A 115,343-nucleotide genomic window follows, 5' to 3' on the forward strand; every position below is an offset into this window, starting at 1 on the left:
AGCTTCAGGAAGACGAGCCGCTTCCCTTTCAGCGCGGTGAGGACGAGTCCACCGCTGTACGGGCCCCAGCCCGTGGCGGGAAGGAAGGCGATACCCGGCGTCGCGATCGTCGAGTCACCCGACGACCACACCGGCCCGATCGCGCCCGGGACGCGACCGGTGTCGGTCATGGGCACGGACTCGTCGTAGATCAGCGGGGTGCGGTCCGGCTTGTAGCCGTAGTTGCCGCCGGCGACGATCAGGTTCAGCTCGTCGTCCCGGGTCGTCCCCTGCTCGACCGCGTAGACGCGGCCACTGCCCGGGGCCACCGCGACACCTTGGACGTTGCGGTGGCCGAGGCTGTATACCGGGCTGCGCGGGTCCGGATTGCCCGGTGCCGGGGTGCCATCGCGCGTGATGTGCAGAACCTTGCCGCCCAGCGACTTCCGGGCTTGGGCGAACGACGGGGTGCCGGTGTCACCGGTGCCGACCCAGATGCTGTCGGGGGTGACGGCGAGTCCACAGCCGGCACGACTTCCCGAGGAGTTCACCGGGATGTTGCCGAGGATCGTCCGCTCGCGCGCCATCTTCGTCCAGTCCGCGCTGACCCGCCATGACACCACCTTGGTGGTCTGACCGGTCTGCGGCGCCGGGATGGGCGCACCAGCCAGCGGCTCCGGCACGGTGAAAGCGCCCGGCACGGCGTATTCGGCCTGACACGAGTACACCCGTCGGTTCTCGGAGAAGCGGGGGTCGATGGCGAGTCCCATCAGCCCGGCCTCGTGGAACGCGAAGATGTTCGACAGATCGGCCGTGACGTTGACGCGCGTCCCACCAGGGCGCACCGCTACGAACCTCCCCGCGCGCTCCCCGGTGAGCACCGTGCCGTCCGGTGCGACGACGACGCCCCACGGGATGGTCAGCCCACCCGCGACGGTCGTCACCTTGAGCGGCGCCTGGGCGTGAGCCGCCGGGGCCCCGACGACCATCCCGGCGATCGTCGCCGCTGACACCATGACCGCCGCGAGCCCGCGCGCCGGCGATCGACTGGGCTTCCTGCGTTCACGACGTGTCGGGGTCACAGAAGTCACGGTAGCCACGACGCGGTGCCGGGTTGGGGCGAAACGGTGAGATCGAGATCTAACGGCCCGGCAGGTACTTCAACGCACGGACCGCGGTCGGCGTGATGGCCCGGTAGATGTTCTTGGGGACCAGCGGGGCGCGGTCGATGCCGATGAAGCGCTGCTCGGCGATCGTCTGTGCCTCGGTGTATTTGAGCAGGCCCTCTTCGCCGTGGCGTCGGCCCACACCGGAGATGCCCATGCCACCCATCGGCGCGGCGGTCGACGCCCAGGCGGCGGCGTACCCCTCGTTGATGTTGACGGTGCCGGCCCGCAGCCGTTCGGCGACGGCCTGGGCCTCGGCGCTGCTCCCCGCGAAAACGCTTGCGTTGAGCCCGTACTCGGTGTCGTTGGCGAGCTTGATGGCCTCGTCCGTGGAGTCGACCGGGTAGATCGAGACGACCGGCCCGAAGGTCTCGTTGCCGTAGCAGACCATGTCGTCGGTGACATCCGTCAGAACCGTCGGCTCGAAGAAGAACGGGCCGAGATCGGGACGCCGCTTGCCGCCGGCGAGGACCTTGGCACCCTTCGCGACCGCGTCCTGGACGTGCGCCTCGGCGGTGTCGATCTGCGCGGCCGACGCCAGCGAACCCATGTCGGCGGTGAAATCGTAGGTGCCCGAGAGCTTCATCATCGAGACATAAGCCGCGAAACGCTCGGCGAACTCGTCGGCGATCCGCTTGTCGACGTAGATCCGCTCGATCGAGATACACAGCTGACCGGAGTTGGAGAACGCGGCGCGCGCGGCGCCTTGCACGGCGTTGGCGATGTCGGCGTTCGCGGTGACGACCATCGGGTTCTTGCCGCCGAGCTCGGCCGAGAAGCCGATCAGCCGACGACCCGCCTGCTCGGCGAGGGTGGCGCCGGTGGCCGACGACCCGGTGAACATCACGTAGTCGGTCGAGGCCATGATCGCCTGGCCCACGACGCCGCCCGGTCCCGGGACCACGGCGTACAGCTCCCGCGGAAGACCCGCCTCGTAGAGCAGTTCCGCCAGCGCCAGAGCGCAGTACGGGGTCTGGCTGTCGGGTTTGATGACCACACCGTTGCCGGCGACGAGCGCCGCGACCGCGTCGGACACGGCCAGCGTCAGCGGGTAATTCCACGGACTGATGACACCGATGACGCCCTTGGGCAGATGCCGCACCCGGACGCTGGTGGCGCCGGGCAGCATGCCCTTGACCTTGCGGTCGGCGAGCAGCTTGGGTCCGGTGGTCGCGTAGTGGCGCGCGGTGATCGCGACGTCGATCACTTCTTCCTGCGCGTAGATCCGGGCCTTGCCGGTCTCGGCCTGCGCTATGTCCATCAACGACTCGGAGTTGCGGAAGACGAGGTCGGAGAACTTGTCGATGACCTGGGCGCGTTCGGCCGGGGTCCGGGCCGCCCACCCCTGCTGGGCCTGCCGGGCGCGGGCGACCGCGGTCTCGAGGTCCTCTGCCGTCGCGACCGGGATGGTGGCCATCTCGGAGCCGCTGAACGCTTCCAGCACCGGGCGCGTGGGACGACTCGCGGCGTCGTCGATCGCGACGAGGGCTCCGAGACGGGTGAAGTAATCGGCGGTGGGCTTCGGCATTTCGGGGCTCCTCAGCAGCGTTGCGATGGATGGTCGAAGACGGGGGGCGATCAGCTCTCGGGACTGACGAGCACGATGCCGTCGTCGTCGGAGTAGACGATGTCGCCAGGGTTGAAGGTCTCGCCACCGATCGTCAGCGGGACGTCACGGTCGCCGGCGCCGGTCTTGGTGGACTTGCGGGGGTTGGTGCCCAGCGCCTTGACGCCGATCGTCATCCCGCCGATGGTCTTGGCGTCGCGGATGGCGCCGTTGACGATGATCCCCACCCAGCCGTTGGACCGGCCGAGTTCGGCGATGATGTCGCCGACCAGCGCGGTGTGCACCGACGCGTCGCCGTCGATGACCAGTACGCCGCCGGGGTTGGACTCGCTCAGGATGGACTTCAGCAGGGCGTTGTCCTGGAAGCACTTGACCGTGGTGACGCGCCCGACGAACTCGCGATTGCCGCCGTACTGCGTGAACTGGGTGTCGCAACTACGGACGTCGGCCCCGATCTCGTCGACGAGATCAGCCGTCGGGGTGAAGGTCAGCTCGCTCATGCCGACCAGTTTAGGTGTTACCGCAAGTTCTGGGTTACTCGCGGGTAGGTTCGGGCGAGCGTTCACCGCCGAGGCCGTCGATGATCTCCGCGACCTCGTCCGGCCGCTCGGAGACCAGGAAGTGCTTGGCCCGCGTCAGGACGACGGTCTCGTCGGCGCCCAGGATGTCCGAGTAGCGCCGTTGCTTCCACTCCCAGAACGTCCGCCATCCGCGCAGCGTCGACGATGCGACCACGACGACGACCGGTACGCGGGGCATCGGAGCGGTTCGACGAAGACCGCGCAGGGTCTTGTTCATCGCACCGAAGGCCGCGTTCTCGACGAGCATGGCCAGCAGGAACGGTGGTTGCCCGAAGACGCGGGCTCCCCAACTTCGTTGTTGCTCACCGCGACCCTCGGGAGGCGCGGGCACGACCCGCTTCCACACCTGCAGACTCGGCCAGCGCTGGATTCCGACGCGGCTCGTCACCGCACGCGCCACCCCGACCAGTCGGTGCGCGTTCCCCACCCGGAACGACAACGGCACGAGGCGCCACGGCACGAGCACATAGGAGCCGTCGAGCACGACCACGCCGGCCGTCCGGCCGGGATACTGCCGGGCGAATGCCTCCACGTACAGCGACGCCAGCGAATGCCCCACCACCACAACGGGTTCGGTCACACCGCGGGCGTCGAGCACCGCCGCCATCCGGTCGACCTCGCCGAGCAGGGTCGGGAGGTGCTGCCGCTCAACCGGACTCGACAACCCGTAACCCGGCCGGTCGTAGCGGATCACCCGCCACGACGTCGAGAGCCGGGCCACCAGCGGGTCGAGGTCGAACCAGTTGCTGCCCAGCGCCGCCATCAGCAACAGCGGCGGACCCGACCCCTCGTCGAGCACATGCAACCGATGTTCACCGACGGTGACGAACGTGCCCGGCGCTGCGGGCACGTCACCGTCGGTGCGCGTCATCGGGTTCACCCGACCAGTGTGCCTGTGCTCACGCGTCCTGCGGTTTGGCCAGCGGGAACGCCAGCGATTCGCGGATCGACTGGCCGGTGATGAGCATGACCACGCGGTCGACGCCGACGCCCAGACCACCTGTCGGCGGCATCGCGTACTCGAGCGCCTGCAGGAAGTCCTCGTCGAGCTCCATCGCCTCCGGGTCGCCGTCGGCGGCCAGGACGGACTGCTCGGTGAGACGCTTGCGCTGCTCCACCGGGTCGGTCAGCTCGGTGTACGCAGTGCCGAGCTCCACTCCCCACGCCACCAGATCCCAGCGCTCGGCGACGCCGGGCCTGCTGCGGTGTGCGCGGGTCAGCGGCGACGTCGACGTCGGGAAGTCGGTGTAGAACGTCGGGAACGTCGTGCGGTCCTCGCCGAGGTGTTCGTAGAGTTCGAGCACGACCTGTCCGGCGTCCCAGTCCGGGCGGTAGTTGATCTCGAGGCGATCGCACACCGCCCGGAGCTGCTCGACCGACGTCTCCGGCGTGATCTCCTCGCCCGCCCCCTCGGACACCACCTCGTGGACGGTCTTCACCGGCCACTCGCCCGAGATGTCCACGCGCTCTTCGTTTCCGTCGGCGTCGGTGCGGATGATCACCGGTTCGCCGTAGGCCGCCGTCGCCGCGTGCTGGATCATCTCGCGGGTGAGGTCCAGCATCTTGAGGTAGTCGCTGTGCGCCTCATAGGCTTCCAGGCTCGTGAACTCAGGGTTGTGGCTGAAGTCGACGCCCTCGTTGCGGAAGTTGCGTCCGATCTCGAAGACCTTCTCCACGCCGCCGACACACAGGCGCTTGAGGTAGAGCTCCGGCGCGATCCGGAGATAGAGGTCGAGGTTGTAGGCGTTGATGTGCGTCTGGAACGGTGTCGCGTTGGCGCCGCCGTGGATCTGCTGCAGGATCGGCGTCTCGACCTCGAGGAAACCTCGCGCGGCGAGGAAGTCGCGCAACGACTTCACCACCAGACTGCGGATCGCGAGGTTCTTCCGGCTCTCCTCGTTGATCGCGAGATCGACGTAGCGCTGACGCACGCGGGCCTCGGGATCGGTGAGGCCCGCCCACTTGTCCGGCAGTGGTCGCAGGCACTTGCCGTTGATCCGCCAGGCGTCGATCAGGATCGACAGTTCGCCCTTGCGACTGGTGCCGACGACACCGCGCACCTGGATCAGGTCACCGAGGTCGACGTCGGTACCGAAGTCGGGAGTGCCCGGGATGACCCGCGACTCCTCGACGAGGATCTGCACCTCGCCCGACCAGTCGTGCATGTCGGCGAACACCACCTTGCCGAAGTCACGCAGACGCGTGACGCGGCCGGCGACGGTGACGACGGTGCCCTCGGGTTCCGTCCGCGCCTGCGCGATGGTGTGCGTCGGCTGGTCGGCGGGCGGATAGGGATCGAAACCACGCTCGACGAGCCGGTCCATCTTGTCGAGTCGGACCCGCACCTGCTCGGGACGGTGCACGACGGCACCCTCGGGAGTTGCTGCCTCGGCTTCCAGCTCGGCGATCAGCGCGGGCGCGTCGACGCCGGCCGGAATCGACGGCTGGCCTTCGGAATAGTGCTTGGCCCGCCCGAACCTGGGCAGGGTGATGAACCCTTCGGTGACGATCGCGGCGAGTCCTACGCGCGGCAGGATGCGGTTGTCCTCGAAGCACAGGTACCGCGACTGCCAGTCCGGTAGGTACTTGGCGTTCGACTTGTACAGCGACTCCATCTGGAAGAACCGCGAGCCGAACATCAGTACGGAGTAGCCGGCACGCATGACCGGCCCCGCACCGATCTGCGGGCCCTGCTCGAAGAACGCGCGGAAGGCCGCGAAGTTGAGCGAGACCTCGGTGATGCCGAACTGTTCGGAGTTGCGGCACAATTCGGCCACCATCGTCTCGACGACGCCGTTCGGTCCCTGCCGATCGCGTCGCATCAGGTCCAGGGAGGCGCCGCGGCGACCCCAGGGGACGAACGAGAGCATGCCGACGACCTGCTCGTCCGGGGTGCCCTCGCCGACCACGGCCTCGACCAGCAGGCAGTCGTCGTCGGCGCGATCGCCGATGCGCGACAACGCCATTGCGAAACCGCGCTCCTCGTCGGTGTCGCGCCAGTCGTCGGCGCGGGCGACGACCTTCTCCATCTCGGCATCGCCGATGTCGCCGTGGCGTCGGATCCGGACGGTCACACCGGCTCGCCGGGTGCGGGTGACGGCCTGGCGCACGGCCTTCATCACCGGCCCGCTCAGGCTGAACTCACGGGTGTGCAGGATGGCTTCGTCACCGATGTTCAGCGAGATGAAGCCGGCGGCGTCGTAGGCCGCGGCGCCGCGTGAACTCGACCCGATGGAAGCCGGATGCCACCCGTATTTCTCACAGAGGGTGAGGAACTCCGTGATGGCGTCGGGCCACGACTCCGGATCGCCGATCGGGTCACCGCCGGCCATTCCGACGCCGACCTCGACCCGGTAGGTGATCGCCGCCCGGCCGTCGGGCGAGAACACGACCGCCTTGTCCCGACGGGTGGAGAAGTAGGCCAGCGAATCGTCGTCGTTGAAGCGGGTGATGAGCGCACGGATGAGCGCTTCGTCCTCCGCGGTCATCAACCAGCGCAGTCGTTGCGACCGGAACAGTACGACCGCCGCGGCGATCAGCGCGAGCGCACCGAACAGACCCAGCAGGCCGTTCACGAAGATCGGGGCGTGGCGACCGTCGAAGGACGCCTCCTGGTCGATCGCGCCGAAGGCGACCACACGGTTGAACGCGTACGGAAGGCGATCGCCGCGCGTCAGCGTGTGAGGGAAGGCCCAGACCAGCGCCCAGCCGAGCAATGTCGCGATGCCGAGACCGACGACCAGCGTGGCGATCGCCGCGGGAATCGCACCCCGGCGCACCCTGGTGTGGAACTGCCGGTAGGTCGCCACGAGGAAGGCCAACGCGGCGAGGTCGATGACCAGGCCGATGTAGAGGTTCGTCCGATCCCACGACGTCACGTCGAGGTCGTCCTCGAGCGCCGGGATCAGATAGAGCACGTTGCCCACCATGAAGAGCACCAGATAGATCACGCTGATCCACCAGGCGATCCGCTTGCGTGCCGACAACGCGATCGCGATCAGCGCCAAGACGAAAGCCCACGCAAAACTCGTGTCGGGCAGCGTGATGACGTAGTCGTCGACGTAACGCCGAGGGTCGTGAATCAGACGACGAAAGGCCGGGAACAGGCTGGACAGCAACGCGATCGTCGCCAGGACACCGACGACGGTGCCCGCGATGTGCGGGGCGTTGCGGCCGAATCCGGTAGGGCGCCTGATCTTGTCGAGGAGGACGAGGGAGCGCCGGTCAGCCGCGGTGGGGGTCCGCCGGGGTGCCTCGGGATGTTCGTCGGGGCTGGACGGGTCGACCGGCGCAAGGGGGGTGTCGGTGGCCATGCGTCGACGGTAGTCGTCCGCACGGGTGCGACTCGGCACTCCACGCTGATTGGATCCTGCGGCGGCACGTATCTGCATCGAGAAGCCGGTGCGGTCGTGCCGGTGTGGCCGACTCCGCCGTCACGGGGCATGATCTCAGACTGTGTACGACGTGACGATCCGCGACGACTCCATCCGCCTCGGCCAGTTCTTGAAACTGGCCAACCTCATCGAATCCGGCGCCGAGGCCAAGGAGGTCATCGCCGACGGTCTGGTGACCGTCAACGGTGAGGTCGAGATCAGGCGTGGTCGTCAGCTCACGCTCGGCGACGTGGTCGAGGTGGGCGGGATGAGCGTGCGGGTCGCCCGCGACGAGGTTTGAGAATCCCCCGGACACCGAAACCCCGGTGTGTGATCCCCCCGGATCAGGAACGAAGGCCGAGACGCCTGAGTTCGGCCGGCGTGATGAGGCGTTCTGCTTCGGCGGGGAACGTCGATGAGTCGATTCGACGGCCACCGAGTCGCCCCCCGGTGAGCGAATTCAGCAATGAGCCCCGGCGGGGCGGGTGAAATGTGTCAGCCAACTTCATGACCAATCACTTCCTGGTGCATTCACATTCGTTACAACGGACTCTGACTTTGATCTACTGTAGCGACAGTACCCATCGCTGTCTCCGGGGTAATTCGTGGTTTGCACCACTCACCCCGAGCCCCGTCAACACGTGAGATTCCACGTCCCCGGTGTCCCGGAATCGTGACTGTCGCACCTGCCGACTTAATCGATCATGGCACGCCGAGCGTTACGGTCCGGGTAGCGACGCGGCATCTACCAGCACCAATGCTACGCAGCGAACGCGGCGGCGTATGCCATCCACTCGGACCACTTCATCCTGGGGTTCTATCGCTCGAACCCGCAGCGCATGCGCGGTTCAAGCTGAAGAACGACCGGCTCAGGCCAGGCCGGCGAGGAAACGGTTGGCCCAGGTGACCGCGCTGACACCGGGCTTGACCTGGAAGTCGCCGTAGGTGCCGTGCGATCCCGACTGCAAGAACTTGTTGAACGAGATGATCTGGTCGCGCGCACGCTTGTTGCCGAGTTCCTGGACGATCGCGCCGGGCCCACCGAGGGTGAGCAGCTCACGAACGATCACCGCCGCCTCGGCCTGGTACTGGAGGATCTGGCTCGGCGTCGGGTCGCTGGTCTCGGCCAGGTATCCGGCGATGCGGGTGATGTAGAAGTCCCGCGGGGTGTTGCAGTACATGTCCGACGGTTCGCAGAGGGTGAACGCCCGCGGGAGGACCCAGCCCATGCCGTCGAGGCGGGGTCCGCCGCTGCCCTCACCGCGCAGTGCCGGACCGACCACGTTGTCCTTACGGGAGCGTCGGGGATCGGAGATCAGCACGACGCCGGCGACCTGACCGGGCCGGATCATCGCGAGTCCGGTGCCGATCTCCGACGCGAGGTCGCCCGCGGCGTCGGCGCCCTGGCTGTATCCGACGAGCGCGATCCGGGTTCCCGGGCACCGCTGCAACATCTGGAGGGCGAGGCCGCGGGTGTTGGCGACGGCCTGGGCCTTCGACTTACCGTAGATCGCCTTCTCCCACGGGAACGCGGTCGCGTCGTAGCCGACGTACCGGACCTTGGTCTCCGGCCCCAGACCGGAGGTGACCGCACCCAGGACGCCCGGGCTGACGCCGTTGGACCAGGTACCCGGAACGGCGAGGACATAGATCTTTGGGCAACCGGCCGGCGCCGCGTCCGCACGCGGCGTGCTCAATCCGAACCCTCCCAAGACCGCACACAGCAGAGTGCACATGATGGCGAGGATTCGACGCATGGGCTGCCCCTTCGATGGATGGATCACGATAGGCCGAGTGTATGGCCGCACCCCCCGGATGTGTAGCCGAGAAAACGAAACTCCCGCCCACCTTTTCGGTGGGCGGGAGTTCTCGTTCGTGGTGGCCGGCAGGTCAGCGCTGGGCGACCTGGGTCGGCACGATCGGAGCCGGCAGATCCGACGCACCGGTGAGGTACTCGTCGGCGGCCGCGGCAGCCGAACGCCCCTCGGCGATCGCCCACACGATCAGCGACTGGCCTCGACCGGCGTCACCGGCGACGAACACGCCCGGCTGGCCGACAGCGGCGAAGTCGTTGTCGCGCTTGACGTTGCCGCGAGCGTCGTACTCGACGCCCATCTTGTCGAGGAGATCCTCGCGCTCCGGGCCGACGAAGCCCATCGCCAGCAGGACGAGGTCGGCCTCGAGCTCGAAGTCCGAGCCCTCGACCTTCTCGAAGCGACCGTCACGCATGACCACCTCGTGGGCCTTCAGCCCGGTGACCTTGCCGTTCTCCCCGATGAACTGCTCGGTGTTGACCGAGAAGACGCGCTCGCCGCCCTCTTCGTGGGCCGACGACACGCGGTACATCAGCGGGTAGGTCGGCCACGGGGTCGACTCGGCACGCTCGATCGGCGGCTTCGGCATGATCTCGAACTGGTGGACGATCTCGGCGCCCTGACGCAGCGAGGTGCCCAGGCAGTCGGCGCCGGTGTCGCCACCGCCGATGATGATGACCTTCTTGCCCTTGGCCGTGATCTGGCCCTCGACGGTGTCGCCGAGCTGAACCCGGTTGGCCTGGGGCAGGAACTCCATCGCCTGGTGGATGCCGTCGAGCTCGCGGCCCGGGATCGGCAGATCGCGACCGATGGTCGAACCGTTGGCGAGGATGACCGCGTCGAAGTCGGCACGCAGCTGCTCGACGGTGACGTCGACACCCACGTTGACGCCGGTGCGGAAGACGGTGCCCTCGGCCTCCATCTGCGCCAGACGGCGGTCGATGTGGCGCTTCTCCATCTTGAACTCGGGGATGCCATAGCGCAGCAGACCGCCGATGCGGTCGGCCCGCTCGAACAGCGTCACGTCGTGTCCGGCACGCGTGAGCTGCTGTGCGGCAGCGAGTCCGGCCGGACCCGAACCGACGACGGCCACCGACTTGCCGGTCTTCTCCGACGGCAGGACCGGGGTGACCCAGCCGTTGTCGAAGGCGTTGTCGATGATCTCGACCTCGACCTGCTTGATGGTCACCGGCGGCTGGTTGATGCCGAGCACGCACGACGCCTCACACGGTGCCGGGCACAGGCGACCGGTGAACTCCGGGAAGTTGTTGGTCGCGTGCAGACGCTCGATACCGTCGCGCCACTGGTCCTTGTAGACCAGGTCGTTCCACTCGGGGATCAGGTTCCCGAGCGGGCAGCCGTTGTGGCAGAACGGGATACCGCAGTCCATGCAGCGGCTGGCCTGCGTCTTCAGGTGATCCTTGTCGAAGTCGGTGTAGACCTCTTTCCAGTCGAGCAGTCGCAGCTCGACCGGACGACGGTCGGGGAGCTCCCGCTCGGGGTGCTTGAGGAATCCTCTGGGGTCAGCCACGTGCGGCCTCCATGATCGCTTCGTTCACGTCTCGCCCGGTCTTCTCCGCATCGGAGATGGCCAGCAGCACGCGCTTGTAGTCCCGCGGCATGACCTTGGCGAACTTGGTCTGGGCAGTGTCCCAATCGGCGAGCAGCGCTGCGGCGACCGGGGATTCGGTTTCGGCACGGTGCTCGTCGATGATGGCGGCGAGGAACTCGATGTCCTCGCCGGTCAGCGGCTCGAGGTCGACGAGCTCGGTGTTGAGGTTGTCGGCCAGCTCGGCGTCCGGGTCGTAGACGAACGCCATACCGCCCGACATGCCCGCCGCGAAGTTGCGGCCGGTCTCACCGAGCACGACCACGCGTCCACCGGTCATGTACTCACAACCGTGGTCGCCCACACCCTCGACGACCGCCGTCGCACCCGAGTTACGGACGCAGAAGCGTTCGCCGACGATGCCGCGCAGGAAGATCTTGCCCGCGGTGGCACCGAAGCCGATGACGTTGCCGGCGATGATGTTGTCCTCGGCGACGAAGTCGGCCGGCGCGTTGCGCGCCGGGCGGACCACCAGGCGACCGCCCGAGAGACCCTTGCCGACGAAGTCGTTGGCGTCGCCCTCGAGGCGCAGCGTGATGCCCTTGGGGACAAAGGCACCGAAGCTGTTGCCCGCCGAACCGGTGAAGTCGACGATGATCGTGCCGTCCGGCAGGCCCTGGGCGCCATAGGTCTTGGTGACCTCGTGACCCAGCATGGTGCCGACGGTGCGGTTGACGTTGGTGATCTTCGACGTGAACGACACGCGGGTGCCGTGGTCGATCGCGTCGCGGCTCTGTGCGATGAGCTGCTGGTCGAGTGCCTTCTCCAGCGAATGATCCTGGACGCCCGAGCAGTACAGGTCCTGGTTCATGAACGGTGATTCCGGCATGGTCAGGATCGACGTCAGGTCGAGCTTGCCCGCCTTCTCCGACTTCCAGTGCGCCAGGGCCTTGGTGGTGTCGAGAGCCTCGACGTGGCCCACGGCCTCCTGGAGCGTGCGGAAGCCGAGGCGTGCCAGCAGTTCCCGGACCTCTTCGGCGATGAACAGGAAGAAGTTCTCGACGAACTCCGGCTTGCCGGCGAAACGCTCACGCAGAAGCGGGCTCTGGGTGGCGATGCCGACCGGGCAGGTGTCGAGGTGGCAGACGCGCATCATGACGCAGCCCGAGACGACGAGCGGTGCGGTTGCGAAACCGAACTCCTCGCCACCGAGCAGCGCGGCGATCACGACGTCGCGACCGGTCTTCATCTGACCGTCGACCTGGACCACGATGCGGTCGCGAAGACCGTTGAGCAGCAGGGTCTGCTGGGTCTCGGCGAGGCCGATCTCCCACGGCGCACCCGCGTGCTTGAGCGACGTCAGCGGCGACGCACCGGTTCCACCGTCGTGACCCGAGATGAGCACGACGTCCGCATGCGCCTTCGACACACCGGCGGCGACGGTGCCGACGCCGACCTCGCTGACGAGCTTCACGTGGATGCGCGCCTTGGGGTTGGCGTTCTTCAGGTCGTGGATCAGCTGGGCGAGATCCTCGATCGAGTAGATGTCGTGGTGCGGCGGCGGCGAGATCAGGCCCACGCCCGGCGTCGAACCACGGACCTCGGCGACCCAGGGGTACACCTTGTGCGGCGGGAGCTGGCCGCCCTCACCGGGCTTGGCGCCCTGCGCCATCTTGATCTGGATGTCGGTGCAGTTCGACAGGTAGTGCGAGGTGACGCCGAAACGTCCCGACGCGACCTGCTTGATCGCACTGCGACGCCAGTCGCCGTTCTCGTCGTGGTGGAAACGACGCGGATCCTCGCCGCCCTCACCGGAGTTCGAGCGGCCGCCGAGACGGTTCATGGCGATGGCCAGGGTCTCGTGGGCCTCGGCGGAGATCGAGCCGAAGCTCATCGCGCCGGTCGAGAACCTCTTGACGATCTCGCTGGCCGGCTCGACCTTCTCGATCGGAATCGGGTCGCGGTCACCGAAGTTGAAGTCGAAGAGGCCGCGCAGCGTGCCCAGACGGGTCGACTGGTCGTCGACCATCTTCGTGTACTCCTTGAACACCCCGTACTGGCCGGTGCGCGTGGAGTGCTGCAGCTTGAACACCGTGTCCGGGTTGAACAGGTGGTACTCGCCCTCACGGCGCCACTGGTATTCACCGCCGACCTCGAGCTCGCGGTGCGCGCGCTCGGAGGGACGGTCGCTGAACGCCAGGGCGTGGCGGGCGGCGACGTCGGCGGCGATCTCGTCGAGACCGATGCCGTCGAGCTGGCTGATGAGTCCGGTGAAGAACTCGTCGACCGTCGCCTGCGACAGGCCGATGACCTGGAAGAGCTGTGCGCCGGTGTACGAGGCGATGGTCGAGATGCCCATCTTGCTCATCACCTTGAGCACGCCCTTGCTGGCGGCCTTGATGTAGTTCTTCCGTGCGGTGGCGAAGTCGATGTCGCCCAGCACACCACGCTCGACCATGTCCTCGATCGACTCGAAGGCCATGTACGGATTGACCGCACCGGCACCGAAGCCGACGAGTGCGGCGATGTGGTGGACCTCGCGGGCATCGCCGGACTCCACCACCAGGCCCACCCGGGTGCGCTTGCGCTCCCGGACCAGGTGATGGTGCACCGCCGCGGTCAGCAGCAGCGACGGGATCGGCGCGTTGGTCTCGTCCGACTCACGGTCGGAGAGCACCACGATGGTCACCCCGTCGTCGATCGCGGCACTCACCTCGGCGCGAATCCGGTCCAGCGCGGCGCGCAAACCGGCGCCACCCTCGGCGACCGGGTACAGCCCGTGGATCTGCTTGCTGCGCAGGTCCGGGTAGCGGCCGTCCTCCTCGATCCGGACCAGCTTCGCCAGCGTGTCGTTGTCGATGGTCGGTTCGGGGATCTCGATCTTGCGGCAGGTGTTCGGACCGGGATGCAGGAGATCACCCTCGGAACCGATCGTGTCGCCGAGACCGGTCACCACCTCTTCGCGGATGGCGTCCAGCGGCGGGTTGGTGACCTGCGCGAAGAGCTGCTGGAAGTAGTCGAAGAGCATGCGCGGACGCTTGGACAGCACCGCGATCGGGGTGTCGGTGCCCATCGAACCGAGCGCCTCGGCCCCCGTCCTGGCCATCGGCGCGACGAGGAGGTTCAGCTCCTCGCTGGTGTAGCCGAAGACCTGCTGGCGCAACGCAACCCGCTCGTGAGCCATGTGCTCATGCGGCAGTGCCCGCACGTCGTTGACGTCGACGAGGTGCTCGTCGAGCCACTCCTGGTACGGGTGCTCGGCGGCCAGTTCGTCCTTGATCTCCTCGTCGTCGACGATGCGGCCGGCGGCGGTGTCCACGAGGAACATGCGGCCCGGCTGCAGACGCATCTTCTGCACGACGTCGGCGTGGTCGATGTCGAGGACACCGACCTCGGAGGCCATCACGACGAGATCGTCCTTGGTCACCCAGATACGGCTGGGGCGCAGGCCGTTTCGGTCGAGCACCGCTCCGACGACGGTGCCGTCGGTGAAGCACACCGACGCCGGGCCGTCCCACGGCTCCATCATCGTGGCGTGATAGCGGTAGAACGCCCGGTGCGCCGGTTTCATCGACTCGTGACGTTCCCAGGCCTCCGGGATCATCATCAGGACGGCGTGCGGCAGGCTGCGGCCGCCGAGGTGCAGGAGTTCGAGCACTTCGTCGAAACGTGCGGTGTCCGATGCGCCGGGGGTGCAGACCGGGAAGATCTTCGACGCCGCGTCGGCACCGAAGGCCTCGGTGTCGATGAGCGCCTCGCGGGCACGCATCCAGTTCTCGTTGCCCGTCACGGTGTTGATCTCGCCGTTGTGGGCGACGCGGCGGAACGGATGCGCGAGCGGCCACGACGGGAAGGTGTTGGTGGAGAAGCGCGAGTGGACGAGGCCCAGCGAGCTCTCGACGCGCGAGTCCTGCAAGTCGACGTAGAACTCCCGCAGCTGCGGCGTCGTGAGCATGCCCTTGTAGACGAAGGTGCGTCCCGACAGGGACGGGAAGTAGACGGTCTCGCGGCCGGGGCCGTCGGCGCCCGCGCCCTTGTTGCCGAGCTCGTACTGGACGCGCTTGCGCACGACGTACGCGCGACGCTCGAGTTCCATGCCCTCGGCGCCGCCGATGAAGACCTGGCGGAAGGTGGGCATCGCGTCCCGGGCGAGCGCACCGAGCGAATTCTCGTTGGTGGGCACCTCGCGCCAGCCGAGCAGGGTCAGGCCCTCGGACTCGATGACCTTCTCGACGCCCGCGCAGGCGAGCCGAGCGTCTTCGGAGCCCTGCGGGAGGAATGCGATACCGGTCGCGTAGCTGCCCTCGGCGGGAAGCTCGAAGTCGACCGTCTCCCGCAGGAAGCGGTCGGGAACCTGGATCATGATCCCGGCACCGTCACCGGTGTTCGGTTCGGCACCCGCGGCACCGCGGTGCTCGAGGTTGACCAGGGCCATGATCGCCTTGTCGACGATGTCGCGACTGCGTCGTCCGTGCATGTCCACGACGAACGCCACGCCGCACGAATCGTGCTCGTTGCGTGGGTCGTAGAGACCGACCGGTCCCGGAGCCTGCTTCATATTCGCCTCACTTTGCGTGCGAAGGGTGCACGCACTAACCGTCGTCAATGTTTGGGGGCCACCCCACCTGTATCACCGGCTCCGTTGCCGGCCTTCTCGCCTCGGACGTCACTGTCCGTCGCCGTGCGGACCTCGCTGTCCCCAACAGCGTCGTCGTCTGCCGCCCTCAAGGGGCTGACCTGGGGCAGAGCCGACAATCACATGGCGGTGGCCCCGTCAGCGCCGTTGCTGACGGATTCTCCCGGGCCGCGTCGTCGGGGCCCGAACACCCTGCTCATCTCGGCTTTACGCGCAGCACTACAAAGGGCGCCCGCGGCTGCCGTATGAGCATTGTGTGTCATTTTTCCACGTGGGGTGCCCACTATCGAAATCCGGCTACCACAACGACCCCGCTCCTGCACGTCAGAGGAGAAATCGGGCGTGTACGGACATCACCGCGACGTCCCTGCGAAGTGAGCTGTCGGCCTTCTGTAGGTAACGACACGGATCCATCGCGGCGGCCACTCGATCGCGGCGGGGTCGCGGTCCGGTGTCACCGCAGACGATCGCCGCGCATCGGACATCCGGTACCGATACCGTCGGGTGATGAGCGTCACTTCCATCACGGGCGGTGCCCCGACCCCGCCCGCGGACGACGAGAACCCCTTCGGCCGGCTCGGCGTGGACCCGCACGGCTCGCGCCGGTCGCGTGCAGTCAACGCCTACCTCGCACGGGTGACCTGGCCGATGATGCTCGCCGCACGTCGCAGCCACCCCCGGGTGACGGCGCAGATGATCCAGCGGACCCGCCCCGGGTTGGACCGCACCATCGAACGGCTCAGCCCGCCGCCGTCGGGCACGATGGTCGGGCCGATCCGGGAGACGTTCCGCGGTGGCCAGATCCGCGGCGAATGGGTGACGGGCCGACGCGCCGCGGTTCCGCAGCCGGGCACCCGGGTCATCTACTACCTCCACGGCAGCGGATATGTGGTGTGCTCGCCGCGCACGCACCGCGGGCTCGTCGCGCGGTTGGGCAACCTGACGGAACTGTCGGCGTTCAGCCTCGACTACCGGCTCGGTCCGGAACATCCCTGGCCCTGTGCGGGAAACGACGCGATCCGCGGATACCGATGGCTTCTCGCGCAGGGGTATCGCGCCGAGGACATCGTGATCGCCGGCGACTCGGCCGGCGGGCACCTCGCCCTCGACGTCCTCGCCGTCAACCACGCGACCCGCACCCCGCAGCCCGGATCGATGGTGCTCTTCTCCCCGCTCTACGACCCGACTTTCGATCTGGCCGTGGACAATCAGCGCAGCGGCGTCCACGACCCGATCATCAACGCGATCACCGCGCGCAAGATCCTCCGTCTCTACACGCGGACCGCGGACCCCGACCATCCGCGCATGCGCATCCGTCTGACCCCGGAGATGACGCTGCCCAACACCCTCATCCAGTACGGGGCCCTCGAGGTCATGGGCGCCGATGCCCGGGCCACCCACGCCGAGATCGTCGGTGCCGGTGGAGTTTCGGTGATCCAGGCATGGCCAGACCAGGGGCACGTCTTCCAGCTGATGCCGAGGTTGTCCTCAGAAGCGCGCCTGGCCGTGGAGACCGCGGCCCGGTTCATCACCGTCACGGCACCCACGCGCAGCGACACCGCGAGCTGAGGCGCCACACCCGGCAAAGACACACGGCCGGTGACGACATTGGGAGATCGTCACCGGCCGTGCCGTGTCCATCCGAACGGGGACCCATGAGGACCGCCTCCACCACCGGGGATGGCGGGTACGGTGTGGAGGAATCCTCAACCCGTCGGCGTGATGGACACGCCCGGCGACGCCGTCTCGCTACGCGGGGGGCAGCGCGCGCGACGACGCCGTCCGGGGCGCCTGGATGGTCAGTCCGCGAACGCCATTCGCGCGCACGCCGTGTCGAGGTCGACGACGTCGGCGTACTTGGCGTCGAGATCGAACAGATTCGCGTCGTGCACCGCGGGGTTGCGGTCCCCGCAGGCGTCGGCGACGACCTTCGGGATGAATCCGTGCTGCATGGCATCGGTGGCACTCGCACGCACGCATCCCGAGGTCGAGACGCCGGCGACGAACACCGAGTCGACTCCGTTGGCGATCAGTGTTGCCGCGACCGACGTGCCGAAGAACGCCGACGCATACTGCTTGACCACGACGACCTCACCCGCTTGCGGGCGCAGCGGCGCGACGAACTCACCCAGGCCGTCCGGGTGGCCGGCCTCGAGGACACCCAGCGCGGGCACCTTCCGGACGAAGACACCACCGTCGGCGAGACCGGGGGTGTACTCCACCCGGGTGTGAACGATCAGGATGCCCGCGCGGCGCGCCGCCTCCAGGAGCGTGGCGCACCGGTCGACGACCTCCGGATCGGGAAGGCAGAACGGCGATCCCGGCCGGAAGTACGCCTCGATCATGTCGATCATCAGCAGCGCGGGCCGAGAGCCCCAGCCCAGCGCGCCGCCGAATCCCGCCTTCGCGTAGTCGGCGGCGATGCCGTCCGCGTCGGTGACCGTGTTCCCTGGATCGCTCACGCGACGACCTCCACCTTCTGTTCGCACGCCTCCAACAAGGCCTGCTCGCTGAGTTCGGCCCGCGGCAGTTCCGCCACGACCTCTCCATGGTGCAGGACGAGGACACGGTGGCAGATCGCGGCGAGTTGCTCGTGATCACCGGAGAACACCAGGACCGACGCGCCGTCGGCGGCGAGGTCGGCGACCCGGTCCAGCAGCTGCCGTGACGCGCCGGCGTCGACGCCCTGGGTGGGTTCGTCGAGCAGGAGCACGGTCGGGTCGAGGTGCAACCACTTGGACAACACGATCTTCTGCTGGTTGCCGCCGCTGAACTGGCGGATCGGCCAATGCGGTTGCGCCGGAACGGCACCGGATTCCTCGACGAGGTCGACCGCGGTCGACCGTTCCTTGCGCCAGTTGGTCGCGACACCGAACTTGGTGAACGAACCCAGGCTCGGCAGCGTGACGTTCTCGGCGGCGGATGCGTCGAGCCAGACTCCGTCGCGATGACGGTTGCCCGGGACCAACGCCAGGCCGGCGGCGATGGCGGCCCGGGGTCGGTTCGGTTCGACGGTGGTGCCGTCGACGGTGACCGTGCCCCCGGTGCGCGGCAGCTTGCCGGCCAGGACCAGCGGCAGTTCTTCGTGACCCATGCCGGCCAGGCCGGTGAACCCGACGATCTCGCCCTTCTCGACGGTGACCGAGAGATCCTTCACCACACCGCCACTCACGTTCTCCAGCACGAGCTGTGCAGGTGTGGCACCGGCGCGTTCCGGCGGATCCGGGTAGTAGTCCGTCAGCCGCCGTCCGAGGATGTCGGCGACCAGGTCCGAGCGGGTGAGTCCCGCGGTGGACCGGGTGAGAACCCGCTTGCCGTCACGCAGCACGGTGACTGAGTCGCAGTCGTCGAGCACCTCGCTGAGCCGGTGGCTGACGAAGATGACGCTCGAACCCAGTTCGGCGACACTGCGCATCATGGCGGTGACCTGTGCCGCCTCGCTGTGCGACAGCGACGCCGTCGGTTCGTCGAGAATGAACAGGTGACCTTCGTGCCCGTCACCGAGCGCGCGAACCGCTCGGACCAGACCGACGAGCGCACGCTGCGCAGGGCTGAGGTCGGCGACCAAGGTGTTGAGCGGCAGCTCGATGCCGAGACGTTCGGCGATCTCGCGGCAGGCCTTGGCCTCCTGGCGATCACGCACCCAGCCGAAGCCACGGGTGCCGTAACCGGTTGCGACGCCGATGTTCTCGAGCACCGTCATCTCCGGGGCGAGACCCAGGTCCTGATGGATGACGGCGATGCCGTGCTCGGCCGGGTTGCGCACCGGCAGGTCGAGCTCGCGACCGAACAGACGCACCCGACCGCTGTCCGGCCGGTAGTAACCGGCCAGGCACTTGATCATCGTCGACTTGCTACTGCCGTTCTGTCCGCACAGGGCGTGAACCTCGCCGCGCTTGACCTCCCAGTCGAGCGGGTGCAGCGCGTAGTTGCCGTCGAACTGCTTCGACAGACCCTCGATCTGCAGTGCGGGACCCGCGGTACCGCCCCCTCCCCGACCCGGGAGGGTGGCGGCCGCCGACTCCGGCGTCATCACGCGGCTCCGCGACGCTTGCCGACGAGCTTGGCGAGGGCGACGGCGATCATCAGTGCCAGACCGTTGAACAGCGGGCTGACCCACGATGCCGCGCCGGCCAGCTGGAGGCCGGTGATGCCGACGACCAGGAGGTAGACCGCGACGAGGGTGCCGATCGCGTTGAAGCGGCCGACGGTGATCGCGGTGGCACCGAGGAACGTCGCGGCGAACGGGGCCAGGAGGTACTGGCTGCCGATGCCGGGATCGATCGCGCCGAGGTTGCCGACCAGGATGATGCCGATCAGGGCACCGGCCACACCCGAGACCACGTAGGTGATCGTGCGGATACGTGCCACCGAGATACCCGCCAGCAGAGCGGCATCACGGTTGCCGCCGATGAACAGCATGTAGCGGCCCATCGGGGTGCGCTGGTACACGAACCACAGCACGGCCACGAGCAGCCAGCCGTACCAGGTGGTCATCGGCAGGCCCAGGAGCTTGGCCCGCGAGAGCTCCACGTAGAAGTCCGGGACGCCGGTGACGATCTTGGACCCCGTGATGGCGTATCCGATGCCCGAGAGGGCGGTGAACATGCCGAGTGTCGTGATGAACGAGTCCACCCCGACCTTCACGACCAGAAGGGCGTTGATCAGGCCGACGATGAGCCCGACCGCCAGAGCAGCCGGGATCACCGCGGCCGGCGAGTACCCGTTGGTCGACATGACCGCGACCACACACGCACTGGTGACCATGACGCCCGGGATGGCGAGGTCGAAGTCACCGGTCCGCAGCGCCAGGGTCGCGGCCAGCGCGAGGAGCAGGATGATCGCCTGCGAGTTGACCATCGCCGAGACGATGCCCGTCGACCGGAACTCGGGCAGGAAGACGGCGCGCAGCGCGAACGCGAGCACCAGGAGTCCTACCAGCGCATAGCGTTCCACGAACGATGTGCTCTGGCGGGCTCTTGTGGAGCCCGCCACCGATTCGGTCGGTGACTTCTGGATCGCCGGTGGGCGTGAGGGGGGCGCCGCAGCGGTGCCGAGGTCATTGCTCATGATGTCTCCGTGTGTGTGCCGCGGGCATGCTCAGCCCGCGCGCGGATCAGTTCTTGGACCAGGCCTCTTTGAACGAGTTCTGGAAATCCTTGTAATTGGGGTTCACCTCGGCGTTCGAGCCGCCGATGTTGGTCTCGTCCACCAGACGGGTGGGGATGACGATGCCCGAGGGCTGGGCGCCGGTGACCGCGCGCACCGCGTTGTCGACCATCACCCAGCCGAGCCACGCCTCCGGCGGGGCCGCCATGGTGACGTCCTGGCCCTTGCCCGAGCGGATCGAGTCGAGGCTGGTCGCGATGCCGTCGCGGCCGAGGATCTTGGCGTCGGGGTTGGTCATGGCGACGGTCGGCTCGACGAAGGTGACGCCCGAGTCCCAGTTGGTCATCACGTAGGTGGTGTCCGGGTTGCGCTTCATCGCCGTCTCGACCTTCTGGGGGAGGTCGGTCGCGGCGTTGGCCAGGTCGATCTCCTGGATGTCCAGCGAGCAGTCGTCCGGGCAGTTCTCGCGGTAGACCTTCTCGGCTCCATTGGCCATGTTCTGGTAGATCTCGATCGCGGTCGGCTGCGCGAAGAACGTCGACGCCGAGCAGTTGGAGTCGACCAGCGTCCATGCGGCGAGGGAGGCGCCGTCGGCGGTGTAGTCGGCGCTCACGTTCGCGAAGACGCCGTTGGCCAGCGGCGCCGATGCGTCACCCGACAGGGCGTTGATGACCGGGATGCCCGCGCGCGCAGCGTCGTTGAGCGAGCCGGACAGCATGGCCGGCTCGATGCCCAGCAGGACGATCGCGTCGGCCTTCTGTGCGATGGCCTGCGCCATGCCCTCGTTGAACTTGTTCGTCTGGCCCCGGCGAAGTTCTCGATGCGGAGGGTGGCGACGCTGTACGACTTCAGGTCGGGTGAGTCGTGCACCGCCTTGGTGAACGCGGCGCACTCCTCGGTCGAAGTTCTCGATGAGGATGTCGGCGGTCGCGATCAGGTCGCGGGCGATCTGCTGGCCTTCCGGGGTCCGCAGGTTGCAGGTCACCGACTTCTTGTTCCGGCCGACGACAGGCCACCAGAGTGACTGTCCCTGAGCGCTTTTGCGGCCCCACTGACGCATCGGGTCACCACGGCCCGGATCCTCCAGCTTGATGACCTCGGCGCCGAAATCGGCGAGCAGCTGGCCGCAGAACGGTCCGGCCAGGAGCTGGCCCATCTCGACGACGCGCAGATCGGACAGCGGTCCGACCTGGTCGTGCTCGGGGGCGGTCTGAATGGTCTCGTTGCTCATCTCGTACTTCCTGTTCGTTGGGAGTCCGATGCGCCGGGCCGGATGGATGTATGCGTCATCGCCACCACACGCAGGGGTTTGCGCGGGCGCTCGGGATGAAGAAGGGGTCACCGGGCCGTCGACGGCCCCTTTGTTCGCAAGCGGTATGTGGTCTGTCGGAGTGGGTTCCGGATGTTCTCCGGGTCGGTCTGGTTACGTCGGTGGGGCGTCAGGCGAGGATGGCGCCGATGCCGTCACGGGTGTTGTCTGTACCGATGGTCGGGTTGCTCATCGCGCCCAGCATCGCGGTGCGGGCGTTGTGCAGGTGGCAGCGCATGACCGCCTCCACCCAGTCGGAGTTGCCGGCCCGGACCGCCGCGACGATCTCGAAATGATGAGAAAGGCTGCGCGACAAGCTGTCCTCGGTGAAGTGCTGGTAGTTGCGGGTCGCCAAGGAGATGTGCCGGACCGACGTCAGCGTCGCCTCGAGCTGCAGACTCTCGGCCTTCTCGATCAACGTCGCATGGAACTTGCGGTTCAACCGGGCGATCTCGCTGAAGTCACGATCTCCACCGGGGCGGCCGTGCTCGTGCATACGAACGGCGAGTTCTTCGAGTTCGTCGATCTCGTCGTCGTTCAGCCGGCCCACCGCTTTGCCGGTGGCCACCGGCTCGAGAAGCAAACGGAGATCGAAGATCTCGTTCAGCCTGGCCTCCGACCAGGTCGCCACGCGGGCGCCCTTGTTCGGGGACATCTCGACCAGACCCTCGACGGCCAATCGCGACAGCGCTTCTCGCACCGGCGTACGACTGACCTCGAGGATCTCGGCCAGTTCGACCTCGGCGAGCCGATCACCCGGTTTCCATCGACCTTCGAGGATCTTCGCGCGGAGGAGATCCGTGGCGCGCTGTGATGCCTGAGACACTCTTACCTCCTAGATTGCATACATGTTAGCCCGGCGACAGTCGGCCTACAACCGAAAACTCGTTAATTACTGGAACTTCTTACGTAATGGACACATGACGTCCGTCCACTTGCATACATTCTGCGGCTGGGGGAACATCCGGACATGGCAAACAACACGGCGTCCGAGCAGCCGGACACAGTCATGCCCCACACCCGTCCTCCGTAACCTCCTCGTCGGTCACGCCCGAGTCGGTCACGATCGTCGAGGTATCGCCGCGCGACGGCCTGCAGAACGAGGCGACGCTCCTGCCGACCGAGACCAAACTCGAACTCATCGATCATCTGGTGGCAGCGGGTCTCCGTCGAATCGAGGCGACGAGCTTCGTCCATCCCAAGCGGGTCCCGCAGATGGCCGATGCCGAGGCGGTCTCCGCTGCCCTGCCGCGCGGCGAGGTCTCCTGGATCGGATTGGTCCTGAACGAGCGCGGACTCGATCGCGCCATCGCGGCCGGTCTCGACGAGGTCAACATCGTGGTCGTCGCGTCGGACACCTTCAGCCGGCGCAACCAGGGAACCAGCACCGACGAGGGCGTCGACCTGTGGAATCGTCTCGCCAAGCGGGCATCGGATGCGGGCCTGAAGACCACCGTGACCATCGCCGCCGCCTTCGGCTGCCCGTTCGAGGGCGAGGTCCCCGTCGAGCGGGTGGCCGACCTGCTCCGACGGTGCAGCGATGTACAGCCCGATGAGATCGCCCTGGCCGACACGATCGGCGTCGGAGTTCCGGCACAGGTCGTCGCACTGGCCGACGCAGCCCGCCGGGAAGCCCCCGGGATGCCGCTGCGCTGGCACTTCCACAACACACGGAACACCGGCTATGCCAACGCTCTCACTGCGCTGCAGCTCGGGGCGTCGGCCCTCGACGCGAGCCTCGGCGGTATCGGCGGATGCCCGTTCGCCCCGGCCGCGACGGGCAACATCGCCACCGAGGACCTCTGGTACCTCCTCGACCGCAGCGGATGCGACACCGGCGTCGACCCGTCCGTACTCATCGACGGCGCCCGCCGGCTCGGCGAGATGCTCGGGACGACGGTGCCGGGCCAGCTGTCCCGCGCGGGCCTGTTTCCCCCGGCCGAACTCCCGTCCGCCTGATCAGATCCCGGTTCGAGAAAGAGGAAAGACCATGGCACGAGGCCTCTACATCGCCTTCACCCATCCGCGTGACGAGTCCGTCGAGGACGAGTTCAACGAGTGGTACACCACCCATCACCTTCCGGAAATACTTGCAACGGAGGGCGTCACGAGCGCGGTGCGATAGAAGTCGGCCGATCCCGAGGCCACCCCCCGGTACATGGCTGCCTACACGCTCGACGGTGATCTCCCCGAGATCGTCGCCCGGATCCATGCCGACGCGGGCAACCGGACGCCGACCACCGCCTCGCGCACCGACCCGGGCTCGGAGTTCCGTCTGTTCGAGTTCATCGAGGAGCAGCACGCCGAGTAAGGCCCCGAAACCCGTGTAACCGGGTGAAACGCGTTGTATGCACCGTATTCTGGGGCGATGGAAACCCTCGTGACCGCGGTCGTCGTCGACGATCACCCGTTCTTCCGGGACGGGGTGTCGCGGGGTCTCACGCAAAGCGGTCGGGTGCGGGTGGTCGGCGAGGCCGCTGACGGCGCCGCCGGCCTCGAACTCATCCGGCGCGAGAACCCCGACGTCGCCGTCGTCGACCATCAGATGCCGGGGATGACCGGTGTCGAGCTGGCCCACGCGGTCACCCGCGACAAGCTGCCGACGCGTGTCCTCCTGCTGTCCGCGGTCACCGAGGGACCCATCGTCTTCCGGGCGCTGCAGGAGGGCGCCGCCGGTTACCTGTCGAAGGATGCCGACCGCGACGAGATCGTCGGCGCGGTGACCCGGGTCGCCAAGGGCGAGACCGTGGTACCCCCGGGGCTCGCGGCCGGCCTGGCCGGGGAGATTAGAGCCCAGACCCAGCGGGACGCACCGGCCCTGAGTGAACGCGAACGGCAGGTCCTCGCCGGTTTCGCACGCGGACAGTCGATTCCGCAGGTTGCCGCCGAGTTGTACATCGGGGCCGCGACCGTGAAGACCCACACCCAGCGTCTCTACGAGAAGCTCGGGGTCTCCGACCGTGCCGCCGCGGTGGCCGAGGCGATGCGTCGTGGCCTTCTCGAATAACCGGCGGGTGATGCGCAACTCCGACGTCGAGATCGCCGGTCTGACCGTCTATCTCGGCTTCGGCGAGTTCGCCGACGAGCCGCGTATCCACCGAATCCTCGTCGACCACGCGATCCGCGGAATCCGGATCCAGGTGCTCCTGCGACTCTTCCTGGCACTCTTCGTGCTCCTGACGGTCTGTCTGGATCCGCCCGACCATGCGGCTGTGTTCAGCGTCGTCACCGCCGTTCTCTATGCGGCATGGTGTGTCGCCGGAGCGGTCGTGGCCCGGAGTCACCAGTCCTGGATGGTCCGCTACTCGTGGATCGCGTTGCCGATCGACCTTCTGCTGCTGACGATCCTGGCCGTCGTCGCCGGTATGTCCAACGAGGTCAGCTGGACCACCGATGCGCTGATCGCCGGCTTCGCTCTGGTCCCGATGATCGCGGCCATCTCGCTGCAGCCGCGCCTCTGCGCGATGGTCGTGGCGTCGACCGTGGTGGTCTACGCGGTCGCCAACATCCTCGCCCGGGACTCGAACGGCGAACCCTGGTCGATCATCGTGTTGCGCATCCTCGTGGTCGCAGCTCTCGCGGTCGGGGCGGTCCTGTTGTCCCGGCTACAACGATCCCGGGTGACGACCATCGGATCACTCGCCGCCGAACGCGCCCGACTCCTCGACGCGACGATGGAGATCGAGGAGCGCGAACGCCGTGACCTCGCCGACAGCCTCCACGACGGCGCACTCCAATATGTGCTCGCCGCACGGCAAGAGCTTGCGACACTGCGGGGCTCGGCCGATCCCGTGACCCTGGACCGGGTCGACGGCGCCCTGCGCGACTCGGCACGGTTGCTCCGCTCGACCCTGAGCGAACTGCATCCCGCGGTCCTCGAACAGGCCGGGCTCGCCGTCGCACTGACCGACCTCGCGTCGTCGTACGGCAGCCGTGCGGGCGCACCGTCGATCTCGGTGGACACCGCCGCCTGGCCGACCGTGCTGCGCACCACCGCCGACTCGCTGCTGTTCGCCGCGGCACGCGAGCTGCTCACCAACGTGGTCAAACACGCGGACGCCGACACCGCGGAGGTCACGGCCGAGTTCGACGACGGGGTCGCGCGATTGGTCGTCGTCGACGACGGCGTCGGACTGCCCGACGAGATCGAGGTCGAGGAACTGATCCGGCGCCGCCAGGCCGCCGGCCACATCGGCCTGGCCTCGCGGCGAGTACGTATCGAGGGGGTCGGCGGCGCATTCTCCCTGCAGAACCGGCCCGGCGGCGGGACCGCCGTCGTGGTCGAGGTGCCCGCGCGCGAGGTCTGACCCCGCCACCGAAAAGCGCCCCCCGATAAGAGCCCTGTGCAGCGGCCTTGCTGTCACTATCGGGCTGTTGCGTAATTGGTGTGGGGGTCGGGTTCGGGTCGGGTTGGCCAGTGGCTGGCCGGGCGGTGTGTCAGGTGAGGGCGGGGTTTCCGATGGCTTTGAACAGGTTGTGGACGAGGGCGTGGAAGCTGAATTCCGCTGCTGCTCTATCGAGTCCGCGGCTGGTGAAGCGGCGGAATCCGAGGTTGTGTTTGGCGTGGCCGAACGGAGTTTCAGCGATGTGGGCGCGTTGACGGTAAAGCGCATGCCCTTCTGGTGTGGCCAACCGGTGGGCCATCGCTTCGATCGGCGAGGCGTCTGGTGGCGGTGACCCGTGGGTCGGAGTGTGTTGCGCGGCTTCTGAAACTGCTCGGCTTTTGCCGGTCGCGATGAGCCGGTCGGGTCCGGGGGTGGTGAGGTTGTGTTCGGATAGATATCCGGCATCGGCCAAGACCACCCCGATGCCGGTCGTCGCCGGCGGGTGGGGTCGATGGGTGTCGATGAGTGTTGCGGCAGTGACGGCTTTGTCGAGCATCGTGGTGAAGGTGGGGGCATCGGCGGGACTGTTGCCCACACCGGTGGCGATGATCAGCCCGTCGTCGCTGGTCACAGCCTGACAGTTGAACCCTTGGAGCCAACCACCGCCACGCAACGGCATCATCCGCGATTGCGGGTCGGTGATGTTGCGCCGTGGCGCCCGTGACGTCGTTGCCGCAGTCGTGGTGGCAGGCGGGGTGGGAGTTGAGTCAGGCGCGGATTTGGCGTGGCGCTGCTGTTGACGGTCCAGTGCCCGCTGGAGTGCTCGTTGGGCGCGCAGCACGTAGTAGTTCGTCTCGACCGGTCCGGGTTTACGGCCCCGCTGCCCGGGCCGATAGCGGTCGATCTTGTCCTGGTGAACGGCGATCGCTCGCGCCAACGACTCGGTCAACACCTCGACCTCGATCTCGACCGGCAACGATCCCTTACCCGTGGCGGGCCCGCCAGAGGCCCGTCGTTCCCGCGCCCGCTGTACCGTCTCCTCGCGGGCCTTCTGGGCCTTCTCACCAGCCTGTTCACGGTCGTTCTTGCGCTGGGCGGCCGCCGACTCGGCGTCGTTGAGTTGCTCATTGTGGACAGCCAGGTCAGCCAACGCTTCAGTGATCCGGGCGTGACGCGACCCTGGATCGTGGAGCTCCCGGGGAAGCTGATCGCCGCGGTCATCACCATGGGCATCATCCTCGGCGACATCGGCCGCTTCGTGTTCGGCCGCGGCACGAGCAGCCTCGGCGGCCAACGCTGCGCGCAATCCTTGCTCGGTCCGATTGGCGCTCAGTGACGCGTTGGAGGCGATCTTGACGCCGTCAAGGGCAACGACTCCCAACTGGCCCATCCCGACCCGCGAGCACAGCATCAACACTTGAACGAACAAGTTCTCGATCGCGGGTGCGCAGTCGGCGCGGAACCGGGAGATCGTCACGTGATCAGGGACGTCACCAGCGCAAATAATGCGGTAGGCGACGTCGCGGTGGCATAACCGTTCCAGCTGCCGTGAGGACCGTTGACCTTGTGCCCAACCCCAGATCAACAGGGTCAACAACATGTCTGGGTGATAGGCGGCGCGACCGGCGCCGCCGGTCTTGCGCACCGCCTGCACCGCCGAGGTATCCAACGAGGCGACCGTATCGATGACCAGCCACACCGGATCATCAGCCGCCAGCCATTCCCGCATACTCGGCGGCATCAGAAACTGTTGATCACGCTGCACCGGACGATAACCCTTGGCCACCAACACATCATCGCCGGAACCCGCCGCCAACCACCCACGACAGGCCGGACCGGACCCATCCAATTACGCAACAGCCCGCTATGTCGTCGGCCGGGCTGTGGAGGGTGCATTGCGGGGGCGGATCCCAGGGGCGGTTTTCAGCGCCGGTCTGGGCTTGTGTCCACCGATCGGTGGATGCGGCAATCCACCGGTGGATCACCCGGTCGGCGGAATCCGGGCGGGGTGTTTTCCGAGGAAAGTCATTGGTGTCACCGGGACAGCCCGGAACAACCACACAAAACCCTTACCAGAGACTCGGAGAACCCCATGAAGATCGCGTCCCGCATCGCAGCCGGAACCCTCGGACTCGCCGCAGCCGCCGGCATCGCACTCGGTGCCTCCGGAGCAGCCCACGCCGGCACCATGCCGATCACCCGCCCGGGAGAGCCGACGGTCGCGATGACGATCACCAACCACACCGACAAGCCCGAGTACCTGATCGGCAGCAACGCCGACGGCGGCCAGTGGGTGAACGCACCGAAGAAGGTCCTCTACCCCGGTGCCACCGAAACCATCACGGCCGTCGCACCGTTCAACAACCACCTCGACGTCAACGCGATGTACCGCATCGGCCTCTTCGGCCCCACCGCCAATTACCAGCTCACCAACCACAAGTTCAACGTGAACACCGACATGAGCGGTATCTGGGGCCCCCGGTCGCAGCAGTACTGGATGAACAGCAACATCGACACCGGCTTCCCGCAAGCCAATGTCGGATTCGACCAGTGGTGAGTGGAGGACGCCTGCTGATCACTGGAAACACCACAGGCCCCGTGACCGAGAGGTCGCGGGGCCTGCGGTGGTTTCGGACAAGCTCAACCGGCACGGAGAACAGGCTCGGCGGGAGAGCACTCAGTCGGGGGACGGTCCGGGGACGCGGATGATGCTGATCATTCCGTTGGGTTCGACGTAGGCGCGTTCGACCGACGCGAGTTCATCGACCCCGTGCAACCTCAACTGGGACATCACCTCGTCGTAGGTCATGAACTCGCGCAACATCACCTTTCGGTTCAATGTGCCGTCCTCGATGAGAGGCCGCGGCCTGGCCTTCACCCAGCCGGCGATACGCGGGAACCGATAGGCGAGCGCGTCGAGGCTGACGCTCCAGAACAGAACGGTCGCGACAAGTACCGTGCCGTCGGACACCGAGGAGATACGGCTGCCCTGCAGCCCGGCCGCGGCCGCCTCGGACATCAACACCACCAGCAACACATCGGTCAGACCCAGTCCACCTGATTCCCGCTGCCCCACCACGCGCATCAGGACGAACACCACGAAGAACGTCACGGTCCCGCGGACGATCGACTCCTCGACCGGCACCGAGAAACCGAAGATCGACGACCAGTTCACCGCAGCTCCCTTCTGCCGCCCCGGCCCTCGTGTACGGCGTGTCGCAGAAGTACCTACGTGATGTTGGTGCCAAACACCCGACGCAGCACGACGGACCCGCGACCGACCAGGTCGCGGGTCCGTGCAAAGCGTTGCGTCGAATCAGGCCGACATCACGGGAAGAGATTTTCCAGCGAGCCGAAGCCACCGGCGTCATCGGTGGCCTTGAAGTTCGTGGTGCAGCCGTTGAACGAGACATTGTCGATGTTCACGGTCCCGGTGCTGTCCGTTGGCTGGCTCGAGATGCCGTAGTGGTCGACGACCGCGTCGTCACCGGCAGCCTGGATGAGCTGAGCCAGGGTTGCGGTCTGAGCCCGCGGGATACCGGGGAGGTTTCGCGTCGCCCACCACTGGTCGGAATCGGTCGCGTCGGCCAACGTCTTGCCCTCGGGGGCGGCCCAGACCAGAGTCGCGAAGCCGTTACCCTGACCGGTCTCTGCTCCGGTCACGCGGATCTGCCAGTTCGCCTGGCCCGCCGACTTGTGGAATGTCAGCGGCTTCTTGGCCACGTCAGCGAGCGGCAACTGGCCTGCGGCGTGATAGGAGGCCTGTCGCGGCGTGGTCGCGGTGGTCACGAACTGCAGCGAACCGTCCTCGTCGTTGACGTTGTCTTCGGAGTACTTTCCGGCCTGCCCCTCCTCGTCGGAGAACTCATTTCCCCAGCCGGCGGTAGCGCCCGGGGTCGAGACCTTTGCGCAATTGTTCTCGTCCACCGGTGCGGCATTTGCCACGCCAGGTGCGATGAGTCCCGCTATTCCGAGAGCTGCGCCGACAGTGGTGCACGAATGAGGTTACGTTTCATGTGTTTCCCGACCTCCATTTATTTCAATTGATGGACATCGGCGAACGTGACAAACGAAAACAAGGGCTACCACCCCTTTTGAGGAACACATCACACAATTGAAATTGGTGAATTGCCGATCGAATAACATCGATTCGCGACAACTCGGACAGAGCACCCGAGCGTCACATTGTGCTTACGTAGGTATGAATTGCACCCTTAGGTGGGTATGAATCGTATTCTCTCTTGGGGATGAAATCGCGAAATCAGCTGTATCCCGCGGCCCGTAATGCGGCCATCAATTCCGAGCGCGAACCCGCATCCAAACGGCGTCGGATACGGGATACATGGTGTTCCACGGTTTTCGCCGAGATGAACAGTCGGGCCCCGATCTCCCGATAGGTGAAACCCTGCAACAGTTCACGTGCGACCTCGGCCTCGCGCTCGGTCAGCAGGCCGTCGACGGGGCGGGGGCGGCGACGATCGGCGTCGACCGACCGGGCCGTCTCCAGCAGGCCCGCCGACCTGCCCGGGTCGTCGGTGCGTAGCGCCGCGATCCCCGCCAAACGGCCTGCCTCCCAGGTCAGTCCACGCAACCGAAGGGCAGCCACCGCGGCGGCCACCTGCGCGTCGTCGACGCTGCCGACCGGCTCGAAGGTGAGCGCCATCCAGGTGCGGGCAGCCGCCACGAGGCCCGAGGCGGTCGCGTTGCTCCCGGCAACTCCCTGGAGCAGTCGTTGACGCTCGGTTGCGAGCTCGGCATCACGAGCGATGACCCCCGCCTGGACTCCGGCGAAATGCCACGGTGCCGCCCAGGTCACCGGATTGCCCACTGATTCGAGCAACCGATCGGCCGCGCTGATGTGCCGGTCGATCGACGCCGTGACGTCCAGTCGTGCAGCGGCCTGCCAGAACTCGGCGAGGGGTCGCAGGAGATAGAGGTCGATCTCGGTCGTGGCGAGCAGCGCCGGCGCCCCGGTCCACAACGCAGCGAGCGCCGAGGAGTCGCCGTTGCGACGAGCGAGGCCGAGGCGGACGGCGTGCGTCCGCAACCGGTGGACCGCGCCGGCGGGCTCGTCGTCCGGCAGCAGACGAGTGGCCATATCGAGGTCTCCGCTGGTCAGCGCGATCTCGGCATCGAGCAGAGCTCCTGCGGCGGAGTCACCCGCAGCTTTCCGAAGCGCGCGGGCCGCGTCGAGGTCACCGCTGTTCAGCGCCAGTGCGGTCGCGGCATGCAGGGTCCTCCCGATCGAGGGATCGCGCCCGCCCGGAACGGCCGACGTGAGCCCGCGGACCACGAGACCGACCGCGTCGTCACCGTCTTCGTGGTCGGCGCACACCGACACGAGCAGACCCCGGACCGCCCGTGACCGTATTGCTCGGGCACCCACCGGCGGGCGCCCCGCATCAGCGGCGGCGACCGCCGCGGCGGATGCCCTGTCCCCGACCGCCACCAACGCCGTGACGGCCGAAAGGGATTCGGCCGCAATGTTGTCGGGGCCGAGCCAACAGTAGAGATCAGCTGCATGAGAACCGAGACCACGTTGGGCCGCGACGAGGGCCGCGATCCCCACCCAGTGTTCGATCCCCTTCTCCGTGGGGCGAGCCGACTCGAGACGGAGGTCCGCGACCTCGCCCGCGCCGTCGACATCACCGGAGACCAAGGCGCGCTGGGCCATCAGGAGGCGGACGTCGTCACGCCCCGGTTCCAGACGATCGGCGGCACGGAGCAGGACCACCGCGCGTGCCGCCGTGGCATCAGCCGCACCGGCGAGCAGGGTGTCGACCAGACGCGGGTCCTCGATCCCCGCTTCCGCTGCGTGCAACGCGTCGTCGACGGTCAGTTCACTTGCCCGCAGACGCACCGCCACCGACGTACGGCGGAGCTGGTCGAGCCGTCGGTTTCCGACAACCGCGCGTAGCGGATCATTCGCCGCGGAAACGAATCCGTCGGCACCGCGCAGCAGGCCGGTCCCCCGCGCCCGGTCGAGTGCCTCGACCGCCGTCTCGTAGGGAACGTCGAGTGTCTCGGCCAGACTCTCGGGGTCCAGCGGCGCGCGTGACGACGCGAGGGCCAAAACGGACAGGGTCGTCGGATCGAGGCCCCGGAGCAGGCGATGGTGATGGTCGCGCGCCACGCGTTCGACCACCGCCGGCTCGTCGACGGTCTCTCCGAGTCCCGCGGCCGCGGCTTCTTCCCGGATCGCGAGCAGCGCAGCGGTGACGACGTTGCGCACGCCACCACAGCGTCGACGGATCTGCGACGCGGTTGCCGGTGTGAGTGTGAGACCGGCCCGAGCCGCGTGGATGAGCACGTCTGCCGTGCTCATCGTGCCGAGGTCGAGAACCGTGGCGGAGCGGCGGGCGAGATCCAGCACCGCGCGGAGGATCGGGTCGGTTTCACGTGGTTCCGCCGTGGCGATCAGTCCGATGGTTCCGGCATCGACCATCGTCGCCATCCGTGCGACGAGGTCACTCGGCCAGGTGTGGAGGTCGTCGGCCAGGACCACCGTCGGACCGGCCGAATCGCCCCCGGTCGGCATGCCGACGCTGACCGGGACGTCGACTTCGCGTAGCCCCTCGGACACGACGTTCAGCAGTCCGGTGCGTCCGCTTCCCGGGAAGCCGACGGCGATCGCGCAGAGCGGGAGCCTCGTGCGCGCACGGTCGAGGACGTCGTCGACCCACACCGACACGGAGTCCCGACGATCACCGACCGTCGGCGAGGGCGAGGCAGTCACCCGCCCGGCTTCAGCAGACGACACGGGTGACGCCACACAGGACCTGACCGGTGCCGTCGAGAATCTTGCCGGGCACCTGCAGGACACCGCCCGGCCGGCCGCCGCCCGAATCGCCTCCCGTGCTCGGCTGTCCGGGATTCGCCGGGGCGGGGTTCGTATCCGGGACGGGTGCGCTTCCGGGGTCCGCCGGCGCCGGCGCGGGCGCGGGCGCAGGTGATGCGGCCGGTGGAGCCGCCGGTGCCGGGGCCTGCCCGCCGGTCGCGGGTGCCTGGCCGCCGCGGGTCGATGTGGTCCCCGGTGCCGGGGTACCGGCCGCCGGGGCGGAGGCGGACGTGCCACGCGGGGCAGCGGTGCCCGTGCCGGGGGCCCGCGTACCCGTTCCGGTCGCGGCGTCGGCGGTGCGGCCTCCCGCGTCGGCTCCGGCGACGGTGGTGGCTGCCCGGCCGGGTGTGCCCGGTGTCGCGGCGACCGTCGTCGTCACCGCACCGGCGGGAGGCGGCGTCGCCTCCCCGGTGGATCCGACCAGACCCGTCCCCACCGACAGTCCGGTGGCCGAGACCAGCACCAGCGCCGCGGCGCCTGCCGTGATCAGGAATCCTCGCCGCCGCCGGGACAGGCGAGGCGCCGGAGTCGTCACCGGGGTACTGGGAGCGGGCTCGATTTCCCGCAGCGGACGCTCCCCCGGCGACGGTGCGGGCACCAGCCCCGGGATCTCGGCGGTCGGCTCGGTCGCGGCGGAGTCACGCGCGCCGAGCGCCGCCATGCCGAGCAGGGCTGCTCCGGCGGCGGAAGCCGATCCGGGTTGGGGGTCGAGGAGGACCGGGACGCGCAGGGTTGCCGACAGCATCTCGGTGACGAGCGGGATGGACGCGCCCCCTCCGCCGAGGATGATCGCCGTGACGGGGACCGGGTGTCCTCCCGGCTGGTCGGCCCCCGCACTCGCGATGGCTTCGCGGATCAAGGCCACCGATTCCGTGATCGGTCCCCGGACCAGGTCCTCGACGTCGTCGCGGACGAGTCGGGCGACGGTGGTCACCTCCCCCACCCGGACGTCGACGACCGCGTCGGTGTCGACCGACAGGGCTTCCTTGGCTCCGCGGCAGTCGGTGCGGAGCCGGGTCAGATCGTCGAGCACCGACGAGGCACGGCCGGGATCGGCGAGTTCGGCGTCGACACCGGTGACCCGCAACGTGTGTACCAGCAGGAGCCGGTCGAACTCGTTCCCGCTGACCGAGTCGAGGCGCAGCGGCCGACTCACCACACGGGGTTCATCGCCGGTGGCGAGCACGGTGACGGTGAGCGCGGACGCGCCGAGGTCGTAGCCGATCACGAGGCCCTGACCGAAGGCCCCCTCGCTGTGTTCGACGGCTGCCAGCGTCGCCCGGGACTCCGGTATCCAGCTGATCTCGCCCGTCGGCACGTCGTCCCGCGCGCGGAGGGCAGCGTGGGCCTCGTCGACCGCTTGCGACGTCCACGTGTCGGGATGCACGACGGTCAGGTGATCGACGGTGTCGGTGAGCTCGAGTCGGGTGAGCAGGGCGGCGACCGCCTCTGCGTGGATCTGCGCGGCGGGCCGGCTCTGTCCGCGGTCGTCGAGTACCGGCACCGGATCGCCGACACGGTCGAGGAAGTCGCCGTAACCCACCAGGCCGGCGGTCCCGACCGAGAGCGAGTTCTCCCACGAGTGTTCCGAGGCGACGACCGCGACACTGTTCGCGCTCCCGACCTTCACACCGATCGTGATGCCCATGTCGGTCAACTCCTGTTCCCACCCGCGGGGGTGGTCGATGGCGATCACCTGCCGCTCGCGCAGCGTGGATGTTCGTCTGATGGCGCGTGCCGCGACCGATGCCGGCGCTGCACTTCACTGAGTGTGTCGCGGGCCATGACCCGGCCGTTAGCGTTTCGGCCGCGATTAGGGGAAAACTCCCCTGCCCCCTACCGACATCGCCACCCCCGGGGTCTGCCCCCTATTCACCGGGTCCGCGACAGGACTAGGGATTTGCCCCGATGTCCCGGAGCGTGCCACTGCCTAGCGTCGAACTCGACACGGGATCGAACTGCGATCTCTCCGACGCAAGGAACGACGCCATGCCGACCAATGCGGTACTCGACTTCATCCTCGGTCTGCTCCGCGACGAGGACGCGTTCAACAGCTACTGCGGTGATCCCCAAGCGGCGATCGACCGCGCCGGGCTCACCGGGATCACGCCCGCCCACATCTCGGCCGCGGCTCCGCTCGTCGCCGACTCCGGCCTGGCTGCCGGTGGCGCCGCCGGTGGCGGCCTGGTTGGTGCCATCGGTGCCGGCGGGGGGTCGATCGGCGGTGCCGTCGGAGGTGGGGCGAACGCCGGGGGCGGGATCGGGTTCGGTCTCGGCGGGCTGGGCCTCGGAGACATCAACCTCGGCGGGGGCGGCATCGGCCTCGGAGGCGTGAACCTCGGTGGCGTGAACCTCGGCGGAATCGGCCTGGGCGACTTCGACTTCGGCGGGCTCCTCGGCGGTATCGGGCTCGGGGGCGTCGACCTGTCCGGCCTTTCCCTCGCCGACCTGGACCTCGGCGGTATCGCCTTCGGTGACCTGGACCTGGCCGGCCAGCTGGCCGTCGCCCTCGGTGCGGCCCTGTCCGCCGGGCTGGGCGCCGGAGGTGCCGTGGCCGCACAGTTCGGCGCCACCCTGGGCGCCGCCCTCGACACCGTGGTCGCCGGCGGCCTCGAACTCGGTGCGGGCGCCGGCCCGGTGATCGCCGGTGCGCTGGCCGGCGCGATCGACGCCGAAGGTGCGCTGATCGGTCAGCTCGGCGCATCGCTCGACGCCCTCCTCGCCGCGGGCGCCGGCCTGGGACTCGGAGGCGGACTCGCCGCCCAGTTGTCGTCGGCGCTCGGTGCGGGCGGCGAACTCGCGGGCGAGTTCGGCGCGACCCTCGGCGGACTGCTCGGCGCCACCCTCGGTGCCGGCGGGGCGCTCGGCGCCGATCTCGCCACCGCGCTCGCCGCCGGACTCGGTGCGGACGGCGCCATCTCCGCGGTCCTCTCCGGCGCGCTCGGCCTCGATGCCGACCTGTCGGCCGACCTGACCGCCGCCCTCACCTCGACGCTCGACGCCGCCGGTGACCTGTCCGCGACGCTGTCCGGACTACTCGACGCGCAGGCCGTCGCCGACCTGTCCGGTGAGCTCGGTGCGACCCTGACCGGCGCCCTCGGCTCGACCCTGGCGGCGGGCGGTTCGGCCGCCGCGTCGGTCGGCACCGCTCTGGGCGTTGCTCTGACCTCCACCGCTGCCGCGGCCGGCGGATTGGCGCTGACCGGTGCGGCGGGTGCGAACGCGGTTCTCGGCGGTGCGCTGACCGCCGCTCTCGGAGTGGGCGGGGGCGCCCAGGCGGGTCTCGCGGCGACCCTGGAATCGGTGCTGGCCGCCGGTGGTCTGGTCGACCTCGACGCGGTCCTCGCCGCGGGTGGCGACCTGGGAGCGACCGTCGCCGGCGCGCTCACCGCAGGCCTCGAAGCCGGTGGCGATGCCGCGGGCGCCCTGGGCGCCGCACTAGGCGGCACCCTGGCCGCCGCGCTGGACGGCGGCCTCGCGGCCGATCTGACCGCCGGACTCGGCGCAGGACTCGAGACCGGCCTGGGACTGGGCGCGGGACTCGGCAGCGTCTTCGAGGGCTCCGTCGGGGGCGCCCTCGAAGGCGGGCTGAACGTGGTCGGCGGTCTGGGCGGCGAGCTGGGTGGCGCACTCGGCGGGCTGCTGTCGGCGGGCGTCGGTCTGGACACCGCGCTGAGCACCGTGCTCAGCGGCGTCCTGGGAGCAGCTGCCGGTGCCGATCTCGGGGCCGCGCTGGGCGGGGCTCTGGGACTCGGCGGCGTACTCGGCACCGACCTGACCGGTCTCCTCGACGCAGGCCTCGCCACCGACCTGGCCGCCCAGTTGGGTGCCGCACTGGGTGGCGGAGGCGATCTCGCTGCAGAGCTCGGGGCCGCGCTCGGCGGTGTGCTCGGTGCGACCGCGGGTATCGACGGCATCCTCGACGCCGCTGCGGGTGCCGGTCTCGGTGTCGGCGAGCTACTGGCAGGTGACCTCGGTGGGGCGCTCGGTGTCGACGGCGCCCTGATCACCCAGCTCGGCGGGGCGCTGGACGCCGCGCTCGGGGCGGGCGCCGATCTGGGCCTGGTCACCGAGACGGCCGGCGACCTCACCGCCACGCTGGGAACGGTCCTGGGGGCCGGCGGTGACGTGGGAGCCGACCTCGGCGCATCACTCGGCGCCGTCCTCGGTACCGCGCTGACCGGCGACCTCGGTGGCGACCTCGTCGGACGGCTGGCCGGCGGAGCGGACCTGGGCGGTGCGCTGACCAGCACGCTGAGCAATGCGCTCGACGTCGACCTCGCGGCCACCAACGGCTTGGTCACCACGCTGGAATCGACACTGCAGGCCACGGGCGGTCTCAACGGGGCGCTGACCGGTGAACTCGGCGCGGTGCTCAACCCGAGTCTCGTGATCTCGCCCGAGGACGGCATCAGCGTGGGCGGCCCGATCCTGGCCGGCGGACTGACAGGCGGTGCCGTCGGTGACGTCACCGGCGGCCTCGAGACGGGACTCGGCGGCGGACTCGCCGGACTCGGGACGACGCTGGAGTCGGGGCTCGGTTCGACCCTCGGTGGCGATCTCGGACTCGGCGGCGATCTCGGACTCGGCGGTGGACTCGGACTCGGCGATGGCCTGGGCCTCGACAGTTCGCTCCCCGCGGATGTCACCGGCGACCTGGCGACCGCCGTCTCCGGCGGTGCTGCCACTGTCGGCGGCGACGCGACCGCTGCCGTCGACTCGACGCTGGGGGGCACCCTCGGCGCGACGACCGACGCAGTCGGGAACCTGGGCGGCGACCTTCCGGGCGACCTCTCGGGCAGCCTGACCGGCGGACTCACGGGCGGTGGCGAAGCCGGTGGCGGCGTCGACCTCGGCGGCGACGCGCACGCCGACGCCGGACTCGGTGGCGCCCTCGACTCGACGGTCGGTGGTGTCGTCGACACGACGAGCGGCCTCACCGGAGGGCTGACCAGCGGGCTGACAGGTGGTTTGACCGGAGGTCTCACCGGCGGGTTGGGAGCCGACTCGGATGCCGGTACCACCGCATCCGGAGACGTCGACGCCGGACCGGACGCCGGCTGACCCCGGACCCGACGGCTTCGCCCCGGCATCGCCCGACGCCAGTACCTCACTGGACGCGGACGGTGCCGGGGCCGACCTCGTCTCCGCGGTGCGCACCGGACACCTCCCCAATGCCGACCGCGTGCGCCGACTCAGAACTACCGTGAGGACACCATGACAAGTTTCCCCGCCGAGAACCCGCCCGCCAGACGGACGGGCGATGTCGCGCGCGCCCCTGCGACCGGCACCCAGGCAACACCGTCGACGATCGGCGATCTGCTGAGCACGATGTCGGAGGTGGCCCGCGAGGCCGGGCGAACCGACCTCGTCACCCGCCTCGACGGCGCGCGGACCCGCGTCTCCGACCCCCGCCTGCGAATTGTCGTGGTGGGACAGCTCAAACAGGGCAAGAGCCACTTCGTCAACGCTCTGCTGGACCTCGACGTGTGCTCGGTGGGAGACGACGAGACGACCGCGGTGCCGACCGTCATCTCGCACGCTCTGCAGCCCACGGCCCACCTCGTCGTCGACGGTCCGTCCGCCGACAATCGCATCCCGGTCCCGATGGACGCGATCGGTGCGGTCACCCCCGATTCGCCCCTCGCCGGTGGCCGTGAGGTGCTGCGACTGGAGATCGGTGCGCCCGGCCCGCTGCTGGCGGACGGGCTCGTCCTCGTCGACACCCCCGGCGTCGGCGGCCACGGGCACCCCTACGCCGCAGCCACTCTGGGCATGGTGGCGGCCGCCGACGCAGTGCTGGTGCTGTCGGATGCCAGCCAGGAGTTCACGGCGCCGGAGATGTCCTTCCTCCAGCAGGTGATCGGGCTGTGCCCGACCGTCGCCTGCCTGCTCACGAAGACCGACCTGTATCCGCACTGGCGGGCCGTCGCCGACGCCGATCGCTCGCATCTCCAGGCCGCCGGCATCGACATTCCGCTGCTTCCGGTGTCGTCGGTGCTGCGTTCGCACGCGCTGCGCCTCGGCGACGAACAACTGAACGCCGAAGCCGGATTCCTCGACCTGTACCGGTACCTCCGCGATCACGTGGTGGCGACCGCTCAGCAGGCGACCCGCGGAGCGGTCGCCACCGACCTCCGGGTGGTCAGTGAGCATCTCGCCCTCACCCTCGGCAGCGAGCTGGCGGCACTCCGCGATCCGGACACCGCGACCAAGGCCGTCCGGGCGCTGCACGAGGCCAAGGCCGACGCCGAGGCGATGCGCCGCCAATCCGCCCAGTGGCAACAGACTCTGGCCGACGGGGTCGCCGACCTCGCCGCCGACATCGACCACGACCTCCGCGATCGGCTCCGCGCGGTCACCCGCGAGGCCGAACGCGCCATCGACGAGGGCGATCCGGGCGTCGACTGGGAACAACTCGCCGAGTGGCTGACCGAGCAGACGGCGACGGTCATCGGCGACAACTTCGTCTGGGCTCACGAGCGGTCGGTCTGGCTGGCCGAACGGGTCGCCGACCATTTCGCGGCCGCCGGCCAGACTTCCCTCCCCGACTTCGATGCCGCCGATCTGACCGGTGTGCTCGACTCGGTGGCCGAACTCGCCGAACTCGACAGCGGCAGGATCGGTGTCACACAGAAACTGTTGATCGGCATGCGAGGTTCCTACGGCGGCGTGCTGATGTTCGGGCTCATCTCGACGATGGTCGGTATGGCCCTGATCAATCCGGTGTCGGTGGGTGCCGGACTCCTGTTGGGCACCAAGGCATACCGCGACGACAAACAGGCGAAGGTGCTCGAGCGCCGCGCCAAGGCGAAGGTGGCGGTGCGAGCGTTCACCGATGACGTCAGCTTCCAGGTGGGCAAGGAGTCCCGGGACCGGTTACGGGTGATCCAGCGCGTGTTGCGCGACCACTTCAGCTCGGTCGCCGAGCAGACCGCCCGCTCCATCTCCGAATCCCTCAGCGCCGCACAGTCCGCCGCGACCTCCACCGAGTCCGAGCGGACCCGTCGAGCCGCCGAACTCGAGTCCCGGCTGGCGGCGGTCGCCGCCCTGCGCAAGGCCGCCGATCATTTCGACCCAACTCCCCTCGACCCGGCTCACACCGATCCGGCGCAACCGAAGGTCGGTCGTCACGCGGCCGGACAGTCCCGCTGATGGCCGGGATCGATCGTGCGCGTGCACTTCTCGATGCCGCTCGTGGCTCCCTGGCCGAGGATCCGCGGGCGCAGGCCGAGCTCGACCTCTGCGAGCACCGCATGTACCAGCCGGTCCGGGTCGCGTTGGCGGGATCGCTGAAGGCCGGCAAATCCACGTTGCTCAATGCGCTTGTCGGACAGGACATCGCGCCGACCGATGCCACCGAGTGCACGCGGGTCGTGACCTGGTACCGCAGCGGACGGTCGCCGTCGGTGACCGCACACGTCGACGACGGTCGTGCCGTCGGAATCCCGGTGACCCGTATCGACGGACGACTGGGCTTCGACTTCGGGCGTCTCACCGCCGACCAGGTGGACCATCTCGACGTCGAATGGCCGGCCCGCGCTCTGCAATCCACCACGATCGTGGACACGCCGGGCACCGCGTCGCTGTCGACGGAGCTGTCCGACTCCACAATTCGTCTCCTCGCGCCCCGCGCCGACGAGCACCGGGGACAGTCCGGGGTCGACGCGGTCGTCTACCTGCTGCGATCTCTCACGGCCACGGACACGGCCATGCTACGGCGTATCGGCTCCGCGATCGGCGGTTCGTCGGGCCCGCTGGGGGTGATCGGCGTCGTGTCCCGAGCCGACGAGCTGGGCGCCGGCCGGATGGACGCGATGATCTCCGCGCAGCAGATCGCGGGCCGCTTCGCCGGTGAACTCGAGCGAACGGGCCTCTGCCAGGCGGTGGTCCCCGTCGCGGGGCTGCTCGCCTTGGCGGCCCGGACGCTGCGCGAGGTCGAGTTCCGTGCGCTGGCACAGCTGGCCTCGACGCCGGGACCGGAGCTCGAGGCGGCGCTGCTGACAGTCGATCGTTTCGCCCGGCCCGACATCCTGCCCGGCATCCCCGCCGGTCTCCGGCGTTCGCTGGCCGAGCGTTTCGGCGTCTTCGGAATCCGGCTGGCGGTCACGCTCATCCGGTTCGGTGCGACGTCGTCGGCCGACCTGGCCGCGGAACTCCTCGATCGCAGCGGTCTGCCGGAGTTGAGTGCCATCATCGACACCCAGTTCGCCCAGCGCGCAGACGAACTCAAATCCCATTCGGCACTGGTCACTCTCGATCACCTGCTGGCGGCGTCCGCGTCGACGCAGGCGGCGCAGCTGCGGGTGTCGGTCCGGCGCGAACTCGCCGACGTGCACGGATTCCGCGAACTTCGACTCCTCACCAGCATCCGCGGCGGCGGTCTCGACCTTCCTGCGGACCAGATCGCCGACCTCACCCGGTTGATCGGCGGCTCGGGGATCGATCCCTCGACACGTCTGGGTGTCCCCGCCGGGACGGATGAACCGACGATTCGTGCGTCGGCGATCGAGGCCGCTCGCACGTGGCGCTCCCTCGCCGGCCACCCGCTGATCACACCGGCCGTCGCGTCTGCCTGTCAGGTGGCCGTCCGGAGCGCCGAGGGCATCGTCGCGCGCCTCTACGAGGCAGGGTCGCACACCGGGACAAGCGGTTTCAGCGCAGGGATGTACTCACCGCGCGGGTGAACGCGGCCCCGGTGGCGACCAGCGCGATCACCGCCGCAGCCGTCGGCGCCCACAGCGCCGGGGTGGGCAACCCGGCGTCGCCGAGCCCTGCCGACGACGGTCCGACGGTGAGGTGGAAACCTACCGCGCCGGCGGTCGCGACCAGCGCCCCGACCGTCAGGAGCGTCCGCCCCGATCGTCGGCCGTTCCAGAGTCGGACGGCTCCCGTCACACCGAGCACCACGACGACCAGGGCGACACCCGCGCCGATGAGCAGCGAGACGTCGACCGCGCGCCCGGCGTCGGTGCCGCTGTCGGGATGTTCGCGGATCAGATCGGCGGCCAGGACCGCGCGGATGTCGTCGAGCGACGCCACGATCAGCAGCACGGTGACCACGGTCAGCGCCACGGTGACGATCCACCCGAGGACGACCCAGCGGGCGGCGCCGGCGCGTTCGGTAATCCGCTCCGGCCGCATGGGGGTGACAGCCACGCGGGGTCGAGGTGGTGGGGCATCGCCGGGCATCGACATGCTCTGATCGTATGCGCTCGACGACGTCTGTCCGGGAAACCGAGAATGCGTCGTGAGTATCGGTTTCCGATACTCACGACGCATTCTGTGGACTGGCCGGTCAGGGCCCGGCGGTCGCGCCCGTCAAGGGTGGCGACGCGGCGAGGAGTTGGTTCTCCTCCTCGGTGAAAGCTCGCGCCCGCGAGAGGAATCGAACGCCCTCGGGCGCTTCCAGACTGAACCCGGCACCGCGCCCCTTCACGACGTCGAGGATGAGCTGCGTGTGCTTCCACAGCTCGAACTGGTCACCGTTGATCCAGACCCGCACTGCCGGAATGGGTTCGGGGAGTTCGATCTCGCCGACCAGCACGTCGCGCTGGCCGACCCGGTACTCCCCCACCGGATAACACATCGGGGCCGAGCCGTCACAGCATCCACCGGACTGGTGGATCATGAGTCCGCCGTGCAACTCCGACAACTTGGTCAGGAGCTGCACGGCGGCGTCTGTGGCGACCACCCGATCAGGAGCAATCTGTTCGGTGGTCATTCTCAATCACCTTCTGTGGGTTGGTGAGTGGCTCAGAAGAAGCCCTTCGCGTTCTGAGCGTAACCGACCAGGAGGTTCTTGGTCTGCTGGTAGTGCTCGAGCATCATCAGGTGGTTCTCGCGACCGATGCCGGACTGCTTGTAGCCGCCGAAGGCAGCGTGTGCCGGGTAGTCGTGGTAGGTGTTGGTCCACACACGACCGGCCTGGATCTCGCGGCCCGCACGGTAGGCGGTCGCACCGTCGCGGCTCCACACGCCGGCACCGAGGCCGTACAGGGTGTCGTTGGCGATGTGCATGGCGTCGGAGAAGTCCTTGAAGGTGGTGACCGCGAGGACGGGGCCGAAGATCTCCTCCTGGAAGATGCGCATCTTGTTGTTGCCCTGGAAGACCGTCGGCTTGATGTAGAAGCCGCCGGACAGGTCGCCACCGAGATCCGCGACCTCGCCGCCGGTGAGCACCTGGGCGCCCTCGTCGCGACCGATGGCCAGGTACGACGAGATCTTCTCGAACTGGTCGTTCGATGCCTGTGCACCCATCATGGTGTCGGTGTCGAGCGGGTTGCCCTGCTTGATCTTCGAGACGCGGTCGACGGCCTTGGCGATGAACTCGTCGTAGATGTCCTGCTGGATCAGCGCGCGGCTCGGGCAGGTGCACACCTCGCCCTGGTTGAGCGCGAACATCGAGAAGCCTTCCAACGCACGGTCGAGGAAGCCGTCGTCGGACGACATGACGTCGTTGAAGAAGATGTTGGGGCTCTTGCCACCGAGCTCGAGGGTGACCGGGATCAGGTTCTCCGACGCGTACTGCATGATCAGGCGTCCGGTGGTGGTCTCACCGGTGAAGGCGATCTTGCGGATGCGGTTGCTCGAGGCGAGGGGCTTGCCGGCCTCGACGCCGAATCCGTTGACCACGTTGAGAACACCGGCGGGCAGCAGGTCGCTGATGAGGCTCACCAGGTAGAGGATCGACGCCGGGGTCTGCTCGGCGGGCTTGAGCACCACCGCGTTGCCGGCGGCGAGAGCCGGGGCGAGCTTCCAGACGGCCATGAGGATCGGGAAGTTCCACGGGATGATCTGGCCGACGACGCCGAGCGGCTCGTGGAAGTGGTACGCCACGGTGTCTTCGTCGATCTCCGAGATCCCGCCCTGCTGGGCGCGCAGCGCACCGGCGAAGTAGCGGAAGTGATCGATGGCGAGCGGGATGTCGGCGGCGAGCGTCTCACGGACGGCCTTGCCGTTGTCCCAGGTCTCGGCGACCGCGAGCTTCTCGAGGTTCTCCTCCATGCGGTCGGCGATGCGGAGCAGTGCGAGGGAGCGCTCGGCGACGGGGGTCTTGCCCCACGCCGGGGCGGCCTTGTGGGCGGCGTCGAGGGCGAGGTCGATGTCCTCGGCGGTCGAGCGGGCGACCTCACAGAACGTCTTGCCGTCCACCGGCGACGGGTTCTCGAAGTACAGACCCTTCACCGGCAGGGTCCACTGGCCGCCGATCCAGTTGTCGTAGCGCGACTCGTAGCTCATCACCGAGCCATCGGCACCGGGCTTTGCGAAGACGGTCATGGTCACTCCTTGCGTGTCGGCCTCTTCTCGAGGGCGCTGGACTCTGTCACGTAGGACACCCCTGGACGTCCGATGTGATCTGTTCCACACAGTAGGTGTGAGCTCGTTGCACGAGGGTTGCAACGTTCGCAACGCGGCCTGACCAGCCCTGTTGCCGGCTGCGACTCCCCACCGGCTGAGCTCCGTCGAAGCCTCAGACCCCATAACGCTTGTCGAGCAACCTGATGCGGCCGCCGACGACGGCGCGGTCGGGGTGCCCGACCGGCAGACGGTGTTCGAGGCGACGCCACGCAACGAGGTCGTCGCGCCCGTGGACCGACGACGTCCACTTGCGCAGCGCGGCGACGTCGCCACCGGCGATGAGGCGTGACCGGAGGTCCTCACGCAGTTCCTCGAAGATCTCCGCGATGCCCGGCGCCGTCGACTCGACCAGCAATCCACCGCGGCCGAGGTCGTCGACCACCGACGCCAGGTCGGTTCCGCCCTCGATGCGGGACCGGATGTCGGAGATGTCGGAGGAGATGTCGAGAGTGAGGCGGTAGGGCCGGCTCGCGACGACGTCGGCGCCGAGATCGCGTCGTAGCCGGGAGATCTCGGCGCGCACGCTCACCGGATCGAGCCCCTCCTCGGCGAGCTTCAGGGCCAGCTGCTCGGTGTTGAGTCCCTCCGGAAAGGCCTGCAGCAGAACGAGGATCTCCGCGTGCCGCGGCGACACGGTGCGTGCACTGGTCGCGTCGGCGGTGCGGCGCCAGCGATGCGGACCGTCCCCGAGGACGGTGAGGTGGGCGGCGCTCGACCGCGCGACACCCGTGTGGAAGGTCGCCGGGTCGGCGAGGTCCACGGCGCTCGACTGCAGTTCCCGCTCCACCGCGGCGACCACCGACCGGACCGCCGCGAGCGCGAACGGGGCCGCGACCTCGCGTCCGCCGGTCACGTCGATCACGCCGATGACGTGCCCGGTGAACGGATCGTGCACCGGCGCCGCGGCGCAACTCCATTCCTGGACCGGACCGGCGAAGTGTTCGGGACCGACGATCTGGACACCGCGGTCGACGGCCAGGGCGAGACCGGGCGCGTTGGTGCCGACCGCTTCCTCGCTCCAGACCGAGCCCTCGACGAAGTTGATGTTGCCGGCCTTGTCCCGCGCGGCGGAGTCCCCCTCGACCCACAGCAGCCGTCCGACCTGGTCGGTCAGCGCGACGACGACTCCGGTGTCGGCGATCGCGTCGACCATGAGTGACTGGACCAGGGGTCGGACCGCGGTGATCGGGTGGGTCGCGCGGTACTCGGCGAACTCGTCGGCGGTCATCGTCGACACTGCTTCGCCGGTCGGCAACCCGTCGGCCGGACTGCCGTCGCTGGGATCGATGCCTCGGCTCAGTGAGCGAGCCCAGGAGTCACGGACGATGGAGCGGACCGCGTCCGTCGGGGGCGTGACACCGGAGAGGAATTCCTCATACGCACGGCGGATGCGTGTCGCCACCGCAGCCGCGTCAGTCATGCGCCCTCCGTCACTCGCCATATGCCGACGATTCTGCCTGGGAAACTGTGATCCCGGCAACAATCCGGGTTCACCAGCGTGTAGAGACTACTCGCCCTGGTCAAGCGAACCGTGAGGAGAACTCCCGCGGCGTCATGCCGGTGACGGCCTTGAAGTCGCGGACGAAGTGGGCCTCGTCGGCGTAGGACAGTTCGGCGGCGAGGGCGGCCAGGGTCTCGTCGGGTTCGCGAAGACGTTCGGCAGCCTCCTGGAGGCGTCGGCGCTGGATCAGCCATTTGGGGGTGAGCCCGAGGCGGCGACGGGTGAGTCGTTGCAGGCTGCGTTCGGTGACGTGGAACCGATCGCAGATCTGCGCGACCGCTATCACCGTCGAATCGTTCTCCACCCAGTCGACGATCGCGTTGACCAGGCGACCGTCGTCGTCCATCGGCAGATACCCGCGCAGCCAGTTCTCGACGATGTCGGTCGCGTCGCGCTGGGTGTCCTCGTCCTCCGGCGCACGTTCCATCACCGCACGTACCGACCGCGCGAGGTCGGTGCCGGACTCGCCGAAGACCACCGACAGTTCATCGAACCGGTCGGTCCACTGCGCGACGTCTCCCACCAGCAACCCTCCGGCTCCCGGGGTGAACATCACGCCGACCGCCCATCCGTCACCGGTGAGGACCGTCTCCGACAGGCCGGTGACCACCCCGTAGAAGCGGGCGTAGGTGTTGCTGATGACGAGCAGACACACCGGGTACTGCAGCACGCGCTGCGGTGCCTCCGCGCCCGGCGGGACCGACCAGACCGGCACCCAGAAGCGGCGCATCAGCTCATCGAGATCGGGGCCGGGACCCCACCGGCCGATGCGATAGCTCGCGTCCGAGGGGTCGACGAGGTGCGCGCGCTCGACGTCGTCGAGTCGCATCGATCCCGACTTGTCGGGTTTCATCAATCACCGTCCCCTGCCGTGGCGCTTGACTGTCATCATGACCACCACCACTGACAATGCACCACTGCGCGACCACTACAACTCCTATGCCATCGGTTTCGGCGACGTCCTCGCGGCGGTGCCCGCCGAGGCCTGGTCCAACCCTTCGCCGTGTGACGGCTGGACGGCCCGCGACGTCGTGGCGCACGTCGTCGACACCCAGCGGGACTTCTTCGCCGGACACGGCGTCGACCTCGGTCCCGCCCCGTCGCTCGACGATCCCGCGGCGGCCTGGCACAGCCATCGGGACGCCGTCGCCGCCCGCCTCGCCGACCCGTCCATCGCCGACCATGCCTTCGACGGCCACTTCGGTCCGACCACCATCGGCGAGACCTTGATCCGTTTCTACGGTTTCGACATGATCGCCCATCGATGGGACATCGCCACCGCGGTCGGCCTCGACCACCGCTTCACCGACGAGCAGCTCGACGAGATGGAAGCCGCAGCCGACGGATTCGGGGATGCGCTCTACTCCGAGGGGGTCTGCGAACACATCGACGTCCCGGCCGGCGCCGATCGCCAGACCGCGCTGCTCGCCCGGCTGGGGAGGCGGGCCTGACTCAGCGCCTCAATCGAGGGCCGCGTCGAAGCCGCCCGATCAGAGCCGGCGGACCAGCCGAAGCAGCTCACACTCGACCGGATTCGTGCCAACCGATCCCCAGCGCACGCGCCACCGCGAGCGTCACGGAGAGGAGAACGAGGACGACGCACACCACCACGAGCCACGTCGAGGTGGTGGTGGAGAACCCCAGAAGCCATGCACTTCCGATGCCGGCCAGGGTCGCGATCACGGCGCCGACGGGCAGCACGATGGCCGTGGTCCGGGTTGTGGCTCTCGCTGCGGGATCACCTCCCGCCCGCAGGACCCAGTGGACCGAGGCCAGTGCCAGACCGTAGGCAACGGCACTAGTCACCGCGTACAGCACCAGCGGCGTCATCCCGCCGGGCAGTTCGGCTGCGTTGTATGCCAGTGCCAAGGCCGGAAGAACTCCCACCGCGCACCCTCCAAGGCCCGCAACAACAGTGACGCCCATGCGTCGGCGTTCGTCGATCCGCGCGCCGGCGATACCCAGGACCACGCCGGTCAGCAGCCCCACTATGGCGCCCACGGCCGCGACGACGAGGTACCGGCCGGGTTCCGAGACGGTGACGGGCCCTCCGGCAAATGAGGAGATCGCGTAGAACTCGCCGAAGCCCGGCCCTGAGAGTCCGTCGAACAACGCGGTCGTCAGCACCGCGACCACACTTCCCGCGAACATCAACCACAGACAGAGTCGACCCATGCACGCATCCTGCCGCACACGGGTCCCCAGGGGGCGTAGCTACGGAATCCAGCCATTGCGTCGTGGATGACGCACCCGCAGGTAGCTGTAGATGTACGTACTCAGCAGCAACGCGACACCGGCGCCGATCGCCGGCCACAGGAAGGCATTGTCGAGGGAGTCGCGGACGGCCGCGACAGCCCAGCCGATCACGAACAGGACCAGGACGATCGTCGCGAGGATGCGGATCACGAGGACCAGGGTGGCGACCAACGCCCACACCGCTTCCCGCGTCCGAGCCGACAATCCTGCCATGAGGTCCCATCGTAGTGCGCTCCGCCCGCACGGCGGCAGGTCAGTGCTGGTCACGCTTTTGTCCCCACCGCGCCCCGACGCGTACACAATGGACAGATGAAGACCATCCTCAACGTCATCTGGCTGCTGCTGTGCGGCCTGTGGATGGCGATCGGCTACGTCATCGCCGGCATCATCTGCTGCATCCTGATCATCACCATCCCGTTCGGCATCGCCTCGTTCCGGATGGCCAACTACGCACTCTGGCCCTTCGGACGCACCGTCATCCGCAAACCGACCGCGGGCGCGGGCTCGATGATCGGCAATGTCATCTGGATCGTCGTCGCCGGACTGTGGCTGGCCCTCGGCCACATCACCACCGGCCTCGCCCTCTGCATCACCATCATCGGCATTCCGCTCGGCATCGCGAGCTTCAAGATGGTGCCGATCTCGCTGCTCCCCCTCGGCGCCGAGATCGTTCCCACCGACCAGCAGATGCCGGGCGGCGTCCCCGCACGTATGTGAGACGCCCGACCCATCCGAGTCGGTCGTCGTTTCCGAAGAAAGGGCATGAGCTTCACGCCCGGGCCCCTTCGAGCGTCGCCGCTCTGCGTCCGCGGATGCGGGCGGGTACCTGCCGCCCATCGGAAGGACAGCAGCAGAAGGTGAACGCGGTACGACGGCGAGGGAAGGAGGTGTGCGATGTCTGACCATCTCGATCCCGAGGCAGCAGAACTGCTCGAACTCGCACCGGTGGTCGGGTTGAACGCATTGTCCTCCGAGGAGCTACGCGAGATCGAGGCGCGGGTCGCGACCGCCGACGAGGAGTTCCGCGAGCTGTTCGCCACACAGGTCCGGGCGACCCGGGAGGCCATGGCCGCGATCAGCGCCGCCACCGCCACTCCACCCCCACCCTCGCTGCGTGACCGGGTACTGACCGCGGCACGCGCCGAGGCCGGCCTGGACCGGCCGTCGGCACCGGCACCGGATGTCGCGCCGACCCCGACGGTCACCCCAGTCCCGGAACCCCAAGTCCCGGAACCTGAAGACCCCCAGCCAGAAGCCCCGCAGCCAGAGGTCGCCCAACCACCCGCGGACCTCGATGCGCGACGCCCTCGACGCTCTCGTCGGTTCACCTACCTGACCGCGGCCGCCGTCGCCGCGATCGCGGCCGGCGCCCTCGGTTGGGCAGTCGGACTGTCGAGCTCCGACGAACCGGGCGCTCCCCCACCGGTCGCAGCACCGGCCGAGCAGGTGTTCTCCGCCGACGACCTGCGGTCGACGAGCGCACCGGTTGCCACCGGGAGTGCCACCGTGTACGTGGCGCAGTCCACCGATACCGCTGTGCTGGTGATGAATTCGGTGCCGCCACCCGAACCCGGCACCGTGTACCAGATGTGGCTCGTCGGGCCCGGCGGCACGCGTTCGGCCGGCACCATGACCGACGAGGACGTCGAACCGGTCACCACCGCGGTGCTGTCCGGGATCAACACGGCCGATGCCCTGGCGTTCACCGTCGAACCGCCCGGCGGCTCTGCGCAGCCGACCAGTTCACCGGTCGCACAGTTGTCGTTGAGCTGATTCCCGGAGCCGTTACTTCAGCAACGCGCGGATGGCCTCGATGCTGTCGGCGAGGTCGGGGGTCTTGTCGGGCCGGTACCGCACGACTCGCGCGAACCGGAGTGCGACGCCACCGGGATAGCGCGAACTCCGTTGCGCACCATCGAGTTCGATCTCGACGACGATCTCGGGCCGGAGGTGGACCGTGTGGGTGTCCCGATGCGTCGCATGCTTCGGGAACTCCTCGGTCTGCCATCGGAGGATCTCGTCGGTGAGGCCCTTGAACGTCTTGCCCACCATGATGAACCCACCGGTCTCGGGGTCCCGGGCACCGAGATGGAGGTTCGACAGCCAACCCGTCCGACGGCCCGATCCCCACTCGGCACCGAGCACGACGAGATCGAAGGTGTGCGTGGGTTTGACCTTCTGCCATGCCTTCCCGCGTCGGCCCGCGACATAGAGACCGTCGAGGGACTTGACCATCACGCCTTCATGACCGTCGGCCATGGCGGCGTCGAAGTGGCGTCGGGCCTCCGCCGCGGTCGGACGGGTCACCGCGGGAATGCGCAACTGCGGGGCGATGGAGTCGATGGCGGCGAGACGTTCGGACAGCGGACGGTCGATGAGATCGACGCCGTCGAGGTGCAGACAGTCGAAGAAGAACGGCTTGAGCAGCCGCTCCGGCTCACCGGCGGCGGTCGGCCCGGAACCGAAGCGGCTCATCGTGTCCTGGAACGACCGCGGGCGTCCGTCGTCGCTGAGCATGAGGGTCTCGCCGTCGAGGATGACCGAGTCGCAGGGCAGTCCGGCGATCACCTCGACGAGGTCGGGCACGTTCCCGGTGACGTCGCGGAGCGTGCGGGTGTACACCGAGATGTCGGTGCCCTTGCGGTGAACCTGGATTCGCGCACCGTCGAGTTTGTAGTCGACGACGAGGTCGGGACCGAGGAGTTCCAGGGCGGCGTCGAGGTTGTCGGCGGGCGTCGCGAGCATCGGTTCGACGGCGCGGCCCACCTCGAGTCCCACGCCGGCCAACGCCTCGGCGCCGAAACGTGCAAGGGCCGCGGTCTCCGGGAGCGATCCGGTGAGCATGTGGACGCGACGCACCGCGGTCAGCGATTCCCCGGTGACCTTGGCGATCGCATCGGTCATGACCCCGGCCAGCGCACCCTGGCGCAGTTCGCCGGTGAGCAGGGCGATGAGGAACTTCTGCTCGGGTTCGGTGGCGGCGGCGAACATCGCGGCGAGGATCTCGGCGCGGCGGGTCGTCGAACCGGGTCCGCTCGCGGCGGCGAGTTCACCGAAAGCGGCGTCGACCTCGGCGACCTCGAGCGACGGTTCTCCGGCCGGTTCGGACGCCAGTTTCGACAGCGACCGCCAGCCCACACCCAACCTGCCCTGCGGGATTTCACCCGACAGCCAGGCGACCACGATCGGCAGCTCGGCGTCGGCGGCAGTGGCCAGCAGGCCGGCGAGCACCTCGGTCTTGCGGGTGCGTGAGCGATCGCGTGCGACGTCAGAGGACGTCTGCACCACGTCGATCAGCTTCATCCCTCCGAAGGTACCCGCCGGGTCCGACACCGCCGGGTACCTCGCGGTACCCGGCCCGGAAGGTCAGACCTCGCTCAGGTCGACCGTCTTGGTCTCCCGGACGCTGAGCAGTGCGATCAGCGTCGTGCACGCGGCGACGGCGAGGTAGACACCGACCCAACCCACACCGAAGTCGGCGACGATCCACGTCGCGATGAACGGCGCGACCGCGGCACCGATGATCGACGAGACGTTGTAGGAGATACCCGAACCCGTGTAGCGCACGTTGGTCGGGAACAGCTCCGGCAGGATCGCGCTCATCGGCCCGAAGGTGAGACCCATCAGGGTCATGCCGAGGATGAGGAAGAACAGCATCCGCCCGTTGTCCATCGACGACGGATCGAGGATCAGTGCGAAGAACAGACCGAAGACGATGATCATCACCGTGATCACGAGGAGGAACGCCCGACGGCCGTACTTGTCGGCAAGCCGTCCGGAGACCATCACGAATCCGGCGAAGAAAAGCACCGCGATGATCTGCAACTGCAGGAAGTCGGCGTAGCTGAACGACAGTTTCACGCCCGACGCGTCGGTCACCTTGCCGGTGCCGTACGAGACGATCCACGTCGTCACGATGTAGAAGAGCGTGTATGTCGCGACCATGATGAAGGTGCCGGCGATCAGCTGACGCCAGCTGGTCCTGACGACCTCGGCGAGCGGGGTCTTGACCTTCTTGCCCTCCTCGACGGCCTTGGCGAACACCGGCGTCTCGGTGAGCTTGAGACGCACATACAGACCGATGACGACCATGATCGCACTGGCCAGGAACGGGATTCGCCATCCCCATGTCATGAACGCATGGTCGGCGGGCGAGGTCTTCGCGTCGAAGTCGAGGCCGAAGATCAGCAGCAGGAACATCCCGTTGGCGAAGAAGAAGCCGATCGGCGCACCCAGCTGCGGCCACATCGCCGCCCAGGCGCGTTTGCCTTTCTCCGCGGTCTCGGTCGCGAGAAGTGCCGCGCCGGACCATTCACCACCGAGTCCGAGGCCCTGGCAGAAGCGCATCAGCGCGAGCAGGGCCGGCGCGAGATAACCCACCTGATCGAAGTTCGGCAGGAGTCCGATCACGAAGGTGGCTATACCCATCGTGAGCAGTGAACCGACGAGAGTCGCCTTGCGGCCGATGCGATCTCCGAAGTGGCCGAACAGGACCGAGCCGACCGGGCGTGCGACGAAGGCGAGTCCGAACGTCGCGAACGACGCCAGCAGTGCAGCCGTGTCGTCGCCCTTCGGGAAGAACAACACCGGGAACACCAGCACCGCGGCGGTGGCGTAGATGTAGAAGTCGAAGAACTCGACGCTCGTACCGACCATCGAGGCGATGACTATCCGGCGCCGGGGCACCGGAGGCTGTTCGGGGTGGTCGAGATTGCGGACCGCGGACTCGCTCATTCGTGGCAGGTTACGCCTGCGAGTCAGGTCACATACCCAGGCGGGTGACACTCGGAGAAACTCACCGGCCACTCGTCTCGCCGGTGTCGTCCCCCGGTTGGGACCGGGAGTTCTCCGTTTCGAAGGCCCGCACTGCCGCTCCGACAGTCGGGAAGACATGGGCCGGGTCGAAATCCCCGAGGAGCCCTTCGGTACGCAAGACATGCTCGAGCTCGGGGTCGACGCCGGCAAGGATGAAATGGGCACCCCGCGAATGCACGAAGGCGACGAGGTCGTCGAGGACACCTGTCGCCGAATAGTCGACGTAGGAGATCACCGTGCAGTCGAGTACCAGCCACCGCACCGGATCGGGAGCCGACTCGACGAGCGCCATCACATCGTCAGAGAATCGATTCACATTGGCATAGAACAGGTCTGCGTCATAACGAAACACGATGAGTCCAGGAAGGGACTGCTGACCCGGTCGGGCCGGCCGATACTCTCGCGTACGTCCGTGATCGGACACTCCGACGACGAATCGCTCCGGTCGATACTGCCGGCGGATGATCTCGAGGAGCGACACGACCATCGCCGTCAGGATCCCGTCCTGCACCCCGAACACCACGACGACGATCGCGGTGAGCACCGCGATCCCGAACTCGACCCGGCGGATCCTCCACATCCGGCGGAACGAGTGCACATCGATGAGGTCGATCGCGACGAGGAACACGATCGACGACAGCACCGCGTGCGGGAGATAGGCCAGAGCACTGCCGAGGAAGACGACGGCGACGAGAGCCGACGCCGCCATCGTCAGGTTCGCAACCTGGGTGCGGCCGCGTTGCTCGTCGAGGAACTGCGTCTTGGTCGGGCTTCCATTGACCACGAACGTAGAGCTCAGTCCCGCAATGATGTTGGCCGCCGAGAGGCCGACGATGTCGCGATTCACGTCAGTGGTCTCGCCGTGCGAGTGCGCGAGTCCTCGTGCCGTGCCCGCACTCTGGGCCAGGATCACCACCGTGCAGCCGAAGGCAACCGTCGCCGCCTTCGGCACCGCGTCCCATCCCAGCCCGGTGGGCAGGCCGAGATCCGGCAGCGTGCCGTGCAGATTGCCGACGACCGGGAGGTCGTCGTCCCAGCCGAAGACCGCGACCAGCGCAATTGACGCCACCACCAGCATGAATGCCGCAGGCAACCGAGGAACCGTGCGACGCGAGATCAGGAGCACGCACACCACCGCCGCCGTGAACGCCGACGATGCCCAGTCGATCGATCCGAGACCGGCGACGATCGCGGCGCAGCGCTCCCACACCCAGCCTTCGGTCCGGTGCACGCCGAGCATCCCGGGGATCTGCCCGATGATGACCGTGACGCCGGTTCCAGCGAGGAAGCCCACCAGAACCGCACTGGACAGGAAATCGGCGAGAAACCCCAGCCTCAGAATCCGGGCCAGCGCCAAGAACACCCCGGTGACCAGCGCGATCAACGATGCCCAGGCGAGCCACTGCTGCGAGTCGGGCTCCACTCCGACGACACCGATCCCGGCGATGCCCGAGGCCAACAACGCCGCGGTCGCGGAGTCCGCTCCGACGACGAGGAGGCGCGATGCGCCGAAGAGCGCAAAGGCGATCGTCGGCAGGATGATGGTGTAGAGCCCCGCCTCGACCGGGACATGGGCAATCGAGCTGTAGCCCATGCATTCCGGGATCGCGACGGCCGCGAGCGTCACGCCGGCCATGATGTCGGCGCGCAACCACGCGAGCCGGTAACCGCGCAGCGCCGGCGGGACCAGCGCACCGAGCGCGAGCATGTCGTAGACGGTACCCCCGCAGACCCGGTACCAGGCTCACTTGAATCCGGCCGCACACATGCATGTGCGGATTGACGGCAATCCGTTCTGGGTACCCGTCCACGGCCATGAATCGAGGAGGCCCCCATGGATACCGCAGTATGGATCATCATCGCCGTCGTCGTCGTGATAGTCCTGCTCGCTCTTCTGTTGCTGTTCCTACGCAAACGTCAGGACGTCCGGCGCCGTAAAGCACAGCAGATCCGCGAGAACGTGACCGGCCAGGTGTCGGAGTTGCGCCAGCGCGAGGCGATCGCTGAGGAGTCCGACGCCCGGGCACGCAAGGCACAGGCCGAGGCCGACGCCAAGGCCGCCGAGGCCAAGCGACTCAACGAACAGGCGCGGGCCCACGGCACGCAGGCCGCGGAGAAGCGCGACGAGGTCGAGAGCACACTGGCCCGAGCCGACGAGCTCGATCCCGACGTCCGTGGTGACCGCGGCGACCGCGGACCTGTCGGCAACGACCACCGCCATGCCCCCGCCGGAACCCCCGGTCCGGGAACGCCCGGCCACGGAACCCCCGGTGTGGGAACGCCCGGCCACGGAACGCCCGGTCCCGGAACCCCTGGTGCCGGCGGCCACAATCCCGAGACTCATTCCGGCAGGCACGAATCGGGCGAGCACCTGCCCGGTGGCGGGCAACCGGGGCAGCCTCGGCAACAACCCTGACGTGACATGACGAACCCGGCGCGGGCAGCCCGATGGGCCACCCGCGCCGGGTCTTGTTCGTTCTGTACGCGGATCAGCTGCCGCGCTTGATCCATTCCTCGAGATGAGGCGCCTCGGCGGCGACGGTCGTGCCGTCGCCGTGACCGGTGTAGACCTTGGTCTCGGGATCGAGGGTGAAGATCTTCTCGGTGATCGAGGCGATGATCGTCGGGAAGCTCGAGTACGAGCGTCCCGTCGCGCCCGGGCCGCCCTGGAACAGGGTGTCACCGGAGAACAGCACACCCGCTTCGGGCAGGTGGATCACCGCCGAGCCCGGCGAGTGGCCGGGCGTGTTGATGATCGTGAGCTCGGTGCCGGCGATGCTGATCTTCTGCCCGTCCTCGAGATCCTGGTGCGGCACGCCAGGATGGGTGTCGTTCCAGAGCATGTCGTCTCCGGGGTGCAGGAGGATCGGCGCACCCGTGGCCTCGGACAGCTCCGGCGCGACGGTGACGTGGTCGTTGTGACCGTGGGTGAGCACAATCGCCTTCACCGTGCGGTCGCCGACGCCTTCGAGGATCGGTGCCGCCGAGTGCGCGGCGTCGATGATGATGACCTCGTCGTCGTTGCCGACCAGCCACACGTTGTTGTCGACGTCCCAGGTGCCGCCGTCGAGGCTGAAAGTGCCCGAGGTGACGACGTTGTCGATCCGCAGCGCCGACATCAGAGTTCCACCACCGAGCGCAGGACCTTGCCGGCCTCCATCGCCGAGAACGCGGCCTCGACGTCGTTGATGCCGATCCGTTCGGTGACGAACTTGTCGAGCGGCAGACGTCCCTGCTCGTACAGGTCGATCAGCATCGGGAAGTCGCGCTCGGGCAGGCAGTCGCCGTACCAGGAGGACTTCAGAGCGCCACCGCGCGAGAAGAAGTCGACGAGCGGCATCTCAAGGGTCATCTCCGGCGTCGGCACACCGACGAGGACGACGACCCCCGCGAGGTCTCGTGCGTAGAAGGCCTGCTTGTAGGTCTCCGGCCGGCCGACCGCGTCGATGACGACGTCGGCGCCGTTGCCGTCGGTGAGGTTCTGGACCGCGGTGACAACGTCGTCGACCTTCGTGCCGTCGATGGTGTGGGTCGCGCCGAGCTCCTTGGCCCACTCGAGCTTGCCCGGGTCGCGGTCGATCGCGATGATCTTGGTCGCGCCGGCCAGCTTGGCACCGGCGATCGCGGCATCACCCACACCGCCGCAACCGATCACGGCGACCGAGTCGCCGCGACCGACGTTGCCGGTGTTCATGGCGGCACCGATGCCGGCCATCACGCCGCAGCCGAGCAGCCCGGCGACGGCCGGATCGGTCTCGGGATTGACCTTGGTGCACTGCAATTCGTGGATGAGGGTCTTCTCCGCGAAGGCGCCGATGCCCAGTGCGGGCGTCAGCTCGGTGCCGTCGGTGAGGGTCATCGGGACGCTGGCGTTGAAGGTGTCGAAGCAGTACCACGGACGACCGCGCTTACATGCGCGGCACTCGCCACAGACGGCGCGCCAGTTCAGGACGACGAAATCGCCGACCTCGACGTGGGTGACATCCGAGCCGACCGACTCGACGACGCCGGCCGCCTCGTGGCCCAGCAGGAAGGGGTACTCATCGTTGATGCCGCCCTCGCGGTAGGCGAGGTCGGTGTGGCAGACGCCGCAGGCCTTGATCGCCACGACGACATCACGCGCACCCGGGTCCGGGATCACGATGTCGACGACCTCCGTCGGCGACTTCTTGCTGCGCGAGATGACTCCCTTGACTGTCTGAGACATGCGTTCTGTTTCCTTCCGAAACGGCGTTGTCAGCGTTCGTGCTCGTCTGTGTTCCCGGCCGTGGCGACAGGATTCGCCCTTACCGGACACATCGTCACAACCTTATCCGTACCCGCCGTTACCGTCCACTCGTGGTCAACAACGTTAACTGCAGGTAGTCGCGCGGTTGGTGTGCACTGCCCGGCTCAGGTTTGGTTGTACCCGCGACCGGGCACGCCCGTGGGAGAACCGATTGTGTCGACCACGAGGAGGCAGACATGGCGGAGAAGAAGCGCGACCCGGGACCGTCGGTCAAGGATGACGAGCTCTACGAGAAGCTGCGCGACGAGGGCAACTCGAAGGAGAAGTCCGCGCGCATCGCCAATGCCGCGGCCAACAGCTCCCGGTCGGACGTGGGGCGCAGCGGCGGCACATCCGGTTCCTACGAGGACTGGACCGTCGACGAGCTCAAGGACCGCGCGAAGGAACTCGACATCAGCGGGTACTCCGACCTGAAGAAGGACGAGCTGATCGAGAAGCTACGCAGCCACTGACACGACGCTGACAGCACCGAAGCCGCCGTCCCTTGTGGGGTCGGCGGCTTCGGCGTGTTGAAGGACGATGCCGGTCAATGCGCCTCTCGGCGAGTGGCCGCTCGAAGCGGCAAAAGGGTTGAGGCCCGGGGCTTGAATCCGTCACCGTCGAGCTCTTCAACTGCGACCCTCCCGGATCTATTCCGGGGGTGCGTGCGTGACCTCCGCCACCGCGATACGTAGAGAGAATGCGCGCTATATCCGCGTGCTTTCTACCGATCGCGTCAGGGCAGCAGGCCGGCGCGCCGGGCGGCGACCACGGCCTCGAGGCGCGACGACGCGTCGAGCTTGCGCATCGCATCCTTCATGTAGCTCTTGACCGTGTGCACGGTCAGGCCGAGGGCCTCGGCGATCCGCGCATTCGAGTAGCCGAGCGCGGCGAGCGACAGCACGTCCTGTTCGCGTCCGGTCAGCTCGACCACGGCCGAGTCGGCGGCGGCCTCGGCCAACAGGAAGTCGGTGACGGCGGCGAGTTGTTCGGCGAGACGGGCGTCGTCGACGGTGTCGGCCAGCGAGCGCAGCCGCGCGTAGGCGGCGGTCATCCGGTCGCGCAGCTCGTCCTCGCTCTGGGCTCCGTGCTCCAGCCGGGCCCGCGAGGCCACGATCTCCTGTTCGACGGCGCGCGCCTCGGCGGCCAGGACGTCGAGCATGCGGCCACCGATCGGATCGGGGGTGTGCAGCGCGCCGTAGATGACCGCGACCGGCGTCCGGTTGACGATGATCGGCGCGGCCATCATCGCGCGGAGGCCCTCACGTTCGATGAGCGTGTTGTAGCGGTGGGTGATGTGCGGGGTGCGTAGGTAGTCCTCGACCACCATCGGCCGGTTCAGCGAGACGACCTTGCCGCCCAGCCCGTGCCCGACGTCGACCGAGAGTCCGGCCAGCGCACCTGCATGGTTACCGGCGAAATGCTGGAGGCGCAGGCTCGTCGAATTGTTGACGACGCCGGCGAAGGCCAGGGGCACTCCGCTCGATTTGCGCACCCGTCGCAACGCGTCGGTGACGATCCCGCTCAACGGCTCGGGCATCTCACCTCTCTATCCCCCTCTTCGGAGGGTGGCAGGGACTACATACAGCGCATCACACTGTGACTCAGCTTACTCAGTCAAGAGCGAGGTTCACGATGACACAGGCCACCATGACCCCCACCCACATGGTCGACCGCTGGTTGGCAATCTACGGGGCGCCCGATGCCAACGCGGCGGCACTCCTCGTCGACGACCACGATCCCGACGCGGTCGCGTTCACCGTGATCGAGGTCGAGGCCTCCGCGGACGCCGACTCGGCCCCCGCGCCGATCACCACCGACGTGACCTACGGCGACCTCGCCGAGCGGTCCAAGCGCTTCGCATCGGCGCTGGCCGGTCTCGGCGTCGGCCGTGGCGACACCGTCGGCGTCCTCATGGGCAAGCGCGAAGAGCTGGTCGTGTCACTGCTGGCCATCGCCCGCCTCGGCGCCGTCTACATCCCGCTGTTCACCGCCTTCGCCACCCCTGCCATCGAGATGCGCCTCACGTCGGGCAAGGCGAAGGTCGTCATCACCGAGCCGAGCCAGGCGTCGAAGCTCGAGGGCATCGACGGTGTCGAGACGATCGTCGCCGGCGAACAGTTCGAGCAGCTCGTGTCGTCGCACGAGCCGATCGCCGAGTCCGTGGCCGTGGGCGGCGACGGCGCCCTGATCCTGCTCTTCACCAGCGGTACCACCGGTGCGCCCAAGGGTGTCCCGGTGCCGGTCAAGGCACTCGCCTCGTTCGTTGCCTACATGCACTACGGCCTCGACGTCCGCGCCGACGACGTCTTCTGGAACGCCGCGGACCCGGGCTGGGCCTACGGCCTCTATTACGGCATCCTCGGCCCGCTTGCGACCGGACACCGTAACCTGCTGCTCCACGCCGGCTTCAGCCCCGAGCTGACCGCGCAGATCCTCGGCGGTCTCGGCGTCACCAACTTCGCCGCCGCACCGACCGTCTACCGCACCCTGAGCAAGGACCCGCGGATCACCGGTTTCTCGCTGCGCCGCGCCTCCTCGGCCGGCGAGCCCCTGACCCCCGACGTCATCGGCTGGGCCCAGCAGGCACTCGGCACCGAGGTCCGCGACCACTACGGCCAGACCGAACACGGCATGTTCATCAACAACCACTGGCACGACGACGTCCACGAGACCCTCGTCCCCGGCTCGATGGGTAAGCCTATGCCCGGCTTCGCGGCAGGCATCGTCGACGGTCAGATCGCGATCGACGTGCCCGCCAGCCCGCTCATGTGGTTCAGCGGATACCTCGACGCGCCGGAGAAGACCGCCGCACGGTTCACCGAGGACGGCCGCTGGTACCTCACCGGCGACACCGGCCGCGCCGACGAGGAGGGCCGCTATTTCTTCTCCGCGCGCGACGACGATGTGATCATCATGGCCGGCTACCGCATCGGGCCGTTCGACGTGGAGAGCGTGCTGATCACGCACCCGTCGGTGGTCGACGTCGCGGTGGTCGGGCGTCCCGACGAGCTGCGCGGCGAGGTCATCGAGGCGTTCGTCGTCCTCGCTCCCGGCATCGAGGGGACCGAGGCCCTCGAGAAGGAGCTGCAACAGCTGGTGAAGACGGAGTTCGCGGCGCACGCGTACCCGCGCACCGTGCACTTCGTCGACGCCCTCCCGAAGACCCCCAGCGGCAAGATCCAGCGGTTCCTGCTGCGCAAGGGATAGAGCCGACCGCGTCCCGGCGATCCCGGGACGCGGTCTTCCACGCGCGCGGCCCAGCGGGTGCCCCCTTCCGCTGGGCCGCGTCACCATCGAGCACCGCGGCCGGCTACCGCAATCCGGTCGGCCCGGTGACCTCGATCTCGGTTCGCAATGCCGCGAACCTTCGGCCGACGGGTCACTCGCCCCCCGATGACCCGTCGGCCGGCCCCTACATTCCGTTGACCATGGCCCGCACCGAATCCGGCACGGTCCCATTGGAATACGTGATCGGCTCGTCGTAGACCGTTCTCATCGGTACGACGCCGGTCCAGTCCCCTGACTCAGTGCCCGGTCCGCCCGTCCGTGCCTTCGCAATCCACTGACCGTCGACGATCGGCAGCCGCAAGGCCACAGTCGCCGCCAGCTCTCTGCGTGTGGTCTCCCGCACCTCGGCGACGCGACCCGGAATGAGCTTGTCCGACAACACCTCCAGCGCCGACTTCGCGTCGTCGACCGGCTCGAGGGCACCCCGCACCACCGCCGACCGGTAGTTGGCGGAGTGGTCGAAGAGGGTGTCGGCGATGACGAGCCCGTCCATCACGAAAACGGTGAACGTGACGGGCGCACCGGCCGCGACATGCCGCAGCGCCCCGGCGCCGGTCGATCCGTGCAGCAGGATTGCATCGCCGTCGCGGGCGAAGAGCATCGGTACCGACCACGGCAGTCCGTCGACGACCGTGCTCAGCGTGCCGACCTTCGCCTCGTCGAGGAGTTCGTCGAGTGCGGCGCGGTCGGTGGCACGGGCGGGCTTCCGGGTGAGCGCGTCGAGCGGAGATGTCATGGCGCCCATCGTCGGGCACGGTCGCCGCCGGCTCAACCGATATAGCCGCCATATCCCTGTGCAACGAGGACCGAAGCTGTCCGCAATGGTTCGTAACGTGATTTTCACCAGCACGAATGATCATCAACGACGAACCGGAGAACACCGTGAGCACCTACACCACCCCCGAACTCAGCGTCGACGTCACCGGCGAGAAGCATGAACTCCTCACCCTTCTGCAGGACCAGCGCAACATGCTCAAGGTCACCGCCCGCAACCTCTCCGACGAGCAGGCCCGCAAGCAGACCACCGTGAGCACGCTGACGATCGGCGCCCTCATCAAGCACCTCGCCAACGGGGAGGAGAACGCCGCAAAGGTCATCACCGAGCGAGACGAGCACGCCGAATTCGACATGAGCCGGGCGACAACGGAATACGAGCTGACCGAGGGCGAGACCCTCGCCGGCTGGCTCGAGGCCTACGACCGCAACGCGGCAGCGCTCGACCGCGTCATCGCCGACGCGGAAAGCCTGGACGAACTCATCCCCCAGCCCACCGCGCCGTGGGCGCCCGAACGCGAGTGGTCGACGATCCGCACGATGCTCCTGCATCTGCTCCGCGAGACCTCCCACCACTGCGGCCACGCCGACATCATCCGTGAGGCATTCGACGGCCAGACCACCATGGGCGCCATCTCCGAAGGTCAGGACTGGGCCGACGCGGAATGGATGCAGTAACTCACTCGATGGTCACCACGCGACTGTGCCAACCGGTGGCACCCTCCGGAATGGGCGGCACCCGCTCCTCCGGTTGCGTCGCGCCGGTGGCGTCGGTCGCGCGGCAGTACAGCGTGTGTCGGCCGGGCGTGGCGTCCCAGGTCCATGTCCACTGCCGCCAGGTGTCGGTTGAGTACTCGGTGGCGAGGTCGGCCTGGTTCCACGGTCCGTCGTCGACGCGGACCTCCACCGAACCGATACCCCGATGCTGAGCCCACGCGGTGCCCGCGACGACCACCGGTCCCGCGGACGTCGTCGACAGCGGTGCGGGCCGATCGATCCGCGACGCCGTCTTGATCGGCCCTCGTTCGCCCCAGCCCCGCTGGGTCCAGTAGGCCTCCGCTCGATCGAACCGGGTGATCTCCCAGTCGACGACCCACTTGCACGCCGACACGTAACCGTAGAGACCGGGGATCACCTGTCGCACCGGATATCCGTGCTCGAGGGGCAACGGTTCGCCGTTCATGCCGACGGCGAGCAGGGCATCGCGGCCGTCCCGGATCGCCTCGAGCGGACTTCCCGACGTCCATCCGTCGACGCTGGTGGCCAGCAACATGTCTGCGTCGGCGTGTACCCCGACCTCGGCGAGGATGTCGCGCATCGAGTAACCGAGCCAGCGTGCGTTCCCGGCGAGGTCGCCACCCACCTCGTTGGACACGCAGGAGAGCGTGATGATCCGCTCGATCGCGGGCATCGACTGCAGGTCGTCCCACCGCAGCGTCATCTCGCGGTCCACCATCCCATGAATCCGCAACCGCCAGTCTCCCGTGGTCAGCTGCGGGACCTGGAGCGCGGTGTCGATCCGGTAGAACTCGCGATTGCCGGTGATGAACGGTGTCGCACCGTCGATCCGCAGCTCGGTACCCATCGGGACCGGCCTGCTCGCAGAGGTCGTGCGCGGCAACCGAAGCCCCATGCGTTCGGCGAGAGCGCCACCGGTGTCCGCGGCGCGGCGGGCCAGGCCGGCGCACACCGCACCTGTCACGACGACGACCCCGAGGGCACCGACGAACTGGCGGCGGGACCATCCTCCTGAGCGGGACGCTTCCTCTTCGGACTCGTCTCCGACGGCACTCCCGCGCGCCAGCACCACCAGCACACCCACCGCCACCAGTCCGGCGGCGACCGGCGGCGCGACGTAGGACACCTCCACAGTGGGTCGGGTCAACGCGGCAACCACGCCGACGGCCGCGAAGGCCAGGACGATCAGTACCCCGACGGGCGGACGCTTTAGTTGCAGCACCCCGGCAGCCACAGCGATCAGCAGGATCGCCAGCGCCATGCCGCCCAGTAGCGCTGGCTTGTCCGCGGTCCCGAAGCGGTCTATCGCGAACTCCCGCGCAAATGCCGGCGCGTGGTCGACGAGGAAGCCCGCGACCGCGCGATACGGCGACGCGAACTGCGAGATGCCGACCGCGACGAGCTCGCCGACTGCCAGACCTCCTGCCACGGCGACAATCCCGGACGCCGCTGCCCGCACCGTCGACTCTCTGAACACTCGCACCATCGGACCCCGTTTCTGTCGAGGGGAGTTCGCGCGTCGACAGCGCCCGGATTGGATTGATCCGGAATCGGACCCATCCGCGACCACTCGAGCCGCGAATGACGTCATGAGTTCGGCCGGATGGTCGGACCACGACCTACTAGATTGGATGGGCCATGGCCTTCAAACGAATTCAGCGCCTCGTGGTCGCGGCGTCCGGACTGGTGTTGGCCGTCGGCGTCATCGCCGGATGTTCCAGCGACGACTCCGATTCGGGCAGCAGCACTTCCACCGCCACCGCCATGTCGTCGATGAACAGCGAGTCTGCCGACACCGCGAGCGGGCCGGTCGGCCCCGGTTGTGCGGACTACGCATCGGCGAATCCCTCTGGCGCGGGCTCGGTTTCCGGGATGGCCATGGACCCGGTCGCCACGGCGGCATCGAACAACCCCGAACTGAAGACGCTGACGCAGGCCCTTTCCGGACAGCTGAATCCGGATGTGAACCTGGTCGACACACTCAACAACGGTGAGTACACCGTCTTCGCACCCACCGACGCGGCCTTCGCCAAGCTGCCGGCCGAAACCGTCGAACAGCTCAAGACCGACTCGGAACTGTTGACCAAGATCCTCACCTACCACGTGGTTTCGGGCCAGGCCACGCCGGACAAGATCGTCGGTGAGCACAAGACCCTCGAGGGTCAGACGGTGACCGTGACCGGATCGCCGGACATGCTCAAGGTCAACGACTCGAGCGTGGTCTGTGGTGGCGTCGCGACCGCCAACGCGCAGGTCTACATGATCGACACGGTCCTGACGCCGCCTGCGGCCGGGTGATTTCGTAAACAGATCAGCTTGCGGGCAACGGGTTACGCACCTCGAACCGCGTACGTCTGCCGAGCAGTGACATGCCGGTTCCCTGGAAGAGGACACCCCTCCTTCAGGGAACCGGCATGTGTGCGTTCGGTACCAGGACGGGCCGCGACGAATAGCAGAAATGACCGGCACATCTGACCCATCCGGTTCTCACACGGTGTCGAATGCGCTTGTGAGGCTGCGGTTCACAGCAGCCGAAACCTTCTCGGAGAGATTGGATCAACGATGATCAAGCGTGTTCCCCGTATCGCAGGAGCGGTGACCGGACTGGTCCTCGCCGTCGGCGTCATCGCCGGGTGTTCGAGTGACGATTCCGACTCGTCGAACGAAACCACGAGCGCCGCAACCGGTATGAGCTCGATGAGCGCGAGCGCGGCCGCCGACCCGGCCGCGAACCTCGTCGGCCCCGGCTGTGCCGCCTACGCCGAGGCCAACCCCTCGGGTCCCGCGTCGATCGCCGGCATGGCAACCGTCCCGGTCGCCACCGCCGCGTCGAACAACCCCGAGCTCACCACCCTGACCGCCGCGCTGTCCGGTCAGCTGAACCCCGACGTCAACCTCGTCGAGACGTTGAACAACGGTGAGTACACCGTCTTCGCCCCGACCGACGACGCCTTCGCGAAGCTGCCGCCGGAGACCGTCGAAAAGCTGAAGACCGACAAGGACCTGCTGACCAGCATCCTGACCTACCACGTCGTCGAGGGTCAGGCGACCCCCGACAAGGCTCTCGGTGAGCACACCACCCTCGAGGGCAAGAAGCTCACCGTCAGCGGCGAGGGCGACAACCTCAAGGTCAACGACGCGGGTGTCGTCTGCGGTGGCGTCACCACCTCGAACGCCCAGGTCTACCTGATCGACGCCGTGCTGACCCCGCCTGCCTCGTAAGACCCACGACAGCAACAACTCCGGTGGGCTGACAAGCCCCGGACGCGGAAGAGTCGGGACTCCGCGGACGCCGATGACCAGCCGATACACCGGCCTGCCGGGCAACCCGGCAACATGACACAACGCGCCGATTCCCTGAACGACGATGCTCGTTCAGGGAATCGGCGTGACTGCTGCGACCCGGAGCAGCACTCCGGTCAGGGCATGTACGCCCACCTCGATCGCGGGCGTCTTGTCGCCTGAATTGACGTGTGTCAATATTGACACGTGTCGAATAAGAATCTCCTGCTGCCACCGGGCCGCGGCCTGAGTGGTGACGAGACCGGGGCTGTCACCCCACTGCTGAAGGCGCTAGCGGATCCGGTTCGGCTGCGGTTGCTGTCGGAGGTCGCTGCGCATCCGGGCGGCGAGGCGTGCGTGTGCGACATCTCGGGACCGTTCGAGCTGTCGCAGCCGACGATCTCGCATCATCTGAAGGTGCTGCGCCAGGCGGGTCTGGTGACCAGCGAGCGCCGCGCGACCTGGGTGTACTACCGGGTGAACACCGAAGCGCTGCAACAACTGTCGGACCTGCTGCGGGATCTCGCCACGGTCGTGGGGGAAACGCGGTCGTGTGAGGCGGACCAGTGACCGCCACCGACACCGCGGTCGCGGGCAAGTTGTCGACGCTGGACCGGTTCCTGCCGGTGTGGATCGGCGCCGCGATGGTCGCCGGACTGCTGCTCGGTCGAGTCGTCCCCGGCCTGGGTGACACTTTGGCGGCGGTCGAGCTCGACGGCATCTCGCTGCCGATCGCCCTCGGATTGCTGATCATGATGTATCCGGTGCTGGCCAAGGTGCGCTACGACCGACTCGACTCGGTCACCGGTGATCGTCGCCTGCTACTCGGGTCGTTGGCGTTGAACTGGATCATCGGACCGGCGCTGATGTTCGCGCTGGCCTGGCTCCTGCTCCCGGATCTGCCGGAGTACCGGACCGGACTGATCATCGTCGGTCTGGCCCGATGCATCGCGATGGTCATCATCTGGAACGACCTGGCGTGCGGCGACCGCGAAGCCGCTGCTGTTCTCGTCGCCCTGAACTCGGTGTTCCAGGTGGTCATGTTCGCCGTGCTGGGTTGGTTCTACCTCTCGGTGTTGCCCGGATGGCTGGGCCTGGAGCAGACCACCATCGACACCTCGCCGTGGCAGATCGCAAAGTCGGTGCTGATCTTCCTCGGTATACCCCTGGTCGCCGGCTTCCTCACCCGCCGCATCGGCGAGCGAACCAAAGGCCGCGACTGGTACGAGTCCTCGTTCCTGCCGCGTCTCGGGCCGTGGGCCCTTTACGGGTTGCTGTTCACCATCGTCATCCTGTTCGCGTTGCAGGGGGAGCAGATCACGTCGCAACCGTGGGACGTCGTGCGGATCGCTCTGCCGCTGCTGATCTACTTCGCGGTGATGTGGGGCGGTGGTTTCGTGCTAGGGGCCGCGATGGGGCTGGGGTACGAGCGAACCACCACAATGGCGTTCACCGCCGCGGGCAACAACTTCGAGCTCGCCATCGCCGTCGCGATCGCCACCTACGGTGCAACATCCGGCCAGGCCCTGGCCGGAGTGATCGGACCGCTCATCGAGGTCCCCGTCCTCGTGGCTCTGGTCTACGTGTCCCTGGCGTTGCGGAAGCGCTTCTCCGCCCCTGCCGCTGTCAGCCCGGATACTTGACCCCGAGGGCCGACCACTCATCGAGGTTCGCGCGACCTCGAGACCCGAGTTCGCGGGCTCCTGTCCGGCCTCGCGGCCGAACGTGTGTGACTCCTCCGACCATTATTCACAGCTGAAAGGGCTTGTGTTCCATGTCTTCCTCTCGACCCAGCGTGCTGTTCGTGTGCGTCCACAACGCCGGCCGATCGCAGATGGCCGCCGGTTTCCTGACCGCCCTCGGCCGGGACAGCGTCGAGGTCCGCTCCGCCGGATCCGCACCTGCCGAATCGATCAACCCTGCCGCTGTCGAAGCGATGGCTGAAGTCGGTATCGACATCTCCGCGCAGTCACCGAAGATCCTCACCCCCGACACCGTCGAATCCTCCGACGTCGTGATCACCATGGGCTGTGGCGATGCGTGCCCGGTGTTCCCCGGCGTCAGCTACCGCGATTGGGCCCTCGACGACCCGGCCGGCCAAGGCATTGACGCGGTCCGTCCGATCCGCGATCAGATCCGCGGGCTCGTCGAGGGCCTGCTCGAGGAACTCGTACCCGCCGACCAGCAGGTCGGCCGATGAACACACCACAGCAGGTGTTGTTCGTGAGTGTGAGCAACGCGGGAAATCCCTGAGAACGCGAACCGAGGCTGTCAGCAGCAGGCTGTGCGCGCCTCGGCCTGGTTTGCGGCGCTGCCGCCGCAGCACACCGAGCCCTGCTCTGCGTCCTCGGTGGCGTTCTGTTCCAGCAGTTTCGGGCTGGCCCCGAACGTCTCGGAGTCAGCGAGCACGGTGTAGACCTCCCACTTCTCCTTCGCCGGTCCGGTCACCCACACCTTGTCCTGCGTCGCGAAACAGCAGGTGGAGTTGATCTCCTCCTGGGTGAACAGGCCCTCCCCGGACAACCGGGCGATCTCGGCGTGCACCTTCTCGCTCGACTCGACCTCGACGCCGAGATGGTTGATCGTGCCGCCCTGGCCGGGATTCTCCAGCAGAACCAGCTTCAGTGGCGGCTCGACGATCGCGAAGTTGGCGTATCCCGGCTTGCGCTTGGCCGGGGTGGTGTTGAACAGCTTGGAGTAGAACTCGATCGCGGTATCGAGATCATCGACATTGAGCGCGAGCTGCATACGGGACATGACCATCACCTTCACCTGTGAGACATATATCGAACTACTGACACCTGCAGGGTGCCACCTTTTCGACATATGTCAAGTGCGAGGGTATGGTCGGGTCATGCCCAAGACCTTGCCGATGGTCGACATCAGTGCCCCTATCTGCTGCGCGCCGGTGTCCGCGGCCCCGCTCGATGACGACACCGCGCTGGAGATCGCGTTGCGGCTCAAGGCGATTGCCGATCCCGTCAGGATCAAACTCGTCTCGATCCTGCTCGCCGATACTGGTGACGGAATCTGCACCTGTGATCTCGCGACCGCGGTCGGGCTCACCGAAGCGACTACGAGTCACCATCTGGGGCAGCTGCGCAAGGCCGGGATGGTCGCACCCGACCGACGAGGGATGAACGTCTACTACCGCGCCCGCCCGGACTCGCTGGAAGCACTACGCAATGTCCTCAGCGCCACCACGGGATGCTGCTGAACCAGCCGTCTGGCGTGACGCATCCCCCTGGCATCGGATTCTCGGCCCGGGGCCTATCGTCGTGACTGTCGGTGTGATTCCGTTCACAGGCAGTGGGAACTGATGCATGATGGCAACAGCCGAGGCACCCCACCGAGGAGGTCTGCGTGACCGAGATCGACGCCACCGACGCCGTCCGCTCAGCCAGTGATCCCGAGCCCAGCACGTCGTCGGGAACCGAGTCCCCGCTGCGGGACGTCATCATCATCGGCGCCGGCCTGTCCGGCATCGACTGCGCCTATCGCCTGCGCGAGCAGAATCCGGACGCCGACTACCTGATCCTCGAACGTCGGCCCCGAATGGGCGGCACCTGGGACCTGTTCCGGTATCCGGGTGTCCGCTCGGACAGTGACATCTTCTCGCTGAGCTATCCGTTCGAGCCATGGCGCAAGCCAGGTGCACTGGCCGAGGGCGAAGACATCCGGAAGTACATCGAGCACACCGCGCACAAGTACGGCATCGCCGAGCAGATCCGCTTCGAACGGCACGTACTGACCGCGGACTGGGATTCCTCGACCGACACCTAGACACTCGGCGTGGAAGTCGGCGAGGGTGCGGACAAACGCACCGAGACCTACCGCTGCCGGTTCCTGCTCTTCGCGACGGGCTACTACGACTACGACCAGCCCTACACGCCGCGTTTCGCGGGCGCCGAGGACTTCACCGGGCAGATCATCCACCCCCAGCACTGGCCGGAGGACCTCGACTACCGGGGCAAGCGCGTCGTCGTCATCGGCAGCGGGGCGACGGCGGTGAGCCTCATCCCCAACATCGCTGACGACGCCGCGCACGTGACGATGCTGCAGCGCTCGCCGTCGTACATCTTCTCGTCGAAGCAGAAGGCCTACCTGGCACCAGCCCTCAAGAAGCTGCTCCCGCCCAAGGCCGCTCACCGGGCGATCCGCCTCCGCTATGCGACGCAGACCGCGGCGATCGTGCACCTCACCCACCGCTTCCCGAAGCTGGGGCGCAAGTTGATCCGCGCGAACGTCGCCGCGAACCTGCCCGACGACTATCCCGTCGACGTCCACTTCAACCCGACGTACAACCCGTGGGATCAGCGCATGTGCATGGTCCCCGACGCCGACCTGTTCCACGGCATCACCGAGGGATCGATCGAGATGGTCACCGACCACATCGACCGCTTCGACGAGACCGGTGTGCGTCTCACGTCGGGCCGGCACCTCGACGCCGACATCATCGTCACCGCGACCGGCCTGCAGCTGCTCGGATTCGGCGGGACCCGTCTGCGCATCGACGGTGACGAGGTGAAACCGCACGACCGTTTCGTCTTCAAGAGCCACCTGCTCGAGGACGTCCCCAACCTCGCCTGGTCGGTGGGTTACACGAACGCGTCGTGGACGCTGCGCGCCGACATGACCGCGCGATCCGTCGCGACCCTCGTGAAGTACATGCGCGAGAACGGTTACACGCACGCCTATCCGCATCTCGGGTCCGAACCGATGACGGCGCAACCGTTGTGGGATCTCAAGGCCGGGTACGTCGAACGGTCACCCGATGCGCTGCCGAAGTCGGGCACCCACGGGCACTGGAAGGTGCGCCACAACTACTACCGGGACGCGCTCGATCACCGCATCAGCAAGATCGACGACTCGATGGTGTTCGGGCGCATCTGAGGACACCTCGCGGGCCCGAACCGGTGTGTCGGGCCCGCCGACGGCCGCGTTACGCCGTGTGGTCCGAACGGTCGAGATTTGGCGGCAGATGTCCGATCTGTGCTGGTCAGACCTTGCCCGGCGTCTGATGGGGCGTTGATACTCGAACTCGGCGAGCGCCTCTGCCCGCCACGACCGCGCCGGTGGCGCCGGCGCGTCGGCACGAGGAGTTCGCCCCGATGACCTACCCGCCCGGTCCCCCGACCCATCCCTCGACGCCCTTCGGTGCGGTTCCTCCTCAGCCGAAGAACCGGCAGGCCCTCACCCTCGTCCTCGGCGCGATCGTCGTCGTCCTGGCGCTCGTGCTCGCGGCAGGGATCGTCTTCGTGGTGAAGGCCCGAAAGGGGGACATCTACGTACCCGGTCTCACGCTCGCCTCGGTCAACGATCCCGGCATCGACCCGTTCACCGATCCGGTTCTCGTCGCCGGAGCTGGGAACCTGCCGGCGAACGTCGCGCTCACTGCGAGCGCCGGGGCTCCGGACATGGGTGGCCGCGCGGTCAACGGCACCGAGGCCGGCCTGTACGCGACGGGCGACACCATGGCCTGCGACACCGCGGCCCTCAGCAACCGCCTGATGGCCGATCCGGCGAAGGCCGCCGCCTGGGCGAGCGTCTTCGGGATCAGCACGGCCGCCATCCCGCACTACCTCAACACCCTCACCCCGGTGGTCCTCACCGCAGACACCTGGGTCACGAACCACACCTTCACGACGGGTCGGGCGGAGCCGTTCCAGTCGGTCTTGCAGCGTGGGACCTCGGTGTACGTCGACGCCGCCGGAGTCCCGCGCGCCATGTGCTCCTGCGGCAACCCGCTCGCCCCACCGGTGTCGGCGCCCCTCGGCGGATATCGACTCGAAGGTCAGCCGTGGCCGGGCTACCACACCCGCGAGGTGACCCGCATCGCCTACAACAACCAGAACGTCACCGCGGTCAACCGCTCGACGACGATCGTCCCGGGTGCGCCCACGCCCGTCGCGAACGCCAACGGCGGGTCGGTCCTGCAGCTGCTCAACTTCCTCACCGGCGAGATCATCCCGCAGACGCTGGGCGGTCTACTCGACCTGTCGGGCCTGCCACCGCTCTCCGAACCGCTGCCCACACCGGCGTCGCTGAACACCCCCTTCACGGCGGGAACCGACGAGGACGCCGAACGCAACGGCCTGCTCGAGGCCGGTAACCCGGTCGCCGCGCCGGCCGTCGAGGACCGTGCCGCCGAGGACAACGGGCTGCCGGTCGGCGCACCCGCCTCCGACTCCCCCGCCGAGTCACCCTCGGGAGAGCCGGGGTCGGGCGTCCCGGGTTCGGCGGAGGTGCCGGCCCCCGGTTCGGCCGAGCCTCCCGCGTCCGAGAACCCCGCCGCCCAGAGTCCACCGGAGGCCGCATCCGTGCCGACCTCCTTCAGCGGCGCCGGCGACCTGATCGGCAGCTTCGTCTTCGACGACGCCGGTCTGTCGGTCAGCTGTGCGGTCCCGGCCGGTGCAGCGTCGGGCACCATCACGCTGGCGTGCAGCGACGGCGTACCGCGCTCGGTGAGTGCCGCAGCGCTGCAACGGGCCGCCGTCCTCGGCGCGACCGACGCAACTGGCGTCTGGACCCTGGCGCTCTCGTCCCGGGCCGTCGTGGTCCGGTCCGCCTCCTGGACCGTGGCGCAACCGGAGATCCCCAGGTCGGCGCCGCCCGCGGAGACATCGACCGAGACCTACGAGGCGCCGCCGGAGGAAACCCACACCGAGACACCGACCACCACCGAGCCGACCACCGAGTACGTCCCGCCTCCCGAGGAGCCCTCCCACGCGCCCGAGTCGGCGGCGGAGGTGCCTTACTCGTCACCGGCTGCATGAAGGTATTCAGGCTCTGACCTGCTACTACGCTCCCGGTCCTGGGAGAACCGTCTGCGTGGTCAGCCGGGTGTCCCAGAGCGGGGTACGGTTCGAGCAATCGTTCAGCAATAGGTCTGATCAACCGACCAACAATGTCGCCCCGGTCACCTAACCTGAACCCCGAGACGGGTTCGTGGTCGTTCATGTCTGAGCCGGCTCATCCGGGCTGTCCGTCGACGAACCGACACCGCAGCCACCCGAAGCCCGCTGTACGCACCGGGCGGCCTCGATCTCAGCGCACGAGAAAGGAAGTCGACATGACGCCCGACTTCACCGTGGACTCGAACATCGATGACGCCTGGCGCACATTCCAGTTGCACGTCGGCGACCGTCTGGCCAACCTCACCCCCGGCTCGACGCTCACCATCCAGCAGGACCCCCTGATCCCCGAAGGCCCGCACGGCAGACTGCGATTCACCCTCACCGGGTCGAACCGTCTGCGGTGCACCATCGACGACACCGATCTGCACCCCACCGAGGAGTACTTCCTCGAGCATCTCGACATGCTCGCCGACATCGGCTGGCGTCGGCTGCGCAACGGCACCCACATCTACGAGGTGGGCCGCCGGCGCGTCGACGAACTCGCCCACACCACGGTTGCCACGCTGCGTCGCGTCTGGGAAGTCGTGCACCCGGCCTTCCTCGACCACACCCCGGCAGCGCGCGCCGAACCACAGATCGAGGTCGCGGTCCAGCCTTTCGACGACGATCACCTCCGGGCACTGCTCGTCGGTTCGCTCGAGGACCTGACCGGTTGCCGGATCCAGACCGACGCCGACGGCGACATCGCCTTGCCGACCAAGCCCGTGTCCTCGTGGCTGAGCCCGCGGTCGGACGCCCCCCGGCTCGAGTTCTTCGCCCGCCTGGCCGGCGACATCCCCGATCGCAGGCGCGCCGCCGACATCGTGGCGGCCCAGCCGACGATGGGTTCGGCGGTCCGTGTCCATCTCCTGCAGGACGAGGTCTTCGCGACCCTGACCCTCGAGTGTGCGGTCTTCCACCCCCACAATCTGAGCTCCGCGCTCGCCGAGTGGTTCAGCTTCCTCGCCGACTGCGCGCCGAACGTCATCGAGCAGATCACGCAGACTGCGGCGCCGACCCGGCCCGAGACCGACGAACGCCTGCCGGATGCGCTGCAGACCTTGCTCGAACTCGATCCCGACGGTCGGTCGCTGTCCGCTCATGAGGTCGCCAAGATCTGCCGCTACAACCAGGCCGACATCCTCTCGTTCATCCACACCTGCGAGGAGCAGTACCTCACCTGGCGGCGTTCGGCGGCCGACGCGGTTGCGTCCGCGGACTCGACCGAGGCCGACGCATGCCGGCACGAGGCCGACGCCTGGCGGGCCACGACCCACAATCTGCGCGCCGCGCTCCGGGTCGTCGTGCTGTCCGACGACGACGTCCCCGACCGTCGTCCGACGGCCAAGTAGCCGCGAACCGGACACGACTCACCCACCTGCTGATCTTCCGGTAGTCCACCCGGAGGATTACGGCCCCGTACACGAGCGTCACGGTGATGCCTGCGCTATATCGGTAGTGGGTCTCCTGCGGGCGGCCCCGCCCGGCCTCCCATCGGAGCACTGCATGACCCTCACCACCGACCGCAGCACGCTGACGTTCGCCTTCCCCGAACTGGGACCCGACGCCCGCCTGCATGTCGTCTTCCCGAGGACCCTGCGCGCGATCGATCCCCACGACCGCAGCGGACTGACCGCCGACACCACCTTGCGGCTCGCGCACGGCTCACCGACCGGTGACGCCGACGCCGTCATCCCGATGTGGCAGTCCGAGGCGACCTGGATCGACTTCTCCTCTCCGCACCAGCATCCGTTCCTGGTGATGGTCGGCGTGGACGGGATCAACGCGATCAGCGGTGAGCCGTTCACCGGGACACCCGACTTCGCCACCGACGATTACATCGAGGTGCCGACCCAGCAGACCCTGGCGTCGTACCGAACGGTCACGGGTGATCACCGGCAGTTCGTCGCTCCAGCGATCCACACCGCGGCGAGACCGGACGCGGGCGGGATCCTGGTACAGCTGGCGGTGATACCGATGCGGGCCGAGGCCTGGGCACGACGCCGCCGCCACACCTCCGCGAATGCCTGCGTCCTCTGCGACATCTCCTGGGCCGAGCAGGCACGCGCACAACCGCGGACCGCGGCGCCTCGGGTCATCGGCCCGCTGGAGTCCGCCGACACCTGGCATCCGACCCGGATGGGGTCGGCGGCCGTCCGGATCGTCAACTCGGTGATGTGGGAGTCGCTGACCGGCGGCTCACCGTCCCACTCTCGGCTGACGTGTGCCGACTACGTCGACCACCGACTCCCATGGCACACGAGCTTCGGCGAGACGACCCGGCATTCGACTCCGCTGTAGATCTCACCCGGGTGTCAGGAAGGCGTCGTAATATTCGGGTTCCGCAGGTTCGCCGGCGGCCACCCAGCACGAGGACCCAGCCCTAAGGAGTGCGAATGTCCCCCGATTTCGATGCCGTCGTCGAGGCGGCATGGCGGGACTTCACCGACACCCTCGCGGGCCGGGTGCCGCAGCTCGTTCCCGGGCAGTCGTTGACGGTCGTGGAGGCCGCGGCCGGTGGCTGGCGCAGGCGCATGACGTTCGCCGTCGCCGACGAGGACCGGTTGCGCTGCACCATCTCCGCGGGAGACCTGACGTGGACCGACAAGGACCGCTGGATGCGGCAGGCCACCTACATCGTCGACCGCGGCTGGTGCCGCCTCGAGGGTCGCAGCGCCTTCTGTTACGAGGTGGCCGACGACCGTTTCGGTGACCTCGCCCGCGCCGCCGTGCGAGCTCTGCGCGAGGTGTGGGGAGTCATCCACCCGTCGTTCGTCAGCATCGGCGACCCGTCGTACGCGCGGCACCATCTGGCCTCGGGATCGGCCGACACCGAGACCACCGACGACGCCCCGGGGACCGACCGACACGGCCGCGAGTTCGGGACCCACGCGCTCGACCCCGAGACGACCAACGCCGACACCATCCGCTTCGCTTCGCTGGCCCATCCGCTCGACGCCCCGGTCGAGAGCGGCGTCGTGCCGCAGTCCAAGGATCATCTCGTCGAACTGGTCCGCGCCGCGATGGCCGCGGCCGGCCGGCCGGTGGTGATCAGTCCGCGCAAGGCGATCTTCCTGCGGTCGTCGGGGACGTCGTTGCTACGGCCGACCCGCGATGCACGCGCGCTCGAGATCGTGACGATCCTCAGTTCCGCGGTGCCACCACCGTCGGTCCTGGGGATGCTGATCTCCGAGTTCTCCCCGCGCTGGCCGGAGATCGCGGTGGTGGTCCGCAACGGTCTCGTCTATGCCCAGCGCCGACTCGACGTGGCGGTGTTCAGTCCCGCCAACCTCGACGCCGCGCTGCGTCGCTGGGACCAGTTCGCCGCCACCGCCCGCGCCGAGATGATCGCCCGGCTCGACGGTGGCAAGAAGTCCACGCACCGGTGCCGTGGCGAACGACTCCCCGGGGTTCTGCTGGCACTGCTGCGCCTCAGCCAGAAGCCGGACAGCAAGCTGTCACCGACCACCGTCCTGATCGCCTGCCGCCGCGATCCCGAACGCGTGCACGAGTTCTTCGACATCTGCGCCGCCGAGATGCGCGAGTGGATGGACAATCTCGCCTCGGCTCGCAAGGCCGAACTGGGCGAGGAGGAGATCGCCTTCTGCGAAGCGGAGCACCGCGCCTACGCCGAGGTGGCGCAGTTGCTCCTCAGCGCGATGGAGCTGGCCTGACGCTCAGGCGGTCGACGCGTACGACAGGTGCACCACGCCGTTGTCGAAGGACTCCGTCCCCACCAGGGTGAGCGGCAGGTCGGCGAGACCGTCGAAGAGGCGCGCACCGCTACCGAGAACCACCGGATAGACGAGTAGGTGCAACTCGTCCACCAGCCTGTCGCGCAACAGGGCTCGGACCAGCGTGCCACTGCCACTGACGTACAGGTCGTGGGAGCTCTTGAGTTCGCGGATCTTATCGGGGTCGTAGCCACCGACGACCTCGGAGTTCTGCCAGCCGGTCGCTTCGTCGAGCGTCGAGGAGACGACGTATTTGGTGGTGTCGTTGAAGAACGGAGCGCCCGGGTCGTCGTCGACGCTCCGTTCCGACCACGCCGGACCGAACATCTCGAACGTGTTGCGGCCCAGCAGGATGCCGTCACATGAGCCGGTGATACCGCCCAGCACCTCGCCCATCCGGTCGGTGAACCCGTACGGCATCGTGAAGGCGGGGTTCTCGAAACTGCCGTCGAGGGTGATGAATTCGTGGACGTGGATCTTTCCCATCGGGATGCTCCTGTGCTCGCGGTCTGCGTTGTTGTCACGATGTCAGACCCGAGGTCCCACCGGAACTCATCGGCCGCCGGTAGCGGGCCGTCGAAACCGCCTCCGCGCCAGAGGAGGGTCGATTAGGGTTCGGCGCAGCGGGTCCGCGACGAGGCGGGCCCCGGAGGAGGTTCGCGTGGCCACCGTCCACACCGCAGCAGGTCCGATCGATTCCGCCGATCTCGGCAAAGTGCTTGTGCACGAACACGTCTTCATCGTCGGCGAAGAATTCCGGCAGAACTACCAGGACGACTGGGACGAGGACGCGAAGGTCGCCGAAGCCGTCCGCGATCTGTCCGAGCTGAAGGAGCTCGGTATCGACACCATTCTCGATCCCACGGTACTGGGGCTTGGCCGGTACATCCCCCGCATCCAGCGGATCGCCGAGCAGATCGACCTCAACATCGTCGTCGCGACGGGCCTCTACACCTACAACGACATCCCGTTCCAGTTCCACTACGCCGGTCCCGGGTTGCTGTTCGATGTTCCCGAACCGCTGGTCGATCTGTTCACCAAGGACCTCACCGAAGGCATCGCCGACACGGGGGTCCGCGCCGCATTCCTCAAGTGCGCCATAGAGGAACAGGGGCTGACGCCCGGCGTCGAGCGCGTGATGCGAGCCGTCGGCCAGACCAGCGCGCAGACCTGTGCGCCCATCACCGTGCACACCAACCCGCACACCCAGTCGGGTCTGGTGGCGCAGAAGGTGCTGGCCGAAGAGGGTGCCGATCTCACCAAGGTGGTCATCGGCCATTCCGGCGACAGCGTCGACCTCGACTACCTGATGAAGATCGCCGACGCCGGCTCGATCCTGGGCATGGACCGATTCGGTCTCGACCTGCTGCTGCCGTTCGAGGACCGGGTGAACACGGTCGCCGAACTGTGCAAACGCGGCTACGCCGACCGCATGGCACTCGCCCACGACGCCTCGTGCTTCATCGACTGGTTCGACCACGAGGCGAAGAAGCAGGCGCTGCCGAAGTGGAACTACCGCCACATCAGCGACGACGTCCTGCCCGCACTGCGGGAACGCGGGGTCAGCGACGCCGACATCACGACGATGCTCGTCGACGTCCCGCGCCGGTACTTCGAGTAGCCGTCGTCAGGCCAGCGAGCGCTGGTAGCGACGCATTCCGCGCAGCCAACGGTCGTAGTCGGCGCCCTTCTGGCGGTACATGTCCAGCACCTCGGCGTGCGGCAGGATCAGGAACCGTTCGTCGGCAACGGCTTCCAGCACGATCGCGGCCACCGCACCCGGGGTCAGGACCTCACCGGCGGTCTCGACGGCCCTCTGCATCAGCTTCTGATCCGCGGTCGCCGAATCGTCGTCGGGCCGCAGCAGCTTGGTGTCGACGCCCATCGGGCACAAACAGCTGACGCGGACACCGTCGTCGCCGTGGGTGATGTTGAGCCACTCGGCGAAACCGACCGCGGCATGCTTGGTGACCGAGTACGGCGCGTTGCCGATCTGGGTCAGCAGGCCCGCGGCCGACGCCGTGCTGACGAAGTACCCGCCGCCCCGCTCGACCCACTCCGGCACCAGACGACGCGCCGCCCGGATGTGGCTGCGCAGGTTCACGTCGAGCGCCAGATCCCACATCGCCTCGTCGGTGTCCAGGCCGCCGCCACGTCCGATACCGGCGTTCGCGAAGTACAGGTCGACGGGCCCGTAGGTGGACTCGGCGAGGCGGACCGCGGCGTCGATGTGGTCGTCGCTGGAGGCATCGCCGGCGATCGCGACCGCGGCCTCCCCGAGTGCGCCGGCGACGCTTTCCGCCGATGCCGCATCGAGGTCGGTGACCACGACCTTCGCGTCCGCCTCGACCAGTGCGTGCGCGAGCGCACCACCGATCCCGCCCCCGCCGCCGGTGACGATGGCAACCCTGCCTGCGACGTCCATGGGAATCTCCTTCGATCGGTGAGTCTGGATAAAGACCTACCAGACGTTCCAGCCGTCTCCCACGGACGACCCGTGCCGGAGAGTTCGCCTCCGGGTCTGGGCAGGGATTATCAGGGGCGCGATACCGATCTCCTCCGTCGGTACGGGCCTGGCTGGTCACGGATTCCGCAGGTGTTCCGGTCGATCCTCTTTCCGTGAGCTCGGAGCCATCGCCGAACTGCGTTCCACTACACTATCCCACCGACAAGATCCCGCCCGTGAAGTTAGTTCAGTCTTGTTGCACGCCAACGGAATAGCGCGTACAGTCGAACATGTCTTCGAACCGAGATTCTCGAGGGGGTGACCGCCGTGACCGACAGCGCATCGACCGATATCACCGACGCGTCGCCTCCGGCCGGGGTGCCCGCGTTACTCGACGAACTCGACGCGATCATCGACCAGCTACAGACCGCGGGTTTCACCCGCCTCACCGACACCGAGGTCGACGACGCCGGAATCCGTATCGAACAAGCCATCGCCCGACTCACCTACACCGGTAACCAGCAGATCGTCGAAGCCGACCAGCGCGACCTACCGCGCAAAGCCGGCTACCGCAGCGTCATCGACTACATGAAATACCGGCTCCGCATGGCCTACCCCGGCAAACGCCTCAAACAAACCCGCGCCACCGCCACCTACCCCGACGCCACCACCGGTGCACCCCTCGAACCCGTCCACCCCACCCTCGCGAAAGAGTTCGCCGACGGTCGGGTCGGGTCCGGGCACGTGCATGCGGTGATGGACGTGCTCGACCAGATCCCCCACGCGGTCGACCACGACATCAAGGTCGCCGCCGAACGCACCATGGCCGAACAAGCCGTCAACCTCACCCCCGACCAGATCACCGACGCCGGCGCCCGACTCCTGGGCTACCTCGACCCCGACGGAACATTGACCGACGACACCGACCGTCAACGTCGCCGCAACCTGTACCTCAACCGGCAACGCGCCGATGGCACCGCCAAGATGGCCGGCACCCTGACGCCTGAACTGCTGGCACGGGTGTCGATGTTCCTGGCCGTGTGGGCCAAACCCGGGATGAACAATCCGAATGATCCGGAATCACCGACAGGGTCCATCGAGGATGCCGATCCCGACGCTGTGGCTGCCGCGGCCGAACGTGATGACCGCAGCCCCGCCCAGCTCAACCACGACGCCCTCAACGCACTCCTCAAAGCCGTGTTCGAGGACGGCATGCTCGGGAAGAGTCATCGCGGGTTGCCCATGCAGGTGATCGTCAAGGCCGACCTCAACGACCTCGTCCGCGAAGCCGGTTACGCCGTCACCGCCACCGGCACCCAGATTCCCGTCACAGATCTCATCCCCATGATCGCCGACGCCCAGCCCTGGCTGGCGGTGTTCAAAGACGCCACCGCCGTCCCGCTCTACTTCGGCCGCGGCAAACGCCTGGCCACCCGCGAACAGCGACTGGTGTCCTTCGCCCGGCCCGATGGTGAAAGCTGCTCCAACCCCGACTGCTGTGTACCCGCCACGCACGTGGAAATGCATCATGCCCACATCGATTGGGTCGATGGCGGATTCACCGACATCACCAACCTCACCCCCGCCTGCACCCGCCACCACCACATGGTCGGAAACCAGCCCGGACAATTCACCACCCGCATAGTTCGCGACGGCCCCGACGAAGGTCGCACCACCTGGCAACTCAACACCGCACCCGGCGCACCACCCAACCCCGAACGCGTCAACCGGCGACCCGACATACCCCGCCGATTCGCCGACCACCTCAAACAGGTACGCGACGAGATCCACGGACCCGAACCGGAGTCCGGCGATCAACCACGCCTATACCTCCGCCAGGTGATCGACCTACGTGACGCCACGCCCGTCGAACTCGTGGTCGCCTCAGCGCTTCTCGACCACGCGTACGGCCGCTCAGGACGGGAAGGTCACCGGCCCTTCGAGGTTCGTCGCTAACTGTAAGACCCGGGCAGGTTGTGAACGTGTAGGCGTTCGATCGGGGTGAGTCCGCCGATGCCGGTGTGGGCTCGGTGGTGATTGTAGTGGTGTAGCCAGTCGTCGTAGGTGGCTGCGCGGGCGGTTTCTGAGCTGTAGAACTCGGCGTAGGCCCATTCCGAGGCCAGGGTGCGGTTGAATCGTTCGACCTTGCCGTTGGTTTGCGGGCGGTAGGGACGGGTCTTCTTGTGCTTGATCTCGGCGCCGAGGGATTCTGCGAAAACCTTTGAGCGGTAACAGGCGCCGTTGTCGGTCATCACTCGTCTCACAGTGATCCCATGTTGGCTGAAGAAGGCGTTGGCGCGGTCCCAGAACTGCGCGGCGGTCTCTTTGCGTTCGTCGGTGAGGATCTCGGAGTATGCCAGCCGGGAATGGTCATCGACGGCGTGGTGCAGATATGCGTACCCCGGGCGGTGTTTCTTGTTGTGCCGGTTGCCGATCGTGCGCCCGAGTTTGCGGTGGCCGCCGCCTTCGGGGATGCGGCCGAGTTTCTTGATGTCGATGTGGATCAGGTCGCCGGGAGCGTCGTGTTCGTAGCGTCGTGGCGGTGTCCGGCGTACCGGAAGCCCGGTGGCCTGGTCGAGGTGACGCAACAGCGGCATCCGATACCGGCGCAACACCGCCTCGACGGTCGATTTTGCTAGCCGCAGGTGCGCAGCGATTCGTGCAGCGCCCCAGCGACGCAGGAACCGCAACTTGATGATTCGACGTTCCCGGCGCACAGGGAGCTGATGGGGTGACCGGTAGGGGCGGCTGGACCGATCTGCCATGCCGGCCTCACCGGTCTGCCGGTAGCGGTCGGCCCACTTCTTGGCCGTGGCCGGTGAGCAGTTGAACCGTTCGGCGGCCCGTCGTAGAGGCCAGTTCTTATCGACGACGCACTGAGCCAGGGCCAGACGGCCACGTTCGGTGAGGAAGGCATTACGGTGGGTCATGAGGGCCTCTTGGTGATCGGCGTGTGTGTGGTAACCACATCGATACCGGAGGCCCTCACCTGTTGACCGGCACCACGCCGTTCACAACCTCCCCAAGAGTTACAGCTAACGCTCCTCACACCTCAGGGAGCGAGAAACGCACGCACACCACCACCCCACGCACCCCCCGGGGAGCCGGAACGGGCGCTGGTCAGTTTGTCACCTCGTCCACATCGTCGAGGTCCGCAGACGACGCGCCGGTGATGATGTCGAGAACCTTCGGGTACTCGGGCGCGGTAGAGGTCACCACCGAGCCGTGGTTGCCGCCCGGGAGCAGTACCGCGGTGGCCTCGCCTCCCTGCTTCACGACGGCTTCGACGTAGCGACTCGAGTTGGCCGACGAGACCATGCGGTCGCCGGTGTTGTGCACGGCGACAACCGGCGTCGACGGATCGATGTTCTGGATCGGATCGACCATGGCGTAGCGCTTCGGCACCTGACGCGGTGTGCCACCGAGGGCGGTCACGATGCGATCGTCGCCATGCGTTGCGGCATAGACCATGTCGAGCGGTCCGGCGAGCGAGACGATGCGTGTCGGCCGGAACACCGGCCTCGCACCGACCTCGTCATCCTCCAGCTTGTGCCGAGTACCGCCCCACACGGCGAGCTGCGCGCCCGCACTGTGTCCGACGACGAGCTCATCGTCGGTGGTGATCTGTGGGAACTGCTTGTCCACCACCGAGACGTGGTCGAGCGCACTCGCGACATCCCGGAAGGTCGTCGGCCAGCCGCCACCCGAACCCACCCGTCGGTATTCGACGTTGTAGACCGCCATCCCGCGATCCGCGAGATCCCGCGCGAGCGGCTCGAAGATGTCCGCGCCCAGCGCACTCTGCCACGCACCACCGTGGATCAAGACGACGAGCGGGATCGAATCGACCCGCTGCTCCCCCTCCGGCAGGTACAACTCGGCCCAGTTCTGCTCGCTGTCGGCCTCGCCGGGCGTCGGGTACTCGAACCGGTGAACGGTGACCTCGTCGAGGTACTCCACCTCTTCGGTGGAGGTCGCCGTCTGGGTCTTGACCGGACCCGACGCCGACGGATCGTCGGCACTGCACGCCGTCAGTCCGAGACCGGCGGCGAGTGCGACGCCCAGAAGTCGAAGTGGGACAGGCGACCAGCCGGATCGCCGGAAATCACGAAGGGTCAACGAAGGCAACAATTCTGTGCCTGCCTTTCCGGCCACGAGGCCATTCCACATTCTGCCGCATAAGGTAAAGCGAAAGTAATGACGGGGGTATCCAATTGGCGATCGGGCGCGGAACGCGGATGATCTCGGCGCCGATCGTCGTGGTTCTGACCGTTCTACTCGCCGGATGCGCCACCTCGGCGAAGTCGGCTGTGCCCGAGACGATTCCAAATATCAGTACCACACTCTCCCCGGCTCCGCCGTCACCGCCCACACGAGTGGCGTCGAACGTCCCGATGAAGCGACTGGCACCGGGTGAGAAACCGCCACAATTCATCCTGTTCTCCTTCGACGGCGTCGGGGTGTCGAAGAACTGGGACCTGTTCCTGCGCACCGCCGCCGAATCGGACGCGAGATTCACCGCGCTCATGACCGGGCTCTATCTCCTCACCGACGCCAAGAAGCGGCAGTACCGCGGTCCGGGATACAAACCCGGCGAGGCGGCGATCGGATTCGGCGGATCGAAGAAGGAGGTGATCGAGGAGATCACCTACCTCAACCGCACCTGGTACGACGGCCACGAGATGGGCACCCACTTCGTGGGCCATTTCTGCGCGGGCACAAAGAATCCCGGTAAGTCGTGGACCAGTGCCGAATGGCGTCACGAGTTGGCTCAGTTCTTCCGGCTCATGACGCAGTGGCGTGAACTCAACGGAATCCGCACCGGACCCGACCTCGCCTTCGGACCCGAAGCGGTGAAAGGCGCTCGGACACAGTGCCTCGAGGGTTCGATGAAAGCGCTCTTCCCCGCGCTGCGCGCTTACGACATGATGTGGGACTCGTCGATGCCGGCGTCGCGACCGGGTGTCTACTGGCCGTCGAAGATCAACGGCATCTGGGAATTCCCTGTCCCCTACGTCTGGTCGCCGGCGCTGAAGCAACGCCAGACAGCGCTCGACTACAACTTCTGGTACAGCGTCAACAAGGCGACGGATCGGCCCGCCGATCGTGCGCGGATCGCGCGGGTCGTCACCAGCACCTACGACTACATGTTGCGCCGGGCCTATGAGGGAAACCGCGCGCCGCTGGTGATCGCCAACCATCTGAACACCTGGAACGCCAACGCCTTCAACCCGGCGACCGCCGCCTTCATGCGCCGCGCGTGCACCAAGCCGGAGGTCATCTGCGCCACCCACCAGGACGTCATCGCCTGGATGGAGCTGCAGGACCCCGCGGTCCTGAAGAAGTGGCGGTCGATGGCCCCGGTCGCCGTCGACGCGCATCACTAGACGTACTGACCCGCCAGGTTGGGTACGCGGTCGGCGGGTGAGTTGCCTCGAAGTGCGGTGTGGCCGCGTTCGTGGTTGTAGTTGTGAAGGAATTCGGGGAAGGCTGCGACGCTTTCGGATTCGCTGAGGTAGGGGCGAGCGTAGGCCCATTCCTCCTGGAGGGTCCGGTTGAATCGTTCGACCTTGCCGTTGGTTTGCGGCCGGTACGGTCGGGTCCACTTGTTACTGGGAGTGGTCGTCGACGGCGTGGTGGAGGAACGCGTACCCCAGGTTCGGGCGGCCAGGAACTTTGCGGGGTCGTACAGGCTCGCGGTGCGCGCTGGAGTTACGGGTGCCCTGGGCGCTGCCGTGTACGCGATGTCGGCCACCGTCGGGGATTCTCCCTATGTCACGTCGACTCGCCGGACGGCGGAATCACCTGACCGTCAGGGGCACCGGCGTGGTGGACCCACCGGCGCGCACCGTTGCGGTCAGCGGGGTCCACCCCGTCCAGAGATCCACCGGCACATCGAGCGTCGCGCCCGGCCGGAGGGTGACCGGAGTCCGGGTGACCGCACTCCGGTCGGCGATGGTGTCGCTGCGTTCGACCGCGACCTGGAACTTCTGCGAACGCCCCTCGGTCCGCACGGTCACGCCGACCGGTGAGGTGGCCCCCACCGACACCGACGAGCCCGGGCCGACAGCGAGCTGCGAGGTGTCGACCGAGACCGACCGCAACGAGTCCTCGGTGGCGACCTCGAACACGGCTGTCGTCGGTGCCGACGAACTCACCCGCACCGCGTGACGAACCGGATCGACATCGAGCGCCGATGTCGCACCCGCCGGGACCTCGAGGTCGCCGACCGCCACCGCTCCACCCGCGCTCAGCACGGTCGTGTTGATGTCGGCGGTACGCCCGGCCTCGACACCGTCCACGACGATGCGGAAACGCTTGCCCGCCGGCACGGTGAATCGTGCGGAATTGTCATTGTTGAACAGAATCCGCTGCTCGACACCGGGAATCGGCTTGCCGGACGGATCGGTGACCCGGACGTCCCAGTCCACGTCACCGACACCCTGCGCCGTGCCGTTGGTGTCACTGACCAGCACGACGGTGTCGTCGGTGCGCAGGTCGGGATCCTGATGACGCTTCAGAACCTGGGCCAGCGGGACCAGCATCATCCTGTTCTTCGGCGAGCCCTGGTACAGCATCGTCGGCTCGGACGGGTTCGTCGCCGTCGAGTAGTACCAGGAGTCGGCGGCGGGATCGACGACCACCATCTTCTCCCGGCCCGGGAAATTGTTGTCATAGACGACGATTCCGTGCTTGCCGCCACCGAGGTCACGGAGCGCGATCGGTGTGATCGCATGCCCGGCGGAATGTTCCTCGTCCGTATAGATGGCGAGGATGTAGTTGTCGTTGCGCGACCATGCGGTACGGAGCTTCGACAGCGCCTGTGGCACCGAGACCTCACGTTCGGCGAGGTCCGTGGGAGGGAAGCCCTGGGTGATGAACATCCGGGCGATCAGTTCGTCCAGCGTCCCCGACGCCGGCATGCTGTAGACGCTCTGTCCTGGCAGCGCCAGCGGGAACTGGCTCAGCCGCTTCGTGTTGTACAGACCTGCCAGCGCCGCCATGCCGTAGCAATGACCGCCGGTCATCGACTCGTTGAACTCCGCCTGCACGAGTTCGGCAACGGTGGTCGGCGAGCAGACCCCGAGCACGATGCGGGCACACACCTCGTCACCGAACACCGCGCGCATTCCCTCGATGGTGAGTCCCCGCCGGTGCAGGGCGTCGTTGTCTCCCCAATTCTCGAAGGAGAAGCCGTCGCGTTTCACATCGAACCCGGAGTGGGCGACGACCTTTCCGGCCTGAGGATTCACGACCGGTGCGGCGTCCGCTGTGTCGGCGCCTACGGTCAGGAACGCAGCGGCTGCGGCAACCGCCAGGCCGGCAGCGGAAACACGGAATGACGCGCGAAGGCGAGACCGGGTACTGAGCATGGCAAAACAGTAGCGGACAAATCAGGCATCCTGAGCAGGTCCTGAGAAGAATCCGCATTCTTGCCGGCAGTCTGTCACGGAAATGTCGTTCGCGGGGATCAGCCCCGGCGAGCCAGCGTCCGACGTGCGATGCGGGCAACCGCCTCGTCGATGAGCCGGCCGGCACTGTCGGTCGCGGCTCCCTGCCCGGCGGCATCGAATGCCGCCAGCACGTCGACCGCTGTGTCCACCTCGGACGCGGTCGGTGCGAGACCGGCACGCGCGGGCCGGATCTGGCGCGGGTGGATACACGCACGACCGAAGAAGCCCAGCCCGGTCAGGCGCCGGGTCTCGGTCTCGAACGACTCCGGATCGTCGATGACCGGCGACGCGGCCGCGAGTGGTGGCCGGATCCGTGCCGCCGCCGACGCGGCCACGACTTGGGAACGTGCCCAGAGCAACTCGTCGCCGACGACCGGCGTCACGCCGAGGTCGGCAGCCAGGTCCACCTCGCCGATCTGCACGAACTCGACGCGGGGGCCGGCGGCGATCGCCGGCGCATTCACCAGACCCGCACCGGTCTCGATCAGCGGTGAGACCGGCGTCCGCGGACGGCCCTCCGCAGCCTCGAGGTCGGTGAGCATCCGGTCCACGCGATCCAGCGTCGCGCGATCATCGCATTTGGGCAGCCAGATGCCGTCGGCCCCACACCGGACCGCCATGGTCAGGTCGTCAAGGAGCTCGGCACCGGGATTCACCCGTACCCACGTGGGCACCCCGGCCCGGTCGCGCTTCTCCAGCCAGGTCCCCACCGCGATGCGCGCAGAGTCCTTGGCCGCGACCGGTACCGCGTCCTCGAGGTCGAGGACCACGGCGTCGGTACCGGACGTGGTCGCCTTGCCGAACCGTTCGGGCCGGTCGCCCGGTACGTACAGGTAGACGAGCGGCGAACTCATCCGACGGTGACGGTTCCGTTGACCAGCGCCTTGGCGATGACGGTCCGCATGATGTCGTTGGTTCCCTCGCCGATCGACATCAGCGGCGCGTCGCGGTAGTAGCGCTCGACGTTGAACTCGGTCGAGTACCCGTAACCACCGTGGATGCGCATCGCCTCCAGGCTCGCGGTGATCGCGGTCTCCGAGGCGAAGTACTTCGCCATACCTGCCTCCCCGTCGACGCGTGCGCCCGAATCCGCCTTCGCGGCAGCCCAATACGTCATCAGCCGGGCGGCCTGCAACTGAGTGGCGATGTCGGCGAGCTTGAGCTGGATCGCCTGGAAGTCGGAGATCGGCTTGCCGAAGGCGGTGCGCTGGCGTGAGTAGTCGAGCGCCGCGTCGTACGACGCCTGCGCGATGCCGACGCTGCGGCCGGCGATGTTGAGTCGGCCGATCTCCAGCCCGGACAGCGCCTGCTGCATACCGCGGCCCTCGATCCCGCCGAGCAGCGTCGACGCGGGCACCCGCACCTCGTCGAGGAAGATCTCGCACGATTCGGTGCCTTTGTACCCGAGCTTGCCGAGGTCGCGCTGGACCTCGAATCCGGGGGTCGTGGTGTCGACGAGCAGGATGCTCATACCCTTGTGCGCCGGCGAGGCCGACGGATCGGTCTTGACCAGGACGGGAAGCACATTCGCATGGCGTGCGTTGGTGATCCACGTCTTGGTGCCGCGGATGACGTAATCGTCGCCGTCGCGGGTGGCGGTGGTCTTGATGCCCTGCAGGTCAGTACCCGCACCCGGTTCGGTCAGCCCGATACCGGTGCGGCATTCACCGCTCGCCAACCGGGGCAGCCACTGTTGCTTCTGCTCCTCGGTGCCATGTCGCGCGATCATCCAGCACGCCAGGTTATGGCTGCCCAGGATGCCGGCGATACCCATCCAACCGCGGGCGATCTCCTCGTAGACGAGGGTGAAGGACACCATGTCGAGTTCGAGTCCGCCGTACTCCTCCGGCGTGGTGATCCCGAACAGACCCATGTCCCGCAGCCGCGCGACGATCTCCGTGGGATAGCGGCCCTCGCGTTCCCATTCGTTGGCGACCGGGATGATCTCCTTGTCGACCAGCTGGCGGAGCGCCGACCGGAAGTCGCGCTGTTCCTCGGTGAAGCTGAAATCCATTGTGTGATCCTTGATCTGAGAGGTGATCGGAGATGTTAGACCCGGGCCCGGCCGCGGACCGGCAGGTGAAGGTGGGTCAGCCTGGGGCGAGGATGTCGGCCGCGAGCGCCGGGATCTGCCCCACGGACGGTGCGTCGCACAGACCCAGAACGGTCTGGACGAGTGCCTCGGAGGCCTCTCCCCCGCCGGCGTTGCCCCGGAACTTCTCGGCCACCGCGGCATCGTCCATCGGACGGCCGGAAGTGCCTCGGCTGCAGGGAACCTCGCCGACGAGCCGGGTGGCGTCGTCGAGGGTGATGACCGCCCGGCCGGCGGCGTCGGCGGCCGGGCGGGCATCGGGTGCGGGGACGACGTCGACGAGTGCGGCGGTGGCGGCCACCTCGGGTCGGACGATCGAGGCCTCGGCGTAGGTGTCGACGGTGACCGCTCCGTCGTGGACGAGTGCGGCGACGCTCCACGGCAGGTCGAACTTCGCGTCGTAGATGCTGCGGGGACTGCGTGTACCGGTGCCCGGCCCACACACGATGTCCACGCTGTCGGGATGGACGTCGACGCTGATGGCAGTGATACGCGACGCCGACACCTCGGTGCCCGATCGCGCGGCCTCGGCCAGAGCCTGCGCGACCGCATCGAGCGAGGCATGCATGAGTTGACAGCTCGGGTACGGCTTGATGCCGATACCGGCGCTCTCCCAACGAGTTCCGAGATCGGCGACGATCCCGTCGGGATCCACGTCGCGGTCGGCGAGCGCGCGGTACAGCCCGCGCCGGCCCTCCAGCACCGATTCGGGTCCGCTGGCCCCGGCCAGCGCCAGGCGCGCGGCGAGGACACCGTTGAAGCCCGCATTCCCCGGATGCAGGACCTTGGTGTTGGCCCCGGTGTCGAGGAACTCGAGCAAGCCGCCCGACGACGACGCCGCGATGCCGATCGCATCGGTCAGACGATCGGCGTCGGCGCCGTACAGCAGGCCGGCGGCGACGGCACCGGCGAGCGGGCCGACGACGGCGGTCGCATGGAGGCCGCGTGCGTGGAAGCCGTGTGGTGCCGCCGCGCCCAGTCGACAGGCGATCTCCAGCCCGGCCACCAGCGCGGTCACCGTCTGCGCGCCGGTCGCCCCGACTTCCTCGGCGACGGCCAGGACAGCCGGCGCCACGACCGTCGTCGGATGCACGAGTGCACCGGCATGCGTGTCGTCGAAGTCCAGGGCATGCATCAGCACCCCGTTCGCGAAGGCTGCCGCGGGCGCCGAGATGGCGTCGGAGTCACCGAGCGGATGTGCCTGCGCCGGGCCGCCGAGCCCGCGGGCCACGGACAGTCCGGGTCCGCCCTGGTCGAGCCGGCGGGCTCCGATGGCATTGCCGATGCCGTCGAGCAGGTGTCGCAGCGCGGCCCGCCGGGTGGCCTCGGGAATGTCATCGATGTCGAGGGCCGCGGCCCAGCTCGCGAGGCGGCGGGCGGTCATGGCGTGGCCTGTGCGATCGATCCGAAAGCACCGGCGTCGACCAGCCCGCGGACGTCCTCTGCGCTGTAGCCGAGCAGTTCCATCACCTCGTCGAAGTTCTCGTTGCGACGCGGTGCCCGACGATACTCCGCGGGCTCGTTGCCGAAGCGCACCGGTGAGGTGACCTGACGTACCTCACCCCACACCTCGTGTTCGGTGGTGGCGATGAGCCCGCGCGCCAGGGTGTGTTCCTCGGTCAGCGCCTGTTCGACGTCGTTGATGGGCCCCGTCGGCACACCCGCCTCGGTCAGCAACGACACCCAGTGATCGACCGTCGCCTCGGCGAATCGCTTCTCGAGCAACGGCAGCAGTTCGTCCTTGTGCTCACCACGGGCGGTGAAGTCGGTGAACCGCGGGTCCTCGAGAAGTTCCGGCAGCCCGATCGTCTCGGCCAACCGCACCCAGAACTTCTCCTTGGCGCAACCGACGACGAACCAGCCGTCGGAGGCTTCAAAGGCCTGGAACGGCACCAGAGACGGATGTGCCGAGTTCTTGGTGCGTCCCGGCCGGTATCCGGCGTTGAGGTGCCAGGCGGCCGGGTAGGTGAGCATCGAGATCGCGGTGTCGTAGAGCGAGACGTCGCAGTCGCCGCCGACACCGTCGCGACGGGCGGCGTGCAGGCCGGACATCAGACTGAGCGCCGCGACGTACCCGCCGCAGAAGTCGACAAGGGACAGACCGGATTTGGTGGGCGGTCCATCGGGGTCACCCGTCAGGTCCATCCATCCGGCCAGGCCCTGCAGGATGTAGTCGTAGCCGGGCTGCTTCGCGCGCGGACCGGTCATGCCGAACCCCGTCAGGCTGCAGCACACGATGGCCGGGTTGAGGTGCTTGAGGTCGTCGTAGGTGATCTTGATCTTCGCCGGCACATCGCCGCGCAGATTCGAGTACACCGCATCGCTGGTGCGCACCAGATCTTCGAACACCCTGCGCCCGCCGGGGGTTCCGAGGTCCAGCGACAGGCTGCGCTTGTTGCGGTTGAAGGTCTCGAAGAACAGCGAGTCCTCGCCCTTGTTGTAGGGCGGAACGTATCGCCCGACGTCGCCACCGGAGGTCGGCTCCTCGATCTTGAGCACGTCGGCCCCGAGGTCGGCGAGGTGGACGCTGCCGAAGGGGCCGGCGCCGTACTGTTCGACGGCGATGATCCGGACGTCCTCGAGCGGCCTCATGACCGCGCGTCCTCGGTCTGGGCGGCGACGACCTCGGTCAGCGAGGGCGCCTTGACCTCGGGGAAGTAGTTCTGTCCGATACCGCTCTCGCGGGTGGCGACCATGACCGAGCGGTTCCAGGCGACCACGACCTCGCCGTCCTGATTGATCCCGCGGGTGACCATCGACACGATGCCCGCGTAGGGACGAGACTTGGACCGGCGCAGGTCGGTGCAGATGCTCTCGGCGTAGATCGTGTCGCCGACGTACACCGGATGCTGGAGTTTGACGTCGGTGAACTGGAGGTTGGCGACGGCGTTCTGACTCATGTCGATCACCGACAGTCCGAGCACCAGGGCGATGGTCAGCCCCGAGTTCACGATCACCTTGCCGTCGGTGATGGGATTCGTCCGGGCGAGATGTTCGTTGAAGTGGTTCTGGTTGGTGTTCATCGTCAGGCACGTGATCCACGCGTTGTCGGTCTCGGTGATCGTGCGGCCCATCGGGTGCTGATAGACGTCGCCCACGACGTAGTCCTCGAAGAAGCGTCCGAGAGTGGCGGGATGGGTGGTCAATGGTCCTCCTACAAGGGTGCGGCGTCGTCGTCGAAAAGCACACTCCGTGACGCGGCCCACCATAAACATCAGATCTTTAGCTCGTCAAGACACGCCTTTCCCACGCTCGTGCATGAATTCTGGTCCATGGGTTGCCTAAACATCCGATGTATTGCATGATCCTTCCGAGCGCAGCTATGGCTTAGATCACTCCCGTCACCGGATGGGGCGCACCGATCCGAGGTCGGGGTGACGGTACGAAAAGAGGAAGCGAGTTTCGATGAAGCGAATCGGCGTGGATGTGGGCGGTACGTTCACCGACCTGGTCCTGTGGGACGACGACGGGACGGTGACGGTGCACAAGACGCCGTCGACGAACCACGATCCCTCGATCGGCACGATGGACGGGATCGAGGTGCTCGCCGAACGCGCGGGCATCGACGTCGCGGACATCGAGATGTTCTTCCACGGGACCACCGTGGCCACCAACATCGTGCTCGAGCACAACGGCAGCGACGTCGGCATGATCACCACCGACGGGTTCCGCGACCTCCTGCACATCGCGCGCAAGAAGCGCCCCCTGAACTACTCCAACTACCAGGATCTGCCGTGGCAGAAGTGGCAGCTGGTCCCGCGGCGCAACCGGCGGACCGTCGCCGAGCGGATCGACGCCGCCGGCAACGTGCTGACCCCGCTCGACGAAGACGCCGTCCGCCGCGAGGTCGCTCTTCTCCGCGAGCGCGGGGTCGAGGCGATCGCCGTGGCCTTCCTGCACGCCTACCGCAATCCGGCCCACGAGCAGCGGGTCCGCGAGATCATCGCCGAGGAGTACCCCGGCGTCTTCGTGTCGCTCTCCAGCGACGTCGCCAGCCAGTACCGCGAGTACGAGCGCTTCTCGACCACCGCCCTCAACGCCTTCGTCGGACCCAAGACCTCCCGGTACATCGAGAACCTGGCCGGCAAGGCCAAGGCCGCACAGGTCGGCGAGGACGTCCACCTGATGACCTCGGCCGGCGGTCTCGTCACGTCGCGCAGCGCCAGCGAGGTCCCCGTCTCGCTGCTGACCAGCGGTGTCGTCGCCGGACTTCTCGGCGGATGCTTCATCGGCAAGGCGTCGGGCTACCCGAGTGTCATCACCCTCGACGTGGGCGGCACCTCGGCCGACATCGGCGTCGCACCCGACGGCAAGCTGCGCATGAAGCATCTGCTCGACACCCGCATCGGCGACTACCACGCGATGGTCCCGATGGCCGAGGTCGACACCATCGGCGCCGGAGGCGGATCGATCGCCAGCATCGACGAGGGCGGCATGTTCCGCGTCGGACCGCGCAGCGCGGGCGCCATGCCCGGACCCGCCTGCTACAACCGCGGCGGCACCGAACCCACCTCCACCGACGCCATGGTGGTCATGGGTTGGCTGGGTGCCGACAGCTTCCTGTCGGGAACCATGGAGGTCAAGCCGGAGCTGGCGACCGAGGCGGTCAAGACCCACATCGCCGACAAACTCGGCGCCGATCTCGAGCACGCCGCGATGGGCATCTTCCAGATCCTGGCCCACTCGATGACCGAGGCCATCTCCCTGCACTCGGTGCGCAAGGGGTATGACCCACGCGAGTTCTCGCTGGTCGCCGAGGGTGGCGCCGGCCCGCTGTACGCGTGGCAGATCGCCGAGCACCTGGGCATCCCACGCGTCATCGTCCCCGGACATCCCGGCATCACCTCGGCGGTCGGCCTGCTGACCACCGACGTCCGGTACGAGGTCCCCACCACGGTCTGGACCTCCTCGGCCGAGCCCGATCTCGACCTGCTGAGCCGCGAGATGGACCGGCTCTCCGAGCAGGCCGTCGCCCAGCTCCGCGCCGACGGCATCGCCGAGGAGGACATCACCCTCGAGCGCAGCGTCGACTGCCGTTATGTCGGACAGGGTTACGAGCTTCGTGTGCCGGCACCCGACGGCGAGATCACCGCCGAATGGGTCGAGCAGACCGCGGCCACCTTCCACGAAGTGCACGGGCGTACCTATTCGCAGCGGTTCGACGACAAGCCGGTACAGCTGGTCAACATCCGCGTGACCGGTGTCGGCGCGGTCGAGCACATTCGCATCGCCGAGATCGAGGCGGGCGGCGCCGACGCGTCGGGCGCCATCAAGTCGACCACCCAGGCGTTGTTCTGGAAGAACGACTCCGCCGACCCCGAATGGGTCGAGACCCCCGTCTACGACCGCGCATTGTTCAAGGCCGGCAACACCTTCGAGGGCCCGGCCATCGTCCAGCAGTTCGACTCGACGACCATCGTCGGCATCGGACAGAAGGCCACGGTCGACGCCGTGGGCCACATCATCATCGAGAGGAGCGCCTGAGATGGCGAAGACCCTGATGCCCACCGACGGCGTTTCCCTTGCCGCCGAGGCCAATCGGACCTGGAACACCGTCGAGGTCGATCCGATCACCCTGCGCGTCATCGGCGGTGCGTTGAACTCGATGGCCAAGGAGATGGCCCAGGTCCTCTACCGCATGGCCTACTCGAGCCTGATCCGCGAGTCCGAGGACCTCGGCGCCGGCATCTTCGACGTCAACGGTCGCGAACTGTGCGAGTCGGATTCGACTCCGATGCACTGTGGTTCGATCCCGGCCTACATCCGCGGCGTCAACCGCAAGCTCGCCGGGACGTACAAGCCCGGTGACGTGATCCTGCACAACCACCCCTATCACGGTGCGGCCCACTCCCCCGACTACGGCGTGATCATCCCGATCTTCTGGGAGGGTGAGCACATCGGCTTCGCCGGGTGTACCGGTCACGTCTCCGACATCGGCGGCAACTTCCCCGGCCTGTGCATGGACGTCGTCGACGTCTGGGCCGAGGGCAAGCTGATGGACTCCATGAAGATCTACGACGGCGGCGTCCGCAACGACATGCTGATCCAGCACATCCTGGACAACGTGCGCACTCCGGAGCAGAACCGCGGCGATCTCGAGGCTCTCATCGCGTGCTCCCGCATCGGCGAGAAGCGGTTCGTCGAACTGCTCGAGAAGTACGGCCTCGACGTGGTGATGAGTGCCGCCGACCGGTGGATGGACTACTCGGAGGAGATGCTGCGCAGCCGGATCCGGGCGATCCCCAACGGCAGCTACGAGGCGCCGATCGGTTACCTCGACGACGACGGCAAGAACCGCGGTGTCCCGCTGAAGGTCGCGGTGCGCGTGCAGGTCGAGGACGAGGATGTCCTGATCGACCTCACCGGCTCCAACGACCAGGTGCCCACGGCGTTCAACGTGCCCTTCGAGGGTTCGGTGCTGCCCGTCGCGGTGAGCGCGATCCGCACCATCCTCCTCGACGAACACCTCACCGAGGAGTTCGTCCCACAGAACGACGGTTGCTTCCGACCGGTGCGTGCCTACGCACCCGAGGGCACCATCTTCAACCCGGACTTCCCGGCATCGTGTTTCGCCCGGTTCTCCCAGGTCAACCGCATCTTCGACTCGATCAACCTGGCACTCGCGCCGGTGCTGCCCGAACGGGCGATCGCCGGCTCGTCGGCCGCCCTGTGCGCCATCGCCTACTCCGGCCTCGCCGAGGACGGCGAATCGTACTGGGTCTACATCGAGATCAACGAGGGTTCCTACGGTGCGCGCAACGGCAAGGACGGCATGGACGCCGTCGACGCCCTGATGGCGAACACCCGCAACAACCCGATCGAGGAACTCGAGCTCAACCACGCCATGCGCGCCGAGCGCTATGAGCTGCGTGACGAGTCGCCGGCTCCGGGCCAGTGGCGCGGCGGCATCGGCAGCGTGCGCACCTGGTACATGGAGACCGACACCTTCCTCGGCTCCGAGGCCGACAACCGCAGCGATCCGCCTGCGGGTGCGCTCGGCGGCGGCGACGGCGCGTCGGGATCGTTCGTCCGCAACCCCGGCACACCCGAGGAAGAGGTGCTCTTCTCCAAGGTGACCCAGGAGGTCATCCGCGAGGGCGAGCGTCTGGAGATCCGGATGCCGTCGGGTGGCGGTTTCGGTGACCCGTTCCTGCGCGACCCGTTCGCCGTGCTGTCCGACGTGTGGGACGAGTACCTCAGCGCGGAGGAAGCACGTCAGGACTACGGTGTCGTCGTGAACACCGACAACTGGACCGTCGACGCAGAGGCAACCGAGCAGCTGCGCGGATCCCGGGTGGCATCCTGACCAGTCCGTTCGAGGGGGCCGGCCAGACCGCCGGCCCCCTCGGCACGTCCGCGACATCCCCTGACGACGTCGTTGCCGTCGCCGGCCGCTTGAACACGGTCATCTCGTGGGTCCCCGAAGAGCTCGGCATCGATCCGAGTGGCGCGCAGGGCCCACTGAACGGTGTCCGGATCGGGGTCAAGGACAACATCGAGGTCGCGGGGGTGCGGTCGACCTGCGGGTCGGCGTACTTCGCCGATCGGGTGGCCGACCGGGACGCCGCCTGCGTCGCGGCACTCAAGCGTGCCGGGGCGACCATCACCTCCACGCTGAACCTCGCCGAATTCGCCGTGGGCGTCACGAGCCAGAACTCGGCGTCGGGCGGTCCGGTGAATCCCTGGGACGCCGGCCGGGTGCCCGGCGGCTCCAGCGGCGGTTCCGGCGTCGCGGTGGCAGCCGGTGTCGTCGACGTGGCACTCGGCACCGACACCGGTGGTTCCATCAGACTCCCTGCGGCCTGCTGCGGGGTCACCGGTCTCCGGCCGTCAACCGGGGTTCTGGACATGTCCGGGATCTTCCCGGTGAGTTCGTATTTCGACACCGTCGGGCCGCTCGCACGTACGGCCCGCCAGGTACGCGAGACGTTCGCGGTCCTCGCCGGCTCGGACGTGGCAGGTGTGGATGCCGACAGCCTGAGGGTTGCGGTCCCCCGGCCGTTCGTGACCGACGACGTAGACCCGGCCATCGCGGACGCCGTCGGCGAGACCGTCGAACTACTCCGACGGTTGGGGCACCGGGTCGTGGAATGTCCCGTGCCGCACAGCGAGTCAGCGCAGGATGTGGTCTACACCCTGGTCTATTCCGACCTCGCACGTACGCACGCCGAACGGTTGCGCGATGAGCCGACCCGGTTCCAGCAGGCGACCCGGGAACGAATTGCCTTGGGATTGACCATCTCCGACGAGCAGCGAGCAGCCGCCCTGCGGCAACGAGACCTGTTCCGGGCCGCGATGACCGACATGTTCGGTGAGATCGACGTCGTACTGACCCCGGCGATGCCGGTGGATCTGCCGCGACTCGGCGGCGGAGAAACCGTGGTGGCACAGGCCCGCCGGATGGGACAGCTGACATATCCGTGGTCGCTGCACGACGGTCCCACCCTTGCTCTTCCGGTCGGCGTGCATCCGTCCGGTATGCCGATCGGTGCACAACTGACCGCCGCACGCCTACACGAGGGAACTCTCCTCGCGTTGGCCGAGCAGATCCAGGCGCACAGTGAGTGGCACCTGCGGGTCCCGCCCGTCCGCGTCAGCTCTGACGTCTGAGCAGGTCCATCTGCTTGTAGACGTCGCCGAGATGGTCGAGGTGCCGGCGCATGAGGGTCATCGCCGTCATCGAGTCTCTGCGCTCGACCGCGTCGAGGAGTGCTCGGTGGTCTTCGTCGACGCATCGCCAGAATCCCTCTGGCGCAACGTCGCGGCTGAATCGGCTGCCGATGACGCGGAAAACCGGGACAGTGATGAGGTCGAGTAGCGGGTTGTCCGCCGCCCGCAGCAAGATGCGGTGGAATTCCTGGTTGCTCGCGTAGACCTCGGGACCGATCCCGGCGTCGGGATCGAAGATGGTGGCGCGCAACTCTTCCAGGTGCGCCTCGGTGTGACGGTAGGCCGCGACGCCGGCGGCGGGCACCTCGGTGAGCTGCCGGACCTCCATGAGCTGGTCGACGGTCACCCCTTCGGCCGCGGCGAGGAGCGTCACTCCCGCCTCGAGGTGCGCACTGAGCTGACCGATGTCGGGTTTGGCGACGAACGTGCCCCCGGTCACCCCGCGGGTGGTGTGGACGAGGTTCTCGCTGGCGAGGGTCCGTATGGCCTCGCGGACCGTGCTCTGTCCGACGCCGAACTCGGCGCGGAGTTCGACGTCGGGGGGCAGACGAGTACCAGGGGTCAGCTCACCGGCGAGGATGCGTACCCGAAGCGCGTCGGCCACGATCTCGTACGCCGGGCGTCGTCCGGACTTGTTCGATCCGGGCTGATTCGCTTCTGTCACAACATGATCCGATCTTCATGGGTTCGCTCTAAACTACCAGATCAAGACGAAGACCACGGCAGAGCGAGGTGATCGCGGACACTGGTGACCTGTCCTCTACCAACCCCCTGGCACGTCTGCTGTAAGAAGTACCGGTGCTCCGAATGCGTCCCCGTCCACGAAGCGGTTCCGCCTGTTCCCGCGCCGTCGGCGCCGGTGTCGGCTGATGCGCATTGTCGTGGTCGGCGCGGGTGCCGCCGGGTCTCTGGTCGTGTTCCATCTGGCTCGTCTGGTAGCCGCCGATGACCGGGCCGAGCCGCTCGAGGTCGTCGTCGTGGACCCGATCGACCAGGTCGCGGGTCCCGCGTTCGGCACCACGGATCCTGCCCACTTGCTGAATGTCCCCGCGTCCGGGATGTCGGTGGACCCGGATGAGCGGTTCGACTTCGTGGACTGGTGCCGTGCCGAGGGGCTCGTGGCCGGTGACGAGGCGCACTACTTCTTCGCACCGCGCGCACAGTGGGCGCGCTATCTGCGGACCCGGCTGGCAGAGGCATGCGAGCGGGCCGGCGGCCGGTTGAGTGTCCGGTTCGTGCGTGACGGTGCGGTCGGCGTCGCCGTCGTCGGCGCGGGAGTTCGGGTGACCACGGCGGACGGAAGCGTCCTCGACGGCGACCGGCTGGTGCTCGCAACCGGACTCCCGGGTGTCGGGAACGGCTGGGCGCCCTGCGACCTGAGCGACCAACCCCGCTACATCGCCAACCCGTGGCTGCCCGATGCTCTCAAACCGGTACTGGCCGACGACGGGGACGTCCTCGTGATCGGCACCGGCCTCACGATGGTTGACGTGGCGATCAGCCTGCTCAAGTCGCGCGGCGACCGTCGTGTCGAGGCGATCTCGCGCGGCGGCCGACTACCCCGGCGTCATGCCGACACCTACCTCGGCGAAGTCGTCCCCGACACCACGACCTGGGGAGACAGCGTCGACGAGATCCGGGCGGCGGTCGCCACTCATGTCGCGAGAATCGAACGCCTACTCGGGAACTGGCGGCCCGGCGTCGACGGTGTGCGCTATCGGATTGCCGAACTGTGGGGCCGTCTCGACGACGCGGACCGCGGCACCTTCGTCCGTGAGTTCGCCGGTGACTGGGGGGTGCTCCGGCACCGGATGCCACCGTCGAGCGGCGAACTCGTCGACGATGCCCGGCGGGCGGGACGCCTCGTCGTGCGCTCGGGACGAATCACCCGCGTCGACGCGGTGCCCGGTGGTCTCACCGTTGCGACCGGCGAGGATGAACGCACCTACGCCTGGATCGTGAACTGCACCGGCCCGCAGTCGGATGTGCGAAAACTCGGCAATCCCGTCCTGGACTCGATTCTCGACGCCGGGCTCGCGACGACCGACGCGCTCGGACTGGGCCTGATCACCGACAGCGGACGCGTCCTCGATGCCGATGGCCGGCCGGGTCCGATCTCGACTCTCGGATCGCTGCGTCGCGGGGAGCTCTGGGAGACCACCGCCGTACCCGAGATCCGCACGCAAGCAGAGGAGTTGGCTGCGTCGCTCATCGGTGACGTCGGCGGTCACCGATGAGCGACGAGCAGCCGGATTCGCTCGGTCAGGTCGCGCTGAGCAGGACCGCGGCACCGAGCCAGATCAGCGCGGCAACCTTGATCACCTCGAAGGCGACATAGACGAGATGAGCTGAGCTGCGCGGACCCTCATGTCCGGCCAGCACGGCGTCGGACCTCTTGGTGAGGGCAGGCCGTACTGCCACGAGCTGAATGACCAGAGCCGTGATCGCAACGCCCGCGGCGACCGGCGTGGCCACCCCGGGCCACGAACCGAGCACGACGGCGATCAGGATCGCGATCGCCCAGACGACCTCCGCGGCGTTGAGTGCCCGGAAGACCAGTCGGCCGATCCCCAGACCGATCGGCAGGGTCACACCGGGCGCGCGGAACTTCAACGGCGCCTCCAGGAACGAGATCGCGAAGACCATACCGAGCCACACGAAGGTGAGCGCGGTGACGACCGCCCCGGAGGTACTCATCGCGCGCTCGACCGCAGGAGTTCCGGACCGAAGGTCTCGTAGTGGATTCGGCTCTCCGCGATGTCGCGACCGAGGAACTCCTCGCGCATCGAGGACAGGAATCCGGTGGGTCCGCAGAGCATGACGTTGGATTCGGGGTGCACCTCGACATTGTCCAACGACATGTGGCCGACTCGGACCGAATCGGAGACGATGTGCGGCGAGGTGTTCTCGTACCACTGGATCAGCTGACCGGTCGGCAGCGAATCCACCAGCGCGGCAAGCATTCCGCGGTGCGGCTGGCGGTCGCGGGAACGGTCGGCGTGCAGGACCGTCACCGGGCGGGCGTCACCGTTCTCCGCCAGCGCGGTCAGCAGGCCGATCACCGGCGTGCACCCGATCCCGGCGGACGCGAGCAGCAGCGGGGCGTCGTCGTCGGGTAGGACGAGGTCGCCGAACGGGGTACTGACCTTCAGGGTGTCGCCCTCGAAGACGTGCTCGTGCAGGTGTGCCGAGACCTCGCCGGCGAGCTTGACACTGAAGCGCCACTCCGCGTCAGCGGGCGAGCCCGTCAGACTGTACTGACGAATCTGCTGCGCGCCGTCGCTCAGCGGAACCTGGACCGAGATGTACTGTCCGGGACGGAACTTCGGCAACTCGCCGTCGACCGCGGCGAGGGTGAGGGCAATCGTGTCGGGCGAGATCTGCACGCGGTCGCTGACCTTGACCTCACGCCACACCTGGCCCGGCTCGACGCCCGCGGCGGCGTACAGGTCGGATTCCGAGGCGATGAGCAGGTCGGCCATGTCCCAGTACAGCTGATCCCAGGCGTCGGCGACCTCCGGCGTGACGGCCTCGCCGAGGACCTCGACGATCGCCGCGAACAGGTGCTGGTGGACGACCTTGTACTGGTCGGCGGTGACCCCCAGCGACGCGTGCTTGTGCGCGATCCGGTCCAGGATGAACCGCTGACGCCGGACGTCGGGTTCGAGCTGGAGGCGCGCGAAGGCGGCGACCGAGCCCGCGAGGGCCTGCGGCTGTTCACCGGACTTCTGGTGCGTCCGGTTGAACATGTTGTCCAGCAGGGTCGGGTGCGCATCGAAGAGTCCGCGGTAGAAACGCGGGGTGATCTCCGGGAGTGCTCCCTCGACTGCGGGCAGGGTCGCTGCGAGAGTGGCGCGTTGGGTTTCGGACAGCATGAGAACTCCTTTGTTCACTTGCTCATCGGGATAGGAGTTCCGGCGTGTGGCCGGAAGTCTTTGTGGGCGTGTCGCTATCGCTCCGCCTGGAGCGGTCCATCCTCTTGTGGTGGCCGCGTCGACAGGGAAAGCAGTACCGCGGTGGTGGGTTCGGCAGCCAGGTCGGCGACGGTTTCCGAGTCGAGGCTGTCGTAGAAGGCGGCGGCCGCACGGGCAAGCGCTCCTCGCAGACGGCATCCGCGCCGAAGCGGGCACGGCTGCGGGCCTTCGCAATCCACTACCTCCCCATCACCTTCGAGCGATCGCGCGAGCCAGCCCACGCGCGCTTCGCGCCCGAGATCGGTGATCGTCAGACCACCGGCACGGCCGCGGCGCGCGTGGACGACGCCCATCTCCGACAGCCTGCCGACGACTTTGGCGACGTGCGTGTACGGGACGGCGAGCTCCGCCGCGAGATCCTTCGTGGTGAGAGGTGTTGCAGCCCCTCGCTGTTCACCGACCGACTCTTCACCGGCGACAGCGAGCCGCATCACGACCCGGAGGCCGATGTCGGTGAAGCGTGTCAGCTGCATGCCGAAAGTAAAACACAAATTGGTATCGGCGATACCAATTAATGTGACGTGTTCTCGCTCACTCGACGGGCGTGGCGTCGGGGGTCGCGACCGGTATCCTCATGCTCTGCGCGCGGCGAATCATGTTGCGCGCGTCGTCGATCTCGGTGCATCCGGGATCGTTGTCGAAGTACACGTAGTAGGCGCACTCACCGTCGAACATGTCGCACAAACGGCGCAGACAGCTGTCGATGGTGCGGGTTTCCGTAAGTCATCGGCCCGCTTCGCGGTGCTGTCGTGCAGGTGCAGCCATCCGAGGTCGGCGGACCGCCACAGTGGGTTCAGCACCTATCCGTCCGTCGCCGGGTGACGAATCCCAACGACGGCTGCTCGCGGCGCGTGAGGGTGCCGCATCACCGAACGTGGGTACCCGCCTGCAGAACGTTGCAACCACCGAGACAGGAGTGACATGACGAAACTGGCGATCATCTACTACTCGGCCACCGGACACGGCACGGAGATGGCCGAAGAACTGAAGACCGTTGCCGAGGCGGCCGGAGCCGAGGTGCGGGTCCGCCACATCGCGGAGACCCGCGACCCGGCGAGCTTCGCGGAGAACCCCGCCTGGTCGGCGAACTACGAGGCGACCAAGGATTTGCCGAGCGCCACCGGCGACGACATCGTCTGGGCCGACGGCGTCATTTTCGGCTCCCCGACCCGATTCGGCAGCACGGCGTCACAGTTCCAGACCTTCATCGACTCCCTGGGCGGCCTCTGGGCCGAGGGAAAGCTCGCCGACAAGGCGTATGCCGCCTACACCTCGAGCCAGACGGCGCACGGTGGGCAGGAGACGACGCTCGTCGGCCTATACACGTCGCTGATGCACTTCGGCGGCATCCTGGTGCCGCCCGGTTACACCGACGGACTCAAGTTCGCCGACGGGAACCCGTACGGCGTCTCGCATGTCACCGGCCCGGAGAACAAGAACGGCCTCGACGACCCGACCAAGGCCGCCCTCGCCCACCTGGCGCAGCGCGTTGTGAAGGTCGCCGGCCTACTGGCCGGCTGAGACGCCGAATCTCTCAATGCGTTGACGGGGCGCCGATCGCCCGAGCATCGGGATCGTGCATTCGTTCGTGTCGTCGCCCGCTGGGCGTGCTCCACCTGACGACGACCGAGATGACTCGAGGACCCCACTCCGCGTCTGCGGGATGGGGTCCTCGAGGTGAGAGGTCGGGCGGTCAGGAAAGACTACTTCTTCTTCGGCGGGGCGTTGAGCAGCTGGATGAAGGGCTGGGCGTTGGCGATGGCCGAGCCGAGTCCGCCGATGGCGGTTCCGGCCAGCGACGCAGCCGAACCCACCAGGATCGCGCCACCGATGCAGCCGGCGAGAGGGCCGGCTCCGAAGAGCAGGGCCACCGGGGCGGAGACGACGCCGGCAGCGACGGCCCCGAGCAGACAACCACCGACCAGACCGGTTGCCGCGCCGAGGAAACCGCCGACACTCGCGGTCAGGACGATGTTGTCCTTCACACCGGCAACAGCGGCCTGGAGGTCGACATTGTGGCGAACCGGCTGGAACCGGGTTGCCAGCGGAGAGGTGTTCACCGTCAGCGTGGCCGACCGCCCGTGCGCCTCGGCGTTCACCGGATGCGTGAAGTCGTCGACGGCCAGGGTCAGGGGGATGGACTCCACGTCGTGTCCGTTGCGGTCACGGAGGACGAGCTGATCACCGGCCCTGACGAATGAACCGGTGTCGGTCGAGACGACGACGCTCGAATCGTGCTGATCCACCTTCCACTGGGTACTGACCGGGCCTGCGGTGTCGGCGTAGGCGGTACCGGTGGCCACGCCCATGGACGCGATCACCATCGCTGCGGTGGCGAGGATCTAGTGTCCTGAGTCATTAATTGTCGTTCGGTTGTTAGGCTAGGGAATGGCAACCCGGGGTCCGCGAGCAGTGGATATCGTTCTGACCGATGACGAGCGCCGTGAGCTCGAAGGGTGGGCGCGTCGACGAACGACAGCCTCGGGTTTGGCGATGCGATCACGAATCGTTCTCGCCGCCGCCGAGGGTGGTTCTAATACCGAAGTGGCACAACGACTCGGACTCAATCGAAGTACCGTGCGGCGGTGGCGAGGCCGGTTCGTCGAGCAACGCTGTGATGGGTTGCTCGACGAACCCAGGCCCGGTCGACCACGAACCGTCGACGACGAGCAGATCAAAGACTTGATCACCGCAACTCTCGAGACCACTCCGAAGAATGCGACACACTGGTCGACCCGGTCGATGGCTGAGCATCTCGACATGTCGCAGTCAACGGTGTCGCGTGTCTGGCGAGCGTTCGGATTGGCTCCGCACAAACAGGATTCGTGGAAGCTGTCGAAGGATCCTCTGTTTACCGAGAAGGTCCGCGACGTCGTCGGGCTCTACATGAACCCACCCGAACGTGCCTTGGTGCTCTGCGTTGACGAGAAAACCCAAATTCAAGCGCTCGATCGCACCCAGCCGATCTTTCCCATGCTCCCGGGCACCCCGCAACGGGCCAGCCACGACTACGTGCGCAACGGCACCTCCAGCCTGTACGCGGCGTTGGACATAGCGTCGGGAAAAGTCATCGGCTCGCTTCACTCACGCCATCGCGCAACAGAATTCATCGGATTCCTGCGCAAGATCGACGCCGAGGTGCCCGACGAGCTCGACGTCCACCTGGTCATGGACAACGCCTCTACCCACAAGACACCCGCAGTGAAGCGATGGCTGACCTCGCACCCACGGTTTGTTGTCCACTTCACCCCGACCAGCTCATCCTGGATGAACCTCGTTGAACGCTGGTTCGCTGAACTGACCACCAAGAAGCTCCAACGTTCCACCCACCGCACCGTAAGAGCGCTCAACGCCGACATCAGAGGGTGGATCGACACCTGGAACGACAACCCCCGCCCCTACGTGTGGGTGAAGACCGCTGATCAAATCCTCGACTCCATCGCCCACTACTGCACACGAATTAATGACTCAGGACACTAGTTGAGCTTTATCGAGTTTGCTTTCTCTTTGTGCCCCAGCGCGTCCGGGGCCACATTCGGACCGCCTGACCGTAGGGACACCGGACGACCAAGCCGGGGACCGGCAGCCGTCCAGCAGGTGAACAACTCGGGAAAAGCAATGCAGAACAAGACGAATCGCGTTATCCGGGCGTCGCCCCGTTGGGTCGTGCACCGGTCATAACGGACGTACGCGGCCGAGATATCGGCCGCGCCGGGCCTCAGCGATCGATCACGCGGTCCGGTCCGACGGCGTGCCCGTTTCCGGTGCGTCCGTGCTGGGATCGGTTCCTCCGGTCGGGCCGACGAGGTCGCCACGCGACTCGGCCCTCGGACCGCGCAGTCGGCGGGTCACCTGTCGCAGTGCCCACGCGGGTGACGGCTGTCCGGCGAGCGTCGTCACCGTGCGGTCGGCCGCCGGATGGCCGGCGAGGCGGTTGGCCAGCCAGGACACGGCCATCGGGCCCGACAGCGGCAGCAGCGAGATGTGCTCGCTGAGCTGATCCCGGACATAGGTGACGGGCACCCCCTGCTCGCGATAGCGGACGACCTGCCGGTCGACGTCGGCGACATCGATGATCAGATCGCGCACCGCCTGCACGACAAGCAACGGGATGTCGGGACGATGAGTGCCGAGTTGCACGTCGTCCATCATCTCGACGATCTCGCGCTGCGCCAGAACGTCCGCGAGCGGAATGTCGAGGTAGCGGTCGATGTCGTGGTTGCGGAACCGGCGCAACGCGTGCAGCGTCGGCATCTCGGCGATCTCGTCGAGATGGCGACGCCCGGACTCGGTGGCGTGCTGCAGGATCACCTGGTCCAGCCCGGGGTAGACCCGGCGCAGACCGGCGATGACCATGACGGGCAGGCCGGCGTTCAGAGTCCCGTTGAGTCGTAGCAGAGCCGACGCCATGTCACCGACCGGTGATCCGAGGACTGCGCCGACCAGCCGCAGTTCCGGCGCGTACTCCGGCGCCATCTCCGCAGCCCACGACGTCGCCATGCCGCCACCGGAGTAACCCCACAACCCGACCGGGGTGTCGTGTGCGAGCTCGTGATCGGTGAAGGCCAGCGTCGCCCGGATGCCGTCGAGGGTTCGATATCCCGGCTCTCGTGGTGCTCCCCAGGCGCCGAGCATGCCCTCGTGGTCGGGGATGGACACCGCCCAGCCCTTCGCGAGCGCGCGGCGCACCACGAGGAACTCGAAGGGGGCGATGGTGTGCCCGGACCGGGCGCCCTTCCGCAGCGCGTACGACGGGAAGCTCTGCGAGGTGACGGCGTCGATGGCGCACTGGAACGACAGCAGCTGGAACTGTCCTTCGCCGGCCCGCCGCCGCGGCAGCACGACCGTGGTGGCAGCCACCCCGGCGACGCCACGAAGGTCCGACGACCGGTACAGCAATTGCCACGCATCGGTGCGGTGCTGTGAGGCCCAGTAGTCCTTGAGCTCGACCTGCCGACAACGGATGATGTCTCCCGGGGCGAGGGCAGCCACATCGGCGGGTTCGTCGTAGAACGGGTCATGGACAGGAAGTAGCAGGTCGGAAGGCCCGTGCTGCTGTCCTCGATGAACATCGGTGGTCATCGTCAACCTCATCTCCGGGACGCAACTGCGTCCTGTACCGGATAATCAACAGATTCCGCGCTCACGGCATTCCGGGCTGCTTTCGCGCCCATCGAGGCACGTCGTGGTCTTCCCATGCTTCATCAGCGCGGGGAAGCTGCGAGGATGACCGAATCGATCACCGAACGCCGTCGTGCGGAACTGCGGCGGATCGCCCGCGAGGACTTCGGCTGGACCGTGCTGCGACCAGGGCTGATCGAGGCGATGGAGCCGCTCCTCGACGGCCGCGACGTGCTGGCGGCGATGCGCACCGGATACGGCAAATCGGCGATCTATCAGGTGGCCGGCGCCATGCTCGACGGGATCACCCTCGTCATCTCCCCGTTGATCGCGCTGCAGCACGACCAGGTGGCCGGGATCTCCGCCGCCGACGACGCACCTATCGCGGTCGCCCTCAACTCCGCGCTCGGCCCGCGGGCGCTGACCCGTGCCTGGAACCTCGTGGACGCCGGGGGCGCCGAGTACGTGTTCGTCGCACCCGAACAGTTGGCGAAGGCCGAGGTGGTCGATCGTCTCCGCGATGCGGGCGTGTCGCTGGTCGTGATCGACGAGGCACACTGCATCGCCGCGTGGGGCCACGACTTCCGTCCCGACTACTTGCGTCTGGGTGCGACGATCTACGGCCTGGCGGCGCCGAGGTCGCCTCGCCCGCCGATCCTGGCACTGACGGCGACGGCGTCGCCCCCGGTCCGGGACGAGATCGTCGCCGAACTGCGCATGCGGGAACCAGTTGTCGTGGCGAGCGGGTTCGACCGTCCGAACCTCCGACTCGAGGTTCGACGAGCCGCCCGCGCCATGGACAAGCGTCGCGCACTGATCGCTCGTGTCACCGAGCTCGACGGATGCGGTCTGGTCTACGTCTCCACTCAGCGCGCGGCGATGGAGTACGCATCGGCTTTGCGGGGCCGCGGGATCCGCGCCGCCGGGTACCACGGGGGTCTGCGCGCGGCCGACCGGTCTCAGGTGCATCGTGATTTCCGCGCCGGCGAGATCGACGTGGTGGTGGCGACGTCGGCGTTCGGGATGGGCATCGACAAGCACGACATCCGGTTCGTCGTCCACGAATCGGTGCCGGATTCGCTGGACGACTACTACCAACAGATCGGGCGTGGGGGCCGCGACGGCGACCCGGCACTTGCCCTTCTGTTCTATCGGCCCGAGGATCTGGCACTGCGGCGATTCTTCGCCGGTCGGCATCCCGTGGAGAACGTGCTCCGCCGCGTGTTCGCGGCCATCCCCCCGCACGGTGAGCCGATCACGGTGCGCGACCTGAGTCGACGACTCGACCTCCGGACACGCACCCTGATCAACTCCCTGAACCTCCTCGAGCAGGCCGGCGCAGTGCAGTCCGGACCCGACGGATACCTGGTCGGTGAGACGACCGCGGACGACGCAGTCGCCGGCGCGGTGCATGCCGCCGACGTCGGGGCCCGAATGGACACCTCCCGGGTGGAGATGATGCGCGGCTACGCCGAGACCGCCGACTGCCGACGCCGCTTCCTGCTCGGCTACTTCGGCGAACACCGCGTGGGCGCCTGCGGCAACTGCGACAACTGCCTGACGGATGTGGCGCCACCCTCGGCGATCTTCGACCCCGATGCGCCGTTCCCACTCGATCACCGTGTCCGTCACCGACGCTGGGGAGAGGGCGTGGTGGTCCGCGTCGAACCGGACCGGGTGACCGTGCTCTTCGACGAGCACGGTTATCGCACGCTGTCGCTCGACGCCGTGGAGCGCTCGAATGTGCTTCGCGTCGACGAAGGTGCTCCGCGTGTCCCCGACGAGGAATGAGCGGGAACCGCGATCCTGCCACCTGAATGAAGAAGGCCAGACTGCGTTCTCGCAGCCTGGCCTCTGTCACCGAATGAGCTTTCGCTCGTGGTGGGCGAAGGGGGACTTGAACCCCCACGTCCCGAAGGACACTGGCACCTGAAGCCAGCGCGTCTGCCATTCCGCCACTCGCCCGTGGCCGCCGGAATTCCGGCGGGCGTGTCGTCGGACTGGGTTCGTCCGGCGACTGGACGACGATAACAGCACCGCGCCGCTACGACAAAACTCGGGTGTTCGCCGGTATTCGACGAGCTGGTGACCTGCGGCCCCAGTGACTGGCCAGACCCATGAGGCAGGTGTTACACACGATGCACCAGTTGTCGCGGTGGCACAGTTGTCCGTTCTTGTCGCTATCATCAAACAAGGCCATATGCACGGCGACACGCTCGAATGCCGCGGAAGGAGGTCTCGGTGGGGATCCTGCAACGAATTGAACGCAAGCTCGAAGGCGCTGTTGACGACGGTTTTGCGCGAGTTTTCGGTGGTCAGGTGGCCCCGCAGGAGATCGAGAACGGCCTGCAGCGCGAAGCCGAGGAGTCGCTGGAGAATCTCGGCGACGGTACCGTCCTTGCGGCCAACAGCTACACATTGCTGTTGAGTCCGAGCGATCACGACCACATCGCTGCGGAATACGAACTGAACCGCAAGACTTTCTCGAAGCATTTGGAACACTTCATCAAGGACAACGGGTGGCAGACCTACGGCAAGGTCGTCGTAGAGTTCGAGCAATCGCCATCCCTGCACACCGGGATCTTCCGTGCGCGCGGCACGGTGAACCCTGACGCACGGCCCCGCCCGGTGCCGTCGCGTTCGGGACAACCACACGGCGCGCCACCGAAGGCCCCCCGCCCACCGGCCGGACCCCCGGCCCCGAATCCTCGCCCGGCCGCACAAGCTCTTCCCGCCGACGCACCCGACCAAGGAGCCCCCAAGATGACTCAGAACCCCGGATACGACCAGCGCAGGGGCGCCGATCCCGAGTACGACCAGCAGGCCTACGAGCAGCAGGGTTACGGCCAGGGCGCCGGCCAGCAGGCCTACGGACAGCAGGCGTACGACCAGTACGGCCAGCAGCCCGGCTACGAGCAGGGATACGACCAGCAGGCCTACGGACAGCAGCCCGCCGGTTACGAGCAGCAGGGATACGGGCAGCAGCCCGGCTACGGCCAGCAGGGTTACAGCCAGCAGCCCGCTGGTTACGAGCAGCAGGGATACGGACAACAGCCCGGCTACGGCCAGCCCGGCTACGAACAGCAGGGCTACAGCCAGCAGCCCGGCGGCTACGACCAGGGCTACGGGCAGCAGGGTTACGACTACCAGCAGGGTTACGCCCAGCCCGGCTACGAACAGCAGGGCTACAGCCAGCAGCCCGGCGGCTACGACCAGGGCTACGGGCAGCAGGGCTACGGCCAGCAGCCGCCGGCGGCCTATGACTACCAGGGTGGCTACGACCAGGGTTACGGCGCAGGACGTCCCGCCGCCGGCTACGCCCCGTCGTCGATCACCCTTCTCCTCGAGGACGGCAGCAACCGCACCTTCCAGTTGCACGAGGGTTCCAACGTGATCGGCCGCGGCCAGGACGCTCAGTTCCGTCTGCCCGACACCGGTGTGTCGCGCCGCCACGTGGAGATCCGCTGGGACGGCACCACCGCGATGCTCACCGACCTCAACTCGACCAACGGCACCACCGTCAACGACCTGCAGGTCAACACCTGGGAACTCGCCGACGGCGACCGCATCCGCGTGGGTCACTCCGACATCACCGTCCGCTTCCAGTAGTTTCGGCAACCGCCTCTCCGCGCCCGTCTAACGCGGGCGGCGGTAGTCGCTGATCGGAGTGATCCCGGCGACTCCGCGAGGGCGGTTGATACTGAACTGTCATATGTGAATGAACGGGTTCGGCTGTACTGCCCATAAGATGCACACGGGGTCCGCCGGTTGCGATCGGCAGTCGAGATCGACACCCGCCCGGTACGGCTTGCCGAGTACGACTGGTCCGAGATGTGACGGCGCTGGAGGTGAACACAAGAGATGCAGGGCTTGGTGCTGCAACTGACCCGTATCGGGTTCCTGCTGTTGCTGTGGTTGTTCGTCTTCGCCGTGATCCGAACCCTTCGGGCCGACATCGCCTCGGCCGGCGGCCTGCGCATCCCGCGATACTCGGGAGGCGCGGAGAAGCGCCGACGCAATGGCGGGGTCCGAGGCGCGGCGCGCTACCTCGTCGTCACGCATGGTGCCCTGGCCAACACCCGGATCAGTCTCGGCCAGCAACCGGTGCTGCTCGGCCGAGCCGACGACTCGACCCTCGTCCTCACCGACGACTACGCCTCGGAACGTCACGCGCGCCTCTCCAGACGCGGTGACGACTGGTACGTCGAAGACCTCGGCTCCACCAATGGCACCTATCTCGATCGGTCCAAGGTGACGACCGCCGTCAAGGTCCCGCTGAACACGCCGATCCGCATCGGCAAGACCGTGATCGAGTTGCGCCCGTGACACTTGTGTTGCGGTACATCGCGCGCAGCGACCGCGGTCTCGTCCGGTCCAACAACGAGGACTCGTTCTACGCCGGACCGCGCCTGCTCGCGCTGGCCGACGGCATGGGCGGACACGCTGCCGGCGAAGTCGCCAGCCAGCTCGTCATCCGCGCCCTCTCCGAACTCGACGAGGACGAACCCGGCGGCGATCTGCTCAGCCAGCTCGACCGCGCGACCCGTGCGGGCAACGAGGCCATCGCCGCACAGGTCCACGAGGCCCCCGACCTCGACGGCATGGGCACCACGCTCACCGCCATCCTCTTCGCCGGCAGCCGAATCGGACTGTGCCACATCGGCGATTCACGCGGCTACATGTTCCGCGACGGCGCGCTCACCCAGATCACCCGCGACGACACCTTCGTTCAGACTCTCGTCGACGAGGGCCGGATCACCGCCGAACAGGCGCACACGCATCCGCAACGATCGTTGATCATGCGTGCCCTGACCGGCTCCGAGGTCGAACCGACACTCACGATGCGCGAGGCACGTGCCGGAGACCGGTACATGCTCTGCAGCGACGGCTTGTCCGACGTCGTGAGCGAGGAGACCCTCGCCGAGACCCTCGGATCCATCGCCGATCCGAAGGAGTGCGCCGACCGCCTCATCGAACTCGCGCTGCGCGGCGGCGGCCCGGACAACGTGACCGTCGTCCTCGCCGACGTCGTCGACACCGAGTACGGCGACTCCCGCCCGATCGTCGGCGGTGCCGCCGGGGGCAACGAGGAGTCCTACACCCCCGACCCGGCGACCGCGGCCGGACGCGCCGCCGCGCTGCGTCCGCCGCCTGCCGAGCCGCAGCGCCCCACCGTGCTGACCGAGGCGGAGGAACCGCCGAAGCACAAGAGCACGTGGCGCCGGTGGCTGGCCGTCGGTGTCGCCCTCGCGGTCATCGTGGCACTGGTCGCCGGATTCTTCGTGACGCGGTCCATCGTGCAGAGCAACTACTACGTGGCCGCCGACTCCGACGGCGACGTCGTGATCCACCAGGGTTCGCCGGCCGACGTCCTCTTCGTGTCGATGAGCAAGCCCGTCACGCGCGTGTGCGTCGAGGATCTCGACCAGGAGAAGCCGACCTACACCTTCATCCCGTATGACAACACCTGCGAGATCCCGCTCAACGTCGACGATCTGGTGTCCGGACCGGCCCAGTCGGTGAAGAATGTGATGATCCGTGACCGCAGCGCCGAGGAGATCGAGGGCGTGGTGACCAAGGAGCTCACCTTCCGCTGCGACAACGCTCCCTCGGCGACTCCCCCGCCGCCCCCGTCCTCGGCGACTCCCCCGCCCCCTGCGTCGAGCGCGCCGCCCGCTCCGCGCGCCACTGCTGCACCGTCCGGCATCCCGCAGCGAGGCGCCACCGAGTCGGTGGCCCCGCCCGCCCCGGACGCCGCACCCGCCGAGAAGCCCGCACCTCCAGAGGACGCCGGTACCAGCTGCCGGCAGCAGGTGAGATGACTCAAGCCGCGCCCGCCCCGCACGCCCCGCCTCGCGAGCCCGCGACGAGCACCGGCCGGAACGCCGAGCTGCTCCTGCTGGTGTTCGCCATCGGCCTGGTGACGGTCGCCCTGCTCATCGTCCAGGCCGCCCAGGGCCAGAACCTGACGTGGGACATCTTCAAGTACGTCGCCGCGTACACGGCGCTGTTCGGGATCGCCCACCTCGTCGTCCGACGCTATGCGCCGCACGCCGACCCAATCCTGCTGCCGGTCGTCGCCGTGCTCAACGGGCTGGGTCTGGTGCTGATCCACCGCCTCGACCTCGGGTCGGGCAACACCGGTGAGTCGATCAACCCCACCCAGGCGACGAACAACGCCGATCAGCAGCTGCTGTGGGCCGGTCTGGGCATCATCGCGTTCTCGGCGGTGCTGATCCTCATCCGGGACCACCGGACGCTGTCGCGGTACGCCTACACGCTCGGCCTCGGCGGACTGATCTTCCTGATCATCCCGGCGATCCTGCCGAGCGCGTTCTCGGAGATCAACGGCTCCAAGAACTGGATCATCACGCCGTTCTTCTCGATCCAGCCGAGCGAGTTCTCCAAGATCCTGATCATCATCTTCGCCGCGGCGGTCCTGGTGTCGAAGCGTGATCTGTTCATCACCGCGGGCCCGCACGTCCTCGGCGTCGACCTGCCTCGCGCCCGAGACCTCGGGCCGCTGCTCGCCGCCTGGGCGATCGCGATCGCGGTGATGGTCGTGCAGAAGGACCTCGGCACGTCGCTCCTGATCTTCGCGACGATCCTGACGATGCTCTACGTCGCCACCTCGCGGGTGGAATGGCTGGTCCTCGGCATCGGCCTCTTCGCGATCGGTGCCGTGATCGCGTGGTCGATCTTCTCCCACCTGCAAACCCGCGTCTCGGTGTGGCTCAACCCCTTCGAAGACTTCGACGGTTCGGGCTACCAGATCGGTCAGAGCCTGTTCGGCCTGGCCACGGGCGGTCTGTTCGGCACCGGCCTCGGATCCGGGCGGCCCAACATCGTGCCGTTCGCCAACACCGACTTCATCATCTCGACGATCGGTGAGGAGCTGGGGCTCGCCGGCCTGGCCGCGATCCTGCTGCTCTACATGGTGTTCATCCACCGCGGCCTGCGCACCGGCATCGCCGTGCGCGACAGCTTCGGCAAGCTCCTCGCGACCGGCCTGGCGTTCACCATCGCCATGCAGATCTTCGTCGTCGTCGGCGGCGTCACCAAGCTGATCCCGCTGACCGGTCTGACGACCCCGTTCCTGTCGTACGGCGGCTCGTCACTGCTGGCCAACTACATCCTCGTCGCGCTACTGATCCGGATCTCCAACGCCGCCCGCGAACCCGATCCGGTCAAGAAGCGTCCGACGGCCAAGCCGGTCGACGCGCTGCCCACCCAGGTGGTGAAGCGCAAGTGAACAAACCGATCCGCAACGTCTCGCTCGCGGTGATCGTGATGATCGTCGCGCTGCTGGCCAACGCCACCTACGTCCAAGTGTTCAAGGCCGACGCCCTGAAGACCGACCCGCGCAACAACCGGGTCCTGCTCGACGAGTACTCGCGCCAGCGCGGCCTGATCACGACCGCCGACGGCACCGTGATCGCGCTGTCGGTGCCCATCGACAGCCGGTTGAAGTTCCTGCGTCAGTACCCGCGGGAGGGTGCCGAGGCATTCGCACCGGTCACCGGTTACTACTCGTTCCAGTACCTTGCGAGCCAAATCGAGCACTACGAGAACTCGATCCTCAACGGCTCCGACGACCGATTGTTCGGCCAGCGGTTCATGGACATGTTCTCCGGCCGCGACCCGCGGGGCGGCAACGTGGTCACCACGATCAACCCGAAGGTGCAGCAGACCGCCTACCGCGCCATGCTCAACGGGCCGTGCGACGGACCGTGCCGCGGCGCGGTGGTGGCGCTGCAGCCCAACACCGGCAAGATCCTGGCGATGGTCTCGACCCCGAGCTACGACCCGAACAAGCTGGCCAGCCACGACCAAGAGGTCCGCGAAGGCAGCTGGGAGGCGTGGAACCGTCCCGGCGACACCGCGCAGCCGATGCTCAACCGCGCGATCAGCCAGCTGTACCCACCGGGATCCACCTTCAAGGTCGTGACCTCGGCGGCCGCCCTGCGGGACAACATCACCCCGGGCATCCGTCTCACCGCGGCGCCGAGCTTCCCGCTGCCGGGCACCAACGTGTCGCTGCCGAACTACGGCGGCGAGACCTGCCCCGGTTCCTCGGGCGGGACCGTGTCGCTGGAGACGGCGTTCAAGTACTCGTGCAACACCGCGTTCGCCGAGCTGGTGACCGAGAAGATGTCGGACGCGATCCCCAAGTTCACCGAGACCGCGAGCCTGTTCGGTCTCGATCAGCCCGGCCCGGACATCCCGATGCCGGTCGTCGACTCGACCGTGGGCCCGATCCCGTCGCTCGATGTCCTCGCACAGGCATCCATCGGACAGCGGGACGTGCGGCTGACGCCGCTGCAGAACGCCATGATCGCGGCGACCGTCGCCAACGGAGGGGTGCGAATGCAGCCGTACCTGGTCGATAAGCTTCAATCAGCTGATCTGCGCACGTTGCAGACCACACCGCCGACCACCGCCAACAAGCCCATCACGCCCGAACAGGCGGCTGAGCTGACCTCGATGATGATCGAGTCCGAGCGCTCCACCTCGGGTGCCGGCGGGCCGGTGACGATCGCGTCGAAGACCGGCACCGCCGAGAGCGGTTCCAGCACCGACACCCCGTACTCCTGGTACATCGCGTTCGGACCTTCGTCGAACGCGCAGATCGCGGTGGCCGTGGTGGTGGAGAATGGACAATTCGGTGCGGACTCGGTCGGTGGGACCGTGGCGGCGCCGATCGGACGAGAAGTGATCAATTCGCTGGTGGGAGGTGGCAGTCGATGACCCTGCAGAACGGCACCACCATCGGTGATCGTTACCGGCTCATCCGTCTGATCGCTACGGGCGGTATGGGCCAGGTGTGGGAAGCCCTCGACACGCGGCTCAACCGTCGTGTCGCGGTGAAGGTCCTGAAGGCCGAGTACACGAGCGACCCGGAGTTCATCGCCCGGTTCCGCGCGGAGGCCCAGACCACGGCGAAGCTCAACAACCCGGGCATCGCCAACGTCTTCGACTACGGCGAGACGCCGGACTACAACGGCGGCGACCCGCTCGCCTACCTGGTGATGGAACTGGTCGACGGCGAGCCGCTGAACTCGGTGATCTCCCGGCTCGGCCGGTTGTCGCTGACCAACACGCTCGACATGCTCGAGCAGACCGGCCGGGCGCTGCAGGCCGCGCACAGTCAGGGTCTGGTGCACCGCGACGTGAAGCCGGGCAACATCCTGATCACGCCGACCGGCCAGGTGAAGATCACCGACTTCGGCATCGCCAAGGCCGTCGACTCGGCCCCGGTCACCAAGACCGGCATGGTGATGGGCACCGCCCAGTACATCTCTCCCGAGCAGGCCACCGGTGACGAGGCGACCGCCGCGTCGGATGTGTACTCGCTCGGTGTCGTCGGCTACGAGGCCCTCACCGGCCGTCGTCCGTTCCTCGGCGACGGCGCGATCACCGTCGCG

The 115,343-nt window shown here is 67.6% G+C and carries 95 protein-coding genes, 1 tRNA gene and 2 pseudogenes (2 of these 98 cut by a window edge); 45 read left to right on the top strand and 53 right to left on the bottom strand.

What is annotated here, in order from left to right; all coding sequences use genetic code 11:
* The 5 genes in view from C5O27_RS03995 to lysX are tightly spaced (at most 58 nt apart) and all read right to left on the bottom strand, a layout consistent with a single transcriptional unit that may run on beyond the window.
* On the bottom strand, window positions 1-1,061 hold the 5' portion of the coding sequence (locus tag C5O27_RS03995; RefSeq protein WP_127961970.1) for a PQQ-dependent sugar dehydrogenase. The gene continues 160 nt to the left of window position 1, outside the view; 1,061 of the gene's 1,221 nt are visible here — the first part of the coding sequence; the start codon lies at window positions 1,059-1,061; the stop codon falls past the left edge of the window.
* Window positions 1,062-1,119: 58 nt separating this feature from the next.
* Complete coding sequence (locus C5O27_RS04000) at window positions 1,120-2,673, bottom strand: succinic semialdehyde dehydrogenase (RefSeq protein WP_006358871.1); 1,554 nt, start codon at window positions 2,671-2,673, stop codon at window positions 1,120-1,122.
* Between the two features lie 50 nt (window positions 2,674-2,723).
* Window positions 2,724-3,212: a ribonuclease E activity regulator RraA gene (gene rraA / locus C5O27_RS04005; RefSeq protein WP_127961971.1), complete on the bottom strand. Its 489-nt coding sequence runs from the start codon at window positions 3,210-3,212 to the stop codon at window positions 2,724-2,726.
* Window positions 3,213-3,246: 34 nt separating this feature from the next.
* Window positions 3,247-4,164, bottom strand: a complete 918-nt coding sequence (locus C5O27_RS04010) for an alpha/beta fold hydrolase (protein ID WP_127961972.1) — start codon at window positions 4,162-4,164, stop codon at window positions 3,247-3,249.
* Between the two features lie 28 nt (window positions 4,165-4,192).
* A complete protein-coding gene (gene lysX / locus C5O27_RS04015; RefSeq protein WP_208651421.1) occupies window positions 4,193-7,606 on the bottom strand; it encodes a bifunctional lysylphosphatidylglycerol synthetase/lysine--tRNA ligase LysX in 3,414 nt (1,137 codons plus the stop codon).
* A 142-nt stretch (window positions 7,607-7,748) separates the two neighbouring features.
* Here lysX and C5O27_RS04020 point away from each other — a divergent pair, with 142 nt between their 5' ends.
* A complete protein-coding gene (locus C5O27_RS04020; RefSeq protein ID WP_127961974.1) occupies window positions 7,749-7,967 on the top strand; it encodes an RNA-binding S4 domain-containing protein in 219 nt (72 codons plus the stop codon).
* 568 nt (window positions 7,968-8,535) lie between these two features.
* Here C5O27_RS04020 and C5O27_RS04025 read toward each other — a convergent pair.
* From C5O27_RS04025 to gltB, 3 genes are all read right to left on the bottom strand, one after another.
* Window positions 8,536-9,423, bottom strand: a complete 888-nt coding sequence (locus C5O27_RS04025; RefSeq protein ID WP_127963754.1) for a cutinase family protein — start codon at window positions 9,421-9,423, stop codon at window positions 8,536-8,538.
* 133 nt (window positions 9,424-9,556) lie between these two features.
* Complete coding sequence (locus C5O27_RS04030) at window positions 9,557-11,011, bottom strand: glutamate synthase subunit beta (protein ID WP_127961975.1); 1,455 nt, start codon at window positions 11,009-11,011, stop codon at window positions 9,557-9,559.
* Window positions 11,004-15,587, bottom strand: coding sequence for a glutamate synthase large subunit (gene gltB, locus C5O27_RS04035; protein ID WP_127961976.1), 4,584 nt, complete (start codon window positions 15,585-15,587; stop codon window positions 11,004-11,006). The genes C5O27_RS04030 and gltB overlap by 8 nt, the downstream gene beginning before the upstream one ends.
* A gap of 585 nt (window positions 15,588-16,172) precedes the next feature.
* On the opposite strand from gltB, the gene C5O27_RS04040 reads away from it, so the two are divergent.
* Window positions 16,173-17,234: an alpha/beta hydrolase fold domain-containing protein gene (locus tag C5O27_RS04040; RefSeq protein WP_127961977.1), complete on the top strand. Its 1,062-nt coding sequence runs from the start codon at window positions 16,173-16,175 to the stop codon at window positions 17,232-17,234.
* 230 nt (window positions 17,235-17,464) lie between these two features.
* Here the strand turns inward: C5O27_RS04040 and C5O27_RS04045 are convergent, their stop codons facing one another.
* The 5 genes from C5O27_RS04045 to C5O27_RS04070 all read right to left on the bottom strand — a co-directional run bounded on the left by C5O27_RS04045 (window position 17,465) and on the right by C5O27_RS04070 (window position 22,909).
* Window positions 17,465-18,127, bottom strand: a complete 663-nt coding sequence (locus C5O27_RS04045; RefSeq protein WP_127961978.1) for an isochorismatase family protein — start codon at window positions 18,125-18,127, stop codon at window positions 17,465-17,467.
* Entirely contained in the window at window positions 18,124-19,698 is a 1,575-nt protein-coding gene (locus C5O27_RS04050; RefSeq protein ID WP_006358880.1) for a sugar ABC transporter ATP-binding protein, read from the bottom strand. Before C5O27_RS04050 ends, C5O27_RS04045 begins: the two co-directional genes overlap by 4 nt.
* On the bottom strand, window positions 19,698-20,735 hold the full coding sequence (locus C5O27_RS04055; RefSeq protein ID WP_006358881.1) for an ABC transporter permease: 1,038 nt from the start codon (window positions 20,733-20,735) through the stop codon (window positions 19,698-19,700). Before C5O27_RS04055 ends, C5O27_RS04050 begins: the two co-directional genes overlap by 1 nt.
* Before the next feature lie 46 nt (window positions 20,736-20,781).
* On the bottom strand, window positions 20,782-22,005 hold the full coding sequence (locus tag C5O27_RS04060; protein WP_006358882.1) for a CoA transferase: 1,224 nt from the start codon (window positions 22,003-22,005) through the stop codon (window positions 20,782-20,784).
* Between the two features lie 208 nt (window positions 22,006-22,213).
* On the bottom strand, window positions 22,214-22,909 hold the full coding sequence (locus tag C5O27_RS04070; RefSeq protein ID WP_006358883.1) for a GntR family transcriptional regulator: 696 nt from the start codon (window positions 22,907-22,909) through the stop codon (window positions 22,214-22,216).
* Window positions 22,910-23,148: 239 nt separating this feature from the next.
* Here C5O27_RS04070 and C5O27_RS04075 point away from each other — a divergent pair, with 239 nt between their 5' ends.
* From C5O27_RS04075 to C5O27_RS04090, 5 genes are read left to right on the top strand one after another with little or no spacing between them, the layout of a single operon-like run.
* Complete coding sequence (locus C5O27_RS04075) at window positions 23,149-24,042, top strand: hydroxymethylglutaryl-CoA lyase (protein WP_127961979.1); 894 nt, start codon at window positions 23,149-23,151, stop codon at window positions 24,040-24,042.
* 31 nt (window positions 24,043-24,073) lie between these two features.
* On the top strand, window positions 24,074-24,208 hold the full coding sequence (locus C5O27_RS23100; RefSeq protein WP_269724175.1) for a DUF4286 family protein: 135 nt from the start codon (window positions 24,074-24,076) through the stop codon (window positions 24,206-24,208).
* Window positions 24,209-24,241: 33 nt separating this feature from the next.
* Window positions 24,242-24,394 (top strand): hypothetical protein, encoded by a 153-nt coding sequence (locus tag C5O27_RS22905; protein ID WP_006358885.1) that lies wholly within the window; start codon window positions 24,242-24,244, stop codon window positions 24,392-24,394.
* Between the two features lie 57 nt (window positions 24,395-24,451).
* Complete coding sequence (locus C5O27_RS04085) at window positions 24,452-25,090, top strand: response regulator (RefSeq protein WP_006358886.1); 639 nt, start codon at window positions 24,452-24,454, stop codon at window positions 25,088-25,090.
* A gap of 10 nt (window positions 25,091-25,100) precedes the next feature.
* The gene (locus C5O27_RS04090) at window positions 25,101-26,390 is read left to right on the top strand and encodes a sensor histidine kinase (RefSeq protein ID WP_127963755.1); all 1,290 of its coding nucleotides are present in this window, start codon (window positions 25,101-25,103) and stop codon (window positions 26,388-26,390) included.
* 130 nt (window positions 26,391-26,520) lie between these two features.
* Here C5O27_RS04090 and C5O27_RS04095 read toward each other — a convergent pair whose 3' ends face one another.
* A complete protein-coding gene (locus C5O27_RS04095; RefSeq protein WP_127961980.1) occupies window positions 26,521-28,194 on the bottom strand; it encodes a transposase in 1,674 nt (557 codons plus the stop codon).
* Window positions 28,195-28,500: 306 nt separating this feature from the next.
* Here C5O27_RS04095 and C5O27_RS04100 point away from each other — a divergent pair, with 306 nt between their 5' ends.
* On the top strand, window positions 28,501-28,965 hold the full coding sequence (locus tag C5O27_RS04100; RefSeq protein WP_040536789.1) for a hypothetical protein: 465 nt from the start codon (window positions 28,501-28,503) through the stop codon (window positions 28,963-28,965).
* A 120-nt stretch (window positions 28,966-29,085) separates the two neighbouring features.
* Here the strand turns inward: C5O27_RS04100 and C5O27_RS04105 are convergent, their stop codons facing one another.
* From C5O27_RS04105 to C5O27_RS04120, 4 genes are all read right to left on the bottom strand, one after another.
* Window positions 29,086-29,583 carry a DUF421 domain-containing protein gene (locus tag C5O27_RS04105; protein WP_127961981.1) on the bottom strand — a complete coding sequence of 166 codons (498 nt, stop codon included), beginning with the start codon at window positions 29,581-29,583 and terminating at the stop codon, window positions 29,086-29,088.
* A 152-nt stretch (window positions 29,584-29,735) separates the two neighbouring features.
* The gene (locus tag C5O27_RS04110) at window positions 29,736-30,353 is read right to left on the bottom strand and encodes a hypothetical protein (RefSeq protein WP_341867528.1); all 618 of its coding nucleotides are present in this window, start codon (window positions 30,351-30,353) and stop codon (window positions 29,736-29,738) included.
* A gap of 316 nt (window positions 30,354-30,669) precedes the next feature.
* Complete coding sequence (locus C5O27_RS04115) at window positions 30,670-33,144, bottom strand: helix-turn-helix transcriptional regulator (RefSeq protein WP_127961982.1); 2,475 nt, start codon at window positions 33,142-33,144, stop codon at window positions 30,670-30,672.
* Window positions 33,145-33,154: 10 nt separating this feature from the next.
* Window positions 33,155-34,894, bottom strand: coding sequence for an Hsp70 family protein (locus tag C5O27_RS04120; RefSeq protein WP_127961983.1), 1,740 nt, complete (start codon window positions 34,892-34,894; stop codon window positions 33,155-33,157).
* A 341-nt stretch (window positions 34,895-35,235) separates the two neighbouring features.
* On the opposite strand from C5O27_RS04120, the gene C5O27_RS22820 reads away from it, so the two are divergent.
* From C5O27_RS22820 to C5O27_RS04135, 3 genes are all read left to right on the top strand, one after another.
* Window positions 35,236-38,310, top strand: a complete 3,075-nt coding sequence (locus tag C5O27_RS22820) for an IniB N-terminal domain-containing protein (protein ID WP_208651423.1) — start codon at window positions 35,236-35,238, stop codon at window positions 38,308-38,310.
* A gap of 153 nt (window positions 38,311-38,463) precedes the next feature.
* Window positions 38,464-40,401 carry a dynamin family protein gene (locus C5O27_RS04130; RefSeq protein WP_127961984.1) on the top strand — a complete coding sequence of 646 codons (1,938 nt, stop codon included), beginning with the start codon at window positions 38,464-38,466 and terminating at the stop codon, window positions 40,399-40,401.
* Entirely contained in the window at window positions 40,401-41,933 is a 1,533-nt protein-coding gene (locus tag C5O27_RS04135; protein WP_127961985.1) for a dynamin family protein, read from the top strand. The genes C5O27_RS04130 and C5O27_RS04135 overlap by 1 nt, the downstream gene beginning before the upstream one ends.
* Here C5O27_RS04135 and C5O27_RS04140 read toward each other — a convergent pair.
* From C5O27_RS04140 to C5O27_RS04160, 5 genes are all read right to left on the bottom strand, one after another.
* Window positions 41,902-42,444, bottom strand: a complete 543-nt coding sequence (locus C5O27_RS04140; protein WP_040004389.1) for a hypothetical protein — start codon at window positions 42,442-42,444, stop codon at window positions 41,902-41,904. The two genes, C5O27_RS04135 and C5O27_RS04140, sit on opposite strands and share 32 nt — an antisense overlap.
* A 100-nt stretch (window positions 42,445-42,544) precedes the next feature.
* On the bottom strand, window positions 42,545-42,970 hold the full coding sequence (locus tag C5O27_RS04145; RefSeq protein ID WP_006360773.1) for a DUF779 domain-containing protein: 426 nt from the start codon (window positions 42,968-42,970) through the stop codon (window positions 42,545-42,547).
* A gap of 32 nt (window positions 42,971-43,002) precedes the next feature.
* Complete coding sequence (gene exaC / locus C5O27_RS04150) at window positions 43,003-44,526, bottom strand: acetaldehyde dehydrogenase ExaC (protein WP_127961986.1); 1,524 nt, start codon at window positions 44,524-44,526, stop codon at window positions 43,003-43,005.
* Between the two features lie 193 nt (window positions 44,527-44,719).
* A complete protein-coding gene (locus C5O27_RS04155; protein WP_042378458.1) occupies window positions 44,720-46,027 on the bottom strand; it encodes a GAF domain-containing protein in 1,308 nt (435 codons plus the stop codon).
* A 100-nt stretch (window positions 46,028-46,127) separates the two neighbouring features.
* The gene (locus C5O27_RS04160; RefSeq protein ID WP_127961987.1) at window positions 46,128-46,961 is read right to left on the bottom strand and encodes a helix-turn-helix domain-containing protein; all 834 of its coding nucleotides are present in this window, start codon (window positions 46,959-46,961) and stop codon (window positions 46,128-46,130) included.
* 37 nt (window positions 46,962-46,998) lie between these two features.
* Between C5O27_RS04160 and C5O27_RS04165 the strand changes: the two genes are divergently transcribed.
* Window positions 46,999-47,559: a maleylpyruvate isomerase family mycothiol-dependent enzyme gene (locus C5O27_RS04165; protein WP_127961988.1), complete on the top strand. Its 561-nt coding sequence runs from the start codon at window positions 46,999-47,001 to the stop codon at window positions 47,557-47,559.
* A 67-nt stretch (window positions 47,560-47,626) separates the two neighbouring features.
* On the opposite strand, the gene C5O27_RS04170 is transcribed toward C5O27_RS04165, so the two are convergent.
* Both C5O27_RS04170 and C5O27_RS04175 read right to left on the bottom strand, forming a co-directional pair.
* Window positions 47,627-48,283 (bottom strand): hypothetical protein, encoded by a 657-nt coding sequence (locus C5O27_RS04170; RefSeq protein ID WP_006360778.1) that lies wholly within the window; start codon window positions 48,281-48,283, stop codon window positions 47,627-47,629.
* Between the two features lie 39 nt (window positions 48,284-48,322).
* Window positions 48,323-48,577 (bottom strand): hypothetical protein, encoded by a 255-nt coding sequence (locus C5O27_RS04175; protein WP_006360779.1) that lies wholly within the window; start codon window positions 48,575-48,577, stop codon window positions 48,323-48,325.
* Between the two features lie 96 nt (window positions 48,578-48,673).
* Between C5O27_RS04175 and C5O27_RS04180 the strand changes: the two genes are divergently transcribed.
* Both C5O27_RS04180 and C5O27_RS04185 read left to right on the top strand, forming a co-directional pair.
* Window positions 48,674-49,081, top strand: coding sequence for a YccF domain-containing protein (locus C5O27_RS04180; protein ID WP_006360780.1), 408 nt, complete (start codon window positions 48,674-48,676; stop codon window positions 49,079-49,081).
* Window positions 49,082-49,258: 177 nt separating this feature from the next.
* Window positions 49,259-50,137, top strand: coding sequence for an anti-sigma factor (locus C5O27_RS04185; RefSeq protein ID WP_006360781.1), 879 nt, complete (start codon window positions 49,259-49,261; stop codon window positions 50,135-50,137).
* Window positions 50,138-50,149: 12 nt separating this feature from the next.
* Here C5O27_RS04185 and C5O27_RS04190 read toward each other — a convergent pair whose 3' ends face one another.
* The 3 genes from C5O27_RS04190 to C5O27_RS04200 form a co-directional block, all read right to left on the bottom strand.
* Window positions 50,150-51,667: an ATP-dependent DNA ligase gene (locus C5O27_RS04190; RefSeq protein WP_040004392.1), complete on the bottom strand. Its 1,518-nt coding sequence runs from the start codon at window positions 51,665-51,667 to the stop codon at window positions 50,150-50,152.
* Between the two features lie 63 nt (window positions 51,668-51,730).
* Window positions 51,731-53,098 (bottom strand): MFS transporter, encoded by a 1,368-nt coding sequence (locus C5O27_RS04195; RefSeq protein ID WP_127961989.1) that lies wholly within the window; start codon window positions 53,096-53,098, stop codon window positions 51,731-51,733.
* Window positions 53,099-53,159: 61 nt separating this feature from the next.
* Window positions 53,160-54,887 (bottom strand): SulP family inorganic anion transporter, encoded by a 1,728-nt coding sequence (locus tag C5O27_RS04200; RefSeq protein WP_127961990.1) that lies wholly within the window; start codon window positions 54,885-54,887, stop codon window positions 53,160-53,162.
* Window positions 54,888-55,013: 126 nt separating this feature from the next.
* On the opposite strand from C5O27_RS04200, the gene C5O27_RS22695 reads away from it, so the two are divergent.
* Complete coding sequence (locus C5O27_RS22695; RefSeq protein WP_164905302.1) at window positions 55,014-55,595, top strand: hypothetical protein; 582 nt, start codon at window positions 55,014-55,016, stop codon at window positions 55,593-55,595.
* 73 nt (window positions 55,596-55,668) lie between these two features.
* On the opposite strand, the gene C5O27_RS04210 is transcribed toward C5O27_RS22695, so the two are convergent.
* The gene (locus C5O27_RS04210) at window positions 55,669-56,298 is read right to left on the bottom strand and encodes an MBL fold metallo-hydrolase (RefSeq protein WP_127961991.1); all 630 of its coding nucleotides are present in this window, start codon (window positions 56,296-56,298) and stop codon (window positions 55,669-55,671) included.
* A complete protein-coding gene (locus tag C5O27_RS04215; protein ID WP_127961992.1) occupies window positions 56,298-57,386 on the bottom strand; it encodes an S-(hydroxymethyl)mycothiol dehydrogenase in 1,089 nt (362 codons plus the stop codon). The genes C5O27_RS04210 and C5O27_RS04215 overlap by 1 nt, the downstream gene beginning before the upstream one ends.
* 257 nt (window positions 57,387-57,643) lie before the next feature.
* Between C5O27_RS04215 and C5O27_RS04220 the strand changes: the two genes are divergently transcribed.
* Window positions 57,644-57,919, top strand: a complete 276-nt coding sequence (locus tag C5O27_RS04220) for a DUF7218 family protein (RefSeq protein WP_075863485.1) — start codon at window positions 57,644-57,646, stop codon at window positions 57,917-57,919.
* 263 nt (window positions 57,920-58,182) lie between these two features.
* On the opposite strand, the gene C5O27_RS04225 is transcribed toward C5O27_RS04220, so the two are convergent.
* A complete protein-coding gene (locus C5O27_RS04225; protein WP_127961993.1) occupies window positions 58,183-58,986 on the bottom strand; it encodes a helix-turn-helix transcriptional regulator in 804 nt (267 codons plus the stop codon).
* A gap of 95 nt (window positions 58,987-59,081) precedes the next feature.
* Between C5O27_RS04225 and C5O27_RS04230 the strand changes: the two genes are divergently transcribed.
* Window positions 59,082-60,656: an AMP-binding protein gene (locus tag C5O27_RS04230; RefSeq protein ID WP_127961994.1), complete on the top strand. Its 1,575-nt coding sequence runs from the start codon at window positions 59,082-59,084 to the stop codon at window positions 60,654-60,656.
* Window positions 60,657-60,861: 205 nt separating this feature from the next.
* Here C5O27_RS04230 and C5O27_RS04235 read toward each other — a convergent pair whose 3' ends face one another.
* The gene (locus C5O27_RS04235) at window positions 60,862-61,473 is read right to left on the bottom strand and encodes a pyridoxamine 5'-phosphate oxidase family protein (protein ID WP_119030793.1); all 612 of its coding nucleotides are present in this window, start codon (window positions 61,471-61,473) and stop codon (window positions 60,862-60,864) included.
* A 116-nt stretch (window positions 61,474-61,589) separates the two neighbouring features.
* Between C5O27_RS04235 and C5O27_RS04240 the strand changes: the two genes are divergently transcribed.
* Complete coding sequence (locus C5O27_RS04240) at window positions 61,590-62,189, top strand: DinB family protein (protein WP_127961995.1); 600 nt, start codon at window positions 61,590-61,592, stop codon at window positions 62,187-62,189.
* Window position 62,190: 1 nt separating this feature from the next.
* On the opposite strand, the gene C5O27_RS04245 is transcribed toward C5O27_RS04240, so the two are convergent.
* Complete coding sequence (locus tag C5O27_RS04245; protein WP_127961996.1) at window positions 62,191-63,735, bottom strand: molybdopterin-dependent oxidoreductase; 1,545 nt, start codon at window positions 63,733-63,735, stop codon at window positions 62,191-62,193.
* A 152-nt stretch (window positions 63,736-63,887) separates the two neighbouring features.
* Here C5O27_RS04245 and C5O27_RS04250 point away from each other — a divergent pair, with 152 nt between their 5' ends.
* The 5 genes from C5O27_RS04250 (at window position 63,888) to C5O27_RS04270 (ending at window position 67,731) form a co-directional block, all read left to right on the top strand.
* Window positions 63,888-64,547, top strand: a complete 660-nt coding sequence (locus C5O27_RS04250; protein WP_127961997.1) for a fasciclin domain-containing protein — start codon at window positions 63,888-63,890, stop codon at window positions 64,545-64,547.
* A 264-nt stretch (window positions 64,548-64,811) separates the two neighbouring features.
* Entirely contained in the window at window positions 64,812-65,471 is a 660-nt protein-coding gene (locus C5O27_RS04255; protein WP_208651426.1) for a fasciclin domain-containing protein, read from the top strand.
* 267 nt (window positions 65,472-65,738) lie between these two features.
* Window positions 65,739-66,101: an ArsR/SmtB family transcription factor gene (locus C5O27_RS04260; protein ID WP_005200710.1), complete on the top strand. Its 363-nt coding sequence runs from the start codon at window positions 65,739-65,741 to the stop codon at window positions 66,099-66,101.
* Window positions 66,098-67,174, top strand: a complete 1,077-nt coding sequence (gene arsB / locus C5O27_RS04265) for an ACR3 family arsenite efflux transporter (RefSeq protein WP_127961998.1) — start codon at window positions 66,098-66,100, stop codon at window positions 67,172-67,174. Before C5O27_RS04260 ends, arsB begins: the two co-directional genes overlap by 4 nt.
* Window positions 67,175-67,305: 131 nt before the next feature.
* Entirely contained in the window at window positions 67,306-67,731 is a 426-nt protein-coding gene (locus tag C5O27_RS04270) for an arsenate reductase ArsC (RefSeq protein WP_127961999.1), read from the top strand.
* A 71-nt stretch (window positions 67,732-67,802) separates the two neighbouring features.
* On the opposite strand, the gene C5O27_RS04275 is transcribed toward C5O27_RS04270, so the two are convergent.
* Entirely contained in the window at window positions 67,803-68,288 is a 486-nt protein-coding gene (locus tag C5O27_RS04275) for an ArsI/CadI family heavy metal resistance metalloenzyme (protein ID WP_208651428.1), read from the bottom strand.
* 97 nt (window positions 68,289-68,385) lie between these two features.
* Here C5O27_RS04275 and C5O27_RS04280 point away from each other — a divergent pair, with 97 nt between their 5' ends.
* The 6 genes and pseudogenes from C5O27_RS04280 to C5O27_RS04305 all read left to right on the top strand — a co-directional run bounded on the left by C5O27_RS04280 (window position 68,386) and on the right by C5O27_RS04305 (window position 76,101).
* The gene (locus C5O27_RS04280; protein WP_005200705.1) at window positions 68,386-68,748 is read left to right on the top strand and encodes an Rv2640c family ArsR-like transcriptional regulator; all 363 of its coding nucleotides are present in this window, start codon (window positions 68,386-68,388) and stop codon (window positions 68,746-68,748) included.
* A 146-nt stretch (window positions 68,749-68,894) separates the two neighbouring features.
* Window positions 68,895-70,424, top strand: a pseudogene (locus tag C5O27_RS04285) (flavin-containing monooxygenase).
* Window positions 70,425-70,642: 218 nt separating this feature from the next.
* Window positions 70,643-72,307, top strand: a complete 1,665-nt coding sequence (locus tag C5O27_RS04290) for a DUF6777 domain-containing protein (RefSeq protein ID WP_127962001.1) — start codon at window positions 70,643-70,645, stop codon at window positions 72,305-72,307.
* A 296-nt stretch (window positions 72,308-72,603) separates the two neighbouring features.
* Window positions 72,604-73,779, top strand: a complete 1,176-nt coding sequence (locus C5O27_RS04295) for a TY-Chap domain-containing protein (protein ID WP_006868410.1) — start codon at window positions 72,604-72,606, stop codon at window positions 73,777-73,779.
* Window positions 73,780-73,933: 154 nt separating this feature from the next.
* The gene (locus C5O27_RS04300) at window positions 73,934-74,728 is read left to right on the top strand and encodes a hypothetical protein (RefSeq protein WP_127962002.1); all 795 of its coding nucleotides are present in this window, start codon (window positions 73,934-73,936) and stop codon (window positions 74,726-74,728) included.
* 95 nt (window positions 74,729-74,823) lie between these two features.
* Complete coding sequence (locus C5O27_RS04305; protein ID WP_127962003.1) at window positions 74,824-76,101, top strand: TY-Chap domain-containing protein; 1,278 nt, start codon at window positions 74,824-74,826, stop codon at window positions 76,099-76,101.
* A 3-nt stretch (window positions 76,102-76,104) separates the two neighbouring features.
* Here the strand turns inward: C5O27_RS04305 and C5O27_RS04310 are convergent, their stop codons facing one another.
* Entirely contained in the window at window positions 76,105-76,647 is a 543-nt protein-coding gene (locus C5O27_RS04310; RefSeq protein ID WP_127962004.1) for a dihydrofolate reductase family protein, read from the bottom strand.
* A gap of 175 nt (window positions 76,648-76,822) precedes the next feature.
* On the opposite strand from C5O27_RS04310, the gene C5O27_RS04315 reads away from it, so the two are divergent.
* On the top strand, window positions 76,823-77,782 hold the full coding sequence (locus C5O27_RS04315; RefSeq protein ID WP_127962005.1) for a phosphotriesterase family protein: 960 nt from the start codon (window positions 76,823-76,825) through the stop codon (window positions 77,780-77,782).
* A 6-nt stretch (window positions 77,783-77,788) separates the two neighbouring features.
* Here the strand turns inward: C5O27_RS04315 and C5O27_RS04320 are convergent, their stop codons facing one another.
* A complete protein-coding gene (locus tag C5O27_RS04320; RefSeq protein WP_006357763.1) occupies window positions 77,789-78,586 on the bottom strand; it encodes an SDR family oxidoreductase in 798 nt (265 codons plus the stop codon).
* 348 nt (window positions 78,587-78,934) lie between these two features.
* Between C5O27_RS04320 and C5O27_RS04325 the strand changes: the two genes are divergently transcribed.
* Window positions 78,935-80,563: an HNH endonuclease signature motif containing protein gene (locus tag C5O27_RS04325; RefSeq protein WP_127963757.1), complete on the top strand. Its 1,629-nt coding sequence runs from the start codon at window positions 78,935-78,937 to the stop codon at window positions 80,561-80,563.
* Here the strand turns inward: C5O27_RS04325 and C5O27_RS04330 are convergent.
* Together C5O27_RS04330 and C5O27_RS04335 are read right to left on the bottom strand one after the other, a co-directional pair.
* The gene (locus C5O27_RS04330) at window positions 80,560-81,537 is read right to left on the bottom strand and encodes an IS481 family transposase (RefSeq protein WP_127961867.1); all 978 of its coding nucleotides are present in this window, start codon (window positions 81,535-81,537) and stop codon (window positions 80,560-80,562) included. The genes C5O27_RS04325 and C5O27_RS04330 overlap by 4 nt on opposite strands.
* Before the next feature lie 190 nt (window positions 81,538-81,727).
* Window positions 81,728-82,642, bottom strand: coding sequence for an alpha/beta hydrolase family protein (locus C5O27_RS04335; protein ID WP_127963758.1), 915 nt, complete (start codon window positions 82,640-82,642; stop codon window positions 81,728-81,730).
* Window positions 82,643-82,845: 203 nt separating this feature from the next.
* Between C5O27_RS04335 and C5O27_RS04340 the strand changes: the two genes are divergently transcribed.
* Complete coding sequence (locus C5O27_RS04340) at window positions 82,846-83,994, top strand: polysaccharide deacetylase family protein (protein WP_425269596.1); 1,149 nt, start codon at window positions 82,846-82,848, stop codon at window positions 83,992-83,994.
* Here C5O27_RS04340 and C5O27_RS23245 read toward each other — a convergent pair.
* From C5O27_RS23245 to C5O27_RS04375, 7 genes and pseudogenes are all read right to left on the bottom strand, one after another.
* Window positions 83,991-84,209: pseudogene (locus tag C5O27_RS23245) on the bottom strand (integrase core domain-containing protein); the annotation flags it as partial. The gene C5O27_RS04340 and the pseudogene C5O27_RS23245 overlap by 4 nt on opposite strands.
* 199 nt (window positions 84,210-84,408) lie before the next feature.
* Window positions 84,409-85,980 carry a hypothetical protein gene (locus C5O27_RS04350; RefSeq protein WP_127962007.1) on the bottom strand — a complete coding sequence of 524 codons (1,572 nt, stop codon included), beginning with the start codon at window positions 85,978-85,980 and terminating at the stop codon, window positions 84,409-84,411.
* A 98-nt stretch (window positions 85,981-86,078) separates the two neighbouring features.
* Window positions 86,079-86,915, bottom strand: a complete 837-nt coding sequence (locus C5O27_RS04355) for an HpcH/HpaI aldolase/citrate lyase family protein (protein ID WP_127962008.1) — start codon at window positions 86,913-86,915, stop codon at window positions 86,079-86,081.
* Window positions 86,912-88,075, bottom strand: coding sequence for an acyl-CoA dehydrogenase family protein (locus tag C5O27_RS04360; protein ID WP_040723529.1), 1,164 nt, complete (start codon window positions 88,073-88,075; stop codon window positions 86,912-86,914). The genes C5O27_RS04355 and C5O27_RS04360 overlap by 4 nt, the downstream gene beginning before the upstream one ends.
* Window positions 88,076-88,151: 76 nt before the next feature.
* Window positions 88,152-89,537, bottom strand: a complete 1,386-nt coding sequence (locus tag C5O27_RS04365) for an MmgE/PrpD family protein (protein WP_127962009.1) — start codon at window positions 89,535-89,537, stop codon at window positions 88,152-88,154.
* Entirely contained in the window at window positions 89,534-90,745 is a 1,212-nt protein-coding gene (locus C5O27_RS04370; protein ID WP_006360561.1) for a CaiB/BaiF CoA transferase family protein, read from the bottom strand. Before C5O27_RS04370 ends, C5O27_RS04365 begins: the two co-directional genes overlap by 4 nt.
* On the bottom strand, window positions 90,742-91,299 hold the full coding sequence (locus C5O27_RS04375; RefSeq protein WP_075863371.1) for a MaoC family dehydratase: 558 nt from the start codon (window positions 91,297-91,299) through the stop codon (window positions 90,742-90,744). Before C5O27_RS04375 ends, C5O27_RS04370 begins: the two co-directional genes overlap by 4 nt.
* A gap of 259 nt (window positions 91,300-91,558) precedes the next feature.
* On the opposite strand from C5O27_RS04375, the gene C5O27_RS04380 reads away from it, so the two are divergent.
* The 3 genes from C5O27_RS04380 to C5O27_RS04390 all read left to right on the top strand — a co-directional run bounded on the left by C5O27_RS04380 (window position 91,559) and on the right by C5O27_RS04390 (window position 96,763).
* The gene (locus C5O27_RS04380) at window positions 91,559-93,637 is read left to right on the top strand and encodes a hydantoinase/oxoprolinase family protein (protein ID WP_035755428.1); all 2,079 of its coding nucleotides are present in this window, start codon (window positions 91,559-91,561) and stop codon (window positions 93,635-93,637) included.
* Window position 93,638: 1 nt separating this feature from the next.
* A complete protein-coding gene (locus C5O27_RS04385) occupies window positions 93,639-95,459 on the top strand; it encodes a hydantoinase B/oxoprolinase family protein (protein ID WP_127962010.1) in 1,821 nt (606 codons plus the stop codon).
* Window positions 95,460-95,548: 89 nt separating this feature from the next.
* Window positions 95,549-96,763 (top strand): amidase, encoded by a 1,215-nt coding sequence (locus C5O27_RS04390; RefSeq protein ID WP_127962011.1) that lies wholly within the window; start codon window positions 95,549-95,551, stop codon window positions 96,761-96,763.
* Here C5O27_RS04390 and C5O27_RS04395 read toward each other — a convergent pair.
* The gene (locus tag C5O27_RS04395) at window positions 96,747-97,487 is read right to left on the bottom strand and encodes a FadR/GntR family transcriptional regulator (RefSeq protein ID WP_006868427.1); all 741 of its coding nucleotides are present in this window, start codon (window positions 97,485-97,487) and stop codon (window positions 96,747-96,749) included. The two genes, C5O27_RS04390 and C5O27_RS04395, sit on opposite strands and share 17 nt — an antisense overlap.
* A 205-nt stretch (window positions 97,488-97,692) precedes the next feature.
* Between C5O27_RS04395 and C5O27_RS04400 the strand changes: the two genes are divergently transcribed.
* On the top strand, window positions 97,693-99,060 hold the full coding sequence (locus C5O27_RS04400) for an FAD/NAD(P)-binding protein (RefSeq protein ID WP_127962012.1): 1,368 nt from the start codon (window positions 97,693-97,695) through the stop codon (window positions 99,058-99,060).
* A gap of 25 nt (window positions 99,061-99,085) precedes the next feature.
* Here C5O27_RS04400 and C5O27_RS04405 read toward each other — a convergent pair whose 3' ends face one another.
* From C5O27_RS04405 to C5O27_RS22700, 4 genes are all read right to left on the bottom strand, one after another.
* Window positions 99,086-99,520, bottom strand: coding sequence for a hypothetical protein (locus tag C5O27_RS04405; RefSeq protein ID WP_127962013.1), 435 nt, complete (start codon window positions 99,518-99,520; stop codon window positions 99,086-99,088).
* Window positions 99,517-100,698 carry a globin domain-containing protein gene (locus C5O27_RS04410; RefSeq protein ID WP_127962014.1) on the bottom strand — a complete coding sequence of 394 codons (1,182 nt, stop codon included), beginning with the start codon at window positions 100,696-100,698 and terminating at the stop codon, window positions 99,517-99,519. Before C5O27_RS04410 ends, C5O27_RS04405 begins: the two co-directional genes overlap by 4 nt.
* A gap of 74 nt (window positions 100,699-100,772) precedes the next feature.
* The gene (locus tag C5O27_RS04415; RefSeq protein WP_127962015.1) at window positions 100,773-101,270 is read right to left on the bottom strand and encodes an RrF2 family transcriptional regulator; all 498 of its coding nucleotides are present in this window, start codon (window positions 101,268-101,270) and stop codon (window positions 100,773-100,775) included.
* Between the two features lie 58 nt (window positions 101,271-101,328).
* The gene (locus tag C5O27_RS22700; RefSeq protein WP_164905303.1) at window positions 101,329-101,472 is read right to left on the bottom strand and encodes a hypothetical protein; all 144 of its coding nucleotides are present in this window, start codon (window positions 101,470-101,472) and stop codon (window positions 101,329-101,331) included.
* Window positions 101,473-101,718: 246 nt separating this feature from the next.
* Between C5O27_RS22700 and C5O27_RS04420 the strand changes: the two genes are divergently transcribed.
* On the top strand, window positions 101,719-102,318 hold the full coding sequence (locus C5O27_RS04420; RefSeq protein WP_127962016.1) for an NAD(P)H-dependent oxidoreductase: 600 nt from the start codon (window positions 101,719-101,721) through the stop codon (window positions 102,316-102,318).
* A 182-nt stretch (window positions 102,319-102,500) separates the two neighbouring features.
* Here the strand turns inward: C5O27_RS04420 and C5O27_RS04425 are convergent, their stop codons facing one another.
* Complete coding sequence (locus C5O27_RS04425) at window positions 102,501-103,121, bottom strand: DUF8020 domain-containing protein (protein ID WP_127962017.1); 621 nt, start codon at window positions 103,119-103,121, stop codon at window positions 102,501-102,503.
* A 64-nt stretch (window positions 103,122-103,185) separates the two neighbouring features.
* Between C5O27_RS04425 and C5O27_RS04430 the strand changes: the two genes are divergently transcribed.
* Window positions 103,186-104,277, top strand: coding sequence for an IS630 family transposase (locus C5O27_RS04430; protein WP_127962018.1), 1,092 nt, complete (start codon window positions 103,186-103,188; stop codon window positions 104,275-104,277).
* A 249-nt stretch (window positions 104,278-104,526) separates the two neighbouring features.
* Here C5O27_RS04430 and C5O27_RS04435 read toward each other — a convergent pair whose 3' ends face one another.
* A complete protein-coding gene (locus C5O27_RS04435) occupies window positions 104,527-105,879 on the bottom strand; it encodes a lipase family protein (RefSeq protein ID WP_127962019.1) in 1,353 nt (450 codons plus the stop codon).
* Window positions 105,880-106,023: 144 nt separating this feature from the next.
* On the opposite strand from C5O27_RS04435, the gene C5O27_RS04440 reads away from it, so the two are divergent.
* Window positions 106,024-107,709: a RecQ family ATP-dependent DNA helicase gene (locus C5O27_RS04440; RefSeq protein WP_127962020.1), complete on the top strand. Its 1,686-nt coding sequence runs from the start codon at window positions 106,024-106,026 to the stop codon at window positions 107,707-107,709.
* A gap of 88 nt (window positions 107,710-107,797) precedes the next feature.
* Here the strand turns inward: C5O27_RS04440 and C5O27_RS04445 are convergent.
* Window positions 107,798-107,883: transfer RNA gene (locus C5O27_RS04445), tRNA-Leu, on the bottom strand.
* A gap of 276 nt (window positions 107,884-108,159) precedes the next feature.
* Here C5O27_RS04445 and C5O27_RS04450 point away from each other — a divergent pair.
* From C5O27_RS04450 to C5O27_RS04475, 6 genes are all read left to right on the top strand, one after another.
* Complete coding sequence (locus C5O27_RS04450; RefSeq protein ID WP_127962021.1) at window positions 108,160-109,527, top strand: DUF3662 and FHA domain-containing protein; 1,368 nt, start codon at window positions 108,160-108,162, stop codon at window positions 109,525-109,527.
* Between the two features lie 252 nt (window positions 109,528-109,779).
* Entirely contained in the window at window positions 109,780-110,244 is a 465-nt protein-coding gene (locus C5O27_RS04455; RefSeq protein WP_127962022.1) for an FHA domain-containing protein FhaB/FipA, read from the top strand.
* Window positions 110,241-111,740, top strand: coding sequence for a PP2C family protein-serine/threonine phosphatase (locus C5O27_RS04460; protein ID WP_127962023.1), 1,500 nt, complete (start codon window positions 110,241-110,243; stop codon window positions 111,738-111,740). Before C5O27_RS04455 ends, C5O27_RS04460 begins: the two co-directional genes overlap by 4 nt.
* The gene (locus C5O27_RS04465; RefSeq protein ID WP_005200432.1) at window positions 111,737-113,170 is read left to right on the top strand and encodes an FtsW/RodA/SpoVE family cell cycle protein; all 1,434 of its coding nucleotides are present in this window, start codon (window positions 111,737-111,739) and stop codon (window positions 113,168-113,170) included. Before C5O27_RS04460 ends, C5O27_RS04465 begins: the two co-directional genes overlap by 4 nt.
* A complete protein-coding gene (locus C5O27_RS04470; protein ID WP_127962024.1) occupies window positions 113,167-114,666 on the top strand; it encodes a peptidoglycan D,D-transpeptidase FtsI family protein in 1,500 nt (499 codons plus the stop codon). Before C5O27_RS04465 ends, C5O27_RS04470 begins: the two co-directional genes overlap by 4 nt.
* Window positions 114,663-115,343 carry the start of a protein kinase domain-containing protein gene (locus C5O27_RS04475; protein WP_127962025.1) on the top strand. Its footprint extends 684 nt past the window's final position, so 681 of the gene's 1,365 nt are visible here — the first part of the coding sequence; its start codon is at window positions 114,663-114,665; the stop codon falls past the right edge of the window. The genes C5O27_RS04470 and C5O27_RS04475 overlap by 4 nt, the downstream gene beginning before the upstream one ends.

The organism is Gordonia alkanivorans (genome assembly GCF_004011905.1).
Lineage (GTDB): Bacteria > Actinomycetota > Actinomycetes > Mycobacteriales > Mycobacteriaceae > Gordonia > Gordonia alkanivorans.

Coding starts and splice junctions, on each gene's coding strand:
- C5O27_RS04235 (WP_119030793.1), bottom strand. CDS start 61,473: ATGACATCTCCGCTCGACGCGCTCACCCGGAAGCCCGCCCGTGCCACC.
- C5O27_RS04310 (WP_127962004.1), bottom strand. CDS start 76,647: ATGGGAAAGATCCACGTCCACGAATTCATCACCCTCGACGGCAGTTTC.
- C5O27_RS04135 (WP_127961985.1), top strand. CDS start 40,401: ATGGCCGGGATCGATCGTGCGCGTGCACTTCTCGATGCCGCTCGTGGC.
- C5O27_RS04120 (WP_127961983.1), bottom strand. CDS start 34,894: ATGGGCATCACGATCGGTGTGAAGGTCGGGAGCGCGAACAGTGTCGCG.
- C5O27_RS04025 (WP_127963754.1), bottom strand. CDS start 9,423: ATGCGTCGAATCCTCGCCATCATGTGCACTCTGCTGTGTGCGGTCTTG.
- C5O27_RS04360 (WP_040723529.1), bottom strand. CDS start 88,075: ATGGATTTCAGCTTCACCGAGGAACAGCGCGACTTCCGGTCGGCGCTC.
- C5O27_RS04465 (WP_005200432.1), top strand. CDS start 111,737: ATGACTCAAGCCGCGCCCGCCCCGCACGCCCCGCCTCGCGAGCCCGCG.
- exaC (WP_127961986.1), bottom strand. CDS start 44,526: ATGACCGTCTTCGCAAAGCCCGGTGCCGATGGCTCGGTGATGAGCTAC.
- C5O27_RS04430 (WP_127962018.1), top strand. CDS start 103,186: ATGGCAACCCGGGGTCCGCGAGCAGTGGATATCGTTCTGACCGATGAC.
- C5O27_RS04140 (WP_040004389.1), bottom strand. CDS start 42,444: ATGTCGATGCCCGGCGATGCCCCACCACCTCGACCCCGCGTGGCTGTC.
- C5O27_RS22820 (WP_208651423.1), top strand. CDS start 35,236: ATGCCGACCAATGCGGTACTCGACTTCATCCTCGGTCTGCTCCGCGAC.
- C5O27_RS04060 (WP_006358882.1), bottom strand. CDS start 22,005: ATGAGCAACGAGACCATTCAGACCGCCCCCGAGCACGACCAGGTCGGA.
- rraA (WP_127961971.1), bottom strand. CDS start 3,212: ATGAGCGAGCTGACCTTCACCCCGACGGCTGATCTCGTCGACGAGATC.
- C5O27_RS04145 (WP_006360773.1), bottom strand. CDS start 42,970: ATGACCACCGAACAGATTGCTCCTGATCGGGTGGTCGCCACAGACGCC.
- C5O27_RS04385 (WP_127962010.1), top strand. CDS start 93,639: ATGGCGAAGACCCTGATGCCCACCGACGGCGTTTCCCTTGCCGCCGAG.
- C5O27_RS04180 (WP_006360780.1), top strand. CDS start 48,674: ATGAAGACCATCCTCAACGTCATCTGGCTGCTGCTGTGCGGCCTGTGG.
- C5O27_RS04320 (WP_006357763.1), bottom strand. CDS start 78,586: ATGGACGTCGCAGGCAGGGTTGCCATCGTCACCGGCGGCGGGGGCGGG.
- C5O27_RS04405 (WP_127962013.1), bottom strand. CDS start 99,520: ATGAGTACCTCCGGGGCGGTCGTCACCGCGCTCACCTTCGTGTGGCTC.
- C5O27_RS04055 (WP_006358881.1), bottom strand. CDS start 20,735: ATGAGCAATGACCTCGGCACCGCTGCGGCGCCCCCCTCACGCCCACCG.
- C5O27_RS04195 (WP_127961989.1), bottom strand. CDS start 53,098: ATGAGCGAGTCCGCGGTCCGCAATCTCGACCACCCCGAACAGCCTCCG.
- C5O27_RS04090 (WP_127963755.1), top strand. CDS start 25,101: ATGCGCAACTCCGACGTCGAGATCGCCGGTCTGACCGTCTATCTCGGC.
- C5O27_RS04250 (WP_127961997.1), top strand. CDS start 63,888: ATGGCCTTCAAACGAATTCAGCGCCTCGTGGTCGCGGCGTCCGGACTG.
- C5O27_RS04040 (WP_127961977.1), top strand. CDS start 16,173: ATGAGCGTCACTTCCATCACGGGCGGTGCCCCGACCCCGCCCGCGGAC.
- C5O27_RS04190 (WP_040004392.1), bottom strand. CDS start 51,667: ATGAAGCTGATCGACGTGGTGCAGACGTCCTCTGACGTCGCACGCGAT.
- C5O27_RS04220 (WP_075863485.1), top strand. CDS start 57,644: ATGGCGGAGAAGAAGCGCGACCCGGGACCGTCGGTCAAGGATGACGAG.
- C5O27_RS04365 (WP_127962009.1), bottom strand. CDS start 89,537: ATGACCGCCCGCCGCCTCGCGAGCTGGGCCGCGGCCCTCGACATCGAT.
- C5O27_RS04165 (WP_127961988.1), top strand. CDS start 46,999: ATGACCACCACCACTGACAATGCACCACTGCGCGACCACTACAACTCC.
- C5O27_RS04370 (WP_006360561.1), bottom strand. CDS start 90,745: ATGAGGCCGCTCGAGGACGTCCGGATCATCGCCGTCGAACAGTACGGC.
- C5O27_RS04410 (WP_127962014.1), bottom strand. CDS start 100,698: ATGCTGTCCGAAACCCAACGCGCCACTCTCGCAGCGACCCTGCCCGCA.
- C5O27_RS04400 (WP_127962012.1), top strand. CDS start 97,693: ATGCGCATTGTCGTGGTCGGCGCGGGTGCCGCCGGGTCTCTGGTCGTG.
- lysX (WP_208651421.1), bottom strand. CDS start 7,606: ATGGCCACCGACACCCCCCTTGCGCCGGTCGACCCGTCCAGCCCCGAC.
- C5O27_RS04420 (WP_127962016.1), top strand. CDS start 101,719: ATGACGAAACTGGCGATCATCTACTACTCGGCCACCGGACACGGCACG.
- C5O27_RS22905 (WP_006358885.1), top strand. CDS start 24,242: ATGGCTGCCTACACGCTCGACGGTGATCTCCCCGAGATCGTCGCCCGG.
- C5O27_RS04280 (WP_005200705.1), top strand. CDS start 68,386: ATGCCCAAGACCTTGCCGATGGTCGACATCAGTGCCCCTATCTGCTGC.
- C5O27_RS04290 (WP_127962001.1), top strand. CDS start 70,643: ATGACCTACCCGCCCGGTCCCCCGACCCATCCCTCGACGCCCTTCGGT.
- C5O27_RS04415 (WP_127962015.1), bottom strand. CDS start 101,270: ATGCAGCTGACACGCTTCACCGACATCGGCCTCCGGGTCGTGATGCGG.
- C5O27_RS04240 (WP_127961995.1), top strand. CDS start 61,590: ATGATCATCAACGACGAACCGGAGAACACCGTGAGCACCTACACCACC.
- C5O27_RS04185 (WP_006360781.1), top strand. CDS start 49,259: ATGTCTGACCATCTCGATCCCGAGGCAGCAGAACTGCTCGAACTCGCA.
- C5O27_RS04200 (WP_127961990.1), bottom strand. CDS start 54,887: ATGCTCGCGCTCGGTGCGCTGGTCCCGCCGGCGCTGCGCGGTTACCGG.
- C5O27_RS04355 (WP_127962008.1), bottom strand. CDS start 86,915: ATGAGTTCGCCGCTCGTCTACCTGTACGTACCGGGCGACCGGCCCGAA.
- C5O27_RS22695 (WP_164905302.1), top strand. CDS start 55,014: ATGGATACCGCAGTATGGATCATCATCGCCGTCGTCGTCGTGATAGTC.
- C5O27_RS04225 (WP_127961993.1), bottom strand. CDS start 58,986: ATGCCCGAGCCGTTGAGCGGGATCGTCACCGACGCGTTGCGACGGGTG.
- C5O27_RS04425 (WP_127962017.1), bottom strand. CDS start 103,121: ATGGTGATCGCGTCCATGGGCGTGGCCACCGGTACCGCCTACGCCGAC.
- C5O27_RS04155 (WP_042378458.1), bottom strand. CDS start 46,027: ATGACTGACGCGGCTGCGGTGGCGACACGCATCCGCCGTGCGTATGAG.
- C5O27_RS04275 (WP_208651428.1), bottom strand. CDS start 68,288: ATGTCCCGTATGCAGCTCGCGCTCAATGTCGATGATCTCGATACCGCG.
- C5O27_RS04380 (WP_035755428.1), top strand. CDS start 91,559: ATGAAGCGAATCGGCGTGGATGTGGGCGGTACGTTCACCGACCTGGTC.
- C5O27_RS04175 (WP_006360779.1), bottom strand. CDS start 48,577: ATGGCAGGATTGTCGGCTCGGACGCGGGAAGCGGTGTGGGCGTTGGTC.
- C5O27_RS04295 (WP_006868410.1), top strand. CDS start 72,604: ATGACGCCCGACTTCACCGTGGACTCGAACATCGATGACGCCTGGCGC.
- C5O27_RS04000 (WP_006358871.1), bottom strand. CDS start 2,673: ATGCCGAAGCCCACCGCCGATTACTTCACCCGTCTCGGAGCCCTCGTC.
- C5O27_RS23100 (WP_269724175.1), top strand. CDS start 24,074: ATGGCACGAGGCCTCTACATCGCCTTCACCCATCCGCGTGACGAGTCC.
- C5O27_RS04435 (WP_127962019.1), bottom strand. CDS start 105,879: ATGACCACCGATGTTCATCGAGGACAGCAGCACGGGCCTTCCGACCTG.
- C5O27_RS04440 (WP_127962020.1), top strand. CDS start 106,024: ATGACCGAATCGATCACCGAACGCCGTCGTGCGGAACTGCGGCGGATC.
- C5O27_RS04255 (WP_208651426.1), top strand. CDS start 64,812: ATGATCAAGCGTGTTCCCCGTATCGCAGGAGCGGTGACCGGACTGGTC.
- C5O27_RS04330 (WP_127961867.1), bottom strand. CDS start 81,537: ATGACCCACCGTAATGCCTTCCTCACCGAACGTGGCCGTCTGGCCCTG.
- C5O27_RS04170 (WP_006360778.1), bottom strand. CDS start 48,283: ATGGGTCGACTCTGTCTGTGGTTGATGTTCGCGGGAAGTGTGGTCGCG.
- C5O27_RS04210 (WP_127961991.1), bottom strand. CDS start 56,298: ATGTCGGCGCTGCGGATCGACAACGTCGTCACCTCGGGCACTTTCAGC.
- C5O27_RS04160 (WP_127961987.1), bottom strand. CDS start 46,961: ATGAAACCCGACAAGTCGGGATCGATGCGACTCGACGACGTCGAGCGC.
- C5O27_RS04300 (WP_127962002.1), top strand. CDS start 73,934: ATGACCCTCACCACCGACCGCAGCACGCTGACGTTCGCCTTCCCCGAA.
- C5O27_RS22700 (WP_164905303.1), bottom strand. CDS start 101,472: ATGTTCGACGGTGAGTGCGCCTACTACGTGTACTTCGACAACGATCCC.
- C5O27_RS04130 (WP_127961984.1), top strand. CDS start 38,464: ATGACAAGTTTCCCCGCCGAGAACCCGCCCGCCAGACGGACGGGCGAT.
- C5O27_RS04010 (WP_127961972.1), bottom strand. CDS start 4,164: ATGACGCGCACCGACGGTGACGTGCCCGCAGCGCCGGGCACGTTCGTC.
- C5O27_RS04455 (WP_127962022.1), top strand. CDS start 109,780: ATGCAGGGCTTGGTGCTGCAACTGACCCGTATCGGGTTCCTGCTGTTG.
- C5O27_RS04085 (WP_006358886.1), top strand. CDS start 24,452: ATGGAAACCCTCGTGACCGCGGTCGTCGTCGACGATCACCCGTTCTTC.
- C5O27_RS04230 (WP_127961994.1), top strand. CDS start 59,082: ATGACACAGGCCACCATGACCCCCACCCACATGGTCGACCGCTGGTTG.
- C5O27_RS04100 (WP_040536789.1), top strand. CDS start 28,501: ATGAAGATCGCGTCCCGCATCGCAGCCGGAACCCTCGGACTCGCCGCA.
- C5O27_RS04340 (WP_425269596.1), top strand. CDS start 82,846: ATGATCTCGGCGCCGATCGTCGTGGTTCTGACCGTTCTACTCGCCGGA.
- C5O27_RS04050 (WP_006358880.1), bottom strand. CDS start 19,698: ATGACGCCGGAGTCGGCGGCCGCCACCCTCCCGGGTCGGGGAGGGGGC.
- C5O27_RS04270 (WP_127961999.1), top strand. CDS start 67,306: ATGTCTTCCTCTCGACCCAGCGTGCTGTTCGTGTGCGTCCACAACGCC.
- C5O27_RS04215 (WP_127961992.1), bottom strand. CDS start 57,386: ATGTCTCAGACAGTCAAGGGAGTCATCTCGCGCAGCAAGAAGTCGCCG.
- C5O27_RS04350 (WP_127962007.1), bottom strand. CDS start 85,980: ATGCTCAGTACCCGGTCTCGCCTTCGCGCGTCATTCCGTGTTTCCGCT.
- C5O27_RS04245 (WP_127961996.1), bottom strand. CDS start 63,735: ATGGTGCGAGTGTTCAGAGAGTCGACGGTGCGGGCAGCGGCGTCCGGG.
- C5O27_RS04305 (WP_127962003.1), top strand. CDS start 74,824: ATGTCCCCCGATTTCGATGCCGTCGTCGAGGCGGCATGGCGGGACTTC.
- gltB (WP_127961976.1), bottom strand. CDS start 15,587: ATGAAGCAGGCTCCGGGACCGGTCGGTCTCTACGACCCACGCAACGAG.